Source organism: Actinomadura rugatobispora (assembly GCF_055379765.1).
Genome location: NZ_AP029191.1, coordinates 2,629,222 through 2,744,144, shown reverse-complemented (window position 1 = coordinate 2,744,144; position 114,923 = coordinate 2,629,222). Strand labels below are relative to the sequence as shown.

The window sequence follows — 114,923 nt, the reverse complement described above, 5'->3', positions numbered from 1 at the left end:
GCCTCGGCCCCGCCGTAGACGGTGTTGAGGATCGGCCCGGCCGACCGCTTCACCCGCGCGAAGGTCTCGTCGAAGAACACCGAGTGGTCGAGCACGCCCTGGCCGAGCGCCGGGAGCATGTTCTGCAGCACGGCGGCGCGCGGGCCGACCAGCGCCATCCGGGTGTCGCCGAAGAAGCGCCACGTCAGCGAGCCGGGTCCGAGTCCGGTCATGACGGATCCTGGACGGGCGGGGTGAAGGTGTAGGGCATCCGCTTGACGCCGTTGATGAAGTGGGAGAGCAGCCGGTCCGGTTCGCCCTCGCTGCGGATGTCGGGCAGCCGGGTGAACAGCTCGCGCAGCATCACGGTGATCTCGCGGCGGGCCAGATGCGCGCCCAGGCAGTAGTGCGGGCCCGGCCCGCCGAAGCCCACGTGCGGGTTGGGGGAGCGGGTGATGTCGAACGCGTCGGGGTCGGTGAACACCGACTCGTCCCGGTTCGCCGAGGTGTAGATGAGGACGGCGATGTCCCCCTTCTTGAGCGGGATGCCGTTCAGCTCGCAGTCCCGGGTGACGTTGCGGCGGAACTGGATGACCGGGCAGGAGTACCGGACGATCTCCTCGACCGCCCCGGCGATCCGTCCCTCGAAGTCCTCGGCCAGCAGCCGCCGCTGCTCGGGGAACTCGGTGAACAGCCGCAGGGCGTGCGCGATCGCGTTGCGGGTGGTCTCGTTCCCGGCGGTGACCAGCAGGATGAAGAACGAGCCGGTCTCCTGCGCGGTCAGCGACTCGCCGTCGTCGTTGGCGTTCACCAGCCTGGAGATCAGGTCGTCCCCGGGCCGCTTCCTGCGCTCCTCGCCCAGCCGCTTCACCAGGCGGGACAGATCGCGGCCCGCCCGGACGAGCCGGACCGCGCCCTTCAGCACGTCGAGCCGCCGCGGGTCGCCGTTCATGTAGCGCTCGTCGGCCTTGATCCCGTTGTACTCGGGGTCGCTGTAACCGAGGATGACGTTGGTCCGGTTCAGGACCATGCCGTGGTGGCGCTCCGGGATGCCCATCAGGTCGCAGATGACCTCGACGGGCAGCCGCGCCGCGGCCTGGGCGACGAAGTCCCGCGGCCCCTCGGCGATCATGTCGTCGACGATCCGGGCGGCCCGCCGCTGAAGATCCTCCTCCGCCCGGGCCAGGATCTTCGGGCTGAACGCCCGGGACACCACGCGCCGGATCTGCGCGTGCCGCGGATCGTCCATGTTGATCATCGATCCGAAGAAGCGGCCCGCCCAGGCCGGCATCTCGGTCAGCGTGTTGGCCGTCGGCTCGCTGCTGAACAGCTCGGGGCGGCGGCTGGCCTCGGTGACGTCGGCGTGGCGGGCCAGCGCGTGGAAGCCCGGCTTGGACGCGATGAACGGGAGCTTGGCGATCGGGACGAAGGCCGCTCCCTCCATCTCCCGCATCCGCCGGAACGCCTCCAGCCGGTGGGCGTCGGGGCGCGTCCAGAACCCCAGCCCCGAGAGGTCGAACTCCCGCAACTCCGGCGGGAGTGTCCGTGGAGTCGCCATGCTGCGATACATATAGAGAAATATGTCTCTCTGTCTCACGCCGGTCAACGTGACCTGGGGCACAGCCGGGCCGTGCGGCTATAGTGACCGCGACATGGCGCCACCCGAAGACCTGATCTCGCCCGGGCTGAGCCTGGACGAGGAGACCGGAGAGCTCACCACGCGGATCCTCGACGCGGCCCTGGAGGAGTTCGGCTCCTACGGGCTGCGCCGCACCAGCGTGGACAACGTCGCCCGCCGCGCCGGGCTGGCGCGCGCCACCGTCTACCGCCGCTTCGGCAGCAAGAAGGACCTGATGCAGGCCGTCGCGCTGCGCGAGGCGCGGCGGGCCATGGTCGTCATGGTGCGCGCCGCCGAGCGCCGCCCCACCATCGAGGACCGCCTGGTCGAGGGTTTCGTCACCGGCGTCGGCCTGGCCCGGGGCAACCCCCTGCTGGCCCGCCTGATCAGCGCCGAGCCGGAGCTGATCCTGCCCTACCTGACCACCGACTCCCGGTTCGTGCTGACGTTCGCCCGCGACTTCCTGGCCGAGCAGTTCCGCCGCTCCGCCGGCCCGCCCCCGGTGCCCGCCCCGGACGCCGCCGCGGAGATCATGGTCCGGCTCGCGATGTCCATCTTCCTGGCCCCGCAGAGCTGCATCCCCCTGGAAACCGAAGCCGACCTGCGCGCCTTCGCCCGCACCTACCTGGTCCCCCTCCTCCGCACCGCGCCCTGACCCCGCGCCGACGGCAATTCCCGATCTGGAATATGCCCTGTATTCGCCGCCTTTCCGGCACTGTCATACTCCGGCCAGGACGACCCTTCCCGGTAAAGATGGTGATCATCTCAGTCAACGATTATTGTTGAATCGCTCGGCGCACCATCGACCGTGAGATGCCGATGCGGCCTGTACGGGGTGACCACGGGCCGGGGAAGCGGGGTCGTCCCGCCATGAGAGCACAGGCCGTGGTCCGCAGCCCCGCCGCCAGGCGGCTGCTCATCGCGCTGTTCATCACGGCGACAGGGGTGGCCCTCGGCCGGGCCGTCGGATCCGGACAGGTCGACGATCTGGTCAATGGTCAGCCGTATTTCCACGCCGTCGCGGCGCTGCTCGCGATCGGCCTTTACAGCGGCACGCACGGAATCGAAACCGCCCGGATGCGCACCGATCTGCGCACGATCGTCCTGGCCGTCACGGTGGGGGTGCTGGCCAAGGCCGCCCTCATCACGCTGGTCATGACCGTGCTGTTCCCCGGGCCCGAGGCGCTGGTGCTGGGCGTGGCGGTCGCGCAGATCGACCCGCTGGCGGTCGCCGCGCTGCAGCACTCCTCCCGACTGTCGGCGCGCGGCAGATCGCTGCTGCTGGCGTGGGCGTCGTTCGACGACCCCGTGACCACGCTGCTCACCATCTACGCCGCGACGCTGGCCGTGACGGCCCACGACCTCGACCGCACCGGCGAACTCGCGGTGCTCCAGGGCTCCGGCCTGGGCGGCGTCGCGCTCGGGATGGCCGCCAACGCGGCGTTCGCGGCGGTGGTCTGCGGGATGTGGTGGGCGCTGCGGCGATGGCGACCGGACGGCACCGCGGTGTTCGCGGCCGGCTGCGTGCTCCTGGCGGCGGCGGGCGCCGTGGCGGTCACCCAGTTCTGGATGCTGGGCGTCGCGCTCATCGGCCTGTTCGTCCGCCCGGTCCTGCCACGGGCGCCCGAAGCGTTCGCACGGACGCTGGCGCTGCTGACCCAGATCGCCCTGGTGCTGGCGGTCCTCGGCGTGGGCTTCCTGCTGTCGGTGCGGGTGCTGATCGCCGCCGGGATCGTGCTGGGCGTGACCGCCTTCCTGGCGCAGGTGGTCGTCAGCATCCCCCTCACGCGCGGGCAGACCGCCGACGACCGGGCCCTGCTCGCGATCGCGCAGCAGAACGGCATCACGGCGATCGTCCTCGCGCTGCTGCTCAGCTCGATCCTGCCCGACGTGATGGCGGTCGTCGCCCCCGCGATCGTCGTCGTCAACATGCTGCACGCCCTGTTCAACTCCGCCTACGACCGCGCCGGGTCGTGGGCGGCGATCCGGGAGGCGGCCGGACGGCGGTTCCCGCCCGGCTCGGCCCGCCGCCCGCCGCCCGCCGGCCACGAGCCCACGGGCGGCGGCGGCCGCGAGCCCACGGGCGCGGCGCCGGCGCCGGGGCCGTCGCCGGAGGGGCCCGGGCCTCCCATGCCGCTGATCCCCCCGCCGCGCCGCGGAGATGAGGACACCGCCTGCTCCACCTCACTGGGCGCGGCCGAGCACACGAGGAGGCACGGGAGTGCCGGGTGAGGCGTCCGGCCCGGTGGCCGTCCAGCAGGTCTGGGACCGTCAGAACGTCTGGTCGCGGGCCGCGGACCGGCTCAAACGGCGGATCGCCCGGACCCGCCTCGCGAGCCTGCTGCTCGGCGCCTGCGCCGCCGTCATGGGCGCCGCCGCCGCCCAGACGATGGATCTGGGCATGGCAGGGGAGACCCTCGCCTTCGGCGCCGCCGTCGCCGCGGCGCTGGTCCCGCTGACGGTCCGGTCCGCGGGGCCGGCCGCCACGCACGACTGGACCCGGCTGCGCTCCGTCGCGGAGGCGCTGAAGTCGGAGGTGTACGTCTCACTCGCCGGTGCGGGCCGGTACCGCGGTGCGACCGGCCCCGGCCCCCTGCTGGAGACCTCCGAGCGCATCGAGGCCGACGGAGCCGACCTGCTCCACCACCTCACCGGCATCAGGGCGGACGCGCGGTCCCTTCCCGCGGTCTCCGGCATCGACTCCTACGCGCGCGAACGGGTCCGGAGGCAACTGGACGGCTACTACCGGCCCAAGGCGCGGCTGATGGGAGGCCGGGTCCGGGTGGTCCGCCGGATCGAGATGGCGCTGGGCGCGGCCGGGGCCGTGTGCGGCGCGGCGGCGGGGGCCTTCCAGGTGGGGGAGATCGCCGCCTGGGTCGCGGTGGCGACCACGCTCGCGGCGGCGGTCAGCACGCACGCGGCCGCCTCGAAGTACGAGTACCAGGAACTGGAGTACGCCAGGACCGCCGGTCAGCTCGCCAGGCTGCTGGCCCGGCACGAACGGGACGCCGCGCACACCGGGTCGGCCGAGGGCGGCGACGCCTTCGCGGCCGAGTGCGAGCTGGTCATCTCCGCCCAGAACGAGGCGTGGATGGCCAGGCTTCCCGGCGACGACGCCCCCGCCCTGCCCTGAGCCCTCCTCCCCTGAGCCCTGCTTCGCTGAGCCGGGGGCGCGGCGGCGGGCGTCGTCAACGGGCGGCGATCGCCTGGGCCAGGGTGTTCAGCGCCGCCTCCGCGACCGCGACCTTGGCCTGGTCGAGCGTGATGCCGATGAGCGCCTGGTCGTTCCCCAGCCGCCGGTAGTACACCGCCCCGGCCTCGACGTCCAGGACCACGCGGTGCAGCACCCCGCCCAGCAGCGGGAGCAGCATGCGGTCCATGCGGTGGCTGGTGATGTGGGTCAGCTTGCCGATGCGCTCGTAGTGCTTCCGGCGGTCGGCGTGTTCGGTGCCGACCGTGAACGAGCCCAGCCGGCGATGCCGGAGCAGGTCGGCCGACCGCACCAGGTCGGGGCCCTCGAAGTAGGCCACGTAGTGCAACGCCTCGGGGCTGAGCGCGGCACGCAGGTGCCCGCTCAGCTCGCCGCGCGAATCGCCGCTCACGGCGTACTCGTCGATGTACCGCTCCTGGGGCAGGAGGTCGGCGGGGTCGACGTCCACGTCGTACTTGGTGTGCTCGCCGGCCGGATTCTGGTTGCCGCCGTATCCGCGGGCCAGCCGGACCTCGTCGCAGAGCCAGACCATGGTGGCGTCGGCTTCGTCCACCGGTGACTCCTCCAGGGACGCGCCCACCAGGTACTCGCCGTGGAACGGCGAGTAGTAGAACAGCGCGCCCTCCCCGACGTCGAACACGCAGCGGATCAGCCGGCCGCTGCGGACGGGCTCGAACGCCTTGTCCAGCCGGGCCACCACGTAGTGGAGATGCTGCCCGCTGGTCTCCAGCGACTCGCGCTTGCGCTTGGCGTCGTCCGGCGAGGCGATGCCCGGCGCGTGGGCGGAGGCGAAGGTGTCCTGCCAGAACTGCTGGTTGCCGCGGATGTAGTACGAGACGTACTGCACGGTGTGCCGGCCGAGGGCCCGCCGGCACAGGCCCTTGATCCTCTCGAAGCCGTTCGCGGCCCGGGCGGGCTGCCCCTCGGTGATCGTCAGACCCGGTCCGTTGCCGCCCTCGGGGGGCTGGAGCGTCATCACGTACCCCGTTCTCCGTCCGCCTCGGCGGCGGAATCGGCGCTCACGTCGACGGAATCTCAAGGTCGATGTCCCTGCGCAGGCCGCCGTCCCCGCCGTCGGCATCAGCTCTCGCGTCCTCGGTCACGTGCAGGTTGGTGTAGGCGATCCGGCTCAGCGGATGCCCCGGCCCCAGCCGCTGCTTGAAGCCGGCGTAGGCGTGCCGCTCGCGCTCGGCCGCGGCCTCGGTCTCGCCCAGCGCGACCAGCGCGTTGGCGTATCCGATCTCCGCGCCCAGCGTGAACGGGTGCTCGGGGCCGACGTCGGCGTCGTCGTGCAGCGCCCGCCACGCCTCCTCGCCGCTCCTGCGGGCCTCGTCGAGCCGGCCGGCGAGCCGCGCGTACACGCCGAGGTTGGCATGGCAGGCGAGCGTGAAGGGATGCGACGGGGAGAAGGTCTCCCGGTAGAGCGCCAGGTTGAGCCGTCCGCGGCGCAGCGCCTCGCCGTACCGGCCGAGGGCCGCCTGGGTGGCCGCGAGGCTGACCACGCACGAGAGGGTCTCCGGGTGGTGGGGGCCGTAGAACGCCTGGCTCGCGTGCCAGGTCTCGGTGATCGACCCCAGCGCCTCCTCCGCCTCGCCGTGGTCGCGGAGGGTGACGGCGAGCGCCCGCGCCGCCCGCAGGGTCGTCGGTGAGGCGTTGCCGGCGGAGGCGCGCAGGAGGGCCAGCGCCGTCTCCAGGTGGCTGCGGGCGTTGGCGTACTCGCCCATCTCCCGGTAGTCGATGGCGAGCCTGACCATGGAGTGCCAGGTCGCGGGCGCCTGCTCGCCCAGGATCCGGCGGCGCGTCTCGTAGGTGGTACGGTCCAGCTCCATCGCCGCCTTCGCCGCTCCGGTCAGGAGGAACGCGAGCGCGAGGTTGTTGGCGGCCCGGAGCGTGTCGGGATGCTCCTCGCCGAGCCGTTCCTTGAACGCCTCCAACGTCTGCTGGTCCATCAGGAGGGCCTGGACGAACGCCCCGCGGGCGCGCAGGTCGGCGGCGACGCTGCGCCGGATCCGCAGGCCGAGCAGGTGGTTGGACGGCAGCGACTCCTCGCGCAGCCGCTGGGCCTCGGCGTCCCAGTGCGCGGCGCGCTCGTACATGCCGAGCTCGCGCTGCACGTTAGCGAGCTGGATGAGCAGCTCCAGCCGGTGGCGGTCGCTTTCGCCGAAGTCGGCCGTCCACTGGACGCGCAACTGCTCGGCCAGGGCCCGCCCCACCTCCCAGTCGTTGGACATGTAGAGGTACCTGACCTGCTGGACGGCCCAGGCGCGCACCTCCGGGCCGGCGTCGGCGGTCTCGCCCACCTCGCAGGCCCGCACGTGCCGCTGCGACTCCCGGTGGCGCCGCTCCTGGACGTGGCGGGACGCGTCGTCGCCCGCCACGAACGCGGCCAGTGCCAGCTGCGCCGACGCGCGGGCCTCGACGCGCTCGTCCTCGGACATCCCGGCCCGGACCGTCCGCAGCGTGTGCGGATGGACCTGCAGGCGGTCGAGCTGCTGGTCGACCCGGACCAGCGAGTACCGCTTGACCATCTGGACGACCTCGTCGACGGTCAGGTCGACGCCCACGTCCGGATCATGGCGCCCGATCCGCTCGCGCATCCCCGCCGAGCGCACCAGCTCCATGGCCACGCCGTCGGAGGCCAGGTACGCGCAGATCCGCACCAGCCACAGCGCCGCCGGGCGCTCGCGGGCCAGCCGTTCCAGGGAGAGCCCGGCGGTGCGCGCCGCGGACGCCCCCTCCTCGCCGGCCGGCGCCGTGGTGATCTCCTCGGCGTCGCCGAGCAGGTCGAGGAGCTGGTCGGCCAGCGCGCCGGGCGTGCGGTCGAGGGGCGGCGGCCCCTTCTCCTCCTGTGCGGCGATCCAGCGCGAGGTGACCCATCCGGCCGCCTGGTCGACGGCGAGCGGATGGTCGTCGAGCCGCCGGGCGACGCGCTCGGCGTGGGAGTGGGTGACATCGCTCTGCCCGATGCGTTCGCGGAACAGGCGGACGCTCTCGCCGCGCTCGAAACGCCCGACCGGGACGGTGCTGTGACCGGCCGCGGCCCAGCCCTCGTGCCGGGAGGTCACGAGCACCTCGCCCGGGCCGCCGTCGGGCATCAGGCGCTCCAGCTCGAGCGGGTCGCCCGCCGCGTCGTAGACCAGCAGCCACCGGCCGTGGTCGCCGCCGCGCAGCGCGGCGAGGGTCTGCTCCACGGCGTCCTGGGCGTCGGGGGCGGCGCCCTCGCGCAGGTGGGGCAGCAGGCGCGCCAGCCGCGTCCGCACCTCGCGCTGCTCCTCGGCGGAGATCCACCAGATCACGTCGTAGTCGTAGGCGAACAGGCAGGCGTACTCGGCCGCGACACTGCTCTTCCCGATCCCGGTGGGACCGGTCAGCACGGTGGGACGGCCGGTGCCGCGGTTGTCCCGCAGCTTCTCGCGCAGGGACCGCAGCACCGCGTCACGTCCGACGAAGGAGCGCGTGGTCGCACGGACCCGCTGGACGCGCGGGACCCGCTTGGGGAAGCGGGGCGCGTCCGGCAGGTCGTCGGCGCGGGGCACGAGCCGGTCGCTGTAGGTGAAGTAGGTCAGCAGCTCACGGCGGGCGGTGGCGTCGTCCGGCCCGTGCGGCACCAGGTCGACGTCGACGACCGAGGACAGGATCTCGCCCAGCGTCCCCTCGCTGACCCGCACGCCCACCAGCCGCTGGTCGGCGCGGGCACCGGACCCCGACCGCAGGTCGGCGATCAGCCCCATGGCCGGGTCGAGTTCGCTGGACTCCAGCAGGCGCGGCGACAGCAGCACGACGCTGGTCTCGGCCGGCGCGTCGCCGCCCCCCGCCCTGACGGTCAGCCCGGCGCGCCGCAGCACCCAGGTGATCCAGTCGGCCCAGGGGGCGTCGGCCGCGCAGGAGAAGATCGCGACGTCGAATCCGGCGGTCGCCGGCTTCGCGGTCAGGTGCCGTTCCAGGGCGCGCCGGCTCGGCTCGGGCAGCGGCCTCAGCTCGGTGGCGGGGTCTCCGGTGATGGCCTGCGCCACCGCCTCGTACGCCTTGAGGGCCGTTCCCTGTTCATGGGGGCTCTGGGCGATCGCCGCGATGACGGGATGGCGCCAGAGGGACGGCGACCTCGGGACGGTGATCTTCCCCCAGTAGCGCTCCCGCCCGATCTCGTCGAGCCCTTCCAGCAGCGGGCCGTACTGGAGGTGGGCGAAGCGCTTGATGTCGTCGGCGGGGTAGTGGTCGTCCCCCATCGGCACCGGCAGCACCGTGACGGGCCCGGCGTCGCGGCCCGCGGTGAGCTTCCGCAGGTCCTGCGTCACCCTGGCCCCGTCGGAGATGCTCTCGACGTGCCCCAGCCTGAAGCAGGCCATCAGCACGTCGGCGAGATGGACGACGCCGAGCCGCGCCAGCGTCGACCGCCCCGAATGGTTGTCGAGCAGCACGTAGTCGTACCCGCTGCCCACCAGGTCCTCGCGCAGCGAGGCCAGGAAGTGGCGGCCGTGCCTGCTCGCCGCGAACAACTCCCAGTCGAGGCGTTCGGCCTCGGCCCAGTAGGTGTCGTCGGCGCGCCTTCCGGGGCCGAGGTGGGCGAGCTTCCCGGTCAGGCCGGTGTCGATCCCGGCCTGCGGCCAGTTGAGCTCGACGATGTGGCGGCCGATCCCGCCCTGCCGCCGCCAGATCACGTCGAGGTCGGGGTCGGGGTCGCGGCGCACGGCCTCGGAGTGGGCCTTGCGGTAACTCAGCAGGAGGTCGAGGAGGCCCTCCTGCTCGTCGGGGACCTCCTCGTCCGCGAAGAACTTCGCGAGGTACTGGTCGACCGACGGGCGCTGCGCCCCGATCGCCCAGTCGACGATCAGTACGTTCCGGCCGGTGCTGGACAGGATCCAGGCCGCGTTGGCCAGCGCCATGGAGCAGCCGATTCCCGCCTGGCTTCCATGGAAGCTGACGATCTTTCCAGGAGGTGTCGCGATCGCACCGGACGCCTCGCCGTGATGTGGAGTCACCCTCGCCCCCGCCCTGGGACCCAAGTGCACAACGATGGAAAGAATACTTAGGGATGGACCATCCTATATGCCTCGCGCGCTCAGGTTCACACCCACGAGTTATCCGAGTAAACGATCAAGTGAAAAATGGTTTGGGTCGTCCTGAATGGCGGGACCCTTGGCCGCAAGTGGCCGCAGTGGGCGAGTCCGGGCCCCTGATGTGCGGTGATGGTCTGCGTTTCATGGCGTGGCCGATGGTGTGAGCGCACCTTCCCGGGCCGACCGGTGTCCGATCCCTTACGATGGCCCTACAAGTGAGCCGTCGTCCCCGACCCTCCGTACCGGACCCCGCAGGCGATGCCCGAGCTGAGTCCGTCCGCGCATGCGAGGTAACGTGAAGACCTATTTCTTCACCAGCTACGCCAGGGTTGAGGAGCGGGCCTGGGTTCGCCGTTTTCACAATGATCTCGAAAGGGAGATCCGCGTCCGCCGCGGTCCTTTCACCGAGGGGTGCCTGGCCGCACCGGGCGGCGCGTCCGTGCACGCGGCGGCCACCTCCCCGGCGATGGTCGCGCTCGTCTCCCACGCGCATCTCCGCGACCGGCGCTGCGGCCGCGAATGGGCGATCTTCGCCGAGCGGCTCGCACTCCACCCGCAGGTGCGGGACCTGTGCCTCATCCCGGTCCAGTGGAAGCCGCTGAACCCGGAGACGCGACTGCCCATGATCATGCATCCCCTGCCCGCCTTCTGGACCTCGGCCGGCGCCGGGCCCTACACCGCCTCCGGGCTTTACGGCCTCATGCGCGCCCGCGCGCTCGACGGTCCGGGCGGTTACTACGCGGTCGTGCGCGCGGTCGCGGCCTTGGTCTTCGAGGCCGCGCAGGCCGGTCTCGGACCGCTCGACGAGGCGACGGCGGCGGCCACCGGGCCCGCGTTCGGGGTGCGCGACGCGACCGAGGAGCCGGTGCCGGTGCCGGGCCCGGCCGAGGCCGGCGAGCTGCCCCGCACCGTCGCGATCAGCTATGTCGGCCCCGACCAGCCCTGGGCCGAGTACCTCGGCAACCTGCTGCGCACCAACGACTACGAGGTCGAGTTGGTCCGGTGGAACGCCGGCCGGGCCGAGCGCCTGCGCGACTCGGTCGCCCGCGCCCGCGACAGCGGGGAACGCGTCGTCGCCGTGCTCTCACAGAACTCCGTCGCCCCGCACATGGAGGCCCTGGTGCGTGAGGACGACCTCGACTGGGAGCAGGCGCTCGGCGCGCCCCCGGGACGGAGCGCGCCCGTCATACCCGTCCAGGTCGACAGCGGTCCTCTTCCCGGCGGCCTGAGCGAACGCGCCATCCCCATGCACGGCCTCGACGAGAGCGTGATCAGGACGTTGCTCGACGCGCTCCGACGCTCGGCCTGAACGGCCCGTCGTCCATGCCCGCGCCCCATTCGCACCGCTTCGTTCCCTCGGCGCCGCCCGATCCGCTCCGGCGCCCCGGTGCTCCGCCGCCCGTCTGCAGGCGCGGCACTCGGGACCCCCACTTCGCCGGCCGCGACGACGAGCTCGAAGAGGTCGGCGAGCTGCTCGCGTCCAAGCCCGTCCTGCTCACCGACGGGGAGGGGATGGAGCGGTCGGGGAAGACCGCGTTCGCTCTCGAGTACTGCCACCGGTTCGGGCAGCGCTACACGGTGATCTGGTGGTTCGACTGCCGTTCCGGGGACGGTCTGAGCGCGCAGAAGGCCGCTTTGCGCGAGGCGGTCGGCGCCGTGGCCGCACCCGGCCGGTGGTGGCTGACCGTCTACGACGGGGTGCGGTCCGACGGGGACCTGGACGGCCATGTGCCCGAGGGGCCGGGGCACGTTCTGATCACCTGCGCGGGCGAGACCGCTGTGCCCGGCGCGCTGCCCTATCCGCTGGGGCCGCTGACCCTTGAGGAATCGGTCATCCTGCTGATGAGGAAGGCGCCCGAGCTGAATCCCGTCCAGGCGGTGCGGCTCGCCGAGGGGCTCGGCCGCCGGCCCGCCCTGCTCAGCCGGGTGGGGGAACTGCTCCTGGAGGCGCCGGGACTCGGCGTGGACGCCTGCCTGGAGCTGATGCGCCTCGGCGGATCCCTCGCGCCGCCGGCCGCGCCGGCGGTGCCGGTCGCACCTGTCGTGCCGGACGCACCTGTCGTGCCGGCCGTCCCGGACGCGCCGGTGGTGCCGGCGCCGCGCCCGCCCGTCGCGGGAGAGGGCCCCGCGCCCGCCGAGCCGGTGCCGACGGCACTGAAGGCGCAGCTCGTCGACGCGCTGTACCGGGTCGAGGCACTGAGCAACGGCGGGGTCGAGATGTGGATCAAGCTGATCGGAGACCAGCTCGGGACACTCGACATCGGGGGGGACACGATGCGGGCCAAACTGGTCAACGTGGTCCGCCGCTGCCTGCTTCACGGGGACGGGGCGATGCTGGACGAGATGGTCGCCGCCCTCCGCGTCATGGCGCCCGAGAACGATCCCGCGCTGCCCGACGTGGTCGACCACGTCGGGCGGATACGGCGGATCCGCTACCCCTGACCACCTGGAGAGCGCCGATGTCCGAGACGCCCTATGCCTTCTTCGTCAGCTACGCGCGGCACGTCGACCAGGATCTGGTCGCCCAGTTCTTCGACGAGCTGGACGTGGAGGTGCGGCTGCTCCTCGGCCGCGGCCGCGCGAACGTCGGCTTCCTGGACCGCGAGGGGCTGTACCCCGGCGACGACTGGGAGGCGGTGCTCATCGAGCGGGCCCGCACCGCACGGTCCATGATCGCGTTGCTGTCCGCCGACTACGGGAACAGCCGCTGGTGCGGGCGGGAGTGGGCCGTCTTCGCCGAGCGCACCGGCCGCGTCAACGCCGCGCCGGGCACTCCGGCGACCCGCTGCCTCATGCCGTTGCGCTGGTCAGGGTCCGCGAAGCCGCCCGACGCGGTGGCCAGGCTGCACAACAGCCACCGAAGCCTCGGCGGCGATCCGCTGATCGATCTCAGGCGCGTCGGCGGGAAACCCTATCTGGACGCGCTCAAGACGATCGCGCGATGGATCGTCGAGGCCGATGCGCTCGAGCTGCCGCCGCTCGGCCGCGCCGAGGCCGAGGCGGTGAAGCCCGCGTTCGGTGAGCCGTCGACCGCCGCGTCGCCCCCTCCGCTGCCCTCCCCGGTTCCGGGCACGGTGCCGTCGGTGCTGAAGGAGCGCCTCGTCCGCGCCCTCTACCTGGTGGAGCCGCTCCGGGACGGGGGGATCCGCACCTGGATCAGGCTGGTCGAGGAGCAGCTCGGTCCCCTCGACATCGGCGGCGCCACCCCGATGCTCCAACTGACCGCCGTGGTCCGCCGCGCGCTGCGCCACCAGGACGCGGCCATGCTGGACGAGCTGAGCGCCGCTCTGCGGATCATGACGCCCGCGAACGACCCCGCCCTTCCCCGCGTGGACGAACTCATTCGGCAGATCAGGGACATCCGTTATCCCTGATCGGGATCGCGGCCGGACCCGGTCATTCCGATTTCCTGTCCATCATCGGCGAGTGCGGACTCAAAACCCGCGACGCCCTCCGGAGAGTTTGTGTCGAGTGACACAAAAATCCGGTGCAGAGCCCTGGCCAACACCGTTTCCCCGAGATCGTCCAGTGTGTGCAAGGGGATGGCGCTGACATCGAGCAACTGATCGGGCGAGTCCGCTCCTGTATCGGGCATGGATGCACCTCCATGGAAAATGTTATTTTGCGATGAAGGCCACCGCGACGCCGGCCGAATAGGGGATGGCCCGTTTCCGGTGCGGCGCCTGGCTGGAGTGGGGAGTGCCATGCTCGGGCACGGGTCCGCATGATCGAGGAAACCGCTTTTCCGGGCGCGCCGCCGCGCGGCCAGTGGCCGGCGGACCTGGACGTGCCCGCGCTGCTGGCCGGAGGCTGGCGGCCCACCCCCTTCCGGCACTTCGTCCTGAAGGTCGCCAGCCGCTGCGACCTGGCCTGCGACCACTGCTACGTCTACCGGATGAGCGACCAGAGCTGGCGCGGCCGTCCGCACCGGATGCCGCGCCGGGTGCTCGTCCGCACCGCCGGGCGCATCGCCGAGCACGTGCGGGACCACGATCTCGACTCCGTCGCGCTCGTGCTGCACGGCGGCGAGCCGCTGCTGGCCGGGACGGACCTGCTCGGGGACGCCGTCCGCCTGACGCGTGAGGCGGTCCGGGAGACCGCGGGTCCCGGTCCGGACGGCCGCGACCGCGTCCGCGCCGTCGTGCAGACCAACGCCGTCCGCCTCGGCCAGGAGGAACTGCGGCTCTTCGACGCGCTCGGCGTACGGGTCGGGGTCAGCCTGGACGGCACGGCCGCCGCCCACGACCGCCACCGCCGCCACGCCGACGGCCGCGGCAGCCACGCCGCCGTGCACGCGGCGCTCCGGCGGCTCGCCTCCGGCCGCTACCGGCACCTGTTCGGCGGCCTGCTGTGCACGGTCGACCTCCGCAACGACCCGGTGGAGACCTACGAGGCCCTGCTGGAGTACGGCCCGCCCACCGTCGACCTGCTGCTTCCGCACGCGAACTGGTCGCAGGCTCCCGCCGGACGCGACGATCCGGCGGACGCGCCGTACGGCGACTGGCTGGCCGCGGTGTTCGACCGTTGGTACGGGGCGCCCCGGCAGGAGACCGGTGTCCGCCTGTTCCAGGAGATCCTGCATCTGCTGCTGGGCGGGGCGTCCACCAGCGAGGTGGTGGGGCTGTCGCCGGTCGGCGTCGTGGTGGTCGAGACCGACGGGGCCATCGAGCAGTCCGACATCCTCAAATCGGCCTTCCCCGGCGCCCCCGAAACGGGACGGCACGTGTTCGGCGACTCCTTTGACACGGTACTGCTGTCGCCGTTCGTGGCGGCCCGGCAGATCGGCGCGGGGGCGCTGTGCCCGGCCTGCCTGTCCTGCCCGGTGAAAAACGTGTGCGGGGGCGGCCATTACGCGCATCGCTACCGTCCGGGCAGCGGTTTCAGAAATCCTTCGGTGTACTGCGCGGATCTTCTCCGCCTCATCCTGCACATCCGATCCAGGGTCGCCGCCGACCTTTCGCGGACGGCGGCCGAGCGAAAGGCGGCACATGGAGATCCGCTACCACCGGCCGCCGGCTGAGATCGTGCGGGAAATGGCCGCGGGCGCGGGCGGCGTTCCCGCGATGCGGATGCTCGGCGACATCCAGACCAGCCGGCATCTGCTGCTGCTGCGCGGTGTGGCGGAACTGGCGCGCGCGTCCGGACGCCCCGGTACCGCAGGACGTGTCGGCGCGGCCTACCGGATGCTCGCGGACCTGCAGACGGCCCACCCGGAGGCGGTTCGCCAGGTGGTCAGGCATCCCGCGGTCGGCGCGTGGGCGGGCCAGGCGATCCGGGAGGCCCGCCGCGACGGCACGTCCCGCGGTCTGGAACGGCTCGGCGCGCTCGCGGCGGCGGCGGCGATCCGCGCGGGCACCGGCGCCACCGTCACCGTCCCGGTGACCGGCGGGAAGCTGATGCTGCCCTCGGTGGGCATGGCCGCCCTGCCGGGGCGCGTCCCGTCCGCGACGGTGCGTGTCGCGGGCGCGGGCGCGGTGGTGGAGGCGCCGGGCGCGAGGGTCGCGATCCCTGCCGACTGGGGCCGCGAAGCGCCCGGCTGGCTCGGCCTGCGCCGCCTGACGGTGTCGTCGGAGGGGCTGTCCCTGGACGTCCTCGTCGACGACCTCGACCCCTACCGGCTGCCCGCCGTCCCGCTGCGCGGCAGGCTGCCGGACGCCGAGCTGGCGCGCTGGCGGGACGATCTCGCGGCGGCCTGGCGCTGGCTGGTCCGCCGCCACCGTCCCACCGCCGAGGAGGCGGGGGCCGGTATCCGGGTGGTGACACCGCTGGCCGACCGCGGTTCCAGCCGGAGCAGCGCCAGTTCCCGCGAGGTGCACGGCAGCGTCGCGTTCTCCTCCACCGGCGACGCCCGCGCCCTCGCCCTGGTCCTCGGGCACGAGGTGCAGCACGTGAAGCTGGCGGCACTGATCGAGGCGGTGCCGATGATCCGACCCGGCCATGACGGGCGGTACTACGCCCCGTGGAGGGAGGACCCCCGCCCGGTGTACAGCCTGCTCCAGGGCGCCTACGCGCACCTCGGCGTGACGGCCTTCTGGCGGCGGGAGCGCCGGTGGTCGCCTGGCGACCTGCACGCGCACGCCGAGTTCGAGCGCTGGCGGGCGGCGGCGCTGCTGGCATGCGCGAGCCTCCTGTCCAGGGACGGCCTGACCCCGGCCGGGGTGGATTTCGTCCGCGAGATGTCAGGAACCCTGAGTTCGTGGGGCCGCGAGGAGCCGGTGCCCGCCCCGGCGAGGCGGATGGCCCACCGCGAGGCGGCACGCCACCAAGCCCTCTGGACCCGACGCAACCGCAGCGAGGCGACCATCTGAATCATCGGAGGCCACGGGCCCCGATTCCCCAGCCGCCGTCCGGGCGTGCTCGCTGCAGGGCGTCGCGGAACGCGTCGGTCGGGTCCGCCTCGGGCAGCGCACGCTCCATCGCGGCGATGGCCTCGCCTGGATCGGCTCCGGTGCGGCGCATCGCGTACAGGGCGCCGATGGTGGGGGTCCTGCTGTAGGCCGCGACGCAGTGCACCAGCACCACGTGCCCGGCGGCGCGCAGTCGTTCAATGGCGGTGACGGTGTCGTGCAGGACGAAGTCCAGGTTCTCGTTCTCCGCCGGGTCGTCGGTGTCGGCCAGCCGGACCTCGAGCCAGTGCGGCGTCCGCGCCAGGACCGCCTCCTCGTCCTGCTCGCCGACGGTGCACAGCGAGACGACCGCGGTCACCCCCGGGGGCATCGCCCGCAGGCCGGCGAGGTCGGCGAGCAGGAGACCGGGGTCGTCCGGATGCGGCTCGGTGACCGCGGGACGGTGCCCGCCGCCGTAGACGGGGCGCGCGTACGTCCCGCCGGTGGCGACCGTGGCCGCGAGGGCGACGAGGTCGCGCGACCTCAGGCCCGGACGGCCGTGCAACTCCAGCCGCCACCGCGCGGGGACGGCCGACGCCCCGTAGGCCGCGCCGAGCAGGCCGCCCGCGATGGCGGCGACGTCCCGGCCACCGCGCGTCGCCTCCTCCAGCGCCAGCCGCAGGTGATCGGCGCGGAACGAGCCGGCGGACGGCTCGTCCTCCGGGACCTCGGTCGTGGTGATCGCGCACCAGGCCGCCTGGAGCGCCTCCACCACCCGGCCGGTGCGGGTGAAGTCCTGCGTCCGGGCCTGCTCTGCCTTCTTCAGCCGCTCGGCCCACCGGGTGCGGCCGGGTTCGGCCAGCCGATCGAGACCGGCACGGGCGTCGAGGCGGCCGGTGAGAACGGCGTGCCGGACGGCGTGGCACCACAGCACACAGGCGTCGCCGGCCTCCGGGTCGTCATGGGTGAGGGCGCTGAGCGCGGCCTCCGCGAGACCGTCGGGGTCGTCGAGGAACGCGAGCGCGACCGGGGCGGCGCGCATGAGCGAGCCGTTCCCCGCGGTGCGCTCGCGGGAAACGGCCAGGTCAGCACCGGCGATGGCCGTTTCGGCGAGCACAATCGCCGTGAAGGTGTCGTCGGTCCATTCCCCTGGAGACTCATGTCCGGCGCCGAGCGCGTCCCCGGCGGCGGCGGCGAGCAGAACGCCGCAGGCACGATCCAGTTGGGCGGTACTGAGGTCCACAATGCCCAATTATGTGGCGGTCATAGGCCGTGGCGGCGGTCGCCCAGGATCTGTTCGCATACGCGGGCTTCGGATTCGGCCGAGAACGGGTCGTTGCGGGCCTGCACTGCGTGGCGGGTGTCCTCGGCGATGAGGTCGGCGTTGACGGCTCCGGCCGCGGTCGCCCCGGAAGCGGCGGACGCGAGCACGTTCGCGTTGGGGTCGGCGAGGTTGCCCGCGACCCACACCCCCGGGACGGAGGTGAGACCGGTCTGGTCGGCGGCGATGTGCGTGCCGAGGCCGTTCGGGTGCGGGACGGGCGCCAGCCCGAACGCGGTCAGGACGTCCGCGCGCGCGACAGGACGGGGCGCCACGGCCAGCGCCCGCAGCGGGACCAACTCACCACTGTCCAGGCGCACACCGGTGAGGCGGTCGTCGGCGATCTCAAGACCGGTCACCTCACCGGTCAGCACCGTGATCCGCCGTGCGGCCAGTTGCTCGGCCTCCTCAGGGGTGGGGCGGGGGCCCGTGTGCTGCAGCAGGGTGAGCCGGTCGGTCCACTGCCGGAACAGCAGAGCCTGGTGGACGCTCTTCGCGCCGGTGGCCAGGACGCCGATCGGCTGGTCGCGGATCTCCCAGCCGTGACAGTAGGGGCAGTGCACCACGTCACGCCCCCAGCGCGACGCGATGCCCGGAACATCGGGCAGATCGTCGATGACACCGGTCGTCACCAGCAGACGCCGCGCCCGCACGGTGCGACCCGTGTCGAGTTCGACCGCGAACCCGTCGCCGTCCTTCGCCGCGCTCCGCGCCCGGCCGGTCTGGACTTCTCCTCCGTAGCCGGCGACCTCGCGGCGTCCCGCCTCCAGCAGGTCACCCGGCGGGACGCCGTCGCGGGAGAGGAAGCCGTGCATGTGCGCGGCCGGTGCGTTGCGGGGCCGACCGTCGTCGATCACCAGGACCGACCGCCGGGCACGTCCGAGCATGAGCGCCGCGCTCAAGCCCGCCGGGCCGCCACCGACCACTGCCACGTCATACCGACCCAACTGGGGATTCATCGTGACCACCTCCGCCGCCAACGTGCCCCAGCCCCGGCGCCTCTGGCAAAAATCTGTGCAAAAACAGCAAAACACCATGACAGTGGACGGATGAGCGATGACGTCGATGCCGTGCTGGCGGCGGTCGGGCCCCGGCTGCGCGACCTGCGGCGCCGCCGCGGCGCCACCCTGACCGCCGTGGCGGAGACCACCGGCATTCCGATCAGCACCCTGTCCCGGCTGGAGTCCGGGCGTCGCAAACCGGGCCTGGAACTGCTGCTTCCGCTGGCCAGGGCCTACCAGGTGCCGATCGACGAGCTCGTCGGCGCCCCGGCCGACCTGGACCCCCGGGTGTACCCGAAGCCGTTCACCCGCAACGGCATGACCGTCGTCCCGCTGACCCGCAAACCCGGCGGCCTGCAGGCGTTCAAGCACATCCTGCCCGCCGGCCTGACCGCCGGTCGCGAACCCGATCCCCGATCGCACGAGGGGTACCACTGGCTGTACGTCCTCAACGGACGGCTGCGCGTCGTGCTCGGCGACCGGGACTTCGTCCTCACCGCCGGAGAGGTCGCCGAATTCGACACCCACCTACCGCACTGGTTCGGCAATGCCGATGAGCGCCCGGTGGAATTCCTCAGCATCCTCGGCCCCCAGGGAGAACGCGTCCACATCAAAGCCCGCTACCGGCCCGACTAGGCTACTTGGACTCAATCCGACCCATGTGCTCCGGCAGAGAACTCTGCGCCGTCCAATCGTCTGCAATGCCGAGTGCATGGCGAAGGTACGCCAAGGTGATCCGCTGGATCAGGGCGACGCGCTCGGGATTCTCATCTGTCGTTTCCTGGACCTCGTAGCCGGCGATCCCGCCGAGCGAGTGCTCCGCCCCGAACAGCGTGAGCAGGCTCTTGGGGCCCGGGCTCAGGAAGTACGGGTCGGCGAGCCAATCGGGCCCCCTGACCGAAAGCGGGGAGTCGTCCTTGTCCCCGGCGACCACGAGGGCCGGCGTGGTCATGGTCGCGAAGTTCGGGTTCATGAACGGGAAATGCTCGGCCGCGAACGGTGTCAGATCGGCTCCGCCCTTTCCGGCCGTGGCGAGCAGCACGCCCGCCTTGATCCGCGAGTCGGACAGGTCTTCTTCCGTCCTGCTCACCGGGTCGAGGACGCGCAGGCCCAGCAGGTTGCCCGCCGTCTGGCCGCCGAAGGAGTGCCCGGCCGCGGCGACGCGGCTTCGGTCGAGCCGGCCGCCAAGACCGGGAACGGCGGCTTCCAGCAGGTCAAGCCGGTCGAGGACGCGCTTCATGTCCTCGACGCGGAAACGCCAGAGCCGCGGTGTGCGGGGATCGTCCTGGGGCAGGCCGACCGTCCTGGAGTCGAGATGGGTCGGCTGGATCACCACGAAGCCGTGAGCGGCCCAGAAGTCGGCCAAGGGGCCGTAGGCGTTCAGCGACGAGCCGAAGCCGTGCGAGAACACGATGACCGGAAGTTCACTGCCGATGATCGGTGCGGACACCTTGACCCGCAGGTCCTCGCCACGGCCCGGTGCGTCCAGCACCACCGGCTTCACCGCGACGATCGCCGCGCCCGTCGTTTCTGATGCGATCATGCGGTTACGTTAAAACCTGACGTTGACGTCAGAGGCAAGGGGCATGATGCGCATCGGCGAACTCGCCGCCAGGACGGGCGTCAGCGTTCGGGCGCTGCGGTACTACGAGGAGCAGGACCTGCTCGCCTCCGAACGCAGCCCCAGCGGCCAGCGGCACTATGAGGACAGCGCGGTCGACCGCGTCGAGCTGATCCAGCAGTTGTACGCCGCCGGGTTGCCGAGCAAGTCGATCCTGGAACTGCTGCCGTGCGTCGTGAACGGTGAGGCCACGCCCGAACTGCTCGACCGGCTTTCCGTCGAACGGGACCGCATCGACAGCCGGATCGGCGACCTCGTGGGCGCCCGGGACAGGCTCGACACCCTCATCACCACCGCCACCGCGAACTGGCGAACAGGCCACCGCTGCCGCCCCCAATGACCGCCCGCCGGGCCGTATCGTCCGTTCCGGGCGCTACATCTGTGCTTTGCAGTGGTCGACGATCGCGCGGATCTCCTCATCGGAGACATAGGCGTTCTGGAGCCGCATCGGCTTGCTCGCGCCCATCGGCAGGAACAGAGCGTCGCCCTGCCCGACCAGCTTCTCGGCGCCGGGCTGGTCGAGGATGACCCGGCTGTCGGACAGCGAGGAGGTCGCGAACGCCAGCCGGGACGGCACGTTCGCGCTGATCAGCCCGGTCACCACGTCCACGCTCGGCCGCTGCGTGGCCAGCACCAGATGGATCCCCGCCGCGCGCGCCAGCTGGGTGATCCGCACCACCGAGTCCTCCACGTCGCGCGGCGCCACCATCATCAGGTCGGCCAGCTCGTCCACGATCACCAGCATGTACGGATAGGGCTGGTACACCCGCTCGCCGCCGGGCGGCGCCTTCAGCTTGTTCGCGCGCACCGCCTTGTTGAAATCGTCGATGTGCCGGAACCCCGACGCCGCCAGATCGTCATAGCGCCGGTCCATCTCACCCACCACCCAGTCCAGCGCCTCGGCCGCCTTCTTGGGACTGGTGATGATCGGGGTGATCAGATGCGGAATCCCCTGGTACATCGTCAGCTCGACCCGCTTGGGATCGACCAGGATCATCCGCACCTCGTCCGGCGTCGCCCGCATCAGGATCGAGGTGATCAGCCCGTTGATGCACGTCGACTTGCCCGCCCCGGTCGCACCCGCGATCAGGATGTGCGGCATCTTGGCCAGATTCGCCACCACCGTGCGGCCCTCGACGTCCTTGCCCAGCCCCACGACCATCGGATGGTGCTCGTTGGCCGCCGCCGGCGAACGCAGCACATCCCCCAGACTGACGATGTCCTTGTCGACGTTGGGAATCTCCACCCCGATCGCTTTCACCACCGTGTCATTGGCCTTGGTCCGCGGCTTGGCCACGCTGCCCGGACGCAGCAAGGACACATCGGGCAACTCGTACCAGAGGCCCGGGTCGTCCCAGGCCGCACTGATCCGGCCCAGTTCACCTGCCACGGCGGCGGCGTCCCCAGGCCGCTCCTCAGGTGCTTTGGCGAGCAGGGCCACGATGAGCGCGTCCAAGGCGAAAGGAATCTCAGAGCGCAATTCACGCGGAGACGGAGCGGGTCTGGCGAGGTGCTGGGCGACGACGGCCTGCATGTCCTCACCGGGGAAGACGTACCGGCCGGTGAGCAGGTGGAACAGGGTGCAGCCCAGGCCGTACAGATCGGCTCGCTCGTCCAGGGGCCTGCCGGTGATCTGCTCGGGCGGCATATAGGCGATGGTCCCCATCCGCACGCCCGCCGCCGACAGACCGGCCGTCGCGCCCTGGAGCCTGGCGATACCGAAGTCGCAGATCTTGACCTGCCCGCTGGGCAGCAGCATCAGGTTGGCGGGCTTGATGTCGCGGTGGACCACCCCGGCGGCGTGCGCGGCCGCAAGCCCCTCGGCCACCTGGATTCCGTAGTCCAGCACATCCTCGACGGGCAGGCCGTAAGGGTGCCGGGACAGCAGGGCACGCAGGTCCTGCCCGTCCAGCAGTTCCAGCACCAGGTAGGAGCACCCGCGGTCCTCGCCGACATCGAAGACCGCGGCGATGGCCGGGTGCGCCAGCCGGGCCGCGGCGCCCAGGGTTGCCGCAGTGGTCCCGCTTGCGTCCACACCTGCTCTTTCCGCACCGCGATGGCCGCATCGGCCGTGGACGCTCCCCGGGCGCCGGGGCGTACGGGTTTGCTCATGCGAGGTCGCGTCTGGTCCGGCCAGGTCGGTGCCGATCGGCGTCACGACATCGCGGGGGTCAGGTCGCCACGCGTGCCGCCCGGCCGACTACGTAGGCGACGACGTCGCGGACCGTGACGAGGTCCTTGATGTCCTCTTCGGCGATCTCCACGCCGAACTTGTCCTCCAGGGCGAATCCGAGTTCGACCAGGGCCAGCGAGTCGAGGTCGAGGTCGTCCATGAAGTGCTTGTCCGGCGTGACGTTGCCGGCGGGGATGCCGACGATGTCCTCCACGATTTCACCGATCGCCTGAACAACCTGTGTCTGGGACACGTCCATCACGACACCTCCGGAGTCGATCGAAGTCAGGCGGGGATTTCCGTCTTTGCAAGCAACTATGCAACGGGCCGGCTTCGCCGGACAAGAGTGTCGGTGGTTATTTCGGGGATCGGTTATATCTATCGATAGATGTGCTATATCGAAATGTATAACGGGGTTGATTTCCGGGGTGTGCGACTCTTGTCGGGAATTGTTCGCGGTGGTTAGCTTTGTCGTACGGTATTCGGCGGGAGGAGATGGCCACGTGAGCACCATGCTGTCTCCCGGTGGAGTGGGGGAGTACTCGTTCGCCGATCCGCAGGCCGCTCTCCGGATGGTCCGGCACCTGCGGGAGGTCGGTGTCTCCGCAGGTGATCGGGTGATGCTCAAGGCCGATAACTCGATGGCCTTCGTCGCGACGCTGTTCGCGCTGCTGCATCTCGATGTCTCATTGGTCCTGGTCGACCACCAGCAGACCGCGGAGGAGAGCCAGCGCGTCGCCGGGCTCACACGGGCCGGCTGGGCGCTGCTCGGCGAAGGTGTTCAGGCGCCCGAGGGGGCGCGTGCCATTCGTTTCGAGCGAGTCCCGGGCGGCAGCGTCGGCGCCGAGCGCCTGGAGCTCGGGGAATGGCGGCGCCGGTCCGATGCGTTGATCGCCTGGTCTTCCGGGTCGACCGGGCAGCCCAAGGCCGTCGTGCGATCCGGCCGGGCTTTTCTGGACAACCTCGAACGCACGCGGGAGATGATGGGCTACCGGTCCACCGATATGTTCCTGCCGTTGCTCCCGTTCTCTCATCAGTACGGGCTTTCCATGCTGTTCCTGGCGTTTCTTTCGGGCGCCGGAGTGCTGATCGGTCCGTACCGGCGGCTGGACGCCACGCTGCGCTCCGCGAACCGCGCGACCGTTCTGGACGCCACGCCCGCGACGTACCGGAGCCTGGTGTCGCTGCTGGAGCGCAGGCCCGAACTCGGGGAGGGGCTGCGGTCGGTGCGGTTGTTCTGCACCGGGGGAGCTCCGCTGGACGCGCACTTCTCGGAGCGGTTCCGCGCCGCACTCGGGCGCCCCCTGCTCGACGGGTACGGGAGCACGGAACTGGGCAACGTCGCCTTCGCGACCTTGGAGGCGCCGGTGGGGTGCGGCCGCGTCCTCGACGGCATCGAGGTCGGGATCCTGCGCGAGGACGGAAGCGCCGCGCCCGCCGGCGAGGTCGGAGAGGTCGTCGTGCGGTCCCCCGACGTCATGGAGGGGTACCTCACCGAGGACAACACCGTCGACCCGACGTGGCCTCCCCCTCACCGCACAGGTGATCTCGGCTACCTGGACGAGCGGGGGCATCTCTTCGTCCTGGGCCGCAAGCAGGCGGTGCACCGGCTCGGCCACACGCTGTACCCCGAGGTGCTGGAGCGCAAGGCCGAGGCGATCGGCCGGCCGGTCGCGGTGGTGGCCCTCGAGGACGAGCGGCGCGGCTGCACGCTGGTGTTCGCCGTGGAGGACGCGGATGTGGACGCCTGGACGTGGCGGCGGCGGATCCGCGCCCACCTGGCGCCCTACGAACAACCGAATCATGTGGTGGTCTTCGAGCGGTTCCCCGTCAACCGCAACGGCAAGACCGACCGCGCCGAACTGCGCCGCCTCTGCCGGGAGGCGGTGTTCCGGCCGCCCGCGCCCGCCGCGGCGGCCACCCTCGCCGAGGGGGACGCCGATGCCTGACCTCGCTCAGCGGTGCCGTGGCACCGGAAGGGGGCCGAGATCGCTATGACCGACCAGGAGGACCGGCCGCCGCGGCGCCGGGTCGCGATCACCGGCACCGGTGTGATCACTCCGGTGGGACTGTCGGTCGAGCGGTGGTGGGCGGCGCTGCTCGCGGGACGCAGCGGGGTCGGCCCGATCACCGGTTTCGACGCCACCGGCCTGCCGGTCCGGATCGCCGCGGAGGTCCACGGGTTCGCCCCGGCCGAGCACTGGCCGCGCGAGGTGAGCCGCCGGCTGGACCGGTCGGTGCTGTTCGCCCTGGCCGCCACCGAGGAGGCGGTCGCCCAGGCCGGCCTGGAGATCGGTCCCGGCCTGGCCGAGCGCACCGCTGTACTGGTCGGCAGCTGCGACGGCCCGGACAGGTTCATCACCGAGTCCCAGCGGCGGCTGCACGACCACGGGTACCGCAAGATCCCGCCCTACTACGCGGCGACCAGCGGCCAGGGCATCGCGACCAACCAGATCGCCCTGTGGCTGGGCGCCGGCGGTCCCTCCGCCGCGATCAACACGGCGTGCGCCACGGGCGCGACCAGCATCGGCGAGGGGATGCGGCTGATCCGGTACGGCGTCGCCGACGTCGTCATCGCCGGCGGCTGCGAGGACTCCATCGGCCCGCTCAACGTCGCCAGCGCGGCCATCGCGGGCGCGCTGACCCGCCGCAACGACGAGCCCGAGCGTGCCAGCCGCCCCTTCGACCGGGAGCGGAGCGGCTTCGTGATGGGCGCCGGCGCCGGCGTGGTCGTGCTGGAGGAGAGCGAGCACGCGCGCCGCAGGGGCGCGACCATCCTCGCCGAGCTCGCGGGATACGGCGCCACCACCGACGCCTACCACCTGACGGCGCCGCATCCCGAAGGGCTGGGCGCCCAGAGGGCGATGCGGCTGGCCCTCGCGGACGCGGGCGTGCGCCCCGACGAGGTGGACTACATCAACGCGCACGGCACCAGCACCGTGCTGAACGACCGGGTCGAGCTCGCGGCGATCCGCGCGGTCTTCGGCGAGCGCGCCGCCCGGACGCCGATCAGTTCGATCAAGTCGATGCTCGGCCACATGATCGGCGCGGCCGGCGCGGTGGAGCTCGTCGCGGCGGTCCAGTCGCTGGTGACCGGGATGCTGCCGCCGACCGTCAACTGCGACGACCCGGAGGACCCGGAGATCGACTTCGTCCCGCACGTGCCGCGGCGGCACGACCCGGAGGTGGTGATGAGCGACTCGTTCGGCTTCGGCGGGCACAACGCCGTGCTGGTGGCCAGGCGGTGGCCGGACGCGCCGCCGGCCGGAAGCGGAAACGACCAGAACGGAGAGCGGCCACATGAAGGGTGACTACGTCTCGCTGAGGCGCATGAAGGACGACGACTTCGACCTGCTCGCCGACTGGATCGGGGGGCGCGTGGGGAGCTACGGCGCCGGCTCTCCCACCTTCGTCACCCCTGAGCAGCTGCGCCACGGGTTCGTCACGTTCCTGATGGTCGTCAGGAACGACGGGGAGCGGATCGGCGTCGTGTCGTGGCGGCAGCTGGCCTACGAGGGAAGCTACGAGCTGGGCGTGGCGATCGGTGACGAGGAGGCCTGGACCGACGGGTACGGCGTCGAGGCCGTGCTGCTGCTCCTGCAGTACATCTTCCACGCGCGCAACGCGCACCGGGTGGAGATGGTGGCGGGACTGTACAACCGGCAGCCGATGAGGATGGTCACCCAGGGGATCATGGTCCTGGAGGGCGTCCTCCGCGACTACTTCTTCCTCGATGGCGAGTATCACGACGCGGCGATGTTCTCCATGCTGCGCGAGGATTACTACAAGCTCGTCCAGGAACTGGAGCTGACACCGGATACCGTCCCGGAGGCGGAGAAGCTGGAAGCGCGCAAGGTGTTCCAGGAGTACGTGACGAACAAGCCGCAGAGCTACCTTTCCCAGCTGGCGAACCGGGTGGTCGAGGGCTGACGCCCGGCGAGGGCCGGGAAATCTCCAGGGCCGTGGACGATCTGGTCGGATCGTCCACGGCCCTGGCGTTGGTGCCGGCGGCGCCGATGGTCGTGCCGGTACGGCGTTCGCCTCCCGGCGGCCCTTGGGCCACCGGGAGGCGGCGGTCTCGGTCAGGAGCCGCTGCCCGGCACCGGCGGCCGGTCCCGCGACGGTCCGCCGCGGTCGGCGTCCAGCTTCCTGATGTGAGGGCTCAACGGGTACCGGGCGAGGACGTCGCTCGGCAGGAAGTAGGCCCCCTGCACCATTCCGATGCAGTCCGGGGCGGCGCAGAGGCAGGCGAACGGCCGGACCATCGCCCATTCCGTCGAGGGGTAGAAGAAGGTCAGTTCCTCCCCTTGGCCGATCGCCCGCATCGTGATGACGATGCGGGCGACCGTGTCGACGAAGACGTTCGCCGCGCACGAGTGATTCAGATAGCGCACGGTGGGCGAGTCGACGTGCTCGGCGACGCCCACCTGGATCGTGTAGACCGACGGCACGGTGTGGACCGGGCGGTCGGCGAAGTCGGCCACCGCGGTGCCCGCGGCGATGGGCGCCGCGGCGACCAGCCCGGCGCCCGCCGGGCGGTCGTCGGCGACCTCGTAGAAGGTGCTCGTGCTCATTGACGGCTCCAGTCGGTTACGGCGCATCGACGCCGGAGGGCTCGGCGCCTGGGAGGAGGGGACGGGGATCAGGGAGAGGCCGGGGACGCGTCGGGCCCGGAGGCGGCCTCGCGGAGGATTTCCTCGATGTGCCCGGTCAGGGCGGAGACGGTCGGGTGCTCGCGCAGCACCACCGCCGGCAGCCGGTGCCCGAGCAGGGACCGCAGCTTGCGCAGGATCAAGATGCTCATCAGCGAGTCCATGCCCAGGTCGTAGATGTTCTGGTCGGGGTCGAGCGCCTCGGGGGACGGGAGCTTGAGGATTTCGGCCACCACGGCCCTGACCTGCTCCCGCAGGCCGGTCGCGCCGTCCGCGGGCACTCGGGCGCCCGGCCGCGCCGGCTCGTCCAGGTAGCCGGCGAGCAGGCTGGACGGGCGGCTCCCGTCCGCGATCCCGATCCGGGACCATTCGGCGTCGGCGATGACCAGCTGGGCCGGAGCCTCCCGCTCGTCCAGCCGCCCGAGGACGGCGCTGAGCCGGCGGCCCGGCATCAGCCGGATCCCGCCCCCTTCGAACAGTTCCTGCTGCGGGGTTCCGGCCATTCCCTCGCGCCAGCCTCCCCAGTTCACCGTGTGCCCGGGAAGGCCGCGGGTCCGGCGGTGGAGGACGAGCGCGTCCTGGAAGCAGTTGGCGGCCGCGTACGCGGCGTCCCATCCGCCCAGGAGCGCGGCCAGTGCGGAGAAGCACACGAACCGCGTCACCTTGTGGGACTCGGCGAGCCGGTGCAGCAGGTGCGTACCGGTGACCTTGGAGCCGAACATCGCGGCGAGGTGGTCCTCGTCCATCTGGTCGAGCGGTGTCGTCGCGCCGGTGACGGCGGCCTGGTAGACGCCGCGCAGCGGAGGCAGATCGGCCCCGAAGCGGTCGCTCAGGGCCTGCATGGCGGCCTCGTCTCCGACGTCCGCGGCGACCGCGGTCACGGTGACGCCGCGGCCGCGCAGCTCCTGGACGATGGGGGCCGTGTCCGGCAGGCCGCGGCGGGAGAGGGCCACCAGGTGGCGGGCGCCGAGGTCGGCCAGCTGCCGCAGCACCAGCGGGCCGACTCGCCCGCTCGCGCCCACCACCAGCTCGCAGCCGTCGGGGTCGATCGCCAGCGGGGCGCCCGCGGGCAGCGTGCCCGGCACGAGCCGCGGCACCAGCCGGGCCTCGCCCCGGTGGCAGACCTGGTCCTCGGGCGAGCCGGCGGTGATCTCCCGGCGGATCAGCTCGGCGGCCCGCTCCGCCGGACGGTCGTCCAGGTCGATCAGACCGCCGTGCAGGTCGGGATGGGCGGGCAGGAGGCTCCGCGCCGCGCCCCAGACGGCCGCCCGCGCGGCGTGCACCGGATCCCCCGGTCGCGCCGCCTGCGCGTACCGGGTCACCAGCCAGAGCCGAGGGGGCCGGTCGGCGCCGGCGGCCGCGAGGTCGTGGACGAGCCGCCACGCCTGGAGGGTCAGGCGATGGGCGGTGGCGGGATCGGCCTCGGCCCCGTCGCCGGCGTCCAGGCCGACCGGCAGCACGACCTGGGCGACCCCGGCCGGCGGGCCGAGGCGGGCGATCCTGTCCGCGGCCGCCGGTGCCGTCAGTTCCGTGATCGGGACGACGCGGTGCTCGACGCTCGCCTCGGCCAACGCGTGCACCAGGGCGCCGGCCACATCCGACCCGTCGCTCACGACGACCCAGCCGCCTTCACCGGCCAGGCCGTCGCGCGCATCGCCCGCCGGAAGGGGAAGCTCCCGCCAGCCCACCGTGTGCACCCATGAGCCCGGCACCGGCGCCGGGGCGGGCTCGAGCCGGAGCCCACGCAGCGATCCCGCGTCCCCGCCTGGCCCTTCCAGGGCGGCCGACACCGCCAGCCCCGCACCGGCGGGTTCGGCCGACAGCAGCCGCGCGCTCAACGCGCCCGCGGCCGGTTCCCAGAACAGGCCGTCGGCGCCCTTCGGCACCAGCGCCCCGGACGCCTGCGCCTTCCCGATCGCCTGCGCCGTCAGGGTGTCGATGCATCTGGCGAGTACCGCGACCCGCCCCGCGCCGCCCGTGCCGGCGCCGTCCGTGCCGGTGACGCCCGTGCCGGTGCCGTCCGTGCCGGCGCCGCCCGTGCCGGCGCCGCCCGTGCCGGTGACGCCCGTGCCGGTGCCGGCGGCGGAATCCGCGGTCGCCCGGTGGATCCTGGCGGAGGCGCGCAGCCGCCAGCCGTCCGCGTCGCCGTCGGCGGTGTAGATCTTCACGCTGGACAGGACCCCGCCGTCGTGGTCCTCCGGAACCAGCGCCGTCTGGACCTCCGCCCGCTCGCCCGGCCGCAGCGGCTCGTGGACGCACAGGTCCCGGACCACCGAGGGCCGCAGGCCGGCGCACCGCGCGGCGGCCAGCGCCATCTCCCCGTACAGGGCCAGCGAGACCGGCTCCTCCGGCAGGTCGGAGCACTCGGCCGTCCACGACGGGTCGAGCCGCCCGTGCCAGAGATGGGTTCCGGGGCTGTTCGCCGGCCTGGTGTGCATGCCGAGGAGCGGATGGCCCGCCATGAGGCCCGGCGCCGGAGCCGGAACGGCGGTCGCGAGCGCGTCGCCCGCGGCGGTGGCCGGTGCGCCGCCGTCCGGCGACGGCGACGTCCAGTAGTCGCGGTGATGCCAGGCGGTGGTGGGCAGCGGCGCGACACCGCCGCCGGGGAACAGCCGCTCCCCCGGGACGGGCAGGTGGTCGCAGCACAGCGCGGCAAGTTGGGTGAGCATCGTGGCCCGCGCCGGCTGGTCGCGCCGCAGGGTCGGCACGACGAGCGGGTCGCGAACCTCGGCCGCCGCCAGCGTCGACTCGACCGCCCATCTCAGCAGGGGATGCGGGCTCACCTCGACGAAGACCTCGTGCCCGTCGTCGGCGGCCGCCTTGATCGCGGCGGCCAGCCGGACCGGCCTGCGGAGGTTGTCCACCCAGTACGGCCCGTCGAAGGACGGCGCCTCGCGCGGATCCTCGGTCACCGTCGAGTAGAAGACCGGGCCGCCCCGCCGATCCGGCTCGGCGGGCCGCGGGCCGAGATCGGCCAGCGCGGCGAGCAGCGGCTCGGCGAGCGGGTCCATCAGCGGGGTGTGCGAGGCGGCCTTCCCCGGCACGGACCTGGCCGTGACGTCCCGCGCGGCGAAGTCGGCGACGACCCGCTCCACATCCTCGGGGCTCCCGGCGATGCCCGTGGTCGCCGGCCCGGCCAGGACGGCCACCCAGACCGTGTCGCCGACGCCCAGCTCGGTCAGCCGGGCCGCGACCTCGTCGGGCGGCGCCTCGATCGACCCCATGGCGCCCTCGCCCTCCACGCCCGCGATCGCCTGGGAGCGCCGGCACAGGATCCTGGCGCCGTCCTCGGGGCTGAGGACGCCGGCGACGACGGCCGCGGCCACCTCGCCCATCGAGTGACCGATCACCGCGGCCGGCTCCACCCGGTAGGAGCGCCACACGGCGGCGAGGGCCACCTGCATGGCGAAGATGAGCGGCTGGACGTCGGTGCCCCGGGCGGGAAGCCCGCCGCGCGCCAAGGTCTCGGCCAGCGCCAGGCCCGCCTCCTCCTGGATCACCGGTTCCAGCTCCGCGATCGCCGCCGCGAACGCCGGCTCCGACTCCAGAAGCTCACGGCCCATCTCCGGCCACTGCGACCCGTACCCGGAGAACACCCACACCGGCCCCCGGCGGCGTTCCCGCCACCGTTGCGCCACGACGCCCGGTACGGCCCGGCCCGCCGCCAGGCCGCGCAGTCCCGCGAGGAGCTCCTCCCGGTCCGCCGCGACGACCGCCCCGCGCTGCCGGACGCCCGCCCGCCGGGCCAGCGTCGTGCCGATGTCCGGCATCGGGACGCCGGCACCGGGGCCCTCCAGCCAGTCCGCGAGGAGACCGGCCGTCTCGGCGCACCGTTCACGGTCCCATCCGGAGACCACGTACACCCCGGGACCGGACGCGGAGCCGGAGCCCGGCCCGTTCGCGGGCGCGGCCTCCAGCACGACGTGCGCGTTGGTGCCGCCGAACCCGAACGAGGAGACCGCGGCCCGGCGGGGCTCGTCCGTGGCGGGCCACGAGACCGGTCCGGTCGGCACGAAGAAGCGGCCGCCCTCGGCGTCGATGGCCGGGTTCCACTTGGTGAAGTGCAGGTTGGGCGGGATGACGTCGTGCTGGAGCGCCAGGACGGCCTTGATCAGGCCGGCGATCCCGGACGCCGCCTCCGGATGGCCGATGTTGGTCTTGACCGCGCCGAGCGCGCACGGCAGGTCGCCGGTTCCGTAGACCTGGTCGAGCGCCTCGAACTCGATCGGGTCCCCCAGCTGCGTGCCCGTGCCGTGCGCCTCGATCAGGCCCACCGAAGCCGGTGACGCGTCCGCGAACCTGAGCGCGTCTCTGAGCACCGCCGCCTGCGCGTTCGTGTTCGGCGCCGTCACCCCCTGCGAACGCCCGTCGGAGTTGACCGCCGAGCCGCGGATGACCGCCAGGACGCGGTCCCCGTCACGCAGCGCGTCCCCGAGGCGCTTCAGCACCACGACGCCGCACCCCTCCCCGCGCACCATGCCGTCCGCGGCGGCGTCGAAGGTCTTGCAGCGGCCGTCCGGGGCGAACGCCCCCCACTGCCCGAGGGCGATGTGCGTGTCCGGGTCCAGGATCACGTTGACCCCGCCCGCCAAGGCCATGTCGCTCTCCCGCAGGCGCAGGCTCTGCGCCGCCAGGTGCACCGCGACCAGCGAGGAGGAGCAGCCCGTGTCCAGCGCCGTGCAGGGACCGTGCAGATCGAGGAGGTAGGAGATCCGTCCCACGGCCACGCTGTGCGCGTTGCCGGTGCCGCTGTAGGGGCCGACCTCGGCAGCGAGCTGCTGGTAGTCGCTGTACACGAGGCCGCCGAAGACCCCGGTCCGGCTGCCCGCCAGTGACCCGGGTCCGATGGCCGCCCGCTCCAGCGCCTCCCACGCGGTCTCCAGGAGCAGCCGCTGCTGCGGGTCCATGGCCTCGGCCTCACGGGGCGAGATGTTGAAGAACGCGGCGTCGAAGCCGCTGACGTCGTCCAGGAACCCGCCCCACCGGGAGTTGGCGCTGTCCGGGGCGTACGGGTCGGGATCGTAGAGTTCCGCGGCGCCCCAGCGGGTGGCCGGGATGTCGGTCACGGCGTCGCGTCCTTCGACGAGCAGCCGCCAGAACGCCTCGGGGCTGTTCGCGCCGCCGGGGAAGCGGCACGCCATGCCGACGACGGCGATCGGTTCGGCGGCGATCGTGCCCGCCGCGCCCGCCAGCCGGTCGGCCAGCACGTCCAGTTGGTCCTCGGACAGTTCGGCGAGCCGCTCGGTGATGCTCGTCATGGCTCATCTCCCATCGTCGCTCTCGATGCGGGTGAGAAGGTCGTTCCAGCCGCGGGCCGCGGGGCCCGGTGCCGCTTCGCGGGACGGGCCGGGCTCCGCCTTGCGGGAGGCGGTCGCCGGCGCGCCGTCCGCCTCCGCCAGCCGCCGGTCCAGGAGGTCGGCGAAGGCGTCGATCGTCGGGTGGTTCCACAACGCGGTCGCCGGAATGCGCAGGCCCAGTGCCCGCTCGGCCCGGTTGCGGATCATCAGGGCCATGATCGAGTCCAGGCCCAGCTCGGCGAGCGGGCGCCGGGTCTCCACGTCGCCGGGGCGCATGCCGATGACCCCGGCCACGATGGCGGTGACCGTCGTCTCGACGCGCGAGCGGCGCTCGGCGGGGGCGAGACCGGCCCAGGCCCGGGCGTCCGCCGCGTGGCCGTCACCGCCCTGGTCCGCCGCGTTCGCCAGGGCGACGGCCTGGCCCAGCAGGCCGGGCGCCTGGGCCGACGGCCCGGTCCGGGTGACCGGGACCACGATCGCCTGTGCGGCGCCGACGCGATGCAGGTGGTCCCAGCCGGCGAACGCCTCCTCGGGCCGGAGCGGCCGCAGCCCCGCCGACCGCAGTTCGTCGACGACCAGCCTGGCCGCCTTGGGACGGGCGAAACCGAGCCCTTCCCACACGCCCCAGTCGATGCTCGTCGCGGTGCATCCCCGATTCCGCCGCAGGTGGGCGAGGGCGTCCAGATAGGCGTTGGCGGCCGCGTACGTGCCCTGGCCGGGCACCCCGGCCAGGGCGGCCGCGGACGAGAACAGCACGAAGAAGTCCAGGGTCCCGGGCGGGAAGGCGCGGTGGAGCACGGACGCGCCCACCGCCTTCGCACGCAGCACCGCCTCCAGATCCGCGGCGCCGGTGTCGGCGAGCATCCGGTCGGCGAGCACCCCGGCGGCGTGGACGACCCCGCGGATCGGCGGATGGCCTTCCCGGTCGAGATCGCTCAGCAGCCGGGCGAGGGCCGCGGGGTCGGCCACGTCCAGCGGGGCGACCCGTACCGCGACGCCGCGGCGCTCCAGCCGCCGGACGGCGGCGACCGGCTCCCGCCACCGCTCCCGGCCGCCGGCCTCGTCCCAGGTGCGCCGGGGCGGCAGCCCGGTGCGGCCCGCGAGCACGAGCCTGCGGGCGCCGCGGTCGGCCAGCCATCGCGCCGTGCGGAGGCCGAGGGCGCCCAGCCCGCCGGTGATGAGGTATCCGGCGTCCGGTGCGCAGGCGAGCGGCCCCGAGCCCGCGCCCGGGCCCTGCCCGGCCTCGGCCGGCCGTATCTCCGGGACCAGCGGCTGTTCGCGGGCCACCACGATGCTCTCGTCGGGCGGATCGAGCAGCAGCCGCGCCAGCCGGGCGGCCCGCTCGGCGGCGGTTCCGGGGGACAGGTCGGCCACGGCGCACCGCAGGTGCGGGTATTCGGCCGCCGCGACCTTCGCCAGGCCCCACAGCGTCGCCGCGGCCGGCGCGTTCTCGTCCGCGGCCTCCTGCACCCCCTCCGTGACGAGCCAGAGGGCGGCGCCGCCGGAGCGGTGGCGTTCGGCGAGCGTGTTGATCACTTGGAGGGCGCGGCGGCAGCCGTCGAGCACGGCCGCCGCGATGTCGTCCCCTGAGGGGGCGGGCGGCAGCAGCACGAACGTCCCGGCGGGCGCGTCCCGCAGCGCGGGATCCTCGAGATCCGCGATGTGCCGTACGGCCACGCCGGCGTCCCGCACGCGGCCGCCGAGAAGGCCGGCCAGCTCCGAGGTAGGCCCGAGCAGGGTGACGTCCGCGGGGGCGGCGGCACGCGCGCCGGAGCCCTGGCCGAGCGGCCGCCACCCGACGGCGTGGACCAGCCGCCGGACGTCCAGCGCGGCCTCCGCGCCGTCACTCTGGAGGGGCGCGTAGCGGACCCCGGCCAGGCTCAGGATGCGATGCCCCGCCGGTCCTTCGACGCTGATGTCGACGACCAGTTCGCCCGTTCCCGACTGGCCCGGACGCCGGACCGCGCGTACGACGGCGGGGGACTCCGCGTCGGTGTACGCCGCCGCCCGTTCGATGCTCGCCGGCACGCGGGCGGTCTCGTCCGCGTCCGCCATCGGCGCGATGGTCAGCGCGGCGTCGAGGACGCCCGCCCACGTCACGCCCTCGTCCGCGAACACGATGTCGGCCGTCAGGCTGGTCTTCCCTGTGGACAGGGCCTTGACCTGCCATGGATACGCGGTGCCTTCGACCCCGGCCGAAGCCAGTGCCGACTGGACCGCCGCCAGATCGGTGACGGTCTCGTTCCCGGCCGGCGCGAGGCCGGGCGGCTCACCGGCGGCGTCGGCGGGAGCCGCCTGCGGCACGCCGGCGGTCATGCTGAGCACCCAGGCGCGGTCCTGCCCGGCCGGTCGCACGTGGACCTCCAGCGCCTGGTCCCGGACCGTCACCTGGACGTCCTGGTCCTGGTCCGGCAGGACGGGGTGGATCAACCGGATCGCCGTCGCCTCGGCGTGAGGAGCCGCGCGCAGCGCGGTGTGCACCAGGACGGAGGCCGGCACCAGCGGCACCCCTTCCACCGAGTGCCGCCCGGGGTAGGGGAGCGCGCCGGGGCCGAGACGCGCCTGCCACAGCGTCAGCCCGTCGGCGCCCGGGACGTCCACACGTTCGCCGAGCAGCGTCCCGGCCCCCGGGGCGGCACCACCACCGCCCGCCCGCATCCGGGTCATGTCGATCCAGTGCCTGCCGCGCCGCCAGGCGGTGGTGGGCAGGTCGATGACACGGCCTCCGGGGAACAGCCGGTCCGCGGCGGCCGGCTCGCCGCCGAGCAGTACCGTCGCCGCCTGCGCGCGCATGGTCCGGGCCTCGTCGCCGTCCCGGACCAGCGTGGGCAGGACGACCGGGCGGCGCGGACGGTCCTCCAAGGTCTCGCTGACCGCCTGCAGCAGCAGCGGATGCGGAGACACCTCGACGAAGCAGTCGAAACCGTCGTCCGCGGCGGCCGCGACCGCCGCGCTGAACCGGACCGTACGCCGGAGATTGGCCACCCAATAGGCGGCGTCGAAGCCGGGGACCTCCCGCGGGTCCTCCAGCACCGTGCCGTAGAACGGCACCTCGGGCCGGTGGCCGCGGACCTCGGCGAGCGCGGCCGCCAGCCGCTCCAGGATCGGGTCCATGTGCGCCGAGTGGCTCGCGACCTCGACCGCCACGAGCCTGGCGCGGCCGCCGTCGCGCACCACCCGCTCGACGAGCGCCCGCACCTGCCGCGCACCCCCGGCGATCACCGTCTGGCGGGGCGCGGAGCGCACCGCCACCTCGACCCCCGGGACGAGGGCGATGAGCTCCAGCACCTCGTCCTCGGCGAGGTCGAGCGAGGCCAGCGCGCCGCGCCCGGCCAGCTCGGCCAGCAGGCGCGACCTGCGGACCATCACCGCGAGCCCGTCCTCGCAGGACAGCGCTCCCGCCGCCACCGCGGCCGCGACCTCGCCCATCGAATGCCCGATGACCGCCGCGGGCCGCAGTCCCATCGCCTCCCAGGCGCGGGCGAGGGCCACCTGCATCCCGAACAGCACCGGCTGGATCCGGTCCATCGAGCCCGGATCCGCCCCGGATTCCAGGAGCCCGCGCAGGGAGAAGCCGGCCTCCGCGACGAACAGCGGATCCAGGGCGGCCACCGCCGCCGCGAACGCGCGATCCTCCTTTAGCAGCCGCCGCCCCATTCCCGGCCACTGCGATCCCTGCCCGGAGAAGACCCAGACCGGTCCCTTCAGAGGGCCGCCGTCCGGAGCGCGCACGACGGCGGGACCGTCTCCGCCCTCGGCCAGAAGATCCAGCCCTTCGCGCAGTTCGCCGGTCGTCCGCGCCAGGACCGCCGCGTGGGCCCTGCGATCCCGCCGGGCCAGGGAGTAGCCGATGTCGGCCAGCGAGGGGTGGGCGTCCTCGGCGTCCAGCCGGCGCCGCAGCGCCGCCGCCGTGCCGACGAGACGCTCCGGCCCGCCGCCTCCGATCAGGAAGATGCCCGGCGCGGTCGGCGAGTCCGCACCCGTACCGGCACCCGCGTCCGCGTCCGCCGCCGGTTCGGCGGCCGCCTCCAGGACGACATGGGCGTTGGTGCCGCCGAATCCGAAGGACGACACTCCCGCGACCGGGAGGTCCGCGCCCCGGTAGCGCGGCCACGAGAGCGGAGCCGTGACGACGCGCAACCGCAGTTCGTCGAAGCGGATGTGCGGGTTGGGCGCGTGGAAGTGCAGGCTGGCCGGCAGCCGCCGGCCGGACAGCGCGAGCACCACCTTGATCAGCCCGGCGACGCCGGCCGCGGCCTCCAGATGCCCGAGGTTGGATTTGACCGAGCCGATCAGCAGCGGCCGGCTGGCCAGGCGGCCCTTCCCCAGGACGGCGCCGAGCGCGTTCGCCTCGATGGGGTCGCCGAGCAGCGTCCCGGTGCCGTGCGCCTCCACGTAGTCGACCTCGCGCGGGTCGAGGCCGGCCGCGGCGTAGACCTCCCGCAGCAGGGCCTCCTGCGCCGCCGGACTGGGCGCCATCAGCCCGTTGGTGGCGCCGTCGGAGTTGACCGCGCTTCCCCGGACGACCGCCAGCACGCGGTCGTCGTCGCGCACGGCGTCGCTCAGGCGCTTCAGGACCACCATGCCGCAGCCTTCGCCGCGGCCGTACCCGTCGGCCGCGGCGTCGAAGGTCTTGCACCTGCCGTCGCGCGCCATGACGCCGGCGCGGTCGAAACCGATCGTTATGGCCGGGGAGACGATCAGGTTCACCCCGCCGGCCAGCGCGAGGTCGCTCTCACCGGAGCGCAGGCTCCGCACGGCCAGGTGCACGGCGACCAGCGACGACGAGCAGGCGGTGTCGACCGTCATGCTGGGCCCGCGCAGCCCGAACAGGTAGGAGACCCGGTTCGCCAGGATGCTGGGGGAGGAGCCGGTGCCGGTCCAGGCGTCGATCGTGGCCTGGTCCTGGAGCTGCAGCAGGCCGTAGTCGGAGGTGGACGCGCCGATGAACACGCCCGTCCGGGACCCCGCGAGCGAGCGGGTGGCCATGCCGGCGTGCTCGAGCGCCTCCTGGGTCACCTCCAGCACGAGCCGCTGCTGCGGGTCCATCGCCGCCGCCTCCCGCGGCGCGATCCCGAAGAAGCCCGCGTCGAACTCCGCGATGTCGCAGTCGAGGTAGCCTCCTCGGCCACCGGGCCGGGCCGCGGGCGGCGCGGCGGGGCCGGCGGCCGGCTCCCCCCAGCGCTCGGCCGGGACCTCCCTGGTGCCGGAACGGCCGGACAGCAGCAACGCGCCGAACTCGGCGGGGCTGTGCGCCCGTCCCGGGAACCGGCAGCCCAGCCCGACGACGGCGATCGCCTCGCCGGCACGTGCGGCGTCGTCGCCGGTACGCGCGGCGTCCGCGCCGGTGGCCTCCGGGGTCCGGGGCGGGGCGCCCGCGGCCGGCTCCGCGCAGTATCCGGCCAGCAGGGTGATGGTCGGATGACGGTAGATGATCTGCGGGTCGACGGGCCGGTCCAGGATCTCGCCCAGCTCGCCCGTGAGTTCCACCAGGTCTCGCGATCGCAGCCCGTACGCGTCGAACGTCCGGTCGGGATCGATGGCGCCCGCGGGTTCGTTCACCCGCTCGCCCAGCCAGCGGATCAGCCAGTCGCGTACCTGCCCACCGCGCACCACCGCAGATCTCACCTCGGAAAGACAGCCCGGAATATGCGCCGGGCGATTGACGAAATCTGGATTGGAATTCCTCTGCACACGTTGACACCGGCGCCGGATAAATGTCTATCATGTGCCCTAGGCATTCGGGTTGACCGGAGGAATCCATGGGCATTCTGGACGGTAAGAACATTCTGATTACCGGAGTTCTCACCGACTCTTCGATCGCCTTTCACGCGGCCCGCCTCGCGCAGGCCGAGGGCGGCCGGGTCGTGCTGACCGGGTTCGGCCGGTTGAGCCTGGTGAAGCGCATCGCGCAGCGGCTTCCCGAGCCCTGCCCGGTCATCGAGCTGGACGTGACCGACGACCGCCAGCTGGCGACGCTCAGCGCCCGCGCCGGCGCTCATCTGGATGGTCTCGACGGCGTTCTGCATGCGATCGCCTTCGCTCCGCAGACGGCCATGGGCGGCAATTTCATGAACACCGGCTGGCCCGACGTCGCGACGACGCTGCACGTTTCGACATATTCGCTCAAGGCGCTCGCCGGCGCCGTGCTGCCAATGTTGCGCGAGGGCTCCTCCATCGTCGGACTGGATTTCGACGCGCGGGTGGCCTGGGACGGTTACGACTGGATGGGCGTCGCCAAGGCCGGCCTCGAGTCCTGCACCCGCTACCTGGCCCGCGACCTCGGGCCCCGGGACGTGCGGGTCAACCTGGTCGCCGCCGGGCCGCTGCGCACCACGGCGGCGCGGAACATTCCCGGTTTCGACGAGTCCGACGAGTCCTGGGACCGGCGGGCGCCGCTCGGCTGGGACACCCGCGATCACGGCCCGGTGGCGCGGGCGTGCGTGGCGCTGCTTTCCGGATGGTTCCCGGCGACGACCGGCGAGATCATCCATGTCGACGGAGGAGCGCATGCGATGGGCGCCTAGCGCCGCCGGCCGAGCCGCTCGGGCGGGAACGTGCCGCGCGGATCGCCGTTGTCGAGCATCCCGACGATGCCGCCGCCCACCGACGTGGAGTCGTGCACGGCATAGCCGAGCAGCTCGGCGATCTCGGGGGGCAGGCCGGCGGCCACGTCGGGCGGGGCGACCAGGGTGCCGGTCTCCTGCGGGCGCAGCCAGCCGGCGCAGTAGCTCACCGCGCACCCGCGCCGGTACTGGTCCGGGGTGCCGTTGCGCCCGCCGCCGTGGAAGACGTCGGCGCGGAAGAGCAGCACGTCGCCCTGGTCCATGATCGCCTGCCGGAGCGTCCCCACCTTGGGCCGCCGGCCCGCCGGCCAGCGGTGGCTGCCCAGCGCGATGCGCGTCCCCCCGTTCTCGGCGGTGAAGGGCGTGAGCCCCACCATGGCGGTCACGCTCACCGCGTGCTCCTGGCGCAGCAGCTCCGGCCACCACGCGTCGGAGTCCCGGTGCACGAACTGTGCGGTCTCCTGCGGGCCGATCTGGATCATCTCGGCGGTGCTGAGCAGGATCCGCCGGCACACCGGGGTGAGCATCCGGTGCGCCCAGGCCAGGATCTCCTCGTGCGTGACCAGCTCGCGGACGACGGGGATCCTGGTGACCAGCCGCTGCAGCCGGACCGTGCGGAATCCCAGGAAGGTGTCGTAGACCGGCGTCCCGGTGCGGGGTCGGCGGGAGTCCCGGTCCCGCGCCAGCCAGCGGTCGATCTCGCCGTTGACGCGGGCGCACAGGTCGCGCCCGGCCAGCCCGCCGACGACGGCGGCCCCCCACTCCTTCACCGCCGCGTCAATGGCCTGCCAGTCGTACGGCGGCCCGAAACGCGGCACCTCTTCGGGGACGGGCTGCTCGGGGTCGGCATGGGAGGACACGGCATTCTCCTTCGGGGTCGTCAGTGGCCCATGGAGGCGCCGCCGTCCACCGGGATCACGGCCCCGGTGAGGTAGGCGGCCTCGTCGCTGGCCAGGAAGCGCACCACGGTGGCGATCTCGGCGGGCGTCGCGGCCCGTCCGAGCGGCGTCTGCTCGATGTACGTGGCGAGGACGCGGTCGGGCAGGTCGGCGGTCATGTCGGTCAGGACGTAGCCGGGGGCGACGACGTTGACGGTGATGTCCCGCGCGGCGACCTCGCGCACCAGCGACCTCGCGAACCCGATCAGGCCCGCCTTGGAGGCGGCGTAGTTGGTCTCGCCCGCCGCGCCGAGCAGGCCCAGCGAGGAGGAGATCAGGATGATGCGCCCGCGCCGCCTGCGCAGGATCCCGCGCATGGCGCGGCGCACCACGCGGTAGACGCCGATCAGGTTGGTGTCGATGACCGAGACGAACTCCTCGTCGGTCATCACCGCGAGCAGGTTGTCGCGGGCGATGCCGGCGTTGGCGACGAGCACCTCCACGTCGCCGTGCCGCTCCTCCACGGTCGTGAAGGCCGCGTCGACCTGCGCCCCGTCGGTCACGTCGCAGCGGACCCCCAGGAACCCGGCCGGCGGTTCCCCGGTCCGGTAGGTGACGGCGACCGCGTCACCCTGGCGGGCCAGCTCGCCGGCGATGGCCAGCCCGATGCCGCGGTTGCCGCCGGTGATCAGGCAGGAACGGGACGCCGCGGCCGGTCGCGGGCCCTGCTCGCGCGGTCCCGGCGCCGGCGCGGTCTCCGGCGCGGTCTCCGGCGCGGTCGGGAGCGGGGGAACCGGCCCCGGGCCGGTGGGCGCGGTCATGACCAGTCCGGGGTCGGCAGCCGGCCGGACAGGAACAGGTCGCGGCAGGCGCTCCGCCGCACCTTGCCGCTGCTGGTCCGCGGTATCGCCCCGGGCCGGGTGAGGACGACCGTGCCGGTCGCCAGGCCGTGCTCCGCGGCCACGCACTCCTTGATCGCCATCGCGATCCGCTCGGCGGTCAGCGCCGCGGCCCGCGCCCTGGCCGGACGCACCTCCGCGACGACCACCACGCTCTCACCGTCGCCCGGGTCGACGGAGAAGGCCGCCGTCCTGACGACGGCGCCGGCGGCCGGCGATTCCGCGAGGGTGGCCTCGATGTCGTCCGGGTAGTGGTTCCGGCCGTCCACGATGATCAGGTCCTTGAGGCGGCCGGTGATGAACAGCTCCCCGCCGCTCAGGAAGCCGAGGTCTCCGGTGCGGAGCCAGGGCGCGGACCCGTCCGCCAGGCGCGCGCCGAAGACCTCGGTGTCGCGTTCGGACCGGGTCCAGTATCCGTCGGCGACGTTGGGACCTCGCACCCAGATCTCCCCCACCCGGCCGGGGGGCAGCGGCCGGCGGTCCTCCGGATCGACGATCCGCAGATCGACCTCGGGGAGCGTGGTGCCGCAGCTGGCCAGCGGCCAGGAGCCGGCGGCGGCCGGGTCGGCGGTGCGCGCGTGCCCGCGGCCGAGCGCCGCCCGGTCGAAGTGGTGGACGAGCCCCTTGGCGGCCAGCGGCGTGGAGGTGACCGCCAGGGTCGCCTCGGCGAGGCCGTATCCCGCCGAGTTGGCGCGCTCGGAGTACCCGCGGTCGGCGAAGGCCGCGGTGAACTCCGCCACGCTGGTGGGGCGCACGTGCTCGCTGGCGTTGACGAGGTCGGTCACCGTGCTCAGGTCGAGCCCGATCTTGCGGCCCCCGGTCACCCGGCGCACGCACAGTTCGAGGGCGAAGTCCGGCGCGGCCGTGTACGTCCCCCGGTACCGGGTGATCAGTTCGAGCCAGCGGCGCGGATCCTGGATGAACGCCGAGGCGGTGAAGTGCACGGAGTGGGCGCCCGCGCCGGTCGGCATCAGCAGCCCCAGGACGAGCCCCATGTCGTGGAAGTACGGCAGCCAGGAGATCAGAACGCCGTCCTCGGAGAACGCGCCCTGCGTGCGCATCTGCCAGCACGACGCGACCATGTTCCGGTGCGTGACGCGCACGCCGGCCGGGCGGCTGGTGGAGCCGGAGGTGTACTGCAGGTAGGCGACCTCGTCGAGATCCACGTCGACCGGACGCCACTCCCCGGCGATCCCGGCCGGGATCTCGTCCACGGGGATCACCTGCCGGACGGAGTGGTCCGGGCATTCCTCCAGGAACGCGTCGACCGCCCCTCTGCCCGCCACCGTGCTCAGGACGTGCCGCGGGCCGCAGTCGGCGAGCACCGAGCGAAGGCGGTCGCCGCCGCGTCCCTCCGGAGCGAAGAGCGGCACCGCCAGGACGCCGGCGTAGAGGCACCCGAAGAACGCGACGGCGTAGGAAAGGCCCTGGGGCAGCAGAAGCGCGACCCGGTCACCGGGCGCGGTCAGCGACTGCAGTTCGGCGGCGACCGCCCGCGCCCGCAGATCCAGGTCGCCGAAGGTCAGCGTGACCGGCACCCCCCGGCGGTCGGAGCCGAAGTCGACGAAGGTGAGGGCCGGCGCCGCCGATCTGTGCCGTGCGTGCCGCCGCAGCACGTCCCTCATGGACTCGTTCGTGTGGACGTCGGCGGCCGCCAGCGAAATCGCCATTCCCAACTCCCTCGAATCCGCAGGTCGCTCAAGCCATGCGCACGATCCTTCCAGCGCGATCAGGTATATGCCATCTATCCTTGTCTATATATCCATTGTTATAGAGTCCGGATGCCTCCCCCTGAACAGCCTGAAAAGGGTTGACACGGCGACTTGCCATGGCGAATCTGGACACGGCCGCCACCTCTCCGGAATATGGCACGGAATCACCGTGTCCGGCGCAGAAGGATGACCACGATTCGCAAGGGAATGCCATGGATCCGATGACCGAGGCCCTGCTGGACGACGCCCCGGCGGAAGTGCTGGCACGGACTCCCGTGCCGGACGAGTATTCGGCCCTGCATCTGCGCGCCGAGGACGTCGACATGTTCACCGGCGTCACGGACAAGGACGTGCGCGCGTCGCTGCGCGTCGGCCCGGTGCCCATGCCCGAGCTCGCGCCGGATGAGGTGCTGGTCGCGGTGATGGCCAGCTCGATCAACTACAACACCGTGTGGTCGGCCATTTTCGAGCCGGTGCCCACCTTCGCGTTCCTCGAGCGCTTCGCGCGGACCGGAGGCCATGCGATCCGCCATGACCGGCCCTACCACGTCGTGGGATCGGACGGGGCGGGGATCATCGTGCGGGTCGGGACGGGGGTCAGGCGCTGGCGGGTGGGCGACCGGGTGGTGATCAGCCCGGCCTACGTCGACGACCAGGAGGCCGCCACGCACGGCGACGGCATGCTCGGCGCCGAGCAGCGGGCCTGGGGCTTCGAGACCAACTTCGGCGGGCTGGCGTGCTACAGCGTCGTGCGCGCGAGCCAGCTCATCCCCAAGCCCGCCCATCTGACGTGGGAGGAGTCCGCGTGCGTCTCGCTGTGCGCGGGCACCGCGTACCGGATGCTGGTCAGCCGGCAGGGCGCGGCCATGAAGCAGGGCGACACCGTCCTGATCTGGGGAGCCACCGGCGGGCTCGGCGCGTACGCGGTCCAGATGGTGCGCAACGGGGGAGGGGTCGCCATCGGTGTGGTCGGCTCGGCCCGCAAGGCCGAGCACCTGCGGACGCTGGGCTGCGACGTGATCCTCGACCGCAGCGAGTTCGGCCTCGACGACGGCGGCGAGCCGGGCCCGGACCAGAGCATCCGGCTCGGCAAGAGCCTCGGCAGGGCCATCCGTGCCGAGACCGGCTGCGATCCGGACATCGTCTTCGACTACGTCGGCCAGGCGACGTTCGGTCTGTCGGTCTTCCTGGCCGCACGCGGCGGCACGGTGGTCACCTGCGGGTCCAGCACCGGGTACCAGCACCGGTTCGACAACCGCTACCTGTGGATGAACCTCAAGAGGGTCATCGGCAGCCACGGGGCGAACGCGCGGGAACAGTGGGAATGCCTGAGGCTGTTCGAGCGCGGCCACCTGGTGCCGACACTGTCGCGGGTCTACCCGCTCACCAAGGCCGCGGAGGCCGCCCGCCTCGTCCAGAACAACGGGCATATCGGCAAGGTGGGCGTGCTCTGCATGGCCCCCACGACCGGCCTGGGCGTCACCGATGACCGGCTGCGCGAACGCATCGGTCCCGGCAGGCTGAACCCCCTTCTCGACACTCCCGTGCCGGTCGGCTGACGACCCCGGCCGAAGCCACGTCCGATCCTGTTCACCTCCCGGTCCGGTCGCGCCTATATAGGGCGGATATAGAGGGCCGGCGAATAGTGAAGGTGGAAGCAATCGGTATCCGTGGAGGGGAACCAGCGGATGCATGCCCGCGAACTGCCACGACAGAACTCATCGCACGGTCATCGACAGGCGGGCGCCGGAAGGCCCGGCCCCGCGATCAGAGTGCTCATCGCCGATGGCGAACCGGCCGTCCGGCGAACGCTGAGGCGTTTTCTCATGGTCCCGGAGGACATCGAGGTCGTCGGCGAGGCCGCCGACGGTGGCCAGGCCGTCGAAGCGGCCGCACGACTCGGGCCCGATGTCGTCCTGATGGACCTGCGCATGCCGCGGATGGGCGGGATGACCGCCATACGGCGGATTCTGGCCGCACCGGACACGCCGCACACGGTGATCGCGCTGAGCACGGACACCAATGACGAGCACCTGTTCGACGCCCTGCAGGCGGGTGTGTCCGGCTTCCTGCTGAAGGACGGCGACCCCGCGGTCCTCATCGAGGCGATCAGAAGGACCCACCGCGGGCACGGGTTGCTCGACCCGCTGGTGACGCGGCGCGTCATCGAACGGCTGGCCGTCCTTTCGCCGCTGCCGCCGTCTCCCGAGCTCCGCAGTCTCACCGCACGGGAACGCGATGTGCTCACCCTGCTCGCGCAGGGGCACAGTAACCGCGCGATAGCGGGCCTCTTGAAGATCGGCGAGGGGACGGTCAAAATCCACGTCAACCGGGTGCTCGCCAAACTGAATCTGGACTCGCGGGTGCAGGCGGCCATCTACGCGATCGAGCACGGTGTCATTCTCCCGCGCCGGGGCCCCGGGGCCGGCCGCGACGGTGACGGCCGTCCCGGCCGCGCCGTCACCCGGACCGAGAGCTTTCCCCGCGCGGCCGGGTGGTGACCGTGGCGGGCGCGGCACGCGTCACCCGAGGCGTTCGCCGGTTCGGTTAAGGCTCACCGGGCAGTGCGGTCAGGTTCACGACCGCGCTGTCCGCGTTCGCGCGTTCACGCCTTCCCGTGTTCCCGGGGGACTCCGCCCGTTGGATTTCATCCGCGTCGGCCCCATTACCGCGGAATCCAGCGCGTCGACGTGATTCTCCATATCTCCTCGCGTGCTCTTCCGACTGCGCCCGCGTATAACCCGCGGAACTACCGAGAAGCTGTAAGCGAACGGTAAGCCAGATCACCGACAATGGAGCCGGGCGGTCAAGAACGGACGCCGGACGGGAATGGAGATCTGTGTCCGGCGCACCACGCGGGGCGAGGGTGCCCAGTGAGGACATGGTAATGATCTTGGCTGGCGGAACAGTGGTGGATCGCGTCATCGGCCACGCGGTCCTGACCCCCGAGCGGCAGGCGGCGGTGTTCGTCTCCGGACCGGACGACCCCCGTCCGGCCGAAGCCCTCTCGTACGCGGAACTCGACCGCGCCGCCCGCGCGGTGGCCGCGTACCTGCAAAGCCGGATCGACCCGGGTGACCGCGTCCTGGTCCTGCACCGGCCGGGGATCGAATTCGCCAAGAGCTTCGTCGGCTGCCTGTACGCGGGCGCGGTGCCGATCGCCTGCCCCATGCCGGACGGTTCGGGGCACCACCTGGCGCGGGCGACCGGGATCGCGCTGGACGCCGGTCCTCGTGTGGCGCTCACCGATCCGGCGCACCTTCCGATCGTTCACGCGTGGGCCGACCAGGACGGGCTCGGCCGGATCGGCTGCCTGTCGAGCGACGGCACGGCGGACCTGACCTCAGCGCAGTGGAGGCCGCCCCGGCGCACCGCACGGGACACCGCGTTGCTGCAGTACACGTCCATGGCAGGCGGCGATCACCGAGGCGTGGCGGTCTCGCACTTGAACCTGGCCGACAACGCGGCGACGGCGGCGCGCCTCCTGGGCTGGGCGCCTGGCACCCGGTTGTGCAACTGGTTCCCGCTCCATCACGCCGCCGGCTTGATCGCCTTCCTTGAGGCGCTCTTCCTCGGGGCCACCACGGTGCACCCGGAGTCCACCGGGTTCGCCCGGCGGCCGTACACCTGGCTGGAGGTCATCGACCGTTACGGCGCCGACGTCGCCATCGCGCCCGACGCCGGCTACGAGCTGTGCACCGGCCAGGTGGACGACGAGGAACTGGCCCGGCTCGACCTGTCCCGCTGGCGGCAGGCGGTCGACATCGGACGGCCGGTGCGCGCGAAGACCATCGGTGAGTTTTCCGAACGCTTCGCGGCGGCCGGGTTTCGTCCGGAGGCGTTCGTGGCCGGGTACAGCCTGGCCGAGGCCACCATGCTCGTGACCGGCGGTCCCGCCGGCAGGCGGCCGCGGGTGCTGCCCGTCTGCGTGGAGAGCCTGCAGCGCGGGCGCGTGGTCGAGGTCGGCGGCGAGGCGGGCGGGCTGGAGCTGGTCGCGCACGGGACCGTGGACGAGGACGCCGTCCGGATCGTCGACCCCGCCTCCCGGAGGGCGCAGCCGGCGGGGGTCCTCGGCGAGGTGTGGATTCGCGGCGCCGGCGTGGCCGGGGGCTACTGGAGCTCGGACCCGGGGAGGAGGCCGGTCTTCCAGGCGACCACGGCCAGGGGCGAGCGCGGCTTCTTGCGGACCGGTGATCTCGGCGCCGTCCACGCCGGCGAGCTCTACATCGTCGGGAAGCTGGACGAGCGCCTCGTCATCGGCGGTCGCGTGATCCATCCGGAGGCGATCGAGCAGCAGGTCCGCCGGCTGGGCGGCCCGCCGGCCCGGCGGATCCACAAAGTGTTCACGATCCCGCTGCCGGACGGGGAGATCGCGGTGGTCCTGGAGCTGGACGGCGACGCCGCCGATCCGGAGGACGCGACCCGGTTGACGAGCGCCGTGCGGGCACGGCTGGTGGGCTACCTCGGGCTGCCGGTCGCCGATGTGGTCATCGTGCCCTGCGGCACGCTCTGCGGCCTTTCCGAGGGCGGGCTGAGCCACGAGCTGATGTGCCACCTGTTCGCGGCCGACGCGCTGGGGCCGGTGCTCGAGGAGCCGGGCCGTGCCGATGCCCCCGCCCGGTACCAGGTCTCCACCGGCCGCCTGCTGGACCTGCGCCGGTAGCGCCCTTGGGGGGGGCTCGCGCTCTCAGCCGGTCTCCAACGTCAGGTCGGCGGGGCCGAAGAGCCGGTTCAGCGAGGCCCAGCGTTCCTCCGTGGTCTCGTCCCGAACCGCGAGGTCGAGGGCCACGGCGCGGATCAGGGCGTGGAAGGCGTACCGGGCGTGGTTCGGCGACCGGCCCTCGCTCACCACATCGAGCAGCCGCGCGTCGACGAGCTGCTCCGCGAGTTTCCGCGCCCGCGTGATCGTCACGTCCAGCACGAGCGCCACGGTCCAGATTCCGAAGCGGGGCAGGTCCAGCAGCGCCAGGAGCCGGAACGCCCGGCGGGCCGGTTCGGTGAGGAGGTGGTAGCTCTCCTCGATGCGGCCCCGGACCTCCAGGTCGGCGAGGGCCAGTTCGTCCAGGCGGCTCCGGCCGTCGGCGAGCGAGTCGGCGAACGAGCCCAGGGACCAGTGCGGCTTGGCCGCCAGCCGGGCGCCGGCGATGCGCACCGCGAGAGGCAACCGGTCGCAGAAGGCCACGATCCGCCCCGCGGCCTCGGACTCGGCCGCCACCCGCGCCGTACCGACGATCTTCCCCAGCAGCCCCAGTGCCTCGGCATCGGTGAACATGGGCAGATCGACCAGCCTGACCCCGTCGATCGCGGTCAGCCGCGGCCGCGTGGTCACGATGGCGGTGCTTCCGGGCCCGGCCGGCAGCAGCGGCCTGAGCTGCCGCTCGTCGGCGACGTCGTCGAACACCACGAGGAGCCTGCGGCCATGGGCCGTGCTGCGGAAGAGGCGGACGCGGGCGTCGAGCCCGTCGGGCGCCTCGCGGGCGCCGACCCCCAGCCACTGCAGCATCATGCCCAGCACGTCGGCGGGATCCGCCGGGCGTGGCCGAGATCCCCGCAGGTTCACGAAGAACTGCCCTTCGGGATAGTCCCCGAGTGCGCGATACGCGGCCTGCACGGCCGTCGCCGTCTTCCCCACTCCGGCGGTGCCGGTGATGACGACGCGGGGCCTGGGCTCCTCCCGGGTGCCTGAAGCCAGCAGCGTCTCGATGCGGGTGAGCTCCTGCCGCCGCCCGGTGAAGTCGGCGATGTCCGGCGGCAGATGGGCGGGCCGGACCTCGGCGCGGACCTCGGCGCGAAGCTCGGCCCGGGCCTCGGCGACGGCAGGGCGGTGTTCCCCGCGGCGCACCGGAGCCGCCAGGGAATCGTCGGACGCCAGGATCTTCCGATGGAGCGCCTCCAGCTCCGGTCCCGGGTCGATGCCCAGTTCCGTGCCGAGGACCCTGCGGTACTCCTGATAGGCGGTGAGCGCATCCGCGAGGCGACCGCACCGGTACAGCGCGAGCATGAGCCGGCCGCGCAGCCGCTCCCGCAGCGGATGCGCGGCCACCAGTCCGATGAGCTCGGCTATCAACTCGTCGTGCCTGCCGAGGGCCAGGTCGGCCTCGATGCGGTCGTCCAGCGTGGCGAGCCTGGACTCCTCCAGCTGAGGGCGCCAGGCGTCGCCGAGGAACTCGGTGACACCGGACAACGCGGGGCCGCGCCAGACGGCCAGAGCGTCCCGGAGAGCCTCGGCGGCCTCCGCGGCGCGACCGGCCGACCACGCGGCCTGGCCACGGGAGGCGTGCCGTTCGAACTCGGCGAGGTCCACCCGGATGGCGTCGGTCACCATGACGTACCCGGGGGACTGCCTGCGGATCTCGACGGCCGGGCCGAGCTGCCGGCGCAGCCGGGACACATAGGTCTGGATCTGCGCCTCGGAGGTGGCCGGCGGCCGGTCACCCCACAGCATCTCCGTGAGCCTGTCGTCGGAGACGACGTGCCCGCGGGCCAGCACCAGCATCGCCAGGACCGTCCGTACCTTGGCGGCGCTCAGCTTGATCCGCCCGGTGGCGGTCCATGCCTCGACCGGGCCCAGCAACCGGAATTCCATGACCTCCCCTGGCGAGTGCGGCGAAGCAGGTACGTTTTTACGCTCGTGGTCTGATGAGCCACCGGGACGGTGAAAGAGATCCGGCGGAGCCGGGCAATGCTCGAGGGAGCGATCGATTTTCTCGGGGCCGCAGGACGGCCAAGCCCTTTGATTCGTGCGGCCATCCGGGCCGTTCAGCTCGATGACCGGCACTGTCAGTGCGCAATCGGTCACATGTCAGCGGCGCCACGCCTTCGTGAACTCCCCGGAAAGGCCGTCCATCATATGCCCCTTCATTCCCGCGGGCCGCCGTGGTTCGTACAGTACACCGCGCCCGCAATCGATGAAAGCGTCGACGAGGCCGTGAAGGGCGTAGTCGTAGGGTCGTCAATGATTTCGATCTGCTCCCGAGAATGACTCGCAGTGAGGCGGCAATGACTCACGTGGGGGTCGCCGCTCCGCGCGCGGTCACCGGCTCGCTTACCTGGGGCGACGGGTCGAAGCGGAGGTCATCGCCGTACCGGCACCAGATACCGGCCGGCCTCCGAGCTCCCCGCGTGCCCGGCGTCTCGGGACGGTCGCCCTGCGGTCCGAAGGCCGCGCGAGGCGCCGGATCCGATGGCGGCGGACCATGGCCGAACACGCCGAACAAAGGCATGCGTCGATTATCGTCCTGCCGTATCCCGGTCGGCATTCGGATTCTCCGATGGCGGGCTATACTCCAGCTATACAACCGCCGCCATTGCCGGTAGGTGGACGGCGGTGTACTCAATTGAGACTAGAGTCGATGGCCCGACCGGCTTGCAAAGTGATTGGCCGTCGGTTCTCATGATTCCTATGCGCACTGATCGACTGCCGGCGATCATGGATCCTCAGCGGTGGCGGAACAGGGCGACCACGACGCGGGACGCGTTGCTCGCCGTCGCCGCGCTCGCATTGGGTTACCTTCTGTGGCGGGCCGAAGCCTTTTTTCTGGGGCCCGGACCGGTCGACCCGGCGTGGCTCGTCCCGCCCTTGGTCCTGGCCTGCGGGTCGTTGCTCCTGCGCCGGACCAGGCCCCTGCTCGGGCTGGTGCCGGCGGCGATCGCCGCCGCCGGCGACATGGCGGCCGGGCCGTCGCTCCTCCCCGTGCTCATCCTGAGCGACCTGATCTACAACGCGACCCTGTACGGATCCGCGCGCGCGGTGCCTTGGCTGACCGGCGGAGGCTACGCCGCGTCCGGGCTGGCGGCGCTGGCCGTCCTGGTGCGCACGGAGTCCGTCCGGGACGCCCTGCTGACCGCGATCGTCACCTACCCGGTGCTGGTGTGGCCGTCCGCGACCGCGCTGATGGTCCGCAGGCACCGTGAACGCGCCGAGCGGGCGCAGCGCAGGGCCGGGGCGGAACGCCGCAGGTCGGTGATGCGGGAGAGGGCCCGGGTGGCGGGTGACCTCCACGACATCGTCGGCAACCACCTGAGCGCCATCGCGCTGCAGTCCACCGCCGCGATGGCCACCGCCCCGCGCGACAACGAGAAGCATCTGACGGCCCTGGTGGAGATCCGCCGGAGCAGCCTGGAGGGGGTCGACGAGATCCGCCGCATGGTCGCGGCGCTGCGCACCGACGGGCGGGGCCCGGAGCCCGCGTCCGCGTCACTCGACCTGGCACGGTCGCTCATGGAGCGCATGCGGCGCCTGGGGTCACCGGCGCGGCTGCGGACGGTGGGCACGCCCGCCGAGCTGTGCCAGGAGGTCGAGACGGCCGCCTGCCGGATCATCCGGGAATCGCTCACCAACGTGCTCAGGTACGCCTGCGGGGCCGCCGTCGACATCATCATCGCCTACCTGCCGAACCGGCTGGAGATCATAGTGGAGAACGACCTGGCCGCCGCGAACCCGGACCTGGCGCTCGGCGGCTCCGGGTTCGGCCTGGTCAGCATGGGCGAACGGGCCGCGCGGGTCGGCGGGAGGTGCACCGCGCGGCGGCGCGGGGACCGGTGGCGGGTGCACGCCGTGCTGCCGCTGAACGAGGCCGGCCGGGGCCCTTCGGAACTTTCCCTGTCGGGGGATTGGCTGTCATGACCATGCGTGTTCTCGTCGTCGACGACCATCCGGCCGTCCGGGTGGGGCTCACCATGATCATCAATTCGGTCGCGGACGTGGAGGTGGTCGGCGAGGCCGTCAACGGCGAGCAGGCCCTGAAACTGGCGCAGACGCTCCGGCCGGACGTGGTGCTCATGGACATCCGCATGCCCCTGCTGGACGGGATCGCCACCACCCGGCGGATGTGCGCGCTGGGCGTCACCAACATCCTTCTGACCACGGCGTTCGACAGCGAGGAGTACCTGTTCGGGGCACTGCGCGCGGGGGCGGCCGGATTCATCCTGAAGGACACCGACGCCGACTCGCTGATCACGGCGTTGCGATCCGTGGCGAACGGGGACGGCGCGCTGTCGCCGAGCGTGACGCGGCGGCTGATCGCCGACTACGCGACCCGGCTGTCGCCGCCGGAGGCGCGGGAGCATCAGGCGAAGGTGCTGGAACCGCTCACCGCACGGGAACAGGAGGTGCTGGCCTGCATCGGCCGCGGCCTGTCCAACCGCCAGATCGCCACCGCACTGGAGCTCGCCGAGAACACCGCCAAGACGCATGTCAGCCGTGTGCTGGCCAAGCTCGGGCTGAACAGCAGGGTGCAGGCGGCCATCCTGGCGCAGGAGCTCGACCTGACCTGACGTCCACGGGCGCCGCACCGAGCGAGGATCCGCGACGGGCTCGGCGGCGCCGGCGCACGAGCCTCAGGCGAGCTTCATGCGCGCTTCTTGAAGGCGCGCAGGGACAGCGGGGCGAACACCAGGGAGATGCCCACGCCCCAGGCCAGGGCGATGACCGCGTGGTCCATGACCTGGCCGCCCACCAGCAGGCCGCGCATGGCCTCGCCGAGATGGCTGACCGGGTTGTTGTCCATGACCCAGGCGACCGGCCCGGGCACGCCCCGCGTCGTCGGGATGAACGCGGTGCTGAGGAGGCTCAGCGGAAAGATCACCACAAGGCCGAAGATCTGCACCTTCTCCGGCTCGCCGACCTTCAACGCGATGTAGACCGGCGTCCAGGAGAACAGCAGGACGAAGGCGAGCAGCAGCGCGAACGCCGGCAGCAGTGCCGCGACCGAGGTCTCGATCCGGAAGCCGATGGCGAAGCCCACCGCCAGGAGGACCAGCATCGACCAGGCCTGCCTGGCCGTGTCGGCGACGATCCGGCCGGCCAGGGGGGCGATGCGGCTGATCGGCAGGCTGCGGAACCGGTCGAAGACGCCCTTGGCGATGTCGCTGTTGAGCCCGAAGCCCGTGTTCAACCCGGCGAACAGCGCGTTCTGCGCGATGATCCCCGGGACCACCACCGGCAGGTACGCCTCGACGCTGCCCGCCATCGCCGGTCCGAACACGTAGGCGAACAGCAGCACGAACATGATCGGCTGGAAGCTGAGATCCAGCAGTTCCATCGGGTTGTGCTTGATCTGCACCAGACTGCGCCAGGCCAGCGTCGCGATGTTGCGCGCCGCGGTGGCCGGGGACACCCGCCGCGGCAGACCGGTCCGGACGCCGCCGCGCCCTTCCGGCTCCCTCACGCCGCGGCCCCTTCCCCGTCGGCGGCCCCGGCAGGCCGGCCGGGTCCGGCGGCGACGCGGCCGGCGTGGTGACCGGTGAGGGCGAAGAAGACCTCGTCCAGGCTCGACTTGCGCATAGAAAGCTCGGTGAGGACGACCCCGGCCTCGTCGAGGCGGCGGACCAGGGCCGGCATGATCGCTGGGTCGCCGATCCCCACCGCGACCAGGCCGTCGCGGACCTCGGGGGCCGCGCCGGCGAGCTCCGCCGCGATCCGGGCCACGGTGCCGGCCTCGGCCTCGTGCCGCGCGCGCATCTCCAGCACCTGCCCGCCCACCCGGGCCTTGAGGTCGTCGGACGTGCCGTGCGCGATGATCCGGCCGCGGTCCATCACGATGATGTCGTCGGCCAGCCGGTCGGCCTCCTCCAGGTACTGCGTGGTCAGCAGCACCGTGACGCCCTCGCCGGTCAGGCCGCGCACGATGTCCCACAGTCCGGTGCGGCTGCGCGGGTCCAGGCCGGTGGTCGGCTCGTCCAGGAAGAGGAACCGCGGGCGCCCGACCAGACCGGCCGCCAGATCGAGGCGGCGGCGCATCCCGCCGGAGTAGGTCCTGGCGGGGCGCTCGGCGGCCTCGGCGAGCCCGAACCCCGCCAGCAGCTCGGCCGCGCGGGCCTTGGACGCCCTGCGCGGCAGGCCCAGCAGCCGGCCGATCATGACCAGGTTCTCGGTGCCGGTCAGCATCTCGTCGACCGCCGCGTACTGCCCGGTCAGCCCGATGAGCCGGCGCACCTGGTGGGCCTCGCGGACCACGTCGCGGCCGTCCACCCGGGCGCTGCCCTCGGTCGGCTCGATGAGCGTGGCCAGGACCCGGGTCGCGGTGGTCTTCCCGGCGCCGTTGGGGCCGAGCACGCCCAGGACCGTTCCTGCCTCCGCCGTGAACGACACCCCTGCCAGCGCCAAGGTCCCCCCGAAGCGTTTCACCAGGCCGTCGACCTGGATGGCGTAGGTCATGCGATCTTCGGCGCGTTCCGGGACTGCTCGACGACCTTCCGGTTGTCACCCATCTGCGTCGTCGCCGCCCCGGGCATGGCGCCGGCGAAGGCGGGGCACTTGGCCGCGGCGGGCGGCAGGGTCGCCGGATCCACCCCGGCCGCCACCTCCCCCCGGCCCGGCCCGACCCGTCCGGCCGCCGAGCGGAGCCCGTCCAGGGAGAACCCGTACAGGCCGGCCGCGTTCCCGGCGAGCATGGCCGCCGTCTCGTCGACGGGCACGCCGGCGAAGGCGAACCGCATGGCCTCCCGCGAGTAGGGGAAGCTCGCCTCGACATGCGGGTAGTCGCTGCCCCACATGATCTTGTCGACGCCCACGAGCTCCCTCTTGGCGGTCTCGCTCGGGTGCAGGAAGCTCGCCCCCACGTAGCACTGCCGCTTCCAGTACTCGCTGGGGCGCAGGGACAGCTGATCGATCACATGCGACCCGTGATAGGTCACCCCCTCACCGGCCAGCCCGGAGGGGGTGCGCGCCGAGTCGAAGAACCGGTCCATGGACTGGAGCAGGGCCGGGATCCAGCCGACCCCCACCTCGGTGAACACGACCTTGAGCCCGGGATACCGTTCGAGCACGCCGCCCAGGACGAGGTGGCGCAGCGTCCGCTGGTCCCACCACTTCATCTCCATGAGGAAGAACATGTCGTCCTCCCGGCGGTCGCCCGTCCTCGGCCCCGAGCCGCCGCTGTGGCAGTTGATCGGGATGCCCAGCTCGACGCAGGTCTCCCACAGGGGGCCGTAGTGGTCGTGGTAATAGAGCGGTGGCAGGCCCGATCCCGGCGGCGCGCCCGGAAGCACCACCCCGCCGCGCAATCCCGAGTCGACGGCCGCGCGGATGTCCTCGATCGCCGCGTCGATGTCGTGCAGCATGACCTGGAACACGCCCGAGCGGCGCCCCTTCGCCATGGCGCAGAAGTCCGCCAGCCAGCGGTTGTGTGCCTGCAGCCCCGCCCGTCTGCGGCGCAGCTCCTCCGCGTTCCGCACGGCGGCCTGACCGCTTGCCAGGGAGGCGGTGGAGAAGAACGGCGGAACGGTGTTGGGGAAGAGGACCTCCGCCACGATTCCGTCCTGTTCGAGATCCCGCAGCCGGCGATCGGAATCCCAATTGCGGGAGCCCTCCTCACCCTTCATGTCCTCATAGGGAACCTCATAGGCCGCCGCCCAGCGATCGAACTCCTCGTGATAGGACGACTCCAGATAATCCCTGTACCCGAGGACCGGAGCACCGCCATGGCAGTCCACCGAGATCACGATGTGGCGGTCGTCTGCTGTGACCATGAACGCATCCTTTCCGAAGGGAACGGCGGGGGCGGCGGGGTCATGCCCGCCGCCGCCCCCACCGGGCGGATCTCACATCAGACCCGCGCGTAGACGAAGGTGAGCCCGTACTCGAGGTCGGCCGACTCGTCCAGCTCCTGCACCTCGGTAACCTCCGCCTGCTGTGCTTCCGCCGTCTCGGACTGCATGGTCCACGACTGGTCCGGAATGTTCAGGTTGCGCATTGATCGTTCACCCCCTTTCCCTGTCGGAACGTCTTGGGACATCGCCATGGGACATCTCGAGGAGACATCTCATGGACGCCGGTGGCGGCCCGTCAGAGCGACGGGCCGAAATGATGGGTCGCCGCCGCGACCACGAAGTCCATATGGGCACCGGTGATCCCATCGCCGAATCCGATGTGCACCGGCCCCGCCCCTTCGTTGAGCTGCGAATTGAACGTCCAGTCCACGTGCGGCAGGACGTGCTGGTTGGTGCCGAGCCCCAGCTCGAGGGCGTGCAGCCCGTACGCGGGGTCGGTCACCTCGCGGAGCGCGTCGGTGAAGTCGTCGCCGCCGGCGCGCACGTCGGCGAGCACACCGCCCCTGAGCCGCAGCACGATCGGCGCGCGCCGGTTGAGTTCACGCCGGAGGTCGTGCGCGGCCCGGATCCGGGCGTCGCCGGCCTCGTCGAACCGCGGATCGCGGGCGGCCAGGACACCCGAGGCCACGGCCGTGCCGTCGATGGTGAAGGGACGCGGCCGGTCCGGCCTGGGCCGGGCGGTGAGGGCGATCTCGCAGTAGCTCCCCACGCCGACCCACTGCCCGGTGGCGATGGCGGGCGAGGCCCAGGCGTCGATGCTGAGGTCGTCCGAGAGTGAGCAGACCAGGTGTGTTCCGGGTTCCCCGGCCGGGCAGGGGCCCGTCGAGACGAAGGTGATCGGGTCGGGCCGGCTCCTGAGGTCGTCGATCCACCGGCGGGACCGCTCGCAGGCGGCCCCGTAATCCGTGAGCAGCGTGAGCCGCAGTGTGTAGAGGGCCGCGTCGAGACCGGTGTCGAAGCTGGCGATGGGGACGAGCAGGACCTTGGCTTCGCGGAAGCGCTTGCGCAGCTCCTTGCTCAGCAGGACGTGCCGGAGGAAGAGGACGACGTTGGCCCCGGCGGGGAGCTCGCCGGCCTCGGCCAACGGGATGCTCGAGAGCCCGTACCGGGAGGCGGCCCGGAGCAGCGCCTCGTCGTCGCTCACCGCGTGGATTTCTCCGTCCGGGAAGACGTCGCGCAGTTTCCCGGTCGAGACCGCCGCAGAGTCGCCGTGCCCGCCGCCGGACGCAGGATGGTCCTTCATTGCACCCCACTCGTCTCGCAATTCGATGAGATTCTTGCCCGGATGCTCAAGGCAATAATGCGCACCTCCCCGAGCACTGTCAAGACACATTTCTCGGCCAGTTTCCGGACCGCTCGAAGGGGCGTGAGAGGGACTTTCGTCACGGGTTGATCCGACGCGTTCTCCCTGGTCAGCGCCTTGTCTGAGCCGGAATGAGTACATGAATTACCGCAAAATAAGTAGAGCCGTGTAACCGGTTTTCAGTACTGCGATGCGTCGGCCGTCCAGGAAAAGGAATGACCGAGGGTAGGCCATTTTCTGGCCCCGCGGCCGGGGGCGGCTCGCACGCGGCCGTCGGCCGGCGGGCGGGCACGACGACGTGCTGGTCCGCACCCGCAGGGACCCGGCGACCAAGGCATGCGCGGGTTCGGATCAGCCGGATCCCGGCAAGCGGGCTCCGTGCGGCCACGGCTCGGTGCCGGGCGGCTCGGCGCTCATCGCCTCGCCGTTGGCCTCGGCGATGGCCGTCGCGGCCTGCCGCGGAGCCACCCCGCCGGCCGCCGCGGCGCGCATCATCCGGCCCACGAGGTCGTCCATCGACTCGTCGATCTTCGCGAACGCCGACTCCGCGGTGGGCGCGATGTCGCCGAACAGCGTCCACCACCACCAGGCGTTGGCCGCGGAGTTCACCGCGAAGTCGGGCAGCACCACGACGTTCCGCCCGGCCAGCGCCGCCTCGGCGCCGGGTGTGACCGAGGCGTTGGCCGCCTCGGCCACGTACCGGGCGCGCACCCGCTCGTGGTTGCGCTCGTGGACGGCCCACGACACGGCCGCGGTCACCAGCACGTCGGCGTCGACGTCGACCCACGCGTCCCCGGGCAGCTCGCGGTCCCCGGGCGACAGCCGATCGCGGTTGATGCCGCCGTGCACGGTGCGTGCCCGCAGCATGGTCTCGACGTCGAGCCCGTCCGGATTCACCACCAGGCCGTCGGCGTCGGTGATCCCCACCACCCGCAGGCCATGGCGCGCCAGGTACCGCGCGGTGGCACCGCCCATGGAACCGAACCCCTGGATCACCACGCGGGTGTCCGCCACGCGTTCCCCGAGGTGCCGCAAGGCCGTCGTCACCGCCCGGGCCACGCCGTAGCCACCGGTCAGATCGCCGAGGCCGATCTCGTCGACGGTGACGGCGAACGCGCCCGCCAGCCGGCGCAGCCCGGCGTCGGCGCCGTCGGGCACCTGCGCGAGCGCGGCCTCGACCGAGCTGCGCAGGCCGATCTCGGCCATCAGGCCGTCGATGGTGGCCTGCCGGACGCCCAGATCCTCACCGGTGGCCCAATGGTGTTCCAGCAGCGGACGCATCGCGGCGAAGTACCGCTTGAGAACGTTCCGCGCCTCCGGATGCCGCGGATCCAGGTCGATGCCGCCCTTCGCACCGCCGAACGGGTGGTACCGATCACCGGGGCGGAAGACGACCATCTCCTTCAGCGACATGACCCGGGCCAGGTCCGTGACCTCTTGCAGGGTGCACCCGGAGCGCATGCGCACGCCGCCGCTGGCGACCCCGCGCCGGAGCCGGTCCACGACCAGGTGACCGACCACGCCTGTGACCTCGTCGGTCCAGGTGATCCGCAGGTGCGGCGCGTTCACCTCGTCGGTTCCGCTTCGGGCTGTTCGGCGCGGGCGCGCGCGACGCTGTTCCATGCCCGGCATGATCGTCGCTCGTCCCCCATTCGGCAATGGTCCGGAATGAGCAAGCGACTCGTCATTCGGCGCCCCCTGACGGTCGATCCGTAATCATTACCGAGGAGCGGCGTCATACTTTCGATGTACGTCGGGCTTGGTCCTTGTGGGGCCCTCTCGAAGTCCTTGACGTCCCAGCATGGGCATATCAGCATGATTGGCAGGAATATGTCGAAGCCCAGGCTGATCGCGCGCGGCGCGATCCACGGCGAAGCCGAGGGCGGGGAACGCGCCATGAGGATTCTCTGCGGCACGGACACACTGATCATCCGCCGCTCCCACGTCGCAGGCCACATCGGAGGGCGCGGCCCACGCCGGGGCGCCGCCGCACACACGGAAGGTGGGCACAGCACGTGGTCTTCAGCTTCATCGTGGCCAGTGAGATCGGCTTCTGGATCATTCTCGGCGCCGGCCTGGCCGTGCGCTATCTGCTCGGCCGGCGGCGGCTCGGCGCGGTGCTGCTCGCGGGTGTTCCGCTCCTCGACCTCGTGTTGCTCGTCGCCTCCTACCTCGATCTGCGCGACGGGGCGACGGCCGGACCCGAGCACGGGCTCGCCGCCGTCTACATCGGCTTCTCCGTGGTGTTCGGCCCGAGCGTCGTCCGGTGGGCGGACGAGCGGTTCGCGCACCGGTTCGTCGGCGGCCCGCCTCCGCGCCGCCCGCCCGAGTCGGGCCAGGCCCTGGTGCGCTACGAGTGGCGCAATTTCGGCAAGGCGTGCCTGACCTGGATCGTCACCTGCGGGCTGCTGCTGGCGATCATCGTGTTCGTCGACGACCCCGACCGCACCGCCGACCTCTGGCCGTGGATCAGGTCCATGACCGTCATGCTGTCGGTCTGGGTGATCTGGCCCATCGTGGCGTCGCTCACGACCGGCGGCGACGAGGACGATTCCGCGCAGGAGCAGGCCGGGGAACGGCCGCCACGGTGAAGCGCCGCTCGGCGGCGTGATGACCACGCCAACGCCGGTCGGTGCGGCCGCGCACCGGGGTGCGGACTCGTCCGGCCCGGTCGCGATGGTGTTCAACTGACCGCTCTGAGCACTAGAACGCCGGGTGCGCGTTCAGGCGGAGCGTCGTTCCAGCTCGGCGGCGAGCGAGTTCAGGCAGGCCGCGGACGAACGCACCACCTCCGCCACCATCATCGCGGCGTGCGGCGGAACGCGGTCGGCGATCTCCGTGCACCTTTCCGCGCCGGCGACCAGCGAACCCAGCCAGCGCAGCAGTTCCCGGCCCGAGTCGCTGAAGCGCAGCGCGGGATCCTGCCGGAGCTTGGTGATGAGGATGTGGGGTTGCAGCGGAACGGTCCGGGGGGCGGCCACGCCGTTCCGCTTCTTCTCCTCCCTCTCCGCGCGCTGCCCGGCGGGCACCGGATCCTCGCCCTTCTCGAGCCTCTTGCGGACGTCGTGCGCGGTGGCGGGCGAGATCCCGGCGGCCTGGGCGATCTCCCGCAGCGAGGCACCTGGGCGGGCCCGGATCACCTCGCCGGCGTGGCGACGCCTTTCGGCCGGGTCGAGCGGTCGCGCCTTGCCGTCCCGGCCGATCCGCGTGGCCGGCTGCCGTTCCGGCACGCGCTCGCGCAGAGCGCCCACCGTGGCGGTCGAGAGCCCGGTGGAGGCCGCTATCAAACGGTCCGCCCAGTGCGCGTGCGTTCGCAGGATGCGCTCGGCCGCGGCCTTGCGCTCGATCAGCGTGAGGGGCATGCCGTGCGCGATGTTGGCCTTCACCGCGGCCACGAACACGGCCTCCGGCCTCCCGTCAAGGAACCGCGCTTCGATGCGCCGGTCGCCGCGCAGCCGGCACGCCTCCAGCCGATGCAGCCCGTCGATCACCGTCATCGTCGGCCGGTGCACCAGGATCGGCGGCAGCGGCCCCTCGATCTGGGCGAGCGTCCTGACGTGTTCTTCGTCCAGTCCCTCGAGCCGCGGGGAGTCCCCGGGCCTCAGTGTGTCGATGGGGATGAGCTCGGTCAGAGGTTGTGTGAGGGAAACGGCTTCTGTGGTCATTTCGTCCTCGACGTCGGTCCGTACCGGATGAAGGCGTCAAACGCACCATCGCCGCGGCGGGCATGCCCTGTGCCGGTCCCGCTTCGTCGTGACCGCTTAAGGCCAGCGGGCCATCGTCATGCCGGCCCCATCCTCCGAGGACGATCGCGCGTGAAGGCGGCCGGCGCCTGACGCGTGATCGCACTTCAGCGGCGGATCAGGGCGAATCGGGAGCAGGGGCTTCGGGTCGGGAGCGGTTCTGGCCGTCCGGCTCGGCGGGGAGGTCTCGGGACATCGGCAAGCGTCGAGGAACCGGCGGCTTCCGCGGCCCCTCGCGTTCGATGAATCGTCCTCGTGCGGTCGGCCCGTGGCGCCGACCTGCACTGAACCGTCGAACTGCCGACCACCGTCAGGGCATTATCATATATAGCCACGGATTGCAAAGTTTCCACTCTTTGTTTGACCTGACCGGAACGGGCTCCGCCCGGATGTGCGACCTTGATCGGAAGCAGTGCGCCGGTCTAATTTTTGCAAGGTCATATCGGGCTGTCATGACCTCCATTCGGATGTCAGCCGAACGGGGGTCTTGACAACGGTCTCCGTTTCTGGAAGACGCGTCGGTCATCCGGAACCGGTCAGGCATGCTCCGGTACGGCTCCGACCGGTCATCCGCACATGCGCGAAAGATCTTCCGGATGTGATGAATGCCTGTACCAGGCCTCCGGCGAGTCCCAACGGACGGACCGCGGCCTGCGCTGGGCCCCTCCGACTACGCTCTGGCGCGCACCGTTCTCCGGTTCGCGATCGCGCTGCGCTGCGGCGGAGTGGCGGCGGCGTGCCTCGCCGCCCTTCTGGACGACGCCACCGGAGTCTCCCGCGGATGGCAGGCCGCGGCGCTCGGCGTGATGGTGGCCTGGGCGGCGTTCTTCACCGCGGTCGCCGTCCGCCGCGGCATCGGGCCGCCGCTGATCGTCTGCGACGCCGCCCTGGTGACGTCGGTCATGCTGCTGCAGCCGCGGCTCGTCTCGGTCTCGACGGTGGTCGACGAGACCACCTGGGCCATCATGCTGGCCAGCACCGCCATCTACGTCTCGCAACTCGCCCTGCGCCCGGTCGCGGGGCTGCCGCTCGCCGCCCTGGTCATCGCCGCCTACATGATCGGCGTCCCGGCGGAGACCAGCCAGATCCGCATCCTGTTCGTCCAGGCCGCGGTGGTCAGCGCGATGATGTGGCTGCTGCGCCGCGGCGGGCGGCGCGCCGACGCCATCGTCGCGGAGCGGGACCGCGAGCGGCATCGGGCCATGGCGGAGGCGGCCCGCAGGGCCGACGAGCGGCAGTACCGGGTGCAGATGCACGACTCGGTGCTGGCCACGTTGACGATGGTCGCGTCCGGGGCCGTGCGCGCCGGTTCGCCCGGCCTGCGCGAGGTCGCCCGGCAGGCGCTGGAGATCCTGGAGACCTACGCCTCGCCCCCGCCCCTCGCCGACGGGCCGCTGATCGACGTGGTGGAGCGGCTGGAACTGCTGGTCGCCCGGATGCGCCCGGCGATGTCGGTCGATCTCGCGGTCGCCGGGTGGCGCGGATCCGACCGGCCCGCCCTCGAGGTTCCCGAGCCGGTCGCCCGCGCGATCGTCGACGCGACCCGCGAGGCGCTGCGCAACGTCGCGGCCCACGCCGGGACGCGCCGGGCATCGGTGCGCCTGGAGCGGTCCGGTGACAGCGTCAGGCTGCACGTCGTCGACCACGGCCGCGGGTTCGACCCGGCCCGCGTCCCGGCCGCGCGGCACGGCATCAGGCACTCGATCGTGGAACGCATGGCCATGGCCGGCGGAACCGCCACCGTCCAGTCGCGCCCGCGCAAGGGAACCGTGGTCACGCTGCGGTGGACCTGTGGCTGAGACCTCGTCGGCCGACCCGTTCGCCGTGCGTTTCCACCGGGCGTTCGACGTGGCCACGGTCATCGCGGTCGCCCTGTGGCAGGTCGTCGCCGTCGGCGCGGCCCTCCTCGACTACCACGACCTGTACCGGTCCCCGGGCCTGGCGGTGGCGGTGTGGGGCGCCCAGCTCCTGATCATCGCGTGCGGCGCGGGGTCGCTGCTGCGCAGGAGGGCGGCCGCCGCGACGACCTGGACCCTGGTCGCGGTGAACCTCGCCACCGGCGCGGCGATGGCCGCCAACTGCCCCGCACCGCTGCAGCTGCAGACCAACTGGGCGTGGACCTCGGTCGGCCTGATCGGCGTCCTGCTCCTGCTGCATCGGCCCGTGCGCGAAGTGGTCGGCCTGCTGGCGGCGAACGCGGGGATCGTCGTCGTGACGTTGACGGCGGAGGGCGGCATGGACCGGCACGCCTTCGCCGGGGTCGTCACTCTGCTCTACGCCTCGGCCAGCATCCAGCTGGCCCTTATGGCCGGCGCCAGGGTGTTCCGGTTCAGTGGCGGCATGGCGGCGGCGGCCGCGGCCGAGCGCTGGGAGATGGCGACGCGTGAGACCGTCATCGCCGAGGTCGCGGCGGCCCGGCAGGAGCGCTACCGGGAGGCGCGAAGGCTGATCGCCGATGTCCTGCGCGGCCTGGCCGACGGCACCGTGGACACCGACGACCCGGACGTCCGGCACCGGTGCGCCACGGCCGAGGCCATGCTGCGGCAGTTGCTGGCCGAGCAGGACGACGTCCCCGACCCGCTGCTGCGTCTGCTGAGGACGGGCATCGACGAGGCCATGCGCCGCGGCGCCGTCATCGATTTCGCCCAGGTGGGCGAGGCGCCACCGATCGGCGAAGAGGCCGCCGCGGCGCTGGCCGAGGTCCCCCTGGCCGTGCTGACCGGTGCCCGCGGGCACGCCCGCGTCACCGTGGTGTCCGCCGAGACCGGGCACGTCAGCGTCTCCGTGCTCATCGACGGTGACGTCGCGGTCCCCGAGACCGCCGCGGCGCGGGGGATCACCGTCACCACCGACCGCGACAGGGACATGCTCTGGGTGGAGGCCCGATGGGACGCGCCGTGACCGTCGCCGTCATCGACGACCAGGACGTCGTGCTGTCCGGCGTCCGGACCTGGATCGCCGAGGACCCCGGCCGCCGGGTCGAGATCGTGCACGTCGGCACGGATCCCGACGACCTGCTGGGCGGACCCGCGGCGACGGCCGACGTGCTGGTCATCGACCTCCGCATCAACGGCGAGCTGGTCTTCGACCGGATCGCCGAGCTGGCCCGGCAGGGCCGCCGCATCGTCGTGTTCTCCCAGCACACCGAGCACCACGTCGTCCACCGCGCCGTGACGGCCGGGGCCCGCGCCTACATCACCAAGGAGAGCAACGAGGGGCGGCGCCACCTCATCGAGGCCATCCTGGCGGTGGCGGCCGGCGAGACCTACACCACCCCGTCGCAGGCGGGCGCGATGCTCGCCGCCACCGGCCGGCATCGCCCCAGGTTCTCCGAACAGGAGCTGCGCAGTATGCGGCTGTGGCTGGGCGGTCTCACCCATGCCGGGGTCGCGCGCCAGATGGGGATCAGCGAGCACACCGTCAAGCAGTACCTCGAACGCGCTCGGGACAAGTACGCCAAGGCGGGCCGGGAGGCGTCGACCAGGATCGACCTTTACCGCGAGGCCCTGCGCGACGGCATCGTGGACAGCTGAGAGCCCGTCAGAGGGTGTCCCAGAAGTCGCATTGGTGGGCGGTGCCGAAGGCGGTGTCGACGGTGTCGCCGTTCGGATGCAGCCGGAGGACGGGGTCGCCGGCCTTGTAGCGGGGGAACCGCGGACCGCCTTGGGCGCCGGGGGAGCCGGTGCGGGCGAACGCCGACCAGTAGCCGATCATTCGCGCCGCCAGCCTGTCCTGCGCCGGGGTTCGCCGGCCCGCGGGGTTGAAGACCCCCCAGAGATAGAACAGGTCGGTCTGGTGGAAGGCGCCGAGCGGGAACGACGGCCGGACGATCAGTTCGACGGGCACCCCGGGGTCGGCGAACTCGTAGACATAGGTGGGCACCCGTGGTGCGATCGCCCGGTTCCAGCGCCGCTGACCGCACGCGAAGCCCTGGTCGGTCAGCAGGGCCGACAACGTCGAGGCCGGATGCGGACGGGCGCCGGAGGGGTAGCGTCCGAGCACCGCGTCGGCGGCGGCGCCGAAGGCGCCGCGCACTCCGGCCTCGTAGTCCTCCGCGGTGAGCCGCTGCCCGATCGCGTCGGTGGCCTCGTACACGTAGATCGCCGATTCGTTGGCGGTGGTCCCGGTCAGCACCGGCACGCGGGCGAACCTTCCGCTGCGGAAAGCGGTGGCCGGGTCGAGCGGGAGCGTGCGCCCGCCCAGCGCCGGACTCCAGGTCTGGCTCGCCTGTGCCCGTGCCAGGGCGGCGACCGGCTTGGCGCGCAGGCAGGCGGCGGCGTCGGTGGTGTCCGCGCAGCCCAGTGCCTGCGCGAATGCCCGGCCCTGGCCGGCCGCGGCGTCGGCTGGACGGGTCTCGCAGGCACCGGCGCCGTATACGCCGCTCTGCGAGATCGCACGGTGGAACAGCCCACGCGCGGGGGGCGAGATCATGTGCGTGCAGACCGACGCCCCGCCGGCCGACCAGCCCGCGATGGTGACGTTCCCGGGGTCGCCGCCGAAGGCCCTCGCGTTCCGCCGCACCCAGCGCAGCGCCGCCTGCTGGTCCTGGATCCCGTACGCGCCCGAGGAGCCGCCGGAGTCGAGCGCTTCGTGGGCCAGGAACCCCAGCGCGCCGAGCCGGTAGTTGATGGTCACGATGGCGGCGCCGCCCTGGACGGCCATGTCGCGTGGAGCGAAGTCGGCGCCGGCGCCGAAGGCGTACGAGCCGCCGTGGATCCAGACCATGACGGGCAGCGGGCGACGGACGCCCGCCGGCCGCCAGACATTCAGGTAGAGGCAGTCCTCGGCCTCGGAGGCGGGCTTGCCCGGCCGGAAGTAGACCGTTGACTGGGCGCAGTCCGGTCCGGCCGTACCGGCGTCCCGGACGCCCCGCCAGCGGTCGGCGGGCCGCGGCGGTCGCCAGCGCAGGTCTCCGACCGGCGGAGCCGCGTACGGAATGCCCGAGTACTCGATCACCTCGCCGTGGTCGACACCGCGCACGGCACCCTTGTCGGTGTGGACGACGGTGCGGCCAGGACGCGGTGCCGCGGCGGCGGACGGGGTCAGCGCGGTCGCCGTCAGAGCGAGCGCGGTCAGGACGGTCAGGACGGCGCGCGGGAGGGGGCGAATGCACACGTTCAATGGCATGTCCCCGGCCTATCCCGACGGAAAAGCCAGATCAATATATCAATTGGTATATGCCTGTCGATTGGCGCCGCCCATTGGTCCCCACGGGCGCGGAGCGGCCGCACCTCGTGGATTTCGGGCAGGCGGGTAAATTCTCCTGGCGTGGCCGCGAGTTTCCGGGCGGACCGCGACCGGGATCCGGAGAGCGAGGGATGATGGGCACGTATGTCGTCGTCGGGGCCGGTCTCGCCGGTGCCGCGACCGCCTGGCAACTGGCCCGGAGGGGCCACGAGGTGACCGTCCTGGAGCGCTCGGTGCCGGCCAACGGCGAGGGCAGCTCGCACGGATCCGCACGGATCTTCCGGTACGCCTACCTCGACCCGTTCTATACCCGGCTGGTCGTCGACGCGCGGGTCGAGTGGGATGAGCTGGAGCGTTCGGCCGGCGAGCGGCTCATCAGCCCGACGGGCTCGCTCGACTTCGGGGCCGGGCGGGACCCGGCGGCGCTGGCCGCTGTTCTCGGGAAGCTCGGTGTCGAGCACGAGCTGCTCACCGGCGCCGAGGCGGGCGCACGCTGGCCGCGGTTCGGTTTCGACGACGGCGCCGGCGTCCTGTGGCATCCGGCCGCGGGCGTGATCGACGCCGAGACCGCGGTGTCGGCCATGCTGCGACTGGCACGGGCCGACGGCGCCCGGGTCGAGACCGGCCGGCCGGTGGCCTCGGTCGAGCGGGTGGGCGCCGGCCACCGCGTGGTGGGCTTGGACGGGCGCACCGAGGAAGCCGAGAAGGTCATCGTCACCGCCGGCGGCTGGCTGCCCGAGCTGCTCGGTGACCTCCCCCTGCCGAAGGCGTTCTCGGCAGGGTTTCCGCGGCTCCAGGTAATGCAGGAGAACGCCTACCACTTCCCGTACCGCGATGTCCCGGAAGGGCCGTGGCCGGCGTTCATCCACAAGACCCCGGCCATGCTGGTCTACGGCCTGCCCGGCGGGCGCGACGCCGCCCTTCCAGACGGCGGGGCCGGGCAGAAGGTGGCCGAGTTCAACGGCGGCAGACCGATCCGGAGCGCGGCCGCGCAGAACGGTGAGATCGACCCGGCCAACCGTGAGCGGATCACCGCGTACGTCCGGCGGACCCTTCCCGGTCTCGTCCCCGAGCCGTACGCCGAGACGACCTGCCTGTTCACCAACACCCCCACAGAGGACTTCGTGATCGACGGCGTTGACGGGATCACCGTCGCCTCGCCCTGCTCGGGGCACGGCGCCAAATTCGCGCCACTCCTCGGCCGGATCATCGCCGAGTCGGCATCGGGCGAGCGTGCGGCCCCGCGGCGGTTCCGCGTGGGCGCCTGACCTCTCCAACATCGTGGCGGACTGCTCTCCGGCATCATCCGGGGGCGTCGGTGGCGCAGTGTCCGCTAGAGGCCTGGGAGGACATCCGTCGGGGCCATGCAGGGTATGCAGGTCGATGTGAACGACGCCGAGTTCCGCCGGTTCATCGCGCATCTGCGGGAGCGCCGTATTCCGGCGAAATATCTGTACGCCGGCAGCGCGGCCGCCTTGCACGCCAGGTTCGCGATCGAGTATTCGGAGGAGTATGTCGACGGGCGGGTCGATCACGAGATCGCGACCCTGCTGGCGGCACAGGGTGCTGCCGGACCGCCTCGGCAGATCTGCGATATCGGGCCGAGCAACGGGGCGCACACTCTGCAGTTCTTACGGCGCTATGGTGAGATGGGCGGTCAGGTCACCCGCTATCTCGGACTTGATTTCAGTGAACCGTTGCTCCGGGTGGCTCGGCGGCGTCTCGAATACGTTCTCCCGGCCGAGCACGCCTTCGGGCAGTGGGATGCCGAACTGCTGCCCTCCGAACGTATCGAGTCGTGGCGCACCGACGATGTCGTGCTCATCTGCTTTCTTGGAAACACTCTGGGGAATGTCGATGACCCGGTCGGGGTGCTGCGGAATCTGCGTTCGAGCGTCCGGGAGGGAGACCGTCTGCTGCTGGGGGTCTATGCCACGCCGGTCGCGGAATCGGCCGGCGATGCGATGCGGACGTACACGCATCCCGCGGTGCGCCAGATGATCAAAGAGCCCCTGACATGGGTGGGGGTGACGGATGAACTCTTTGACTTGTCCGTGGTCCATGAACCAGGTGCGATCCATGCTCGGATCCGTCTGCGGGAGTCCATCGTCGTCAAAGGAATCCGATTCGAGGCGGGCGAGGAGATCCATTGCTTCACTTCGCGGCGGTTCGATGCCGGGCTCGTGGCGGACCTCCTGCGGCGGTCCGGGTGGGAACTGGAGCGATGGACGCGCGAAGGCGCGATCGATCACCTGGTGTCGCTCGCCCGGGCGGTCGGCTCGGGCCGGGCGTGAGCGCTCAGCCGACGGTGCCCTGAAGATGGGCCACGACGTCGCCGATGGTGGCGAACGTCGTGATCTCGTCCTCCGGAAGCTCGACCGCGAAGCGCTCCCGCACCGTCGCGAAGATCTCGAGCAGGTCGCTGCCGGCGAGGCCGAGGTCCTCCCCGAGCCTTTTGCCGAGACCGACCTCGCGCAGGGGCACCCCGATCTCCTCATGGAGGATGTCGGCGATGCCGTCCAGGATCTCCTGCTCGCTCAGAGCCACGGATGCCCCTTCCGGTCAGGATGAAAATGGTATTTAGCGCATTGAAGAGTGTTTGTCCGGACTCGTCGGACCCGTGGTGCTGGGTACGATCCATGTTCGTGGGGCCCAAGGATCACAGGTCGATATTCTCGGTCGGAATCGATTATCACGATAGTGCCCACGACCATCTTCCGTATGCCGTCCGGGACGCGGCGGACCTGGGCGCGTTCATGGCCGAGAGCGGGTTCGCGCTCTCGGCCGAGTGCCTGAATCTGGCCCAGGCGTCGGCGCGAGAGATCACGGATCGGATCGAGGCGTGGTCGGACGGCATCCGCGAACGCGGGCCCGGGGCCGGCGTGATCCTCTATCTCGCGGCGCACGGCCGGTTGCACAATGGACGCCACTACCTCCTCTCCGTGAGCAGCCCGCCGCGGCCGCCGTATTTCGGCAGCAAGGCGATCGGCGTGGAAGAGATCGTGCAGTCGATCCTCAACAGCGGGGCCGCCGCGGGACTCATCCTGCTCGACACCTGCTACTCCGGGTTCGCCGCCCAGGAGATACAGCAGGCGCTGGACAGGGCCGCCGCGGTCCAGGGGGTGCCAGGGATGGATCTCGCCGTCCTGGTGCCCTCTTTGCACCATCAGCGGTCATATGGAGGGTTGTTTGTTGAATGTGTGCTCGATTCGCTCAAAAGCGGGTCGCGGGGAGGTCATTGGAAGGACGGTGATAGATATGTTACATTGTTTGAGATGCGCGAGGAATTGAGGCTCCGGTTGGCCGATGACCAGTGCGCATATGTGGCCGGCAGGGACGGTCTTAAGATCATTCCAAATCCGCGCTATCGCGTGGACGCGGCTGATCGTGCGGTGGAGTTGGGAGTCCTGCTGCGGAATCTCCCGGCCACGGAGCGTGAACACTTCCTGCGGAAGGCGTCGAGCACCGACGCCGGCGACGTCGGCTGGTTCTACACCGGCCGGAAGGACGCCGCCCGCACGCTCACCGACTGGCTCGAGCGAAACGATGGCGGTGTCTTCGCGGTCACGGGCGCTCCCGGGTGCGGCAAGTCGGCCTTCCTCGGACGCATGGCCGTGATCACCGATCCCGGGTCGCAGGCCGCCTGCCGTGCGCTGGGCCTCCTCGACGCGGGAGCCCCTCCGGGGCCTCCGGTCGGCACGTTCGACGCCTTCGTGCACATCAAGAACCGGCGCTCCGACGACGTGGCGCGGGATATCGCTCTGCAGCTCGGGATCGACCTGACCGACTCGTCGAGCCCGGCGCGCGATCTCGTCGCCGATGTGAGCGACTCGGGACGGCGGGTCACCGTCCTGGCGGACGCGCTGGACGAGTCGGAGCACGGCGAGGAGGTCTTCGTCGCGCGGGACGTCCTGCGCTCGCTGGGGACGCTGCCCGGCTGCAGGGTCGTGGTGGGCACGCGGCGCGACACCGACGGCCGCCATGCGGTCCCGGCGGACGACGCCGGTCCGCTCCTGGAGACCTTGCGCCCGCGCAGCGTCCCCTTCGAGATCCTGGACCTCGACGATGAGGCCGGCACCAACGCCGACATCGCCCGTTACGTCGACGAGCGTCTCGCCGATCCCTCGTCCGCGGCGCGCTGGGGGCGCCCCGAGAGGCGCAGGGCCGCCGCGGTCGAGGTCGCCCGCCAGGCCCAGGGCGTCTTCCTCTACGCCCGCTTCGCGGTTCGGGTTCTCCAGGGCTTCGGCGAGCGCGTCGTCGAGGATCCGCGGTGGCGCGACCGCCTGTCCGCGGCGGTCGGCGACGAGGGAATGAACGGTGTCTTCGCGGAGGACCTGCGCCGCTTCCCCGACCCGGTCCTGATCAAGGAAGTGCTCGCCCCGCTGGCGTTCGCGCGGGGGAAAGGGCTGCCGCGGCGGCGCGTCTGGCCTGAGCTGGCCAGCGCGTTGAGCAGCGTGGGGCGCGCCTACTCGGCGACCGATATTTCCAGGACGATCAGGGAGGCGGGCTGGTACCTGACCGAGGGGACCGAAGACGGTGAGGCCGTGTTCCGCCTGTACCACCAGGCCATCGCCGACTACTTCCGGGAGGAGATGAGACGTGGACGGCGAGCCGGAGACGGAGGCGGTGATCGTTGAGCGCCTGCTGGCGCTCGCGCGGTCCGAAGGCTGGGAGAACACCAGCCCGTACATCACGCGCTACCTGGCGTCTCATGCCAGCGCCGCGGGAAGGCTCGCGGAGCTGGCGTCCGACTTCGGCTACCTGGCCGTGGCCGAGCCGGAGGTCCTCTCAGCCGCGCTCGGCACGGGACTCGAGCGAGGGATGCCCGATTCGGCGCGGTTGTACCTGCGCTGCGCCCATCTCATGCGCCGGCTCGACGTGCCCGAACGGAAGGCGCTCTTCGAACTGACCGCGCAGCAGCAGGGGCTGAGCGGGCTCGGCGTCGACGAGCCGGATCACGTCCGGTGGTGGCCGCGATGGACGCGTTACACGCCGACTCCCTATCACCGTGTTCTGGAGGGGCACCTTGGGGAGGTGCGCGCCGTGGCGTGCACGTCCCTGGACGGTCGCACGGTCGCTGTCACCGGTGCGGAGGACGGCACCGTCCGGATCTGGGATCTGGAGACCGGAGCGGCGATCCGCCTCCTCGAAGGGCATGACGGCGGTGTCCAGGCCGTGGCCGTCTTCACCCGTGACGACCGGCCGTTCGCCGTGTCCGCCGGCGACGACGCGACCCTGCGTGTGTGGGATCTGCGGTCCGGTGGGGCGGTCGGCGTCCTCGAAGGGCATTCCGGACCGGTCCGGGCGGTGGCGGTCACGACCGTCGGCGACGGCCCTGTCGCGGTGACGGGCGGCGCTGACCGGACGGTGCGGACGTGGGACCTCGAGACCGGGTCCGTGGTGCATGAGATGGAAGGGCACACGCGGGGAGTGCGTGCCGCCGCGGCCGGGGTGGTGCACGACCGGTTGGTCGCGGTGACCGGCGGGGCCGATCGGACGGTGCGGACGTGGGATCTGGTCGACGGCCGGCCGCTGCTGGTGATGAGCCACCGCACCGGATGGGTCCTGGGGGTGGCCCTCGCGCGGCTCGACGGGACGCCCGTGGGCTTGAGCGCCGGTGACGACAGGGTCCTCAGGGTGTGGGACCTCGAACGCGGAACGGTTCTGCGAACGTTCGAGGGGCACGGCCACTGGGTGCGTTCCGTCGCGGTCCAGCCGGACGGTCCCGTTGCGGTGACCGGAGGCGCGGACCGTTCCGTCCGCGTCTGGGACCTTTGCACGGGAGCGGAGACGCAGACCATGTCCGGTCATTCCACGGGCGTCCGGTCCGTCGCCGTCGCCGAGGTGAACGAGCGTCCCGTCGCGGTCAGCGTGGCGGACGACCGCTCCGTCCGCGTCTGGGACCTCAGTGCTTCGCTGGCCGCACGGGACGACCACGGTGCCGACTGGGTCCTGGGGGCCGCCATGGCGGCGGACGGCGATCGCCTGTACGCGTTGACCGCCGGCACCGACCGTGTCGTCAGGGTGTGGGACCTCGCCGACGGCACCCTCGTCCGGGAGATGAGGGGGCACACGGGCTGGATCGGCAGGATCGTCCCCACGGTCGTGGGGGGTCGGGCGGGCGTGGTCACCACGGGGGCCCACGGCGAGGTCCGGGTCTGGGACCTGCGGCGCGGGACGGAGATCCGCAGGATCCCCGGGCATCTGTCATCGGTCCTGGCCTGTGCCGCGGCGGTGGTCGACGGGCGTCCGGTCGCGGTGACGGCCGGGAACGACGGCACGGTGCGGGTCTCCGGGCTCGACGACGGAGCCGGGCGTCATGTGATGGCGGGGCACGAGGGGGGTGTCCGGGCGGTCGCGGCCGGGGAGGTGGCCGATGGACCGGTCGCGGTCTCGGGAGGCTCGGACGCGACCGTCAGGGTATGGGACCTCGGGACCGGAACCGAGACCGCGACGCTCTACGGCCACACCGGGTGGGTCAGGGAGACGGTCGTCATCCCCGAGTGCGATCTCGCCCTGTCGGTGAGCGACGACATGACGGTCCGGATCTGGAATCTGGTGACCAAGGAGCCCGCGGGTGTGTTCACCGGCCACACCGCGGCCGTGTACGCGGCGGCCGGCGGAATGCTCGGAGGGCGGCCCACCGCCGTGACGGCGGGCGACGACGGAACCGTCAGGGTCTGGAACCTGGAGAACGGCGAGCAATGGAGTATCCCGCTCGCCGGATGCTATGGACTCGCCCTCCGTGATTCGACCGTGGTCGCGGGCACGCATTTGGGTGTCAGCGTCATCGACCTGAAGTGATCCGGGGGACGGCGGGAGGTCGAACGGCATTGGACGGGATCGCGGGCGGTGACGTCGTCGTCGTGATACCTGGCATACTCGGCTCCGTTCTGCGGCGGGGGAACAGAACCGCCTGGGGGTATCGGCAGATCTTCACGAACGTGCATCGGCTGGCGGATCGGATCTCGGCGGACCTCGCCCCCGGCGGAGACCTTTTCGAGCAGATCGAGACGGCTGATGACGACGGAATCGAGCCGGTCGGGGTCATGCGCACTCTCGGCATCATCCCCGGCTTTTTCGCCATCCAGGGTTATGACGCGCTGGTGGCCGGTCTGCGCAGATGGTTCGCCGCCGATCCGGGTGCGGTGCATGAATTTCCTTACGACTGGCGGCGGTCCAACGAATACACCGCACGCCGGCTGCGATCCTTCGTGGAGTCGACGCTCCGTGAGCGCCGCTCTCGCGCACCCGGGGCGAAGGCGGTCCTGGTGGCCCATTCGATGGGCGGCTTGGTCGCCCGCTACTACGCTGAATGCCTCGACGACGAGAGACTCGTGCGCAGAGTGGTGACGATCGGTACCCCTTACCAGGGCTCGGTCAAGGCGCTGGGACTCCTGGCCAACGGATTCGTCCGCGTTGGGCCGGCGAAGCTGCGTCTCGGCGAGCTGGCCCGATCGTTCCCGTCCGTGGCGGAACTGCTGCCCACCTATCCCTGCGTCGGGCCTTCCGCGGACGAGCTGCGCCGGTTCGGTGCACTGCCCGGGATACCGGACAGTGCGTTGCGGCGGAGCAGGGACTTCCATCAGCGGATCAACGACGCGATCAGCGAGAACGGCGCCGGCCGGCCCCGCTACCACGCGGTGCTGAGCGGCCGGAACCGCACCGATCTGTGGGCCTACCCTGATGACGGGGGCGAACTCTCGCTCCGCCGCTCCGAGGGATTCCACAACGGCGGAGACGGGACGGTGCCGCGGTGCTCCGCCGCGCCTCCCGAATGGCCGGACGACTCCGGCGCGATCTTCGTTGCGGGGCGGCACAGCGGGCTGCAGCAGGAGGACGGGACCCTGCGGCAGATCCGCGGCATCCTCAGCGCCCACCCCCGGATTCCGCAGGCCGCGGGCGATGAACTGGCCATGGACGCGGAGATGTTCGTCGAACCGGGGGCTTTGTGGGAGCTTCGGTGCCGCTCGGTCGAAGGAGCCGAGAATCTCGTTCTGGCCGTGCGGATCACGGGACCGGCGGGCCCGGATTCCGGAACGACCGTGACGCCGCTGGTGTCACGCGGCGGCGGCGCATACTCCGCCCGCGTGCCGATCGAAAGGCCGGGCGTGTATTACTGGAACGTCCATGCCGAATTGACCGGAGCATCACCGGTCGAACCGGTGTCCGATGTTCTCCTCTGCGCCGCCGCGGATACTGCTATCCTTTGACAGGTTTTACCGACTCGAGTGGAGTAGCGCATGGCTGAAGATCCGCGCCCGCTGGATGTCCGCAAGTCCGACGCTCTTCGTCATCTGACGGATGACAAGGATCTCTGGATATCGTCCGGCGATATTTCCGGCATTCCCACTCTGGTGCCACTGTCGTTCTACTGGGAAGGTGCGCGCCTTTTCGTCGCCACGGTCGAGAGCAACCCCACCGCACGCAACATCGTGGCCTCGGGCCGGGCGACGGTCGGCCTCGGCCACACCAGGGACGTGGTGCTCATCGAGGCGGAGGCGAGGCCGCTCGACCCGGACGAGCTCCCGGCCGAGGCGGGCGACGCCTACGCGGCCAAATGCGGCTGGGATCCGCGCACGTCGAAGGGGTACCGCTTCTTCGAACTGGTGCCGGTGCGCATCCAGTCCTGGCGCGAACTGAACGAGCACGCCGACCGCGACCTCATGCTCGAGGGAAGGTGGCTCGTCTAACCCGCCCTCGGTGGGGCGCCGGTGGTGCGCCACGCGTCGTGAAGCACGCTCAGCGAGCACGACGGTGCCGCAGTCCTCGGGGGTCACGGGGCCGCGGCCGGGTAGGCGCACCGGAAACCGACCTCGTTGTGCCGGTCGGTCAGCAGGTCCTTTCCACGGAACGACGTGGCCAGGCAGTCCGGCGGCGAGGTCCACGTGCCACCGCGCAGGACGTGGAAGGCGTCCTTGCGGTTCATGAACTCGACCGGTTTCCGGCCCTTGAAGAAGGGGTCCATCTCCTTTCGGGTGAAGAAATTCGTCCGGGTCATCTCCCAGACGTTTCCGGACATCTGTATGGCGCCGAAGGGACTCGCGCCCGCCGGCAGCGCGTCGACGGGCAGGACCGGCTCGCCGGGATGGGTGCCGGTCACACTGGTGAGAAGCCGTTCGAGTTCGTCGATGTCCCGAATGGGACGGCCGAACGAGCGCTCCGCGTCGTTCACCCGCTCGGGGTCGAAAATGCCGCCCCAGGGATATCTGCGGCCGTCCGTGCCGCGAGCGGCCTTCTCCCACTGCTCTTCGGTCGGCAGGAAGCCTCCGGACCAGTTGGCGAACGCCCAGGCGTCATACCAGTCGATGCCGACCACGGGAAGTTCCGGACGGTTGAAACGCGGGTCGTGCCAATGGGAGGGGCGGTGGTCTCGCTCCGGTGACTGGTCCGGATGATCGAATGATCTGTCGTCCCCGATGTCTTCCAGGAAAAGCCGGTATCGCTCGTTGCTCACCACGCACCGGTCCATGCGAAAGGCGGGGAGTTCGACCACGCGGGCCGGCCCGTCGTCCCCATCGAGGCCGAAGGAGTTTGGCAGGGGTTCGGCCACTCCCATGGTGAATGGTCCCTCGGGAACCAGGACGACGTCGTCAGCGCGTATCGGCCGTGTCTTGTGAGCATCGCGCAGGGGAGAGAAGTACGCGTCCTCGACCTTTCGGAGCGCCTCGGGGTCGCGTGATCCGAATATGGAGAGAAGTGCTCTCCTGGTGAAGGCGGCACCGCAGCCGACCGGCTTGCCGGCGAAGTCGTGCCTGGTGAAGACGCTCGGCCATCCCGAGATCCGGATGAGGTCCGGCACGGCGGATCTGATGGCGTACCGCTCCACCAGCGTGATCCCGGTGAACGCGACCTGGTCGACCGGGTCGTGGACGGCTGCGACGATCGCGCTCGCGGCGCCGGGGGCGGGCAGGTGACGCTCCGCGAGCAGCCGTGCCCCGGCGGCGCGAACCGGCCATTCCGGATGCTCTCTGACGACCTGCACCAGGACTTCGAGGTCCGCGTCGGCGAGTGATCGCACGCATGCGTCGACGTCGGCCCAGAAGGCAGCGTCAGAAGAATGGTCGAATGGCTTCCGGATGTTCACGATTCCGGGTGGTCACCATTTGCTGATGGACGGTTCCCGCTCGCGGTTCTCCAGTAGCCTCATCATCTCGGTTACCTCGACCGCGTCGCGGGAGTCGGGAGTGAACGTCTGAGTCTCGGCTTCTTCGGTACGTGAGTACTCTGGCACCGGGGCCTCGCTCTCCACCTGGACCTTGACCGTGGAATCAACTCGCATCATATGTTTCGGGCAAGCATGACGTCAACAATTCACGTCTGCGGCGCCATGCGGTGGAATACCGGGGGCGTGTCAGCGGGTGGCGTTGATGACGTGGACAAAGATCCGGAAGAGAAGGCTGGCTATGCCGAGGAGAAGACCGGCGACCACGCCGGCGCGCAGGCCGACCGAGTCCGGAATCGCTCCGGCGAGCACCAGGGCGCACACAGAGAGATCGGCGAGGATGGCGGTCACGACCATCAGGGCGTACACCCGCACCCTCTGCAACGTCCAGAACCGGGCGGCGCGCGGGCGGCTCGCCAGCTCGTCGAAATACTTCGACTCCCATACGAGGGCCAGCAGCACCACAGGAAGCACCTGGGCCATGGTCCCATAGAAATCCCGCATGGCTACCTCCGCCACCATTGTCCACTTCGGGCCAGGTGATCCGGCCGTCCGAACCCGGATGAGGTGATTCCGGATGTCGGGGCCCGGGTTTCCACCTTCTATCAACCGGGGCGACTCGTATATGTGTCGAGTGACACGTTGATGATTGATCAGCCCGCTCCGGAACGTGGGCGAGACGCCCTTCGCGGGACCGGGGAGTCCTACCGGGACGCCCGCAACGGGCCGCCCCTTTCGGGGCGGCCCGTTGGTGAGTGCGGGTCGGGTCAGCGGACGGGCTCGTAGGGGACGGTGCCGTCGATGTCGATGACGTCGCCGAAGGGCTCCAGGAGGCCCTTGGCGCGGTTGAAGCGCTGCAGCCGCATGCCCTCGATGAGGTTGGTGTCCTGCGGGGTGATGGTCATCTTGACGCCGGGGAGGGTGAACGAAGGGCCGGTGTAGGTGAGGTTGCGGGTCGCCTCCATGACCGACGGCCGGTCCATCTTGGCCGCGTGGCGGACGACCCACTCGAACATGCGGCCCTGCCACCAGCCCTGCGAGGCCGTGGTGGGGTCGATCTTCGCGGTGGCCGGGGTCGAGCGGAACCACTTGAGGAAGAGCTGGTACTCCTCGCCCTTCTGATTGGCGGGGTTGGCGAGGTCGAGGCTGGGGCTGCCGATGATCAGGCCGTCCCCGGCGCCCGGCTGGAGCTTGGCCAGCAGCGCGCTGCCGACCTGGGCGGCCTGGATGATCTGGGGCTTCCAGCCCGAGGAGGCGACGTGGTTGATCGACTGCAGGGCGCTGAGGCCGATGGCGACGTTGAAGAAGACGTCGGCCTTGGTCGCGGCGAGCGTGGTGATCTGGTTGTTGACGTCGGGGTCGGTGGACTCGAACGTCACCTTCTTGACGATCTTGATGTTGGAGCCCTTGATGCCCTGCTCGAAGCCCTGCAGGTAGGCGCGGCCGAGGTCGTCGTCCTGCTCCAGGACCGCGACGGTGGCGTCCGGTTTCGTCTGCTTGAGGTACTGGCCCAGGATGCGGGCCTCGACGGAGTAGCTGATCGAGCCGGCGACCTGCCACGGGTAGCGGGGGTTGGCCAGTTCGGGCGCGCCGGTCGTGGCGAACAGCGACGGCACGCACTCCTTGGCGATGACCGGCCGCGCCGCCAGGTTGCCCGCGGTGCCGAACTGGCCGATCAGGGCGAAGACCTTGTCGTCGCCGATCAGCTGCTCGACGTTGGCCTTGGCCTTGGTGGCGGTGTACGCGTCGTCCTTGGCGATCAGCTCGACCTTGCGGGCCTTGCCGTCGGGGCCCTTGATCCCGCCCTGGGCGTTGGCGTAGCGGAAGTAGGCCTGCATGCCGTACAGCTGCGCGCCGACCGCGACGAGCGGCCCGGACAGCGGCTGGCTGACGCCCAGTTTGAGGGTCGTGTCGGTGACGCCGGTCGTGGCGTTGTCCGGGCAGTTCTTCGCGAGCGCGCTGCCGCCGGACCCGGCGTCGGCGGTGTCGCTCACCGCTCCCCCGCACGCGGTCGACAGCAGGCCGGCGAGCCCGAGGACGAGCAGGGCTCTGGGGTGGACGGTCATGGGGTGCTCCTAAGGCGTGCGGGTGGAGGAGACCAGGGGAGTGCCCCCGTCGCCGGCGGTGGGTGGGGCGGGCGGCGGCTCCGGCGGGCGGGTCAGCCGGGACGTCAGGGAGGAGAGCGCCCCCGCGGCGCCCCCGGGCAGGAAGTAGGTGACGAGGATGAGGACGAGGCCGTACACCGCGGGGGTGAGCAGCGGGTCGAGGCCCGTCCCGGCGGTCAGGTCGGGGACGTAGTACAGGAACGCGGCGCCCAGGATCGGGCCGGCGAGCGTCCCCGAGCCGCCGACGGCCATGCCGAGCAGCAGGTTGATCGACACCAGCACGGAGAAGTCGCCGGGGCTGACGAACTGGTTGCTGACGGTGAACATCCAGCCGGCCAGGCCGGCCATGCCCGCGCTCGCCGCGAACACCGCGATCTTGGTGAACGGCACGTTGACGCCCGCGGTGTGCGCGGCCAGCGGCTGGTCGCGGATCGCGACGACCGCGCGGCCGAGGCGGCTGGCGCGGACGTTGCGCACCAGCCAGAAGGCGCCCGCGGCGAGGGCGAGCAGCACCCAGTACCGCCAGGCCACGTCGGAGATCCCCAGCGCCGCGGGCGCCGCCAGGCCGGCGTCGACCGTCAGGCCCTGCGTCCCACCGGTCTGCTCGGTGAACCGGATGGGGATCTGCGGGAACACCATCGCCAGGCCCAGGGTGACCAGTGCGAGGTTCATGCCCTTGATCCGCAGTGCCGGGATGCCGGCCAGCGCGCCGACCGCGGCGGCCACCAGCACCGACACCGGGAGCGCCGCCCAGTACGACCAGCCGGAGTTCTGGACGGCCAGGGCGGTCACGTAGGCGGCCATGCCCATGAAGGCGCTGTGCCCGATGGACGCCTGCCCGTTGAAGCCGGTCAGGACGTTCAGGCTCATGACCGCGACGGCCAGGTAGAGCACCCGCTGGAGTCCCGTCACCTGGGACACGCCGACGAAGAAGGGCGCGAAGACCAGGACGGCGCCCAGCAGCCCCCAGGCCGCCCGCACGGCTTTGCTGTTCATCAGAGGACCTCCGAGGAAACCCCGGCCTTGAGGCCGGGGCGGAATCGGACCCCTGCGAAGCAGGGCAGGGAAAGGAGATCCGCCCGCTGGGGGCGAATGCCGGTTGACCAGGCACTATCCAGCATGTTTTCGCACCTGTGTTCGAGCGTGCACGCTACGCTCGCCCCGTGCCGCGCTACCGCCTGGACCCCACCAGAGAGCAGGAGCAAGCCCTGCTCTCCCATTGCGCGCACGCCCGTTACATGTGGAACCTGGCCGTCGAACAGCACGGCTTCTGGTCCCGTCGGCGGGGCGGGGCACCCGGCTACAACGAGCAGTCGCGCCAGCTGACCGAGGCCCGTGCCGAGTTCGGGTGGTTGCGGGCGGGGTCGCAGACCGTGCAGCAGCAGGCGTTGCGTGATTTCGCGCAGGCGATGAGCAACTTCTTCGCCGGTACCCACAAGCGGCCGACGTGGCGCAGGCAGGGTGTGCATGAGGGGCTCCGGCAGGTCGGCGTCAGACCGCATCAGGTCGTGCGGTTGTCGCGTAAGTGGGGTGCGGCGCTGGTGCCCAAGTGCGGGTGGGTGAGGTTCCGTCTGTCGCGGCCGGTGCCGGAGGGTGTGAGGTCCTATCGGGTGACCCGTGATCGGGCCGGGCGCTGGCATGTGGCGTTCGCGCACGTCCCCGCCCCGGTTCCCGGCCCCGGCGACGGGAGCGTGGTCGGGGTGGATCGGGGCGTGGCCGTCAGCGCCGCCCTGTCCACCGGGGATCTGCTGCGCGTCCCCGGCCTTACACCCGGGGAGGCGCGGCGCCTGCGGCGTCTGGCGCGCAGGCTGGGGCGTGCCCGGCGCGGCTCCAGCCGCCGGGCCAGGCTCAAGGCCGCGTTCGCCCGGCTGAGGGCCCGCGAGAGCGACCGCCGCAAGAACTGGGTGGAGCAGACCACCACGATGCTGGCCCGCCAGTTCGAGGTGATCGGTGTCGAGGACCTCAACGTTCGGGGCATGACCCGCTCGGCCAAGGGCACCCTCGAGCGGCCGGGACGCAACGTCGCTCAGAAGGCGGGACTGAACCGGGGCATCCTCGCGGGCGGTTGGGGGATGCTGGTGGAGCGGCTGGAGCACAAGGCGTTCGGCCGCGTGTACAGGATCGATCCTGCGGGCACCTCGCAGCGCTGCTCGGCGTGCAGGATCAGGGACCGGGAGGCGCGTGAGAGCCAAGCGCGTTTCCGGTGCCGGTCCTGCGGCTTCGCCTGCAACGCCGATGTGAACGCAGCACGCAACATCGCCTACGAGACCGAACTCAGGCTCGTGGGCACGGCGGCCGGACCGGCCGTCGCTGCGCGGGGACGCCCCGGGTTGCCGGGGCGGACGAACCGCGAACCTCAATCTGTTCTCCTCTCCTGAGGCCACGGGTTGGAATCCCCCTCGTCACGAGGGGGAGGAGGTCAAACGCGCTCCACCGAAACCCTTCCGAACAGGCCCTGCGGCCGCACGATCAGGACCGCGAGGATGAGGACGAAGGCCGTGGTGAGCTGGAGTTGCGTGCCGATGAACGAGACGTAGCCGCTGGCCAGGGCCTGCACGACGCCGACCAGGACGCCGCCGACCAGGGCGCCGGGCGCGCTGTCGAACCCGCCGACGACGGCCGCGGCGAACCCGTAGAGCAGCAGCGTCTGCATCATGGCGGGGCTGACGAAGATCGCCGGGGCGACCAGCGCGCCGGCCAGGGCGCCGATCGCGGCCGACAGGCCCCAGCCGACCATCAGCATCCGGCTGACGTCGACGCCGAGCAGCCGGCTGGACTCGGGGTTCATCGCCGCGCCGCGCATCGCCAGGCCGAGCCGGGTGCGGTTGAACAGCTCGCGCAGCAGCGCGGCCATGAGCAGCAGCACGACGATCATGCCGATCTCCCGGATGGAGATCGCGACCCCGCCGATCCGCAGCGTCCCGTCCGGGAAGGGGGAGGCCAGGCGCTGCGTGTCGGCGGTGAAGATATAGGCGGCCAGCGAGTTCAGCGCCAGGAAGAGCCCGAGTGTCACGATCATCTGGCGTAGGTGGTCGGCCGATTCGAACGGCCGGACCACCACCCGTTCGAGCGCGGCGCCGAAGAAGAACCCGAACACCACGCCGCCGGCGATCCCGGCGACGATCGGCAGGCCCAGCCCGGAGCCGGGGTCGGCGAGCTTCCAGGTGACGAACGTGCAGAACATCGCCATCTCGCCCTGGGCGAAGTTGACCAGGCCGGTGGCGCGGTAGATGAGGACCAGGGCGAGGGCGACCGAGCCGTAGAGCATGCCGTTGCCGACGCCGTCGATGAGACGCTGCAGGAAGACCGACACGATCACACCCCCAGGTAGGCGCGGCGGACGGAGTCGTCGCCGGACAGCTCCGCGCCGGTGCCCGACAGGACGATGCGGCCGGACTCCAGGACGTGGCCGCGCCGGGCGACGTTCAGCGCGACCGCCGCGTTCTGCTCGACGATGAGCATCGCGGTGCCGAGTTCGGTGTTGATGCGACCGAGTTCGGCGAACAGCTCGGTGGTGATCTGCGGGGCCAGGCCCATGGACGGCTCGTCCAGGAGCAGCAGCCGGGGCCGTGCCATGAGGGCGCGCGCGACGGTGAGCATCTGCTGCTCCCCGCCGCTCAGCCGTCCGGCGGCCTGCCCGCGCAGGGGCGCCAGCTGGGGGAACATGGCGAACGCCGTGTCGAGCGCGCCGGCGACCTCGCGGGCGGGACGGCGCAGGCCGCCGAGCCGCAGGTTCTCCTCCACGGTGAGGTCGGCGAACGTGCCGCGCCCCTCGGGGGCGTGCCCGAGCCCGAGCCGGGCGCGGGCGTCGGCGCGCAGGCCCGCGAGGTCGGTGCCGTCCAGGACGACGCGGCCGCGCGCCTGCAGCAGTCCGCTCAGGGCGCGCAGCGTGGTGGTCTTGCCCGCGCCGTTCGCGCCGAGGATGACGACGATCTCGCCCGCCCCCACGGTGAAGGAGAGCTCGCGCAGCACGGTCAGCGGCCCGTAGCCGGCGGTGAGGCCGTCGACCTCCAGCAGCGGGCTCACGCGGCGGCGCCCAGGTAGGCCGCGATCACCTCGGGGTCGCGGGTGACCTCCTCGGGGGTTCCTTCGCAGATCCGCCGGCCGAGGTTGAGGACGACGACCTTCTGCGAGATCGACATGACCATGCCCATGTGGTGCTCCACCAGCACGATCGACAGCCCGAGGTCGGCGCCGATCCCGGCGATCAGCTCGCCCAGCTCGGCCACCTCGCCGTGCGGGAGGCCGGCCGCGGGCTCGTCCAGGAGCAGCAGCCGGGGGCGGGCCATCAGCGCCCGCGCCAGCTCGGTCCGCTTGAGGGTGCCGTACGGCAGCCCGGCGGCGGGCCGGTCGGCCAGCGCGGCCAGGCCGAGCCGGTCGAGCACCTCGTGGGCCTGGCGGCGCAGGGACCGCTCGGCGCGGCGGTGGCGCGGCAGGTGCAGCGCGCACGCCCAGGCCCCGGCCCGCTCGTTCAGGTGGCCGCCGAGCAGGACGTTCTCCAGCACGGTCAGGCGCGGGAACAGGGCCAGGTTCTGGAAGGTGCGGGCCACCCCGGCGGCCGCCACCGCGTGCGCGGGGAGCGGCAGCAGGTCCCGGTCGCCGAACAGGACCCGGCCGCCGGAGGCCCGGTAGAGGCCGGTGACGCAGTTGAAGACGCTGGACTTGCCGGCCCCGTTGGGGCCGACCAGGGCGCACAGTTGGCCCTCCTCGACCTCGAACGAGAGCCGGTCCAGGGCGCGCACGCCCCCGAACCTGAGCTCCAGGTCCTCGACGATCAGTTTCGGCATCGGCCCGCCCCGGTCTGGAGGGTTCGGGCGTGCGGGCGGCCGGGCGCGGGGCGGGGTGGGCGCAGAACGGTCACGGGCATGGGGGTACTCCTTCACGTCCCGGGCGAGGGCAGCGGCAACGGGAGCGGTCCAGGTGGAACTGAAAGCAGATTCTGAAACGATGTTTCTGTGATGTCAAGCACACTGAGCGGCCGTCCGTTCCTGGCCGCGAGGATCTGATGCCATCGGCGATGGGGTCTGACATCCCATGTCAGCGTCGATATCTCCGGGCTCGGCTCCGATCCGGGCCGGATGCCCACCGGGAGGCTTCCTGTGCGTTTGACAGAACGACGTTCGATTTTCTTGGCCCCGGAGGGCGGGTGGGGTCCCGGCGATCGCTCCGCTGAACTGGGCCGCCCCCGCCGCGGCGACGGCGCCGCCACCGGATCGAGGTGGACGGAAGTGAAATCCCGTTGTCGTAGAATCGCGCGGGTGAGCCAAGACTTCTTCCGCGCGCCGATCACCTCCATGACCCCGAACCAGCGCGCCCGCCGTGAGCGGCTCACCGGCGCGGTCATCGCGATCGTCTCCGAGACCGGGCCGGAGAACCTGCAGATGCGCGAGGTGGCCGAGCGCTCCGGGGTCGCCCTCGGCACCGCCTACCGCTACTTCGCCTCCAAGGAGCATCTGCTCGCGGCGGCGTGGGCGGACTGGCACGGGCGGCTGACCGAGAAGGTCATGGCCGACCTGGCCCGCCCCGACCGCCGGCAGATCACCGAGCGGGTGCTGGACTTCGCGCTGCGGCAGATGCGGGCCTTCCAGCACAATCCGAACTTCGCGCGGCTCGCGGTCCAGGTCGAGGCGTCCTCCGATCCCTACGCCAGCGAGACCCTGGTCCAGATCGGCGAGGAGAACCAGCGGGTGATGGAGGCCCTGATGTCGGGGCTGCCTCCCGAGATCGCCCGCCCGGCCCGCATCGCGATCTCGTCCACCCTGGGCGCCGGGCTGATCAGCTGGTCGACCGGCCGGGCCACCATCATGGACACCCTGCGCAACCTGGAGGACGTCGTCCGCCTGGTCCTGCGCGAGACCGGCTGACCGTCGCCGGGCCGCCGGGCCGCGCTTCCATCGCCCTGACCTTGGAACAAGGTTCTACGGGATCGTGCCGGAAGATCGGTGCCCGTCGGGCTCGGTTCGAGCACTACATCGGGCCGGCTGGCAGGTAGAGGCACCCCCGCTCTTGCCGCGAGAGAAACCATATTCTATTTTTGACTCAGCCCGGCGTCCGCGTCCGCGGCCGCGTCGCCGGTTCCCCCGTTCCCGATGGAGGGCGACCCCATGGCACACGAACTCCCGTTCCGCTTCTTCGACTGCGACAACCACTACTACGAGGCGGTCGACGCGTTCACCCGGCACATCGAGCCGGAGTTCCGCAAGCGGACCATGCAGTGGGTCGAGATGAACGGCAGGACCCGGCTCCTGGTGGCCGAGAAGGTCAACAAGTTCATCCCGAAGCCGACCTTCGACCCGGTCGCGGCGCCCGGCGTCATGGACGAGTACTTCCGCGGCCGCAACCCCAAGTCGGCCGACCCCAGCAAGCTGATGGGCGAGCTGGAGCCGATCCGCGCCGAGTACCGCGACCGGGACGCCCGCCTGGCGGTGATGGACGGCCAGGGCATGGACGCCTGCATCATGCTCCCCACCCTCGGCGTCGGCATGGAGGTCGCGCTCGCCCACGACATCCCGGCCCTGGCCGCGGCCTTCCGGGCGTTCAACCGGTGGCTGGAGGAGGACTGGGGCTTCGCCTACCGGAACCGGATCTTCGCCGCCCCCTACATCACGCTCGCCGACCCGGCCAACGCCGTCCGCGAACTGGAGTGGGCGCTGGAGCACGACGCGCGCTTCGTCGTGATGATCCCCGGCCCGGTCGTCACCGAGTCCGGCATGAAGGCGCCCGGCGACCCGATGTTCGACGCGTTCTGGAAGCTGGCCGGTGACTCCGGCATCACCGTGCTCTACCACGGCGGCGAGACCCACTACACCAAGTTCCTCCAGGAGTGGGGCGAGAAGAGCTTCACCGAGGCGTTCCGCGCGAACGCCTTCCGCATGATCAGCTCCCCGGACCCCATGCAGGACACGCTCGCCAGCCACCTGTCCCTCGGCCTGTTCCACCGCTTCCCCAACCTGCGGATCGCCTCCATCGAGGTCGGGTCCGCCTGGGTCTTCCACCTGTTCGAGAAGCTCTCCAAGGCCTACGGCCAGGTCCCGCACCTCTTCCCCGAGGACCCTCGCGAGACGTTCAGGCGGCACGTGTGGGTCTCCCCCTTCTACGAGGACGAGCTGAGCAGCCTCCTGCGCCTGGTCGGCGTCGAGCGCATCCTCATGGGCTCGGACTGGCCCCACGTCGAGGGCCTCGCGGACCCCGCGTCCTACATCAAGGACCTGGAGAACTTCGACTACACGCCGGAGGAGTGCGAGACCGTCATGCGCACCAACGGCTGGGAACTGGCGACCCGCCGTCCCGCCTGAACGCGGCACGAGGGGGCGGGAACGGCGAGCCGTTCCCGCCCCTTCCGCCGCCCCGACACGAAGGAGCCCGCCGTGCGGCTCGGCAAGCTCAGCCTGATCAACCTGCTCATGGAGGAGGGCGAGGAGGACACCGCCGTCCTCATCGCCCGATCCGCCCTTCCGGACGAGCTCGACCTGGAACGCGACGCCGCGGCCCTGCGGGCCCTCGGGCTCGACGCCGACGAACTGCTCGCCCTGCTGCCGGCGGTCGGCGGCGAGGCGGGCCACGGCCCCAGGCGGCTCAGCGCCGAGGACGGGGCCGCGCTCGACCGCGCCATCTCCGAACGCTGGGCCGGCCTGGTGGCGAACTGGACCGCTCCACGCTGAGCGGCTGGAGCAGGCTGCGGGTCAGGGTCGGGACTCGGGGCCGGTGTCCCGGCGGGTCCAGCGGGCCGGGGCGCCTTCGGCGCGGACGCGGCCCGCGGCCTTCAGATGGCGCAGGAAGGTGTCGGTCTCACCGGCCGCCAGGGCCTGCGCGGCCATCGAGATGCCGGGCCCCGGGCGGCCGGCCGCCAGCACGCCGGCGATCTCCCAGGCGGTCAGGCCGCCGGCGTCCGGTCCGGGCACGGCCGCCAGGATCCGCTCCCCGCTTGCCGTGGTAGTGGTCCCAGACGTCCTGGTGGAGGGCGTGCGCGTCGGTGACCACGGGCCCGTGGCCGGGCAGGACGACGTCCGCCCGCACCGACCAGGTGAACCAGCGCAGCTCGGCGGGGTACGAACCGTTCGCCTGTGAGGTCGGTTGAGTGAACATGCGGGTGATCAAGTGATCCGGCTTGACGGTGTGTGTTGGTCTATGTACTTTGAGTAGCGCGATCTGGGACGCCGGGTTCGATGTCAGCGTGCGGGGCCCCCTTTCCACCGGAGTGATGGTCTGGGGCCTCCCCGTCGCCTCTGGTCGAGCCCACTTGGCCAGGTCGCGTAGGGAACCGGCCTCCCGGGAACGGACCACGCACAGGATGCGTGTCGCCGCACCGGGGTCGAGTACGCCGGGGACCAGTGCGTCCAAGACCGTTCGGGGCGCGCGGCTGAGCAACTTATGCACAGTCCTGAGGAACGGTGCGCGCCCACCCAGCATCCGGTGTGCTCCTGGAGGCGGGCGGCGAGTCCCGCGTGGTCGGGGTGGCCGTGCGTGAGCACCACGCCCTCGACGTCGGCGAGGCCGGCGCCGAGGGCGTGGAGACCGTCCCGCAGGGAGGCGAGGCTGGTGTCGTCCCAGCCGGCGTCCACCAGGACGAACCGGCCTCCCGACTCGATCGCGTAGACGTTCACCGTCGGCGGCACGTTCCGCTCCACGACGACCGGCAGCCGCCACACGCCGGGCACCGGTTCCTGGAGCGCGCCGCGCTCCCGGTCTCCGGACGGCCGCACGGTGGCGCCGGTCATCGCCGTCCCGCCGGGGCGGTGCCGTTCAACGCGGCGGCCGGGCGTCGCCGGTCCGGCCGTCGCCGAACGACGTGTCGCGTTCGCTGAGCGCCTTGGTGAGGCCCTTCTCCTGCGCGGACGCCATGAACGCCTTGAAGCCGTCGTTGTGGACGGCCAGCGCCGACAGCTCGGTCCCGGCGCGCAGCGCGTCCCGCAGGCCCATGCGCTCCATCGCCCGGTGCACCGTGCGCTTGTTGGCCTGCAGGACGTCCGCCGGGATCTGCGCGACGCGCTGCGCCCGCTCCAGCACGTGTTCCTCCAGTTCGGCGGCCGGGTAGGCGCGGTTGGCGAAGCCGTGCTCCACCGCCTCGGCGCCGCTCATCGAGTCGCCCGTGAGCATGAACTCCATGGCCTTGCGCATGCCGAGCAGCCATGCCTGGTACTGCATGTCCGGCACGCCGAACCGCACCGCCGGGTAGCCGATCTTGGCGTCCTCGGCGACGTAGACCAGGTCGCATCCGGTGGCCAGCTCCGACCCTCCGGCCAGGCAGTGCCCGTGCACCTGGGCGATCACCGGCTTGTCCAGGTCCCAGATGCCGGTCCAGCGGTCGACCACGGTCCGCTGGAACGCGCCCTGCCCGCCGCCCTCGGTCGCGTACTCGCCGGGCTCGGGCGCCAGGTCGTAGCCCGCCGAGAACGAGGTTCCGGCGCCCCGGACGATCTGCACCCGGACCTCCGGGTCCCGGTCGCCCTCGCGCAGGGCGTCGATGACCTCCCGCTGCAGCGTGGCGTTCAGCGCGTTCCGCTTCTCCGGGCGATTAAGCGTGACGCGCCTGACGTAGGGCGCCGGGGTGTCGACCAGGACCAGCTTGTAACTCACCATCACTCCGATCCGTGCGGGCGGGGGAGAGCCCTCCCGCGGCCGGGACGCGCCGTGCGCGTGTGCCGCGAGAGGGCCAAGTGTGAAACGTGATTCTATCGGGGGCCGGCCGCGTGCTCCTCTTCGAGCCTGCGCTTCATGACCTTGCCCGTCTCGTTGTAGGGGAGCGCGTCGCGGAACTCCACGTGGGCGGGCACCTTGAACGCGGCCAGCGTCTGCGCCGCCCACTCCCGCACCCCCTCGGCCGTCAGCGCGCTCCCCTCCTCGCGGACGACGTACGCCTTCACCTCCCGGCCGAGGACCCTGTCCGGCACCCCGACCACGGCCGCCTCGACGATCTCGGGATGTTCGACGAGGCGGTACTCGATCTCGATCGGGTAGATGTTCTCCCCGCCCCGCAGGATCAGGTCGCGGATGCGGCTCTCCAGGTAGAGCAGGCCGTCCTCGATGCGCCCGTAGTCGCCGGTGCGGTACCACCGCTCCGCGTCGAGCACCCCGGCCGTCGCCTCCGGGTCGCGCCAGTAGCCCAGGAAGACCCCCGGCCCCTGGATGTGGATCTCGCCGACCTCGCCCTCGGGCAGCGGCCGCCCGTCCTCGCGCACCTGCACCCGCACGGTGGGCACCGCCGCGCCGACCGAGCCGGGGTGCTCCTCCAGCAGGGAGCCGGTGCACAGGGTGCCCGTGCCGAGGGTCTCGGTCATCCCGTAGCCGTTGCCCAGCTGGACCCCGGGCATCGTCTCCCGGACGTGCCGCATCAGCTCCGGCGGGAAGATCGCGCCGCCGCTGCCGACCATCGTGACCTGCGCCGTCCGGAAGGACGCGAAGTCCGGGTGGGCCAGCATCCGCCAGAAGTGGGTCGGGACGCCGCTCCACTGCGTGATCCCGTGCTCGTGCGTGAGCCGCAGCGCGCGCTCGGGATCCCACCGTCCCGGACCGGGGAAGACCAGCTTCAGCCCGGCCATCGGCGCGACCGCCATCGTGACCCCGGCCCCCGAGACGTGGAACAGCGGGCTGACGATCAGCGACGCCCGCTGCGCGCCGTCCGGGACCTGGCGGTAGCGGTGCCCGTCGAGCAGGGCGGTGGTCGCGCCGCCGAGCGCGCCGTGCTGGTTGAAGAAGACGAAGTTGCGGTGGGAGATGGTCGCGCCCTTGGGGCGGCCGGTGGTGCCGCTGGTGAACATGATCGCGGCGGGGTCGTCCTCGTCCACCGCGACGCCGGGCAGCGCGCCGGGAGGATCGGCCAGCCCGGTGGCGGCCGCGTGCAGCTCCTCCAGCGGCACGTGCGGCACCCCCGCCGTCCCGGACCACGGCGTGGCCGACGCCCGCTCCATCGGGGCGCCGGACCCGAGGACGAGCGCGGGCTCGGTCAGCGCCAGGCCGTGGTCCATCTCCGCAGGCGTCCACCAGCCGTTCAGCCCGACCAGGATCGCGCCGAGCGACACCGTCGCCCAGTACGCCAGGACGTACTCCAGCGTGTTGGGGGCGGCGACCGCGACCCGGTCGCCCTTGCCGATGCCGTGGCGGCCGGCGAGGACCTCGGCGTAGGCGGCCGCGAGCCGGTACGCCTCGGCGAAGGTGACGGTCCGCGGCTCCGGCCCGTCGAACACCAGGTAGGGCAGGTCGGGCGTGGTGGCGCGGGCGTGGGCGAGCTGCGCCGCCAGGTTCGGCGACCGCCGCGCGAACACCTCGACGGGCGTGCCGAGCACGTCCTCCGTGGTGCGCTCGAACGGGGCGCCCGGACCGCACAGCGCGGTCCGGGCGTCCTCGGGCAGCCGCCGGTCGCCGGGCCAGGTGAGCGTGACCGGGGCCGGGGCGCCGCGGTCGTCGGAATCGTGCAGGGCGGTGGTCACGGTGTCCTCCGGGGGTGGGGGAGAGTTCGGTGGACCTGCGGGCCCGGGACGGCGGCTCACCCGCGCGGCAGGCCGAGGATCCGCTCGGAGATCACGTTCAGCTGGATCTCCACCGTGCCGCCCCCGATGAGCTGCGGGGGGACCGAGAGATAGGCGTGCACGACCTCGTCGTCGGTGCCGTCCCGCGCCGCCGACGCGCCCGCCCACTCCAGCGCGGTGTCGGCGATCGCGGTGGTCTGCAGGGCCGCGGCGACCTTCAGCACGCTCGCCTCGGCTCCCGGCTTCAGGCCGGAGACGCTGCGCAGCGTGGACCGCAGCCCCATCGCCGACAGCGCCTGCGTGGTGGCCGTCAGCCTGCCGTACGAGCGCAGCACGCCGTCGTCGCCGGGCGCCCCCGCGGCCCGCGCCAGCTTGGGGACGTCCAGGGTGGTGACCCGCATCGCGCTGATGCTGACCCGCTCGTTGCCCAGGGTCGTGCGCGCGAGCGTCCAGCCTTGGCCGGGCTCCCCCACCAGCCGCGCGTCCGGGACGAACACCTCGTCGAGGAAGACCTCGTTGAACATGTAGCCGCCGTTGGCCTCGCGCAGCGGGCGCACGTCCACGCCCTCCGACGCCATGTCCACCAGGAAGTAGGACAGGCCCTTGTGCTTGGGCGCCTCGGGGTCCGTGCGCGCCAGGCAGATCCCCCAGTCCGCCTCGTGCGCGCTGGACGTCCAGACCTTCTGGCCGCTGATCCGCCAGCCGCCGTCCACCTTGACCGCGCGGGTCGTCAGCGAGGCCAGGTCCGAGCCCGCGCCCGGCTCGCTGAACAGCTGGCACCAGGTGAGCTCGTCCCGCAGCGTCGCGGGGACGAACGCCTCCACCTGCTCCGCGGTCCCGTAGGCGATGATCGTCGGCAGCGCCCATTCGCCGATCACCGTGCCCGGCTGCTCGATCCCCGCGCGCTCGTACTCCTGGGCGATGACGATCTGCTGGAGCGGGGTGGCCCGCAGCCCGTGGGGAGCCGGGTACTGCGGTGCCACCAGGCCGCTGCCGGCCAGGAACACGCGCCGCTCGCGGCCCTCCAGCGCGGCCGCCTCGCCCAGGATGCCCGCGATCCGGTCGCGGAACGCCCCGTCCTCGTCGGGGAGTTCGAGGTCGAACCGCCGCTCGGCGGTGAGCGCCGCCCTGCCGAGCCGCCGCTCCCAGACGGCCGAGGGGCCGAGCAGCGCCCCCAGCGAGATGCCTCGCCGCCAGGCGAGGTGCGCGTCGTGCTCCCAGGTGTAGCCGATGCCGCCGAGCAGCGTGATGGTCTCCAGGCCCAGCCGCCGCGCGGCCGGGACGCAGACCAGCGCCGCCGCGGCGGCCGCGAGCTCCAGCTGCCCGGACGGCCCGCCCAGCGCGCGCGCCGCGTCCCAGGCGGCGGCCTTCATCGTCTCCAGCTCGATGAACATGCGGGCGCACTTGTGCTTGATCGCCTGGAAGGAGCCGACCGGGCGGCCGAACTGCTCGCGCGTCCGGACGTAGTCCACCCCCGTCTCCAGGCACCAGGTCACCAGCCCGACGGCTTCGGCGGCGCCCAGGGCGGCGGTGACGAGCAGGGCGCGGTCCCGGTCCACGGCGGCGACCTGGTCGGCGGCGACCTCGTGGCCGTCCAGGGTGACGCGGCCCAGGCCACGGGTCAGATCGACGCCGGGGAGGGTCGCCACGTCGCCGGGCGAAAGCCGCTCGGCCTCGACGAGGAACCAGACCTCCCCGTCCCCGCCCTCGGCCGCCGCCGGCAGGAGGAACAGCCCGGCACCGGACGGCGACAGCAGAAGGCCGCTGGTGCCGGTGACGCGGTAGCCGTTGTTCGTGCGGCGCGCGGTCAGCGTGCCGGCGTCCAGCGCGACCGTGCCCCGGGCGCCCTCGGCGAAGCGCTTCACAACCGTCTCGGGCGCGCGGCCGTCCACGGCCCACGTCAGGATCGCGCTCGTGACCACGGTGGGGAGGACGCCGCCGGGGCACAGGCCCCGTGCCAGCTCCGCCACCACGACGGCCAGGTCCACGCCGCCGCCCCCGGCACCGCCCGCCTCCTCGGGAAGGTGCAGCGCCGTCAGCCCCTGGGACGCCAGGGCGTCCCAGCCGGCGGGCACCTCCCCGGCCCCGAACCGCTCCAGCCCGGCGCGCGTCTCTGCGCGCGGCGCGTGGCGGGCGGCGAAGCCGGCGACCGCGGTCGCGAGATCGTGCTGCTCTTCGGTGAGTCCCAGCGTCATGATCACTCCTACCGGTCGAGCTTGAGGACGCGGCGGGCGTTCTCGTGCAGGAACCTGGGCCACACGTGGTCGCGGAACGGCACCCGCGGCATCGCCTCGAAGATCCGCTCCAGGGACAGCCCCATCGGGAAGTAGCCGCCGTAAATGATCTTGTCCGCGCCGCGGGTGTTGGCGTAGTCCACGATCGCCCTGGGGTAGTACTTCGGCGAGAACGCGCTGGTGGAGTAGTGCAGGCCGGGCCACTTGAGCATCAGCTTCACGGCCAGGTCGGTCCACGGCTCGCAGCCGTGCCGGGTGACCATGACCAGCTCGGGGAAGTCGAACATCACCTCGTCGATCAGCTCGACCCGCTGCGGCGCCATCGGCAGCCGGGGGCCGGGCACCCCCGCGCAGATGAAGATCGGGATGTCCAGCTCCACGCACTTGGCGTAGAACGGGTACATCTTCTTGTCGTTGATCGCGACCTGCGGGAACGTCCCCGAGGGGAAGGCGCCGACCGCCCGGATCCCGAACTCCTCGTACTCCCGGACCATCTTCCGGACGCCGTCCATGCCGGTGTTGGGGTCGACGCTCCCCGAGGCGACGAACCGGTCCGGATACCGCTTCAGCGCGTCCCGGGAGACCTCGCCGTCCACCCCGATCAGGCCCCGCTCGATGCCGTGCCGGTCCATCCCGCCGAGCGTCACGCCGATCGGGTCGCCGGGCGGCAGGTCCTTGGGGACCTCCTTGAACATGTACTCCGCGGGGAACTCCATCTCCTCGCGGGAGGCGGTGTCCTTGGTCTGGGCGCGGATGAAGTCGTAACGGGACGTGCCCTCCTCGGGGAAGGCGATCATCGTGTCGATGACGGGGACGCCTGCGGGATACGCCATGAAGGCTCCTCTCCGGCTCTGCGCGGACGCGACGCGCGCGGGCCCGGCCCCTCCGCCGGACGACCCGCCAGCACGTGAAACCAGATTCTGAAACAGTGTTCTAACTATGTCAAGGGTCACACCGTCATCTGGAGCGGTGTTCGATCATGTCCCCGATCAGGATCAAGGTGTCTGCCTCCCCGCCCCGCCGCGTCCACCCGCGAGACAGGACAACCCCACTGAAACGTAATTTCAGTAGAACGGCGTTCGCGGCCGACGGCCGGTCAGGGTCAGGCACCCGCGTCAGGAGGCGGCGGCGCCGAGTGCGGCGGCGGCCAGGTACGCCCGCTCATGGGGCCGGGGATCTCCGGCGGAAGGGATCGCGGCCGCGCGGGGCGTCAGTCGTCGCGGCCGGTCAGGTGGGCGGCCAGGTGGGCGATGACCTCGCGGGCGTCGTCCTCGATCCCGTGGATGAACGTCGACTTGCGCCGCCGCAGCACGGGCAGGCCCAGTGCGTAGAGGCCGGGGGACGCGACCACGCCGCCCTCGTGAACCAGGCGGCCCTTCGCGTCGACCACCGGGACGTGCAGCCAGTCGTAGTCGGGGCGGTAGCCCGTCGCCCAGACGACGGTGCGGATCGCGCCGGAGCGCAGGTCCAGGCGCAGACGTGCCGTGGCGGGGACGGCGGTCGGCTCGAAGCGTTCGGGCGGGAACGCGGCGTCGTGGCCGGCGGCCTCGCCCCACTCGTCGAAGGTGCCCAGGAGGCGTTCCATCTTCAGGTCCGCCAGGGACGCCACGTTGCGCAGGCCGCCGGAGAACAGCGCCTCGCCGTCGCGGAGCGCCGCCCAGCGGCCCACCAGCTCGACGCCCGCTGAGGTGAGGGCGTTGAGGTCGAGCGTGGCCCGGTCGGGGGTGCCGACGAGCTGGGGGGAGGGCAGGCGGCGGGCGCGGGAGAGGTCGTCCATCTCGTCGTAGCGCTGGTCCCAGACGCCCGACGCCTCCATCCACCACAGGACGTCGCGGCCCCGGTACGTGCGCGGCAGGCGGACGTGCTCGCCCACCGCGAGGGTCACCGGCCTGCCGGAGCGGTGCAGTTCGGACGCGAGCTGGACGCCGGTCGCCGACGCGCCCACGACGAGGACGCCGCCGTCGGGCAGGTCGCCGGGAGCGCGGTAGTCGAACGAGGTCCGCTGCTCGACCGACGGCGGCAGCGCGTCCGCGAACGCGGGCACCACGGGACGGTTGCAGGCGCCGCTCGCGATGACGAGCGCCCGGCAGCGGATCGGGCCGTCGCTCGTCGTCACGTCGTACCCGTCGCCGGCCGCCGTCCGCCGGACCGACGTGACGTTCACGCCGGTCCGGACGGGGGCGGCCGCGGTCTTGGCGAAGCGCTCGACGAACTCGGCCGTCTCCCCGGCCGTCATGTAGCCGTCCGGGTCCGGGCCGTCGTAGGGGCGGCCCGGCAGGCGGCTCTGCCGGTTCGGGGTGAGCAGGCGGAGGGAGTCCCAGCGCTCGTGCCGCCAGGAGTTGGCGATCTCGCCGCGTTCGAGCACGACGTGGTCGATCGACCGGGCGCTGAGGAAGTGGCTCGCGGCGAGGCCGGCGTGCCCGGCGCCGACGACGACCGTGGTGACGTGCTCGATGGCGGGCTCCGTCAGGCGACGCCGACGGTGACGTTCGTCGGGTTGGTGAGGGCGTCGAACACGGCGGAGCGCTTCTGCGACTGGGCCACCAGCGCCTCGATCTCCTGCGGCGAGGCGTCGGCGTCGATGGTGAAGGTGACCTTGACGTCGTTGAAGCCGTTGCGGACGTCGCTGTCGGCGCCGAGGATCCCGCGGATGTCGTGGTCGCCCTCGACGACGGCCTCCACCGAGCGCAGCTGGATGCCGCGGTTCTGCGCGACCGACGCCACGCCCGCGGTCAGGCAGCTCGCCAGGCCGACGAGGAGGTACTCGATGGGGGTGATGCCGTTGTCCGCCGCGGCGAAGACCTCGGGGTGGTCGGCGTCGAAGACGGTCTCGGTCTTGTGGCTCTGCTCCTGGCCGAGGCCGAAGAAGTTCTGGATCCGCGTCGTGCTGTGGACGCCGTCCTTCCAGGCGGACGTCGCCCGCCAGGTGAAGCGGGCCGCCTCGGGCGTCTCCTTCAGCGCCTCGCGCGCCTCCAGCAGCGCCTGCACGTTCACTCCGTTGGAAACCGTGGTCATGGCGTGCGGTATCCCTTTCGTCTGAATTCCGGTAATCCCGACCCGATTGCTTGACAATACAACGGTGAGGGCGGGCAACATAACCCCATGTCCACGTCAGCTCACGCCCCGGCACCGGGATCGGCCGGCACCGTCGAGACGCGGTACCTCGACCTCCCCGACCCGGTGGAGCTCGACTGCGGGCGCACCCTCCATCCCGTGCGGGTGGCGTACGAGACCTACGGCACGCTCGCGCCGGAACGCGACAACGTCCTCCTGGTGTGCCACGCGCTGAGCGGGAACGCGCACGCGGCGGGCGTCGCCGCCACGCCGCCCCCGGAGGGGACCCGCGACGGGTTCGCGGCCCGGGACCGCGACGGCGCCGCGGGCCGCGGACTCGGCTGGTGGGACGGCATGATCGGCCCCGGCAAGGCGTTCGACACCGACCGCTACTTCGTCGTCGCCACGAACCTGCTCGGCGGCTGCGGCGGCACGACCGGGCCGTCCTCCACCGACCCCGCGACGGGCGAGCCGTACGGACCGGACTTCCCCGTGGTCACCGTCGCGGACATGGTGCGGACCGAGCGCGCCTTCCTGACCGCCCTGGGGATCGAGCGCCTGGCGGCGGTGGCGGGCGGCTCGCTCGGCGGGATGCGCGCGCTGGAGTGGGCGGTCCGCTACCCCGACCAGGTGGACGCCATCGTCGTCATCGCCAGCACGCACGCCCTCCACCCCCAGGGCGTCGCCTGGAACGCGATCGCGCGCGAGGCGATCCTGCGCGACCCGGACTGGCGGGGCGGGCGCTACTACGGCACGGGCCGCGCGCCCGACGCGGGCATGGGCGTCGCCCGGATGGTGGGGCACGTCACCTACCTGTCCGCGCCCGCGCTGGAGGGCAAGTTCGGGCGGCGGCTCCAGTTCGCCGACGACATCCGCCACACCATCACCGAGCCGGAGTTCGAGGTCGAGAACTACCTGCGGCACCAGGCGTCGTCGTTCGTCCGGCGCTTCGACGCCAACTCCTACCTGTACATCTCGCGCGCGCTCACCTACTTCGACCTCGCGCGCGAGCACGGCGGCGGCTCGCTGGCCCGGGCGCTGGACGGCGTCGCCGCGCGCACCCTGCTCATCGCGTTCAGCTCCGACTGGCTGTACCCGCCGGCGGCGTCCCGGGAGATCGCGGAGGCGCTGCGCGCCCTCGGCAAGCCCGTCGAGGAGCACGTGATCGACACGCGGTACGGGCATGACAGCTTCCTCCTGGAGGAAGCGCGGCAGACACCCATCATCCGCCGTTTCCTATCCTGAGGACCGGTGGACGACTTCGAGGGAAGAGAGCACGTGACCGACGGACCCTCCCGTGTCGAGGAAGCCCGCGCGTTCGGGTTCGAGACGCGGCAACTGCACGCCGGGCAGCGTCCCGACCCCAACACCGGCGCCCGCGCGGTGCCGATCTTCCAGACGACGAGCTACGTGTTCGAGGACCCGGAGTCGGCGGCGGCCTACTTCAACCTCCAGGAGTACGGGAACACCTACTCGCGCATCATGAACCCGACCGTCGCGGTGTTCGAGGAGCGCGTCGCGAACCTGGAGGGCGGCTGCGGCGCGGTCGCGTTCGCCAGCGGGATCGCCGCGCAGGCCGCGGCGCTGTTCACGCTGCTGGAGCCGGGCGATCACGTGGTCTCCTCCGCCGCGCTGTACGGCGGGACGGTGAACCAGCTCAAGCACCTGCTGCGCAAGATGAGCGTGGACCTGACCTGGGTCGACCCGGACGACCCGGACGCGTGGCGGCGCGCCGTCCGCCCGTCCACCAAGGCGTTCTTCGCGGAGACGATCGGCAACCCGGCGGGGAACGTCCTGGACATCGCGACCGTGGCGGCGATCGCCCACGAGCACGAGCTCCCGCTCGTGGTGGACAACACCTTCGCCACGCCCTACCTGTGCCGCCCGATCGAGTGGGGCGCGGACATCGTCGTCCACTCGGCCACCAAGTTCATCGGCGGGCACGGCACGAGCATCGGCGGGGTCGTCGTCGAGTCGGGCGGGTTCGACTGGTCCAACGGGCGGTTCCCGGTGGTCGCGGACCCCTCGCCCGCCTACCACGGGCTGCGCTTCCACGAGACGTTCGGGACCTACGGCTACCTGATGAAGCTCCGCTCCGAGACGCTGCGCGACCTGGGCGGCGCGCTGTCGCCGTTCAACGCCTTCCTCTTCCTCCAGGGCCTGGAGACGCTCTCGCTGCGGATGGAACGGCACGTCGAGAACGCGCGGGCCGTCGCCGAGTTCCTCGACGCGCACGAGCACGCCTCGAACGTGACCTATCCGGGCCTGCCGTCCAGCCCGTACCGGCCGCTCGCCGACAAGTACCTGCCGCGCGGCGCGGGCGCGGTGTTCTCCTTCGACTGCGCCGGGGGCCGGACCGGAGGCCAGGACCTGATCCGGGGGGTGACGCTCTGGTCCCATCTGGCGAACGTCGGCGACGCCAAGAGCCTCATCATCCACCCCGCCAGCACGACCCACCGCCAGCTCGGCGACGAGGAACTGCGGGCCGCCGGGGTGGGACCGGGCACGGTGCGCCTGTCCGTCGGCACCGAGTCCGTCCAGGACCTGATCTGGGACCTGGAACAGGCGCTCGCGAAAGTGGAGAAGACCGCATGACCGACCTCACGCCGTACCAGGAACCGGCCGCGATCCAGCAGGTGCTGAACACCGCCCGGACGGTCGCCGTCGTGGGCCTGTCCAGTAATCAGCTGCGCGCCAGCCACTTCGTCGGCTTCTACCTGCGGCGGCACGGCTACCGCGTGATCCCCGTGAACCCCCGCGAGACGGAGATCCTGGGCGAGACGTCCTACCCGAGCCTGCGGGAGGTGCCGGAGCCGGTCGACATCGTCAACGTCTTCCGCGCCCCCGACGCCCTGCCCGAGATAGCCCGCGACGCCGTCGCGATCGGCGCCCGCTCCCTGTGGTGCCAGTTCGGCGTCATCAACGAGGAGGGCGCCCGGATCGCCGCCGACGCCGGCCTGACCGTGATCGTGGACCGCTGCATCAAGATCGAGCACGCCCGCTACCAGGGCCGCATGCACTGGCTGGGCTTCAACACCAACCGCATAACCTCCCTCCGCACCGGCCTCCAGTAACTGCTGCGAAGCACGTCCGGCGATCGGACCCTGGTCGATGGTCCTCCGGCGAGGAGTCGAGGGCCTCTCCGGTGACCTTGATCCGCACAGCTGGATCGTGGTGGCGTTCATCGCCGACTCAAGGGCCTCACGGACCAGTCGCGTGTCCGATTCAGTGAGTACGGCTCGGTGGCGGTGAGGAACGTGCCCACCCCGTCGCCCGCTGCTCGCACTACCGCGCTCTCGTACGCAGAGAGGCGTGGTGGCGACGTGCTTCACATTCCGGGTATTTACTGCATCAACGTGGATGCGCTATTAAATTGATTATGTCTGATCGCGGCAGGCAATTATAACGTGATGTTCGGGTCGACCATCCGCTGTCCGATGAAATGGCGCAACCCTTTGAGGATCGATCAATATAGCTTTACGGACAGCCCTATTTCCTGGTGCTGGTGTATGTAAGTCGCCGGGACTTTGTGGCTATATTCGCTGGCATGAATGTTGTGCCTGAAAGCTCGCTCATGGCAGATCTGTTGGCCCTGTCGCGGTTTCGAAACTATCGCCGGGGTGATCTGATGATCCGCCAGGGCGATGTCGCGTCCAGCGTCGTCATGGTGCTGGAAGGGCACGTGAAGGTCTGGCGGGTGCTCGGCAGCGGGAAGTCGGATGTGCTGGCTTTTCGTGGACGGCATGACGTGATCGGACGCACCGCCGTGCTGTACGGCCGGCCCCGGTCCGCGTATGTCGAGGCGCTGGAGCGGTGCAGGGTGGCGCTGGTGCCCGGCGCCTCCTATCTCGCGCTGATGGAACGGCACGGATTCATGGGCCGTGTGTCAGAAGACATTCGTGAGCGGCTTGCCGAGACGATCGCCGTACGCGGCGGGAGTGACGTTTCGGCCCAGCTGGCCTTCGTGCTCACCAGAATTCTTGACCGTCAACGTGCCGGGGGTTTCTGTGATCCCGGGCCGGTAGCCCTCCATTCGACCCAAGAGGATCTAGGGTGCCATCTCGGAATAGGGCGGAACAGCGTGTCCAGTGGGCTCAGGCAACTGGAGAGCATGGGTGTTCGCAGGCGGCGCGGGAGGATTGAAATCCTCGACAACGAGAAGCTTCGGAAGCTCGCACGGACCGTTCAGGCGTGACAGTGGAGGTAGTGGTGAACCATCAGGAATGGTACCCGGTTCCCGGGTACAGGGGAATCGTTGCGGTCGATGCGGAGGGATTCAGCAAGCGTAGTGACGTTTCCCAGGAACACGCGACCGGATTCATCCTCGACGTCCTCGCAAGGTCGTTCGAGCGCGCGGGTGTCGGGGAGGTGTGGGAGCGCAGGGTATTCCCCTCTCATCGGGGCGACGGTTATGCCTTCGGTTTCGACCCGGCGATGATGCCCGGCGTCATCGCCTCCTGGCCGGCGACGCTCCAGCGGACCCTCATGGAGTGCGAACCGCAGTCCGGCGGCCCGCTGCGGCTGCGGGTCAGCCTCCACATAGGGCCGTTGCCGGTGGACGGCGGGCCCCATGACGGCAGCGGCACGGCGCGCAACGAGGCCCACCGCCTCCTGAACGCGGACGTGCTGAAGCTTCTCCTCGCCAAGGCGAGCCGTGAGGTGACCCGTGCGGTCGTCATCGTCTCCGACGACTGCTTCAAGGTCGCGGTTCGCAGCATGCGGTCACTGCACCCCGACCTCTTCTGCGAGGTCTCCGCGACCTTGGCCGACAAGCAGTTCGACCAGCGTGCCTGGATCCACGTCCCGGTTCCGTCGGGGAACCTGCTCGCCGCCGGAATCGCCGCGCTGCTGAACCCGGAGACCGGTCCGGACGGTGAAGCCGCTGAACGGCGAGCTCAGGGTGCTGCGCATGTCGTCCACCACACGGTCGGCAACCGCAACGACGGAGTGGTCGGCGGGAATCAGTCGATCAACTTCAACGGCTGACCGGGAGCCCAGCGGTGTGACCTGCCTCATACGAGATGTGCACTCCCGGAGCAGAACGCCGGCCGCCGTCGCCGGAAACTCGGGCGGGACGGGGGAACCGACGTCCAGGGCAGTGGAGAGGAGGTTCGCGGTCAGGTCCACGGCGGGCATCCCGCCTTCAGCGGAGGAGCCAGGAGATCTCGATGGCTGAGCGACCAGAGCCCGGTCAGGTTCTCTTTCTCAACCTGTTCAACGGAAATTTCAATGCGGGAATCATCGGCCAGAGCCAGGAGAAGAGGGTTGCCCTCGCCGGCGCCGGAAGCCCGCCCGGCCGACGGTCGTCGGCGTCCGCCGGGAGACTGCACCCGCAGGTCCTGGAGAGCGCGGCCAAGGCGTTCGTGCCGCCGGAGAACTTCGAACTGGCAGGTCGTGTGCTCGCGAAACGCCGAATCGTGTTCTTGGCGCACGGTCGGGGAACCGGGCGCAGAACGCTGGGCCTGAATCTGCTGCGTCGGCATGTCGGCGCCGGTGTCGTCCGCCACCTGGACGAGAGTCTGGACCTCGGGTGCTGGAACCCGGCTGCTGACGAGGCGGATGGCTTCCTGCTCGACGGGACGTTGGGCGCCCTGGTGCAGCGGCCAGCCGCCCTAGCGTCGCTGGCCGCCGACTTGCGCGACGCCGGAAAAGTACTGGTCGTGCTTCTTCCGGAGGATGACGAACTGGCCGTCCGCGTGGAGGAGGATACCGAGTTCTCGCCGATACGCTGCGTGCCTCCGCCGGGAGCGGACGTGCTGCTGGAGCACCTTGCGGTCGCCGTTCCGGATGAGTGCCGCCGACGCCGGATACTCGACGGCTTCTCGTGGGACTTCTTGGAGGGCCTGCTGCCGGTGGGTGCTGCGCCGGGTGCCGCTTTGGAGGCGCTCGATGCCCTGCGCACGGCCGCGCGGTTGGCCAGGACACCGGCGGAACGGCCCGCGTTCGTGCTGGCCGAACTGACGGTCGCGGCTCAGCGCGAGATCGGGGAACGACTCGCAGCGCCTCTCGACGACGCCCAACGGAGCTGCCTCATCGCTGCGGCGGTATTCGCGGGCAAGGAGCAGCACGTCGTCATGGAGCAGGCGGCCCGGCTGCACGCGCAGATCCGGCGGATCGGCCGCAGCGCGTCCGACGGCGGCACGGACACCGAGGTGGCCTTCTCCACTCTTCTCGCCCCCTTCGGCATCCGGACCGACCTTGTGTGGCGGCCGGGACGTCCCGCTCGGTCCATCGTGGTGTTCATGCGCCCTTTGTGGACGTTGGCGATCATGCGGCACGCGTGGCATCGGATGGGCATCGGCCGCGCGCTCGTCCGATGGCTAGGTGGAGTCGGGGCAGAGAACCACCTGGTGGAGAGGGCGGGGTGGGCGCTGGCCCAGTCAGTGTCGCCGAAGCCCGGCGTGGGCGGGCTGCGAGACGTGCGGGCTTGCGTGACCTCCGGCGGCCCGTCGGGGTACGTCGTCGCGGCGGCGGCGTTGCGGACACTGCTGGAGGATCCCGGTGCGGACCGGGAGACATTGGGCCTCCTATGCACCTGGGCCTACGCGGAACGCGTCGCCTACCGAATCACGGCGGCGACGGCCTGCGGCGGACGCACGGAGACCGCCTCCCTGCGTCCCGCGCTGACCGTCCTGCGCTACCTCGTGAAGGGGGCCGAGGAGAACCCGCACGGACGCGTCGACCGAGCGGTGGACGACGCGATGCTGGACCTGTTCCTGCGGGACGACGGCATCGAGGTTCTCCGAGAACTGGTGGCCTGGTCGGAGACGGAGGACGCCGAGGCGCAGTACGCGGTGCGCATCGTGCCTCGGTTCCTCCACGTGAATCCGCTGTGGTTCGAGTCCCAGATGGACGATCCCGAGGCGGCCCGCCTGATCACCACGCTGATCACGCGATCCATCCGTGCCCGGAACTGCGGTCGCCTCCGCGAGACGGTGGTCCGCTGGCGCCGTTCGGCCCAGCGCGACCCGTCCCGCGCGGCGAGCGTCGAGACCCTGCTCGTCGCGGTGGGCGAGGACCCCCATCCCCGCGTCCGTCGCTTTCTGGACGCGATCAATCGACACGACTGAGGAGGATCATGAGGTCATACGGCAGACGCAGCCCTCTCTTCGTCCAGCTCGACGCGCGGATCGTGCGGGAACACCCGGGGGTCCGGATCGATCTCGGAGACGGACACCGTCATCTGACGCCGGAGGAGGCATACACCGAAGTCCGTGGTGATGGCGTCGCGGCACCGCTGCGGGACGCCGTCTGGGCTGTGGCGATCGCCTCGGCGCTGCGGGAGCGGCCGGATCGCGACCTGGCCCGCTGTTTCGCGCTCTGGCTGGGGGAGTCGTGGATCCGGCGGACGACCACGTTCGTCACCGACCGCCTCCGTGTCGACCGCGCCGACGTCGAGGCGGAACTGGTCGCCGCCTTCCTTGAGGAACTGCCCCACAGCGACCCGGATCACTCCGGTTCGGGCGAGACCCTGCTGCGCAGGATGTCGCGCCGCGTGTGGCCGGAAGTCCGTCGCGGCCACAGGGAGGTGGCGGTGGCCGACCCTAGGGGACTCGCCGGGCCGGACAGCCCCGGCGACGTTCCCGGCGACGCCTGGGAACTGGAGATCAGTCCCCCGCCCTCCCCCACCGGGCTGCGGGCTCCCATCCGCATCACCCACCGCGAACAGGCCGAGGGGGAACGGCTGGGGCTGCTCGCCGGAGACATGGGGCTGGGCGAGGTCGTTCATCGGGCCCGGCGTCTCGGCGCGGGCCGTCCTGTCGGGCGGCTGTCACTGCGCCCGATCGGTTCCGCCCGGTGAGCGCCGACCCGCTGACCTTCGCCGAGGTGTTCGGCCTGCCGTTGGCCGTGAACCTGCAGACGGCGGCCCGTGCGTTCGGCGTCAGTATCCAGACCGCGTACCGGATGGTCCACGAGGACAGGTTCCCGTGCGAGGTCATCCGGGTGGGCCGTCGCTACCGGGTCCCCACGATCGCGCTCATGAACGCCCTCGGCATCGAACAGTTCCCGATCGACCTCGAGCACCTGGAGACAGGCGTCCAACTCGCCCTCGACACGGAGGAGACCCGGTGACCGTAATGGCCCCGCCCGCCCAGCCTGAATCGTCGAAGCAGCCGGAGCGACCGCTGACGGCTTTCGCCATGGGCCCGGCCGGTGACCGCCATGCCAGGCTCGGCACGCCCGAGCGGGAGGCCTACGAGAAGTACGTCAGGTTCTGCGAGCAGGTCGCGTTCGAGGCTTGCCAGAAGTACGCCATCAAGCTCGTACGTGCCGACGAACTGCCCGCGCTGGGCGAGTCCGCCAAGCAGATCAGCCGCTACCTGCAGGAGGCGGACATCGTCATCGCCGACCTCAGCGGCGGCAGCTGGACCGTCGTGCACGGGGTGGGGATGCGCCAGCTGACAGGCAAGCCGACGATCATGATCGGCGAGTACGAGCGGATCCCCGCGGACGTCGCGAACACCCAGATCATCAGGTACAAGCACTCGCCGGGAGGATTGATCCAGGCGCGGACGGAACTGGAGGTCGCGCTGGAGGCCGGGGTGCAGGAGAGACTGAAGGCCATTGCCGACGCCCCGGCTGGACGGGACGAAGAGACGCACGTGCCGTCGTCCGAGAACGACGAGGAGTCACCGGGCCTCTTCGAGACCATGGACTTTCTAGAAAGCGAGTTCATGGCCCTCGAGCAGGACGCCAGCGAGGTTGCGCTGGCTCTGGAGGAACTGGGCCGAGCGGGGGAAGGCGCCGCGCCGGACATCCCCCTCGAGAACGCCCGACCGGGTGCACTGGTGGCGGCGATCGGCAGGTTCGCGCGGGCGATCACCGAACCCGCCGAGGAACTGGACACGGTCAGCAGACGCCTCTCCGAGCGGATGCGGACCATCGACAGTGGGATCCGCGGCGTCCTCCATTTCATCGCGGAGCTTCCGGAGGAGGGCAGGCGGGAGCACGAGGAGTTCCTCCAGCAGATGGTCGAGATGGCCGACGGTCTGGAGGAGAGCATGGCGGGACTCAACGAGGTCAGGCAGATGGTGGACATGTCCAAGAAGCTGAGCCGGCAGCTCAGGAAGCCCGCCGGGAAGATCTCGGCGTCGCTGCGGCGCCTCAATCAGGTGGTCACCTGCGTCAACGAGTGGGCTGGAACCGCTCGCACCCTCCTGTAGGTCCGGCCTGGGACCCTGCTCTCGTGGGCCTGCGGCCGATCGCGGAGACGAAGGCGTGCGATGGTCGTGCGTCGGCGCGGGCCTACGGGAAGAAACGGGCAGAGCGCCCGAGTTGGTTGGAGGCCGACGGGCAGCCGACGGTTCGACTTGGCCTCATCCGGCGGGGGATGTTCTCGACGCTGTGGCAGATTCTCAAGGACGCCGGAGCCCTCGAAACGCCGAGCCGGAACGGTCCGGCAAACGATCGGAGGAGCCGGTTCGTCGAACTCGCAGCTCAAGGCTGGTACCTCTTCCACATCCGCGCGCCACGGCGAAGTCGGCCGGTGGGTGGGAAGTCGCTTATTCGAGGGAACGATCGAGCCGAGCGGTGAGTCAGAAATATCTGACGTGTTCCTTTACAGCCGGTTGTCGCCGACGGATGATGCGTCCTCTGCCTCTCGTACTTCGCGGAGAACGCATGACGACAATCGAGCGTACCGGTCACAGCAAGAACTGCGAGCGAGCCGAGAAGCCGCCGTGCGCCTGCGAGTGTGGGGGAGCCGAGCACGGCTGGCAGGGCGCACTCACCATCGCCGCCGCCTCGTCCGACCGTGACCTGCGGGAGCTTGAACAAAAGGCGGACAAAGCCTGGGACGCCGTACTGAAAAGGGCCGAGAGACCCGGCACTGGTCGAGGCAAGCCAGGGCCGCAGACCGCAGACGGGCAGCGAGCAGCGATCAAAGGGTTCGTCGCCGAGGTCGTCCGATGGCTGCGACGCGATCAGAACATTTACGGGGCGACCAAACAGTTCGGCGAACCGTTCCGTATCTCCCGCGACAAGGACCCGGACGACTCGCGCAGACGCCCCACGCCCGAGGAGCACGAACGGTTCGTCGAGGCCCATGTAATCCCGCGGCTGCGCCGGGAGCTTGGTGACCGGCGCCTCGATGCCTTCCAGGAAGAGGCGCGCAAAGCGCATTTCTGGTGCGAATTGCTTGCGCAGACCGCCCATGCCTTGGACGAGTTCCAGGACCGGTACATGCAGGCGAAGCAGGCAGTCATCGCGGTGCTGCTGAGCAGCGACGACGGGGAGAGGCCGGACGGCTGGGCCTCTCTCCTGCCGGAACATGTTGTCATCAGGCGGGCGGTGGAGTTGGTATTCGAGCACCTGCCGAGGGCCGCGACCGGCGGCATCACCGCCGACGACGCATTCCGCCTGATCTGGCCGGCTCGGGTCCTGGCTGTGCTGATGTGCCGGGAACCCCGACGCCATCCGGCTGTCCGCGAGTACTGCGTGAAGCCGATCGTCGAGTACGGGGCGGCGGAGATCCGGGAACAGGTCAAGGACCGCCTACGCCAAGCATTCCCGCTTGAATGGCCTGCACCGTCGGCAACCGACCCGGGCGTCCCGGGCGAGCGATTCTAGGAGGGAGTCGTAGCTTCAGGAGGGCGCTCACTTGGGTACCGGGTGCTGGTGGTGGTGTTCGCTGGCGTTCGGGGTGGGGCGGGTTTTTGCGCGGAAGGTGCGGCGGTAGGTGTCCGGGGGCACGCCGACCGTGCGGTTGAAGTGACGGCGCATGGTCGTGGCGGTGCCCATGCCGGTGGCCGCCGCGATGGCGTCGATGCCGTCGTCGGTGCTCTCCAGCAGTTCCTGGGCGCGGCGGATCCGCTGGGTCAGCAGCCACTGCAGCGGGGTGGTGCCGGTCGCCGCCCTGAAGTGGCGGCCGAGGTGGCGTGAGCTCAACCGGGCCTGACGGGCCAGATCCTCCACCGTCAGCGGCTGGTCGAGGCGTTCGAGGATCCAGGGGAACAGGGCGGCGAGCGGGTGCTCGTCCTGGGCGGGCACCGGGGTGGTGACGAACTGGGCCTGGCCGCCGGCCCGGTGCGGTGGTACGACCAGGCGGCGGGCGACCGCGTTGGCGATCGACGAGCCGTGGTCGAGCCGGACGAGGTGCAGGCACAGGTCCAGCGCGGCGGCCTTGCCGGCGGAGGTGAGCACGTCGCCGTTGTCCACGTAGAGCACGTCCGGGTCGACCTGCACCCGGGGATGGCGGGCGGCCAGAACCTCGGTGTGCGCCCAGTGCGTGGTCGCGCGCTTGTCGTCCAGGAGTCCGGCGGCCGCCAGCACGAACACGCCCGTGCAGAGGGAGACCATGCGCGCGCCCGCCTCGTGGGCCGCGCGCACCGCCTCGACCAGATCGGCGGGCGGGTCCTCGTCGACGTCCGCCCAGCCCGGGACGATCACGGTGTCGGCGTGCCGGAGCCGGTCGAGCCCGTGGTCGGGCTCCAGCCGGAACCGGCCGACCCGTACGGCGACCGGACCGCAGACGGAGAGGTCGTACCAGGGGACCGTCACGCCGGCCGGGGCGGCGGCGAAGACCTCGTACGCCAGGGACAGTTCGAAGTGCAGCATCCCGTCGGTGACGGCCAGCGCGACAGAGCCCATGTCCGGAATTGTACGAGTGATGGCGTTCCAGACACTCGTGGACGAGGCCCCGGCCCCGCCAGGATGTCGGCAGTGATCATGCGAGTACAGCGAGAGCCCATGGGATCGGGGCAGCGGGTGGCGGTGTTCGGCGCGTACGGGCACACCGGGCGGTTCGTCGTGGCAGAACTGCGGGAGCGCGGGTTCGTCCCGGTTCTCTCCGGGCGCGACGCCGACAAGGTGCGGGCGCTGGCGGCGTCCCATCCCGGACTCGAGGCCCGGCCCGCGCCGGTCGACGATCCGGCATCGCTCGACCGCGCGCTGGCCGGGACGGCAGTGGTGATCAACTGTGCCGGGCCCTTCGCCACGACGGCCGCCCCCGTGATCGAGGCGGCGCTGCGGGCCGGGATCGCGTATGTGGACGTGGCGGCCGAGATCGAGGCCAACGCCGACACGTTCGCGCACTTCGGCGACCGCGCCCGCGCCGCGGGAGCGGTGATCGTCCCCGCGATGGCCTTCTTCGGCGGCCTCGGCGACCTGCTGGCCACCGCCGCGATGGGCGACTGGACGGCGGCCGACGAGGCGCACATCGCGTACGGGCTGAGCGGCTGGCACCCCACGGACGGGACGCGCGCCTCGGGCGCGGTCTCCCGGCAGCGGCGGAACGGCGGACGCGTCCGCTACGCCAACGGGCGGCTGGAGTACCGCCATGACGACCCGCCCACCCTGAAGTGGGCCTTCCCCGACCCGATGGGCACCCGGGAAGTCATCGGGGAGTTCACGATGGCCGACGTCGTCACCGTTCCCAGCCACCTGTCCATTCCCGAGGTGCGCACCTATATGGCGATCGAAGCGGCCAGGGACCTGGCGTCCCCGGACACGCCGGCGCCGGCCGCGGCCGACGAGCGCGGCCGGTCCGCGCAGACCTTCCTCGTCGACGCGGTCGTGCGCTCCGGCGGCACCGAACGGCGCGCCACGGCGAGCGGCCGGGACATCTACGCCGTCACCGCGCCGCTCGTCGTGGAAGCGGTCGACCGCATCCTCACCGGACGGACCAGGACGGCCGGTGTCGCCTCCGCGGGCGAGATCTTCGACGCCCCCGGCTTCCTCCGCGCCCTCTCCCCGCACCTCGACGTCACCGGCCCGGAGTCCCTCCCGGCTCCGGGCCGGCGGTGACTCACGTCAGGACGCGCCTTGGAGGTAGGCGGGCGGGATGGCGTCGACCACTCGCTGGTCGACGACCGTGTAGGAGCCCACAACGGTGCCGTCCTTCTGGTCGACGCCGTACAGCTTCTTCCGCTCCGGGCCCGTGAGTTCCCTGCCGCCCTTCGGCTGGAACGAGGTGTCGTGGTCGGCCACCTGGCGGGTACCGATGAAACGGTACGTCTTGGGCGCGAACAGCAACTCGTGCCGGAGTCCCCGCCAGGTCTGGCCGACCGCGATGTGCTGCGAGGTCGATCGGACGACCTTCACACCGGGGATCGTCCCGATCGCCTTGAACATCGCCGCCTGTGCGGCGGGCGTCAGCTTTGAGACGCCGAGGATCTCGTCGGCGTACCTGTAGGCCCGCACATCGGGCGGGTAGACGTTGCCCAGGCCGTTCTTGTAGAGCCAGTCGCGCATGGCCTTCGCATTGACCGGCAGGTCGCGGCGGTAGTACGGCGGGTTCTTGCAGTCGGCGGGCGCCTTGGACGGGTCGGGCCGCTTGACGGCCTCGCAGACCCAGAACCGCTCGCCCCCTTCGATCTTCAGGCCGATGCGCTTGCCGTTCACCGAGTACCAGGACTTCGCCCGGATCACCCCGCGGGGCAAATACGCGGCCCGTGACTCGGCCTCGGTGTAGATGTACTGGCCGGGGCGCGGCTCGGCGGCCCGGGCCGCGGTCTCGGCGGCGCGGTCGAGGACCTGGGTGGCGCTCATCGGGACGACCTCGGCGGGGCCGATGTTGCGTCCGGTGTCCCCGCCGGTGTCCGGACCGGTGTCGGGGACGGCGATCAGGGCGGCGGCCACGCCACCGGCAAGAGCGGCCGTGGCGAGGCCGCCGAAGGCCAGGCGGCGGGCCGGGACGCGGCGGCGGGCGGTCATCTCGGTCAGGAGCGCGGCGCGCCGGGCCGCGTGGCGGTCGGCGGGCATGTCCTGCCGCGCCGGGGGCTGCAGGTCGATCATGAGGTCTCCTTCGTGAAGAGCGCGGCGTTCGCCCGCTGGCCGTCCGTACGGGTCGGTTCGGTGTGCTGCCTGAGCCGTTTGCGGGCCCTGGCCAGCCGTGACCGCACGGTGCCGACCGGGATGCCGAGCGCCGTGGCGGCCTCGGCGTACCCGAGCCCCTCCCAGACGCAGAGCGCGAGGACCTCCTGGTCGCTGCGCGACAGTTTCCTGATGGAGTCGAGGATCTCCCGCATCTGGCGTTCGGCTTCCAGGCGGGCCTCGGCGGCCGCGGCGTCGTTGGGGGCCGTGGGCATCGCGTGGACGCGTTCCAGCGCGGCCCGGTGGCGGCGCAGGCTGCGGCGGTGGTTGTGGAGGACGTTGGTGGCGACTCGGTAGAGCCAGGGCAGCAGCGAGTCCGCGCTCAGCCGCACGTGGGCGCGCCGCCGCCAGGTCTCCATGAAGACCACGGAGGTCAGGTCCTCGGCCGCCGACCAGTCCGCCGTTCGGCGGAAGCAGTAGTTGTAGACGGTGCGCGAGTACCGGTCGAAAAGCTCACCGAAGGCTTGCTCGTCGCCGTCCCGGGCACGGCGCCACAACTCCGCGTCCGCAGGGGGTTCGAGGGTCATGACCTTCTAGTGTCCGCTCCGCCCTTCCGGTTCCCCCGATCTTCGAGATTCGTCCGATCCCGGCATCACGTCGGTGTGCGGCACGGTGGGGGTCTGCCGGTGCTCGGCGAGAACGGCGTTTTTGTGTGTTGTAAGTTGGATTTCCGCCAAGGATGCGAACGAGTGGGAGCAGGGATGACGGGACCAGCCACGGACGTGTGGACGGTGATGTCGACGGCGCGGACGATCCGGCGGTTCACCGACGATCCGGTCGACGAGGCGACGCTGGGCCGCTGCCTGCGGGCCGCGACGTGGGCGCCGTCCGGTGCGAACGCGCAGGAGTGGCGGTTCGTCGTGCTCAGGTCGCCGGAGTCGCGGGCCGTCGTCGCGAAGGCGGCGGAGCAGGCGCTGCGGGTGATCGAACCGGTCTATGGGATGAGCCGTCCCGACGACCAGGACGACAGCCGCCGCGCGCGGGACAACCGGGCGACCTACGAGCTGCATGACCGTGCGGGCGAGTTCACGTCCGTGCTGTTCACCCAGAAGCGCTTTCCCACGGCGTCGGAGTTGCTGCTCGGCGGGTCGATCTTTCCGGCGATGCAGAACTTCCTGTTGGCCGCCCGCGCCCAGGGCCTCGGGGCCTGCCTGACCAGCTGGGCCTCGTACGGGGGCGAGCCGCTCCTGCGGGAGGCCGTCGGAGTGCCGGACGACTGGATGCTCGCCGGGCACATCGTCGTGGGCTGGCCTCGGGGCAAGCACGGCCCGGTCCGCCGCCGTCCCGTCGAGAAGGTCGTCTACCTGGACCGCTGGGAAGAGCAGACGGGCCTCACCATCGGGAGCGAGACTCCCACGCCGTGAGGAGGCAGAGGAACGCGCGGTTCATCGCCGCCACGCCCGTCGGCCGCCGCCCGGTGAGCAGCGCGTAGCCGTACATCGCCTCGACGGCGATCGCCACGGACCGTCGGGCCTCCCGCGGTGGGCGGGCGGCGGTCTTCCGGGCGGTGGTTCTGTCGGTGGTGGCCCGTAGCGTTGGGTGGCGTGAGCGATCAGGCCTCTCGCGATGAAGACGTCCTGGTGATACCCGAGTCCTGGCGGGGTGTCCTGCACCCGCGCAGGGGCGGTGTCCCCGGGCCGCCTGTGGTGCCCGAACCCGCAGCGGCGGCCTGGCTGGCCGAGCGGATCGAAGGGGCGCGGGGGCGGCTCACGGACTTGCTGGCCGCGAACCGGTCGCAGAAATCGGTCGCGCAGGCCATGCGGGCCTATCTGGAGGGTGCGGCCGATCCCTGCGGCGCCGCCGCGGTGGCGTTCCTGGTGGCGGATCCGGCCGGCCGGGACGTCGAGACGATCGTGGACGCCTGGGTGACCGGCCAGGGAATGGCGTTCGCGGCCTGCGCGCTCGCCGAGACGTCCGCGATGGGCCCGATCACGAGCGTCGATTCCACCGTGGTGGGCGTGCGCTCGCTGCCCCCCAAGCAGTCGCCCTCGACGTGGTGGCATCGAGGGGCGGTTCGCCTCCGGGCACTGATCGCGGCGGCCGGAGACGACGACCACCGGGAGACCGTCCACCGGCTCGCCGGGCATCGGGACGGTGAGGTGCGGCGGTCGCTGGCGGCCTACCTCGTCCCGACGCGGCGGGACTGGGTCGACGAGGCCGTCCAGGCGCCACCGAGAAGCACCGGCCTGCGGTGGACGCTGTGGTGCTCGGTGGGCGACCCCGGGCAGGTCGACCTGCTCCGGACCTGGGGCCTCGGCCATGAGGACCTGCGGCCCGACGTCCTCATGACGATGGCCGAGGGGGTCGGCGCGGCGCTCGCTCCGATGCTGCTCCGGGACGTCGCCGACCACTACCGGCTCGACGATGAGCAGCGCGGGCTCCCCTGGGAGATCCTGGCGGTGCTGCCCGGTGACGCGGCTCTCGAAGGGCTCATCGGCCGCGTGCGTGACGGCCGCGTGTCGCCCCTGATCGGTGCGGCGCTGGACCGCTTCCCGCGTCGCGCCGCGCGCCTGCTGGCCGCGCGGGCCGGCACCGACGAGCTGATCGACGAGTTGCTGGCCGGACACCTGCGCACCCACCCCGCACTGGCCGATCTCGACCTGCCGGACGAGGCCGTCCGGACGGTGGTCAAGAACCTGCAGCGGGTCCCGGACGCCCCGCCCGAGGAGGTGCCGGCGCTCCTGGCCGAACCGCCGTGGACGCGCGGCCGCACGCCCCGGAAGCCCGTCGTGGTCAAGGGGCTGGCGGCGCCCGCCCGACGGTCCGTCGCCTGGGCGCCCGGGGAACGCGAGGACTGGCTGGCCGCCTTCCCCGAAGGCGGCGATGCCCAGTGGGCCCGTGTCCGCGAGGACCCCGAGGCCGTGGCCGGGGTCAAGGACCCGGAGGCGGCCTCGTTGCTGGCCCGCGGGCTGCTGGCACGGTTCGAGTCCGACGCCGTGCCGGCCGTCCTGCGCCTCACCCGCAGGTGCCCGATCACCTGCGGGAAGATGCTGGTGCCGTTCCTCGACGCGCGGGTGGCCGCGTACATGGCCGACCGGTTCGCGCGGGCGACGGCGTCCCGGCAGATCGCGCAGGGCTGGCTCGTCCGGCACGGCACGGCCGCCGTCCCGTGGCTGGTCCCGGACGCGCTGGGCGAGTCCGGCCCGCGGCGGAACGCGGAGGCGATGCTGCGCCATCTGGCGTCCCGCCACGGCCGCCGGGAGGTCGCCGAGGCCGCCCGCGCCTGCGGCGAGGACGCGGCCAACGCGGTCGGCGCGATGCTGGCGACCGATCCGCTGGACGTGCTGCCCGGGCGCGTCCCCAAGGTCGGCGAGTGGGCCGATCCGGCGCGGCTCCCGCAGGTGCTCCTGCGCGGCGGTGAACATGCCCTCCCGGAGCCGGCGGTCCGGCATTTCATCACGATGCTGGCGATGTCGAAGCCCGGTGAGGTGTACGCGGGCGTCCTGGCGGTACGGGACCTCTGCGACCCGGTGTCGCTGGGCGAGTTCGGCTGGTCCCTGTTCCGGCGGTGGCGGATCGACGGGGCGGGCTCCAAGAACGGCTGGGCGCTGCACCAGCTCGTCTGGACGGGGGACGACCACACGGTGCGCGCGCTCGCCGGTGTCGTGAAGGGATGGGTGAAGCAGGGCGAGCCGCGCCTGGTGCACAAGGGGCTCGACACGCTCGTCGCGTTCGAGAGCGATGTGGCGCTGATGCATCTGCACTGGATCGCGGAAGAGGGCAGCCGCCGCAGCGTCCGCGGGCAGGCGGCGCAGCGGATCGACGCGCTGGCCGGCAACCTCGGCCTCACCCCCGATCAGCTCGCCGACCGGGTGGTACCGGACTTCGGGCTGGACGCGGAGGGGAGCATGCTCCTGGATTACGGGCGGCGCCGTTTCAGGGTCGGGTTCGACGAGCAGCTCCACCCCTTCGTCATCGAGCCCGGCGGCCGGCACCGCACGCTGGCGCCGCGCCCGGTCAAGACCGACGACCAGCGGCAGGCCGCCGCCGCCCACCAGCGCTACGCGGCGCTGCGGAAGGAGGTCGGGAAGATCGCCGCCGGTCAGATCGAACGGCTGGAGGCCGCGATGCTGGAGCGGCGGACGTGGGAGCCGGAGGAGTTCCGCACGTACCTCGTCCGGCACCCGCTGCTCTGGCACATCGTCCGGCGGCTGGTGTGGCTGTGCGACGGCGAGGCGTTCCGCCTGGCCGAGGACCGCACGTACGCCGACGTGAACGACGATACGCTGACGCCCTCCCCGGACTCGCGGATCCGGATCGCGCACCCGGCCGATCTGGGTGATCGGCTGCGCACGTGGGCGGAGATCTTCGAGGACTACGAGATCACACAACCGTTCGACCAGCTCACCGCCGGACCCGAAGGAGAAACGACATGAGCGACGGGGACGCCCTGGCACGGCTGCGGGACATCTGCCTGGCGCTTCCGGAGGCGGCCGAGAAGCCGTTCGGGGGGCACACCGCCCCCTCCTTCCGGGTCCGCGACAAGCTGTTCGCGATGACCAGCGAGGACGGGACATCGATGACGATCAAGGCCGGCCCGGGCGTGCAGGAGGCCCTGGTGGCCGAGGATCCCGAGCGCTTCTTCGTCCCGGCCTACGTCGGCTCCAAAGGCTGGGTGGGCGCGCGGCTGGACGTCGACCAGGACTGGGACGAGATCGCCGAACTCGTCGAGGACAGCTACCGGCTGATCGCCCCGAAGCGCCTGTCCGCCCAGATCGCTTCCTCCAAGTAGGCCGGCCGAGCGCGAACAACCCAGAACGAGTCCCTCCTCACGGCATCCGAACGGTCCGCCATCGCCACTAGCCGCTCCGTTGCTCAAACCCCGGGCCCGTGTGGAGGCAGCCATCGCAAGATCCTGGTCCGTTCCTCAAAGTCCTGATGGACGATGCCGTTGGTGATGAAGATCGGCTCGTGGTGCTCGGCCCCGGGCAGGTCGAGGAAACCGAGCCATTCGCCGGTCTGGAGGTCCCAGAAGACCAGCCCGGCGGTCTGCCACCCCAGGCCGCTCGCTGTCCGCCGCTCCTGTTCGACCGCCACGGCCAGCAGCCGACCTCGGATGCACACGGGACCGTTCAAGCCGACTGCCAGGCCATCGGTGCCCGGCGTGCCCAACCCGGCGGCGAGCAACGGACGTGGTTCGCCGCCGTCGTCTCGAAGGAGCCGGTCGCCGGCGCCGAGGCGCCGCGTCCCCGCTGCGGGATCACGCCAGCGGATCGCTGACAAGAACTCGTCGGAGTCGAGCACCACCAGCTCACCGGACGCCGCCAGCGCGAGCCCCATCACCCGTTCGCCGGGGATGTCGTCGGCGAGCGATGTCCGGCCGGGCACGGCCCCGTACAGCCGCAACCGATCCTCCACCACCTCGGCGACGGCCAAGACCAGGGTGTCGTCGCCGTGGCACGCCGCGAACGCGACCGCGGTCGACGGCGCCGCCGCACAGCCGACCTCCACCCCCTCCCCCCAGTCCTCGATCAACACCTCGTCTGTGGCGCTTCGCAGGGCCGAGACGCCGTCGATATGCGCCAGCGTCGCCGCGTCCAACAGGTTCAACCGGGCAGGCCCCTCGAACACGGTTTCGCCGAACAGCAGATACGAGCCGTCGGCGGTGAACTGAAGCCACCCACGCTGCACCCAGGCAAAGTTCGATGACCTGCCTTGTCCTGCCCCGTCGTCCCGACCCGCGCCACCGCGCAGTCGGTGCACCGTGCCGTCGGATCGCCACAACTCGACCGTCATGTCCTCGCCGAGCACGGCGATGCTCTTTCCGTCGGGGTGCACGGCAAGCTGGTGGAACGGCCCGGTCGGCACACAGGACATCACCGGACCCAGCGCGGCATCGGCGTCGTGCACCGTGACGACCCCACCCCGCGCGACTGCCACATACCGCCCGCCCGGGTCGACCCCGGCAACCCGTCCGACCACGTGCCCAACGTCGACGATGCCGCCGACACCGGCAGCCACGAGCGGATCCCGCATCGGTTCGCTCCACTCCCAACGATCAGTGGTCCGCGGTCGTCGAATCCTATGTGGCCGCAGGTCGGCGACGTCGGCCGCAACCACGGAGCCCATCCGCACCGACATCGCGGCGCCGCCGGCGTGGGCCCTGAGGCGGAACGCGGCCGTCGTCGCATCACCCGTACCGCGCAACTGCCGCGGCCGGACGCCGCATGTGCACCACGACGTATGCCGGTGTGACGGCACCCGCACGACCATTCCCGGCTGGGAGTACCGGTTCGTCGCCGCCTTGGGGGAGCTGAGGTCGGCCTCGCCGGTGGATGCTCCGGCTGCTTGGAGGCCATCGGGCAGGCCGGTGGTGATAGGCCCGCGCCGATGGTGGCGCTGGACGCCGGATACCCCGCGACCGATGGCGGCCGAGAGGCCGCCTGGCCTCCGGCCCATCCTTGCCCGGGCTGGCCCGCCTCCACGCCCCACCTGCCCGTGACCCCACATCTTCGACACCGGCCCCGGCGACGTCCGACTGGGCCGACCACGAGTTCGTCCAGCTTCCCTGAGAACCGTGCACATGAACCTCGTCCCGAGGGAACCCGCGCTCGACGGCGACGACGCAGGGCCGGGCGGGGGTCTACCTGCCCGGCCCTGGACTCACGCGAGGGTCGTCATGTGGAGGATCAGTAGACGCTCACGCCGTACGCGCTGAGCGCCTCGGTGACGGGCTGGAAGAAGGTCGTGCCGCCGGTCGTGCAGTTGCCGCTGCCGCCGGAGGTCAGGCCGAGCGCGACCGTGCCCGCGAACAGGGAGCCGCCGCTGTCGCCGGGCTGGGCGCACACGTTGGTGCGGATCATGCCCGTGACGGTGCCCTCGGCGTAACGGACGGTCTGGTTGAGCGCGGTCACCGAGCCGCTGCGCACGCCCGTCGTGCTGCCGCTGCGGCGCACCGACTGACCGACGACCGCGTTGCCCGCGGAGGTGATGTCCTGGGAGCCGCTGCCGTGCAGGTAGACGTCACCGGTCCTGGCGACCGAGCCGGTGTA

At 71.7% G+C, this 114,923-nt stretch carries 93 protein-coding genes and 1 pseudogene (2 of these 94 only partly in view); 47 read left to right on the top strand and 47 right to left on the bottom strand.

Annotation, left to right across the window (positions count from 1 at the left end; genetic code table 11):
* Positions 1 to 212, bottom strand: partial view of an oxygenase MpaB family protein gene (locus ACZ466_RS11285; protein WP_378292195.1) — the beginning only. 622 nt of this gene lie to the left of the window's left edge; 212 of the gene's 834 nt are visible here — the first part of the coding sequence; the start codon lies at positions 210 to 212; its stop codon lies off the left edge, out of view.
* Positions 209 to 1,537 carry a cytochrome P450 gene (locus tag ACZ466_RS11280; RefSeq protein WP_378292192.1) on the bottom strand — a complete coding sequence of 443 codons (1,329 nt, stop codon included), beginning with the start codon at positions 1,535 to 1,537 and terminating at the stop codon, positions 209 to 211. Before ACZ466_RS11280 ends, ACZ466_RS11285 begins: the two co-directional genes overlap by 4 nt.
* A 94-nt stretch (positions 1,538 to 1,631) precedes the next feature.
* On the opposite strand from ACZ466_RS11280, the gene ACZ466_RS11275 reads away from it, so the two are divergent.
* From ACZ466_RS11275 to ACZ466_RS11265, 3 genes are all read left to right on the top strand, one after another.
* Positions 1,632 to 2,252 carry a TetR/AcrR family transcriptional regulator gene (locus ACZ466_RS11275; RefSeq protein ID WP_378292190.1) on the top strand — a complete coding sequence of 207 codons (621 nt, stop codon included), beginning with the start codon at positions 1,632 to 1,634 and terminating at the stop codon, positions 2,250 to 2,252.
* A 215-nt stretch (positions 2,253 to 2,467) separates the two neighbouring features.
* A complete protein-coding gene (locus ACZ466_RS11270) occupies positions 2,468 to 3,829 on the top strand; it encodes a hypothetical protein (RefSeq protein WP_464043389.1) in 1,362 nt (453 codons plus the stop codon).
* Positions 3,819 to 4,730 (top strand): DUF4231 domain-containing protein, encoded by a 912-nt coding sequence (locus tag ACZ466_RS11265; RefSeq protein WP_378292415.1) that lies wholly within the window; start codon positions 3,819 to 3,821, stop codon positions 4,728 to 4,730. The genes ACZ466_RS11270 and ACZ466_RS11265 overlap by 11 nt, the downstream gene beginning before the upstream one ends.
* Before the next feature lie 55 nt (positions 4,731 to 4,785).
* Here the strand turns inward: ACZ466_RS11265 and ACZ466_RS11260 are convergent, their stop codons facing one another.
* On the bottom strand, positions 4,786 to 5,784 hold the full coding sequence (locus tag ACZ466_RS11260; protein WP_378292417.1) for a hypothetical protein: 999 nt from the start codon (positions 5,782 to 5,784) through the stop codon (positions 4,786 to 4,788).
* A gap of 43 nt (positions 5,785 to 5,827) precedes the next feature.
* Entirely contained in the window at positions 5,828 to 9,787 is a 3,960-nt protein-coding gene (gene fxsT, locus ACZ466_RS11255) for an FxSxx-COOH system tetratricopeptide repeat protein (protein ID WP_378292419.1), read from the bottom strand.
* A 361-nt stretch (positions 9,788 to 10,148) separates the two neighbouring features.
* Between fxsT and ACZ466_RS11250 the strand changes: the two genes are divergently transcribed.
* The 3 genes from ACZ466_RS11250 to ACZ466_RS11240 are packed head-to-tail and all read left to right on the top strand — an operon-like array spanning position 10,149 to position 13,239.
* Entirely contained in the window at positions 10,149 to 11,174 is a 1,026-nt protein-coding gene (locus ACZ466_RS11250; protein WP_378292421.1) for a TIR domain-containing protein, read from the top strand.
* A 14-nt stretch (positions 11,175 to 11,188) separates the two neighbouring features.
* Complete coding sequence (locus ACZ466_RS11245; RefSeq protein ID WP_378292423.1) at positions 11,189 to 12,307, top strand: effector-associated domain 2-containing protein; 1,119 nt, start codon at positions 11,189 to 11,191, stop codon at positions 12,305 to 12,307.
* Positions 12,308 to 12,324: 17 nt separating this feature from the next.
* Positions 12,325 to 13,239, top strand: a complete 915-nt coding sequence (locus ACZ466_RS11240; protein ID WP_378292425.1) for a TIR domain-containing protein — start codon at positions 12,325 to 12,327, stop codon at positions 13,237 to 13,239.
* Here the strand turns inward: ACZ466_RS11240 and fxsA are convergent.
* Positions 13,230 to 13,460 carry an FxSxx-COOH cyclophane-containing RiPP peptide gene (gene fxsA, locus ACZ466_RS11235; protein WP_378292427.1) on the bottom strand — a complete coding sequence of 77 codons (231 nt, stop codon included), beginning with the start codon at positions 13,458 to 13,460 and terminating at the stop codon, positions 13,230 to 13,232. The genes ACZ466_RS11240 and fxsA overlap by 10 nt on opposite strands.
* 129 nt (positions 13,461 to 13,589) lie before the next feature.
* Here fxsA and ACZ466_RS11230 point away from each other — a divergent pair, with 129 nt between their 5' ends.
* Complete coding sequence (locus ACZ466_RS11230; RefSeq protein ID WP_378292429.1) at positions 13,590 to 14,885, top strand: FxsB family cyclophane-forming radical SAM/SPASM peptide maturase; 1,296 nt, start codon at positions 13,590 to 13,592, stop codon at positions 14,883 to 14,885.
* A complete protein-coding gene (locus tag ACZ466_RS11225; protein WP_378292431.1) occupies positions 14,854 to 16,173 on the top strand; it encodes an HEXXH motif domain-containing protein in 1,320 nt (439 codons plus the stop codon). The genes ACZ466_RS11230 and ACZ466_RS11225 overlap by 32 nt, the downstream gene beginning before the upstream one ends.
* Position 16,174: 1 nt before the next feature.
* Here ACZ466_RS11225 and ACZ466_RS11220 read toward each other — a convergent pair whose 3' ends face one another.
* Together ACZ466_RS11220 and ACZ466_RS11215 are read right to left on the bottom strand one after the other, a co-directional pair.
* Positions 16,175 to 17,434, bottom strand: coding sequence for an ADP-ribosylglycohydrolase family protein (locus ACZ466_RS11220; RefSeq protein ID WP_378292433.1), 1,260 nt, complete (start codon positions 17,432 to 17,434; stop codon positions 16,175 to 16,177).
* 20 nt (positions 17,435 to 17,454) lie between these two features.
* A complete protein-coding gene (locus ACZ466_RS11215; protein ID WP_378292435.1) occupies positions 17,455 to 18,471 on the bottom strand; it encodes an NAD(P)/FAD-dependent oxidoreductase in 1,017 nt (338 codons plus the stop codon).
* A 90-nt stretch (positions 18,472 to 18,561) separates the two neighbouring features.
* Here ACZ466_RS11215 and ACZ466_RS11210 point away from each other — a divergent pair, with 90 nt between their 5' ends.
* On the top strand, positions 18,562 to 19,149 hold the full coding sequence (locus ACZ466_RS11210) for a helix-turn-helix domain-containing protein (protein WP_378292438.1): 588 nt from the start codon (positions 18,562 to 18,564) through the stop codon (positions 19,147 to 19,149).
* A gap of 1 nt (position 19,150) precedes the next feature.
* Here the strand turns inward: ACZ466_RS11210 and ACZ466_RS11205 are convergent, their stop codons facing one another.
* Complete coding sequence (locus ACZ466_RS11205) at positions 19,151 to 20,056, bottom strand: alpha/beta hydrolase family protein (RefSeq protein WP_378292440.1); 906 nt, start codon at positions 20,054 to 20,056, stop codon at positions 19,151 to 19,153.
* Positions 20,057 to 20,099: 43 nt separating this feature from the next.
* On the opposite strand from ACZ466_RS11205, the gene ACZ466_RS11200 reads away from it, so the two are divergent.
* Positions 20,100 to 20,474 carry a MerR family transcriptional regulator gene (locus ACZ466_RS11200; RefSeq protein WP_378292442.1) on the top strand — a complete coding sequence of 125 codons (375 nt, stop codon included), beginning with the start codon at positions 20,100 to 20,102 and terminating at the stop codon, positions 20,472 to 20,474.
* 39 nt (positions 20,475 to 20,513) lie between these two features.
* Here the strand turns inward: ACZ466_RS11200 and ACZ466_RS11195 are convergent.
* Positions 20,514 to 22,169: pseudogene (locus ACZ466_RS11195) on the bottom strand (FtsK/SpoIIIE domain-containing protein); the annotation flags it as partial.
* Between the two features lie 136 nt (positions 22,170 to 22,305).
* On the bottom strand, positions 22,306 to 22,566 hold the full coding sequence (locus ACZ466_RS11190) for an acyl carrier protein (RefSeq protein ID WP_378287126.1): 261 nt from the start codon (positions 22,564 to 22,566) through the stop codon (positions 22,306 to 22,308).
* Between the two features lie 253 nt (positions 22,567 to 22,819).
* On the opposite strand from ACZ466_RS11190, the gene ACZ466_RS11185 reads away from it, so the two are divergent.
* From ACZ466_RS11185 to ACZ466_RS11175, 3 genes are read left to right on the top strand one after another with little or no spacing between them, the layout of a single operon-like run.
* On the top strand, positions 22,820 to 24,256 hold the full coding sequence (locus ACZ466_RS11185; RefSeq protein WP_378287176.1) for a class I adenylate-forming enzyme family protein: 1,437 nt from the start codon (positions 22,820 to 22,822) through the stop codon (positions 24,254 to 24,256).
* A gap of 45 nt (positions 24,257 to 24,301) precedes the next feature.
* Positions 24,302 to 25,618, top strand: a complete 1,317-nt coding sequence (gene fabF, locus ACZ466_RS11180; RefSeq protein WP_378287127.1) for a beta-ketoacyl-ACP synthase II — start codon at positions 24,302 to 24,304, stop codon at positions 25,616 to 25,618.
* Complete coding sequence (locus tag ACZ466_RS11175; protein ID WP_378287128.1) at positions 25,608 to 26,237, top strand: GNAT family N-acetyltransferase; 630 nt, start codon at positions 25,608 to 25,610, stop codon at positions 26,235 to 26,237. The genes fabF and ACZ466_RS11175 overlap by 11 nt, the downstream gene beginning before the upstream one ends.
* Positions 26,238 to 26,389: 152 nt before the next feature.
* On the opposite strand, the gene ACZ466_RS11170 is transcribed toward ACZ466_RS11175, so the two are convergent.
* The 3 genes from ACZ466_RS11170 to ACZ466_RS11160 form a co-directional block, all read right to left on the bottom strand.
* A complete protein-coding gene (locus tag ACZ466_RS11170; RefSeq protein WP_378287129.1) occupies positions 26,390 to 26,881 on the bottom strand; it encodes an SET domain-containing protein in 492 nt (163 codons plus the stop codon).
* 68 nt (positions 26,882 to 26,949) lie between these two features.
* Entirely contained in the window at positions 26,950 to 32,217 is a 5,268-nt protein-coding gene (locus ACZ466_RS11165; RefSeq protein ID WP_378287130.1) for a type I polyketide synthase, read from the bottom strand.
* A 3-nt stretch (positions 32,218 to 32,220) separates the two neighbouring features.
* On the bottom strand, positions 32,221 to 37,884 hold the full coding sequence (locus ACZ466_RS11160) for a type I polyketide synthase (RefSeq protein ID WP_378287131.1): 5,664 nt from the start codon (positions 37,882 to 37,884) through the stop codon (positions 32,221 to 32,223).
* A 134-nt stretch (positions 37,885 to 38,018) separates the two neighbouring features.
* On the opposite strand from ACZ466_RS11160, the gene fabI reads away from it, so the two are divergent.
* Complete coding sequence (fabI, locus tag ACZ466_RS11155) at positions 38,019 to 38,783, top strand: enoyl-ACP reductase FabI (protein ID WP_378287132.1); 765 nt, start codon at positions 38,019 to 38,021, stop codon at positions 38,781 to 38,783.
* Here the strand turns inward: fabI and ACZ466_RS11150 are convergent.
* From ACZ466_RS11150 to ACZ466_RS11140, 3 genes are read right to left on the bottom strand one after another with little or no spacing between them, the layout of a single operon-like run.
* A complete protein-coding gene (locus ACZ466_RS11150; RefSeq protein WP_378287133.1) occupies positions 38,780 to 39,682 on the bottom strand; it encodes a phytanoyl-CoA dioxygenase family protein in 903 nt (300 codons plus the stop codon). The two genes, fabI and ACZ466_RS11150, sit on opposite strands and share 4 nt — an antisense overlap.
* A gap of 20 nt (positions 39,683 to 39,702) precedes the next feature.
* Complete coding sequence (gene fabG / locus ACZ466_RS11145; protein WP_378287135.1) at positions 39,703 to 40,521, bottom strand: 3-oxoacyl-ACP reductase FabG; 819 nt, start codon at positions 40,519 to 40,521, stop codon at positions 39,703 to 39,705.
* Entirely contained in the window at positions 40,518 to 42,269 is a 1,752-nt protein-coding gene (locus ACZ466_RS11140; RefSeq protein ID WP_378287136.1) for a fatty acyl-AMP ligase, read from the bottom strand. The genes fabG and ACZ466_RS11140 overlap by 4 nt, the downstream gene beginning before the upstream one ends.
* Positions 42,270 to 42,523: 254 nt before the next feature.
* Here ACZ466_RS11140 and ccrA point away from each other — a divergent pair, with 254 nt between their 5' ends.
* From ccrA to ACZ466_RS11125, 3 genes are all read left to right on the top strand, one after another.
* Positions 42,524 to 43,870, top strand: a complete 1,347-nt coding sequence (ccrA, locus tag ACZ466_RS11135) for a crotonyl-CoA carboxylase/reductase (RefSeq protein WP_378287137.1) — start codon at positions 42,524 to 42,526, stop codon at positions 43,868 to 43,870.
* Positions 43,871 to 43,999: 129 nt separating this feature from the next.
* Entirely contained in the window at positions 44,000 to 44,812 is an 813-nt protein-coding gene (locus tag ACZ466_RS11130) for a response regulator (RefSeq protein ID WP_464043381.1), read from the top strand.
* A 392-nt stretch (positions 44,813 to 45,204) separates the two neighbouring features.
* Complete coding sequence (locus ACZ466_RS11125) at positions 45,205 to 46,974, top strand: AMP-binding protein (RefSeq protein ID WP_378287139.1); 1,770 nt, start codon at positions 45,205 to 45,207, stop codon at positions 46,972 to 46,974.
* 24 nt (positions 46,975 to 46,998) lie between these two features.
* Here the strand turns inward: ACZ466_RS11125 and ACZ466_RS11120 are convergent, their stop codons facing one another.
* Complete coding sequence (locus ACZ466_RS11120) at positions 46,999 to 48,897, bottom strand: AfsR/SARP family transcriptional regulator (RefSeq protein ID WP_378287140.1); 1,899 nt, start codon at positions 48,895 to 48,897, stop codon at positions 46,999 to 47,001.
* A gap of 1,014 nt (positions 48,898 to 49,911) precedes the next feature.
* On the opposite strand from ACZ466_RS11120, the gene ACZ466_RS11115 reads away from it, so the two are divergent.
* Together ACZ466_RS11115 and ACZ466_RS11110 are read left to right on the top strand one after the other, a co-directional pair.
* On the top strand, positions 49,912 to 50,937 hold the full coding sequence (locus ACZ466_RS11115; protein WP_464043378.1) for a sensor histidine kinase: 1,026 nt from the start codon (positions 49,912 to 49,914) through the stop codon (positions 50,935 to 50,937).
* Complete coding sequence (locus ACZ466_RS11110; RefSeq protein WP_378287143.1) at positions 50,934 to 51,587, top strand: response regulator; 654 nt, start codon at positions 50,934 to 50,936, stop codon at positions 51,585 to 51,587. The genes ACZ466_RS11115 and ACZ466_RS11110 overlap by 4 nt, the downstream gene beginning before the upstream one ends.
* Positions 51,588 to 51,661: 74 nt before the next feature.
* Here the strand turns inward: ACZ466_RS11110 and ACZ466_RS11105 are convergent, their stop codons facing one another.
* The 6 genes from ACZ466_RS11105 to ACZ466_RS11080 all read right to left on the bottom strand — a co-directional run bounded on the left by ACZ466_RS11105 (position 51,662) and on the right by ACZ466_RS11080 (position 57,789).
* The gene (locus tag ACZ466_RS11105) at positions 51,662 to 52,480 is read right to left on the bottom strand and encodes an ABC transporter permease (protein ID WP_378287144.1); all 819 of its coding nucleotides are present in this window, start codon (positions 52,478 to 52,480) and stop codon (positions 51,662 to 51,664) included.
* A complete protein-coding gene (locus ACZ466_RS11100) occupies positions 52,477 to 53,469 on the bottom strand; it encodes an ATP-binding cassette domain-containing protein (protein WP_378287145.1) in 993 nt (330 codons plus the stop codon). The genes ACZ466_RS11105 and ACZ466_RS11100 overlap by 4 nt, the downstream gene beginning before the upstream one ends.
* Positions 53,466 to 54,782, bottom strand: coding sequence for an amidohydrolase family protein (locus tag ACZ466_RS11095; RefSeq protein WP_378287146.1), 1,317 nt, complete (start codon positions 54,780 to 54,782; stop codon positions 53,466 to 53,468). The genes ACZ466_RS11100 and ACZ466_RS11095 overlap by 4 nt, the downstream gene beginning before the upstream one ends.
* A 77-nt stretch (positions 54,783 to 54,859) precedes the next feature.
* A complete protein-coding gene (locus ACZ466_RS11090) occupies positions 54,860 to 55,006 on the bottom strand; it encodes a hypothetical protein (RefSeq protein WP_378287147.1) in 147 nt (48 codons plus the stop codon).
* A gap of 92 nt (positions 55,007 to 55,098) precedes the next feature.
* Positions 55,099 to 56,106 carry a hypothetical protein gene (locus ACZ466_RS11085; protein ID WP_378287148.1) on the bottom strand — a complete coding sequence of 336 codons (1,008 nt, stop codon included), beginning with the start codon at positions 56,104 to 56,106 and terminating at the stop codon, positions 55,099 to 55,101.
* A gap of 411 nt (positions 56,107 to 56,517) precedes the next feature.
* A complete protein-coding gene (locus tag ACZ466_RS11080; RefSeq protein ID WP_378287149.1) occupies positions 56,518 to 57,789 on the bottom strand; it encodes a Glu/Leu/Phe/Val dehydrogenase dimerization domain-containing protein in 1,272 nt (423 codons plus the stop codon).
* 392 nt (positions 57,790 to 58,181) lie between these two features.
* On the opposite strand from ACZ466_RS11080, the gene ACZ466_RS11075 reads away from it, so the two are divergent.
* Complete coding sequence (locus ACZ466_RS11075; protein WP_378287150.1) at positions 58,182 to 58,757, top strand: hypothetical protein; 576 nt, start codon at positions 58,182 to 58,184, stop codon at positions 58,755 to 58,757.
* 132 nt (positions 58,758 to 58,889) lie between these two features.
* On the opposite strand, the gene ACZ466_RS11070 is transcribed toward ACZ466_RS11075, so the two are convergent.
* Positions 58,890 to 59,831, bottom strand: a complete 942-nt coding sequence (locus ACZ466_RS11070) for a ParB/RepB/Spo0J family partition protein (protein ID WP_378287151.1) — start codon at positions 59,829 to 59,831, stop codon at positions 58,890 to 58,892.
* A gap of 803 nt (positions 59,832 to 60,634) precedes the next feature.
* Between ACZ466_RS11070 and ACZ466_RS11065 the strand changes: the two genes are divergently transcribed.
* Genes ACZ466_RS11065 through ACZ466_RS11055 form a run of 3 tightly spaced genes read left to right on the top strand, consistent with a single transcriptional unit; the run spans position 60,635 to position 63,442 of the window.
* Positions 60,635 to 61,708, top strand: coding sequence for a sensor histidine kinase (locus tag ACZ466_RS11065; RefSeq protein ID WP_378287152.1), 1,074 nt, complete (start codon positions 60,635 to 60,637; stop codon positions 61,706 to 61,708).
* Complete coding sequence (locus tag ACZ466_RS11060) at positions 61,701 to 62,810, top strand: hypothetical protein (RefSeq protein ID WP_378287153.1); 1,110 nt, start codon at positions 61,701 to 61,703, stop codon at positions 62,808 to 62,810. Before ACZ466_RS11065 ends, ACZ466_RS11060 begins: the two co-directional genes overlap by 8 nt.
* On the top strand, positions 62,795 to 63,442 hold the full coding sequence (locus tag ACZ466_RS11055; RefSeq protein WP_378287154.1) for a response regulator: 648 nt from the start codon (positions 62,795 to 62,797) through the stop codon (positions 63,440 to 63,442). Before ACZ466_RS11060 ends, ACZ466_RS11055 begins: the two co-directional genes overlap by 16 nt.
* A 7-nt stretch (positions 63,443 to 63,449) precedes the next feature.
* Here the strand turns inward: ACZ466_RS11055 and ACZ466_RS11050 are convergent, their stop codons facing one another.
* Positions 63,450 to 65,036 carry a carboxylesterase/lipase family protein gene (locus tag ACZ466_RS11050; protein ID WP_464043370.1) on the bottom strand — a complete coding sequence of 529 codons (1,587 nt, stop codon included), beginning with the start codon at positions 65,034 to 65,036 and terminating at the stop codon, positions 63,450 to 63,452.
* A gap of 191 nt (positions 65,037 to 65,227) precedes the next feature.
* Between ACZ466_RS11050 and ACZ466_RS11045 the strand changes: the two genes are divergently transcribed.
* The gene (locus ACZ466_RS11045; protein WP_378287156.1) at positions 65,228 to 66,364 is read left to right on the top strand and encodes an FAD-dependent oxidoreductase; all 1,137 of its coding nucleotides are present in this window, start codon (positions 65,228 to 65,230) and stop codon (positions 66,362 to 66,364) included.
* Between the two features lie 105 nt (positions 66,365 to 66,469).
* Positions 66,470 to 67,390 carry an L-histidine N(alpha)-methyltransferase gene (locus ACZ466_RS11040; protein ID WP_378287157.1) on the top strand — a complete coding sequence of 307 codons (921 nt, stop codon included), beginning with the start codon at positions 66,470 to 66,472 and terminating at the stop codon, positions 67,388 to 67,390.
* A 4-nt stretch (positions 67,391 to 67,394) separates the two neighbouring features.
* On the opposite strand, the gene ACZ466_RS11035 is transcribed toward ACZ466_RS11040, so the two are convergent.
* Positions 67,395 to 67,643 (bottom strand): acyl carrier protein, encoded by a 249-nt coding sequence (locus tag ACZ466_RS11035; protein WP_378287158.1) that lies wholly within the window; start codon positions 67,641 to 67,643, stop codon positions 67,395 to 67,397.
* A gap of 98 nt (positions 67,644 to 67,741) precedes the next feature.
* Between ACZ466_RS11035 and ACZ466_RS11030 the strand changes: the two genes are divergently transcribed.
* Genes ACZ466_RS11030 through ACZ466_RS11015 form a run of 4 tightly spaced genes read left to right on the top strand, consistent with a single transcriptional unit; the run spans position 67,742 to position 73,789 of the window.
* Positions 67,742 to 69,733, top strand: coding sequence for a hypothetical protein (locus ACZ466_RS11030; protein ID WP_464043367.1), 1,992 nt, complete (start codon positions 67,742 to 67,744; stop codon positions 69,731 to 69,733).
* Complete coding sequence (locus ACZ466_RS11025) at positions 69,696 to 71,900, top strand: WD40 repeat domain-containing protein (RefSeq protein WP_378287160.1); 2,205 nt, start codon at positions 69,696 to 69,698, stop codon at positions 71,898 to 71,900. The genes ACZ466_RS11030 and ACZ466_RS11025 overlap by 38 nt, the downstream gene beginning before the upstream one ends.
* Before the next feature lie 29 nt (positions 71,901 to 71,929).
* Complete coding sequence (locus ACZ466_RS11020; RefSeq protein ID WP_378287161.1) at positions 71,930 to 73,309, top strand: lipase family alpha/beta hydrolase; 1,380 nt, start codon at positions 71,930 to 71,932, stop codon at positions 73,307 to 73,309.
* Positions 73,310 to 73,339: 30 nt separating this feature from the next.
* Entirely contained in the window at positions 73,340 to 73,789 is a 450-nt protein-coding gene (locus ACZ466_RS11015; RefSeq protein WP_378287162.1) for a pyridoxamine 5'-phosphate oxidase family protein, read from the top strand.
* An 83-nt stretch (positions 73,790 to 73,872) separates the two neighbouring features.
* On the opposite strand, the gene ACZ466_RS11010 is transcribed toward ACZ466_RS11015, so the two are convergent.
* The 4 genes from ACZ466_RS11010 to ACZ466_RS10995 all read right to left on the bottom strand — a co-directional run bounded on the left by ACZ466_RS11010 (position 73,873) and on the right by ACZ466_RS10995 (position 78,362).
* Entirely contained in the window at positions 73,873 to 75,183 is a 1,311-nt protein-coding gene (locus tag ACZ466_RS11010; protein ID WP_464043364.1) for a formylglycine-generating enzyme family protein, read from the bottom strand.
* 267 nt (positions 75,184 to 75,450) lie between these two features.
* Positions 75,451 to 75,765 carry a hypothetical protein gene (locus ACZ466_RS11005; RefSeq protein ID WP_378287164.1) on the bottom strand — a complete coding sequence of 105 codons (315 nt, stop codon included), beginning with the start codon at positions 75,763 to 75,765 and terminating at the stop codon, positions 75,451 to 75,453.
* Positions 75,766 to 76,028: 263 nt separating this feature from the next.
* Positions 76,029 to 77,327, bottom strand: coding sequence for an ABC transporter substrate-binding protein (locus ACZ466_RS11000; RefSeq protein WP_378287165.1), 1,299 nt, complete (start codon positions 77,325 to 77,327; stop codon positions 76,029 to 76,031).
* A 9-nt stretch (positions 77,328 to 77,336) separates the two neighbouring features.
* Complete coding sequence (locus ACZ466_RS10995; RefSeq protein ID WP_378287166.1) at positions 77,337 to 78,362, bottom strand: branched-chain amino acid ABC transporter permease; 1,026 nt, start codon at positions 78,360 to 78,362, stop codon at positions 77,337 to 77,339.
* 167 nt (positions 78,363 to 78,529) lie between these two features.
* Here ACZ466_RS10995 and ACZ466_RS10990 point away from each other — a divergent pair, with 167 nt between their 5' ends.
* Positions 78,530 to 79,744 (top strand): RNA-guided endonuclease InsQ/TnpB family protein, encoded by a 1,215-nt coding sequence (locus ACZ466_RS10990; protein WP_378287167.1) that lies wholly within the window; start codon positions 78,530 to 78,532, stop codon positions 79,742 to 79,744.
* 41 nt (positions 79,745 to 79,785) lie between these two features.
* Here ACZ466_RS10990 and ACZ466_RS10985 read toward each other — a convergent pair whose 3' ends face one another.
* From ACZ466_RS10985 to ACZ466_RS10975, 3 genes are read right to left on the bottom strand one after another with little or no spacing between them, the layout of a single operon-like run.
* The gene (locus ACZ466_RS10985) at positions 79,786 to 80,679 is read right to left on the bottom strand and encodes a branched-chain amino acid ABC transporter permease (RefSeq protein ID WP_378287168.1); all 894 of its coding nucleotides are present in this window, start codon (positions 80,677 to 80,679) and stop codon (positions 79,786 to 79,788) included.
* Between the two features lie 2 nt (positions 80,680 to 80,681).
* Entirely contained in the window at positions 80,682 to 81,392 is a 711-nt protein-coding gene (locus ACZ466_RS10980; RefSeq protein ID WP_378287169.1) for an ABC transporter ATP-binding protein, read from the bottom strand.
* Positions 81,389 to 82,153 (bottom strand): ABC transporter ATP-binding protein, encoded by a 765-nt coding sequence (locus tag ACZ466_RS10975; RefSeq protein WP_378287170.1) that lies wholly within the window; start codon positions 82,151 to 82,153, stop codon positions 81,389 to 81,391. Before ACZ466_RS10975 ends, ACZ466_RS10980 begins: the two co-directional genes overlap by 4 nt.
* Before the next feature lie 471 nt (positions 82,154 to 82,624).
* Here ACZ466_RS10975 and ACZ466_RS10970 point away from each other — a divergent pair, with 471 nt between their 5' ends.
* The 3 genes from ACZ466_RS10970 to ACZ466_RS10960 all read left to right on the top strand — a co-directional run bounded on the left by ACZ466_RS10970 (position 82,625) and on the right by ACZ466_RS10960 (position 85,027).
* Positions 82,625 to 83,230, top strand: a complete 606-nt coding sequence (locus ACZ466_RS10970; protein ID WP_378287171.1) for a TetR family transcriptional regulator — start codon at positions 82,625 to 82,627, stop codon at positions 83,228 to 83,230.
* A gap of 240 nt (positions 83,231 to 83,470) precedes the next feature.
* The gene (locus ACZ466_RS10965) at positions 83,471 to 84,661 is read left to right on the top strand and encodes an amidohydrolase family protein (RefSeq protein WP_378287172.1); all 1,191 of its coding nucleotides are present in this window, start codon (positions 83,471 to 83,473) and stop codon (positions 84,659 to 84,661) included.
* A gap of 72 nt (positions 84,662 to 84,733) precedes the next feature.
* Positions 84,734 to 85,027 carry a hypothetical protein gene (locus ACZ466_RS10960; RefSeq protein ID WP_378287173.1) on the top strand — a complete coding sequence of 98 codons (294 nt, stop codon included), beginning with the start codon at positions 84,734 to 84,736 and terminating at the stop codon, positions 85,025 to 85,027.
* A gap of 21 nt (positions 85,028 to 85,048) precedes the next feature.
* On the opposite strand, the gene ACZ466_RS10955 is transcribed toward ACZ466_RS10960, so the two are convergent.
* From ACZ466_RS10955 to ACZ466_RS10920, 8 genes are all read right to left on the bottom strand, one after another.
* A complete protein-coding gene (locus ACZ466_RS10955; protein WP_378287174.1) occupies positions 85,049 to 85,267 on the bottom strand; it encodes a hypothetical protein in 219 nt (72 codons plus the stop codon).
* 267 nt (positions 85,268 to 85,534) lie between these two features.
* The gene (locus tag ACZ466_RS10950) at positions 85,535 to 86,083 is read right to left on the bottom strand and encodes an MBL fold metallo-hydrolase (RefSeq protein WP_464043359.1); all 549 of its coding nucleotides are present in this window, start codon (positions 86,081 to 86,083) and stop codon (positions 85,535 to 85,537) included.
* Positions 86,084 to 86,108: 25 nt separating this feature from the next.
* Positions 86,109 to 86,945, bottom strand: a complete 837-nt coding sequence (locus tag ACZ466_RS10945; RefSeq protein WP_378290211.1) for an enoyl-CoA hydratase-related protein — start codon at positions 86,943 to 86,945, stop codon at positions 86,109 to 86,111.
* Between the two features lie 92 nt (positions 86,946 to 87,037).
* The gene (locus tag ACZ466_RS10940; protein WP_378290213.1) at positions 87,038 to 88,792 is read right to left on the bottom strand and encodes a class I adenylate-forming enzyme family protein; all 1,755 of its coding nucleotides are present in this window, start codon (positions 88,790 to 88,792) and stop codon (positions 87,038 to 87,040) included.
* A gap of 56 nt (positions 88,793 to 88,848) precedes the next feature.
* Entirely contained in the window at positions 88,849 to 91,026 is a 2,178-nt protein-coding gene (locus ACZ466_RS10935) for an acyl-CoA dehydrogenase (protein WP_378290215.1), read from the bottom strand.
* Between the two features lie 8 nt (positions 91,027 to 91,034).
* The gene (locus ACZ466_RS10930; RefSeq protein ID WP_378290217.1) at positions 91,035 to 91,898 is read right to left on the bottom strand and encodes an amidohydrolase family protein; all 864 of its coding nucleotides are present in this window, start codon (positions 91,896 to 91,898) and stop codon (positions 91,035 to 91,037) included.
* A 377-nt stretch (positions 91,899 to 92,275) separates the two neighbouring features.
* The gene (locus ACZ466_RS10925) at positions 92,276 to 93,520 is read right to left on the bottom strand and encodes a flavin-containing monooxygenase (RefSeq protein WP_464044014.1); all 1,245 of its coding nucleotides are present in this window, start codon (positions 93,518 to 93,520) and stop codon (positions 92,276 to 92,278) included.
* 11 nt (positions 93,521 to 93,531) lie between these two features.
* Positions 93,532 to 94,080, bottom strand: coding sequence for an OsmC family protein (locus ACZ466_RS10920; RefSeq protein WP_378290219.1), 549 nt, complete (start codon positions 94,078 to 94,080; stop codon positions 93,532 to 93,534).
* Positions 94,081 to 94,167: 87 nt separating this feature from the next.
* Here ACZ466_RS10920 and metX point away from each other — a divergent pair, with 87 nt between their 5' ends.
* From metX to ACZ466_RS10870, 10 genes are all read left to right on the top strand, one after another.
* Positions 94,168 to 95,364: a homoserine O-acetyltransferase MetX gene (metX, locus tag ACZ466_RS10915; RefSeq protein WP_378290221.1), complete on the top strand. Its 1,197-nt coding sequence runs from the start codon at positions 94,168 to 94,170 to the stop codon at positions 95,362 to 95,364.
* Positions 95,365 to 95,397: 33 nt separating this feature from the next.
* Positions 95,398 to 96,714, top strand: coding sequence for an O-acetylhomoserine aminocarboxypropyltransferase/cysteine synthase family protein (locus ACZ466_RS10910; RefSeq protein ID WP_378290223.1), 1,317 nt, complete (start codon positions 95,398 to 95,400; stop codon positions 96,712 to 96,714).
* A complete protein-coding gene (locus ACZ466_RS10905; RefSeq protein ID WP_378290225.1) occupies positions 96,711 to 97,193 on the top strand; it encodes a CoA-binding protein in 483 nt (160 codons plus the stop codon). Before ACZ466_RS10910 ends, ACZ466_RS10905 begins: the two co-directional genes overlap by 4 nt.
* A gap of 473 nt (positions 97,194 to 97,666) precedes the next feature.
* Entirely contained in the window at positions 97,667 to 98,314 is a 648-nt protein-coding gene (locus ACZ466_RS10900; RefSeq protein WP_378290227.1) for a Crp/Fnr family transcriptional regulator, read from the top strand.
* 14 nt (positions 98,315 to 98,328) lie between these two features.
* Positions 98,329 to 99,105 carry a hypothetical protein gene (locus ACZ466_RS10895; RefSeq protein ID WP_378290229.1) on the top strand — a complete coding sequence of 259 codons (777 nt, stop codon included), beginning with the start codon at positions 98,329 to 98,331 and terminating at the stop codon, positions 99,103 to 99,105.
* Positions 99,106 to 99,287: 182 nt separating this feature from the next.
* Positions 99,288 to 101,189 carry a hypothetical protein gene (locus tag ACZ466_RS10890; protein WP_378290231.1) on the top strand — a complete coding sequence of 634 codons (1,902 nt, stop codon included), beginning with the start codon at positions 99,288 to 99,290 and terminating at the stop codon, positions 101,187 to 101,189.
* A gap of 8 nt (positions 101,190 to 101,197) precedes the next feature.
* A complete protein-coding gene (locus ACZ466_RS10885; protein ID WP_378290233.1) occupies positions 101,198 to 101,920 on the top strand; it encodes a DEAD/DEAH box helicase in 723 nt (240 codons plus the stop codon).
* Complete coding sequence (locus ACZ466_RS10880; protein WP_378290235.1) at positions 101,917 to 102,192, top strand: helix-turn-helix domain-containing protein; 276 nt, start codon at positions 101,917 to 101,919, stop codon at positions 102,190 to 102,192. Before ACZ466_RS10885 ends, ACZ466_RS10880 begins: the two co-directional genes overlap by 4 nt.
* On the top strand, positions 102,189 to 103,283 hold the full coding sequence (locus ACZ466_RS10875; RefSeq protein WP_378290237.1) for a hypothetical protein: 1,095 nt from the start codon (positions 102,189 to 102,191) through the stop codon (positions 103,281 to 103,283). The genes ACZ466_RS10880 and ACZ466_RS10875 overlap by 4 nt, the downstream gene beginning before the upstream one ends.
* A 457-nt stretch (positions 103,284 to 103,740) precedes the next feature.
* Positions 103,741 to 104,688, top strand: coding sequence for a hypothetical protein (locus ACZ466_RS10870; protein ID WP_378290239.1), 948 nt, complete (start codon positions 103,741 to 103,743; stop codon positions 104,686 to 104,688).
* A 27-nt stretch (positions 104,689 to 104,715) separates the two neighbouring features.
* Here ACZ466_RS10870 and ACZ466_RS10865 read toward each other — a convergent pair whose 3' ends face one another.
* Complete coding sequence (locus ACZ466_RS10865) at positions 104,716 to 105,708, bottom strand: helix-turn-helix domain-containing protein (RefSeq protein WP_378290241.1); 993 nt, start codon at positions 105,706 to 105,708, stop codon at positions 104,716 to 104,718.
* Positions 105,709 to 105,807: 99 nt separating this feature from the next.
* Here ACZ466_RS10865 and ACZ466_RS10860 point away from each other — a divergent pair, with 99 nt between their 5' ends.
* Positions 105,808 to 106,863, top strand: coding sequence for a saccharopine dehydrogenase family protein (locus ACZ466_RS10860; RefSeq protein WP_378290243.1), 1,056 nt, complete (start codon positions 105,808 to 105,810; stop codon positions 106,861 to 106,863).
* A 6-nt stretch (positions 106,864 to 106,869) separates the two neighbouring features.
* Here ACZ466_RS10860 and ACZ466_RS10855 read toward each other — a convergent pair whose 3' ends face one another.
* Together ACZ466_RS10855 and ACZ466_RS10850 are read right to left on the bottom strand one after the other, a co-directional pair.
* Complete coding sequence (locus ACZ466_RS10855; RefSeq protein ID WP_378290245.1) at positions 106,870 to 107,853, bottom strand: CU044_5270 family protein; 984 nt, start codon at positions 107,851 to 107,853, stop codon at positions 106,870 to 106,872.
* Positions 107,850 to 108,458, bottom strand: coding sequence for an RNA polymerase sigma factor (locus ACZ466_RS10850; RefSeq protein ID WP_378290247.1), 609 nt, complete (start codon positions 108,456 to 108,458; stop codon positions 107,850 to 107,852). Before ACZ466_RS10850 ends, ACZ466_RS10855 begins: the two co-directional genes overlap by 4 nt.
* A gap of 174 nt (positions 108,459 to 108,632) precedes the next feature.
* On the opposite strand from ACZ466_RS10850, the gene ACZ466_RS10845 reads away from it, so the two are divergent.
* Positions 108,633 to 109,295, top strand: coding sequence for a nitroreductase family protein (locus ACZ466_RS10845; RefSeq protein ID WP_378290249.1), 663 nt, complete (start codon positions 108,633 to 108,635; stop codon positions 109,293 to 109,295).
* Here the strand turns inward: ACZ466_RS10845 and ACZ466_RS10840 are convergent.
* On the bottom strand, positions 109,264 to 109,392 hold the full coding sequence (locus ACZ466_RS10840) for a hypothetical protein (RefSeq protein WP_378290251.1): 129 nt from the start codon (positions 109,390 to 109,392) through the stop codon (positions 109,264 to 109,266). The two genes, ACZ466_RS10845 and ACZ466_RS10840, sit on opposite strands and share 32 nt — an antisense overlap.
* 83 nt (positions 109,393 to 109,475) lie before the next feature.
* On the opposite strand from ACZ466_RS10840, the gene ACZ466_RS10835 reads away from it, so the two are divergent.
* Together ACZ466_RS10835 and ACZ466_RS10830 are read left to right on the top strand one after the other, a co-directional pair.
* Complete coding sequence (locus tag ACZ466_RS10835) at positions 109,476 to 112,307, top strand: DUF4132 domain-containing protein (RefSeq protein WP_378290253.1); 2,832 nt, start codon at positions 109,476 to 109,478, stop codon at positions 112,305 to 112,307.
* Positions 112,304 to 112,663 (top strand): MmcQ/YjbR family DNA-binding protein, encoded by a 360-nt coding sequence (locus ACZ466_RS10830; RefSeq protein WP_378290255.1) that lies wholly within the window; start codon positions 112,304 to 112,306, stop codon positions 112,661 to 112,663. Before ACZ466_RS10835 ends, ACZ466_RS10830 begins: the two co-directional genes overlap by 4 nt.
* Before the next feature lie 83 nt (positions 112,664 to 112,746).
* Here the strand turns inward: ACZ466_RS10830 and ACZ466_RS10825 are convergent, their stop codons facing one another.
* A complete protein-coding gene (locus ACZ466_RS10825; protein ID WP_378290257.1) occupies positions 112,747 to 113,907 on the bottom strand; it encodes a hypothetical protein in 1,161 nt (386 codons plus the stop codon).
* 653 nt (positions 113,908 to 114,560) lie between these two features.
* Positions 114,561 to 114,923, bottom strand: the 3' portion of a protein-coding gene (locus ACZ466_RS10820) for a S1 family peptidase (RefSeq protein ID WP_378290259.1). It continues 705 nt past the right edge of the window; 363 of the gene's 1,068 nt are visible here — the last part of the coding sequence; the start codon falls outside the window, past its right edge; it ends in the stop codon at positions 114,561 to 114,563.

Excerpts from the sequence above, each read along its gene's own strand:
- ACZ466_RS11280 (WP_378292192.1), bottom strand. The coding sequence starts at position 1,537 with ATGGCGACTCCACGGACACTCCCGCCGGAGTTGCGGGAGTTCGACCTC.
- ACZ466_RS11275 (WP_378292190.1), top strand. The coding sequence starts at position 1,632 with ATGGCGCCACCCGAAGACCTGATCTCGCCCGGGCTGAGCCTGGACGAG.
- ACZ466_RS11270 (WP_464043389.1), top strand. The coding sequence starts at position 2,468 with ATGAGAGCACAGGCCGTGGTCCGCAGCCCCGCCGCCAGGCGGCTGCTC.
- ACZ466_RS11260 (WP_378292417.1), bottom strand. The coding sequence starts at position 5,784 with ATGACGCTCCAGCCCCCCGAGGGCGGCAACGGACCGGGTCTGACGATC.
- ACZ466_RS11250 (WP_378292421.1), top strand. The coding sequence starts at position 10,149 with ATGCGAGGTAACGTGAAGACCTATTTCTTCACCAGCTACGCCAGGGTT.
- ACZ466_RS11245 (WP_378292423.1), top strand. The coding sequence starts at position 11,189 with ATGCCCGCGCCCCATTCGCACCGCTTCGTTCCCTCGGCGCCGCCCGAT.
- ACZ466_RS11240 (WP_378292425.1), top strand. The coding sequence starts at position 12,325 with ATGTCCGAGACGCCCTATGCCTTCTTCGTCAGCTACGCGCGGCACGTC.
- fxsA (WP_378292427.1), bottom strand. The coding sequence starts at position 13,460 with ATGCCCGATACAGGAGCGGACTCGCCCGATCAGTTGCTCGATGTCAGC.
- ACZ466_RS11230 (WP_378292429.1), top strand. The coding sequence starts at position 13,590 with ATGATCGAGGAAACCGCTTTTCCGGGCGCGCCGCCGCGCGGCCAGTGG.
- ACZ466_RS11225 (WP_378292431.1), top strand. The coding sequence starts at position 14,854 with ATGGAGATCCGCTACCACCGGCCGCCGGCTGAGATCGTGCGGGAAATG.
- ACZ466_RS11215 (WP_378292435.1), bottom strand. The coding sequence starts at position 18,471 with ATGAATCCCCAGTTGGGTCGGTATGACGTGGCAGTGGTCGGTGGCGGC.
- ACZ466_RS11210 (WP_378292438.1), top strand. The coding sequence starts at position 18,562 with ATGAGCGATGACGTCGATGCCGTGCTGGCGGCGGTCGGGCCCCGGCTG.
- ACZ466_RS11205 (WP_378292440.1), bottom strand. The coding sequence starts at position 20,056 with ATGATCGCATCAGAAACGACGGGCGCGGCGATCGTCGCGGTGAAGCCG.
- ACZ466_RS11200 (WP_378292442.1), top strand. The coding sequence starts at position 20,100 with ATGATGCGCATCGGCGAACTCGCCGCCAGGACGGGCGTCAGCGTTCGG.
- ACZ466_RS11190 (WP_378287126.1), bottom strand. The coding sequence starts at position 22,566 with ATGGACGTGTCCCAGACACAGGTTGTTCAGGCGATCGGTGAAATCGTG.
- ACZ466_RS11185 (WP_378287176.1), top strand. The coding sequence starts at position 22,820 with ATGCTGTCTCCCGGTGGAGTGGGGGAGTACTCGTTCGCCGATCCGCAG.
- fabF (WP_378287127.1), top strand. The coding sequence starts at position 24,302 with ATGACCGACCAGGAGGACCGGCCGCCGCGGCGCCGGGTCGCGATCACC.
- ACZ466_RS11175 (WP_378287128.1), top strand. The coding sequence starts at position 25,608 with ATGAAGGGTGACTACGTCTCGCTGAGGCGCATGAAGGACGACGACTTC.
- ACZ466_RS11170 (WP_378287129.1), bottom strand. The coding sequence starts at position 26,881 with ATGAGCACGAGCACCTTCTACGAGGTCGCCGACGACCGCCCGGCGGGC.
- ACZ466_RS11165 (WP_378287130.1), bottom strand. The coding sequence starts at position 32,217 with ATGACGAGCATCACCGAGCGGCTCGCCGAACTGTCCGAGGACCAACTG.
- fabI (WP_378287132.1), top strand. The coding sequence starts at position 38,019 with ATGGGCATTCTGGACGGTAAGAACATTCTGATTACCGGAGTTCTCACC.
- fabG (WP_378287135.1), bottom strand. The coding sequence starts at position 40,521 with ATGACCGCGCCCACCGGCCCGGGGCCGGTTCCCCCGCTCCCGACCGCG.
- ACZ466_RS11140 (WP_378287136.1), bottom strand. The coding sequence starts at position 42,269 with ATGGCGATTTCGCTGGCGGCCGCCGACGTCCACACGAACGAGTCCATG.
- ccrA (WP_378287137.1), top strand. The coding sequence starts at position 42,524 with ATGGATCCGATGACCGAGGCCCTGCTGGACGACGCCCCGGCGGAAGTG.
- ACZ466_RS11130 (WP_464043381.1), top strand. The coding sequence starts at position 44,000 with ATGCATGCCCGCGAACTGCCACGACAGAACTCATCGCACGGTCATCGA.
- ACZ466_RS11120 (WP_378287140.1), bottom strand. The coding sequence starts at position 48,897 with ATGGAATTCCGGTTGCTGGGCCCGGTCGAGGCATGGACCGCCACCGGG.
- ACZ466_RS11110 (WP_378287143.1), top strand. The coding sequence starts at position 50,934 with ATGACCATGCGTGTTCTCGTCGTCGACGACCATCCGGCCGTCCGGGTG.
- ACZ466_RS11100 (WP_378287145.1), bottom strand. The coding sequence starts at position 53,469 with ATGACCTACGCCATCCAGGTCGACGGCCTGGTGAAACGCTTCGGGGGG.
- ACZ466_RS11095 (WP_378287146.1), bottom strand. The coding sequence starts at position 54,782 with ATGGTCACAGCAGACGACCGCCACATCGTGATCTCGGTGGACTGCCAT.
- ACZ466_RS11090 (WP_378287147.1), bottom strand. The coding sequence starts at position 55,006 with ATGCGCAACCTGAACATTCCGGACCAGTCGTGGACCATGCAGTCCGAG.
- ACZ466_RS11085 (WP_378287148.1), bottom strand. The coding sequence starts at position 56,106 with ATGAAGGACCATCCTGCGTCCGGCGGCGGGCACGGCGACTCTGCGGCG.
- ACZ466_RS11080 (WP_378287149.1), bottom strand. The coding sequence starts at position 57,789 with ATGGAACAGCGTCGCGCGCGCCCGCGCCGAACAGCCCGAAGCGGAACC.
- ACZ466_RS11070 (WP_378287151.1), bottom strand. The coding sequence starts at position 59,831 with ATGACCACAGAAGCCGTTTCCCTCACACAACCTCTGACCGAGCTCATC.
- ACZ466_RS11055 (WP_378287154.1), top strand. The coding sequence starts at position 62,795 with ATGGGACGCGCCGTGACCGTCGCCGTCATCGACGACCAGGACGTCGTG.
- ACZ466_RS11050 (WP_464043370.1), bottom strand. The coding sequence starts at position 65,036 with ATGCCATTGAACGTGTGCATTCGCCCCCTCCCGCGCGCCGTCCTGACC.
- ACZ466_RS11045 (WP_378287156.1), top strand. The coding sequence starts at position 65,228 with ATGATGGGCACGTATGTCGTCGTCGGGGCCGGTCTCGCCGGTGCCGCG.
- ACZ466_RS11040 (WP_378287157.1), top strand. The coding sequence starts at position 66,470 with ATGCAGGTCGATGTGAACGACGCCGAGTTCCGCCGGTTCATCGCGCAT.
- ACZ466_RS11015 (WP_378287162.1), top strand. The coding sequence starts at position 73,340 with ATGGCTGAAGATCCGCGCCCGCTGGATGTCCGCAAGTCCGACGCTCTT.
- ACZ466_RS11005 (WP_378287164.1), bottom strand. The coding sequence starts at position 75,765 with ATGCGGGATTTCTATGGGACCATGGCCCAGGTGCTTCCTGTGGTGCTG.
- ACZ466_RS11000 (WP_378287165.1), bottom strand. The coding sequence starts at position 77,327 with ATGACCGTCCACCCCAGAGCCCTGCTCGTCCTCGGGCTCGCCGGCCTG.
- ACZ466_RS10995 (WP_378287166.1), bottom strand. The coding sequence starts at position 78,362 with ATGAACAGCAAAGCCGTGCGGGCGGCCTGGGGGCTGCTGGGCGCCGTC.
- ACZ466_RS10975 (WP_378287170.1), bottom strand. The coding sequence starts at position 82,153 with ATGCCGAAACTGATCGTCGAGGACCTGGAGCTCAGGTTCGGGGGCGTG.
- ACZ466_RS10965 (WP_378287172.1), top strand. The coding sequence starts at position 83,471 with ATGGCACACGAACTCCCGTTCCGCTTCTTCGACTGCGACAACCACTAC.
- ACZ466_RS10950 (WP_464043359.1), bottom strand. The coding sequence starts at position 86,083 with ATGACCGGCGCCACCGTGCGGCCGTCCGGAGACCGGGAGCGCGGCGCG.
- ACZ466_RS10945 (WP_378290211.1), bottom strand. The coding sequence starts at position 86,945 with ATGGTGAGTTACAAGCTGGTCCTGGTCGACACCCCGGCGCCCTACGTC.
- ACZ466_RS10935 (WP_378290215.1), bottom strand. The coding sequence starts at position 91,026 with ATGACGCTGGGACTCACCGAAGAGCAGCACGATCTCGCGACCGCGGTC.
- ACZ466_RS10930 (WP_378290217.1), bottom strand. The coding sequence starts at position 91,898 with ATGGCGTATCCCGCAGGCGTCCCCGTCATCGACACGATGATCGCCTTC.
- ACZ466_RS10920 (WP_378290219.1), bottom strand. The coding sequence starts at position 94,080 with ATGACCACGGTTTCCAACGGAGTGAACGTGCAGGCGCTGCTGGAGGCG.
- metX (WP_378290221.1), top strand. The coding sequence starts at position 94,168 with ATGTCCACGTCAGCTCACGCCCCGGCACCGGGATCGGCCGGCACCGTC.
- ACZ466_RS10905 (WP_378290225.1), top strand. The coding sequence starts at position 96,711 with ATGACCGACCTCACGCCGTACCAGGAACCGGCCGCGATCCAGCAGGTG.
- ACZ466_RS10900 (WP_378290227.1), top strand. The coding sequence starts at position 97,667 with ATGAATGTTGTGCCTGAAAGCTCGCTCATGGCAGATCTGTTGGCCCTG.
- ACZ466_RS10890 (WP_378290231.1), top strand. The coding sequence starts at position 99,288 with ATGGCTGAGCGACCAGAGCCCGGTCAGGTTCTCTTTCTCAACCTGTTC.
- ACZ466_RS10885 (WP_378290233.1), top strand. The coding sequence starts at position 101,198 with ATGAGGTCATACGGCAGACGCAGCCCTCTCTTCGTCCAGCTCGACGCG.
- ACZ466_RS10870 (WP_378290239.1), top strand. The coding sequence starts at position 103,741 with ATGACGACAATCGAGCGTACCGGTCACAGCAAGAACTGCGAGCGAGCC.
- ACZ466_RS10865 (WP_378290241.1), bottom strand. The coding sequence starts at position 105,708 with ATGGGCTCTGTCGCGCTGGCCGTCACCGACGGGATGCTGCACTTCGAA.
- ACZ466_RS10860 (WP_378290243.1), top strand. The coding sequence starts at position 105,808 with ATGGGATCGGGGCAGCGGGTGGCGGTGTTCGGCGCGTACGGGCACACC.
- ACZ466_RS10855 (WP_378290245.1), bottom strand. The coding sequence starts at position 107,853 with ATGATCGACCTGCAGCCCCCGGCGCGGCAGGACATGCCCGCCGACCGC.
- ACZ466_RS10850 (WP_378290247.1), bottom strand. The coding sequence starts at position 108,458 with ATGACCCTCGAACCCCCTGCGGACGCGGAGTTGTGGCGCCGTGCCCGG.
- ACZ466_RS10845 (WP_378290249.1), top strand. The coding sequence starts at position 108,633 with ATGACGGGACCAGCCACGGACGTGTGGACGGTGATGTCGACGGCGCGG.
- ACZ466_RS10830 (WP_378290255.1), top strand. The coding sequence starts at position 112,304 with ATGAGCGACGGGGACGCCCTGGCACGGCTGCGGGACATCTGCCTGGCG.
- ACZ466_RS10825 (WP_378290257.1), bottom strand. The coding sequence starts at position 113,907 with ATGCGGGATCCGCTCGTGGCTGCCGGTGTCGGCGGCATCGTCGACGTT.